Origin of the sequence: Rhizobium sp. YTU87027, from assembly GCF_050644135.1 — a bacterium.
In the GTDB taxonomy this organism is placed as follows: domain Bacteria; phylum Pseudomonadota; class Alphaproteobacteria; order Rhizobiales; family Rhizobiaceae; genus Rhizobium.
Window position 1 is genome coordinate 56432 of sequence record NZ_CP098440.1, and the last position, 111509, is coordinate 167940.

111 protein-coding genes, 3 tRNA genes, 1 pseudogene and 1 riboswitch (2 of these 116 running past the window's edge) are annotated in these 111509 nt (G+C 60.4%); of the genes and pseudogenes, 61 read left to right on the forward strand and 54 right to left on the reverse strand.

Annotated elements, in window-relative coordinates; genetic code table 11:
* On the forward strand, positions 1-389 hold the 3' portion of the coding sequence (hpf, locus tag NBG89_RS00280; RefSeq protein WP_007787745.1) for a ribosome hibernation-promoting factor, HPF/YfiA family. Its footprint begins 187 nt before the window's first position; the window shows 389 of its 576 coding nt (coding positions 188-576); its start codon lies beyond the left edge, outside the window; it ends in the stop codon at positions 387-389.
* Between the two features lie 63 nt (positions 390-452).
* Entirely contained in the window at positions 453-917 is a 465-nt protein-coding gene (ptsN, locus tag NBG89_RS00285) for a PTS IIA-like nitrogen regulatory protein PtsN (protein WP_007529605.1), read from the forward strand.
* A 73-nt stretch (positions 918-990) separates the two neighbouring features.
* On the opposite strand, the gene NBG89_RS00290 is transcribed toward ptsN, so the two are convergent.
* From NBG89_RS00290 to NBG89_RS00300, 3 genes are all read right to left on the reverse strand, one after another.
* Positions 991-3330 (reverse strand): methyl-accepting chemotaxis protein, encoded by a 2340-nt coding sequence (locus tag NBG89_RS00290; protein ID WP_431321232.1) that lies wholly within the window; start codon positions 3328-3330, stop codon positions 991-993.
* Positions 3331-3548: 218 nt separating this feature from the next.
* Positions 3549-4448 carry a ribokinase gene (locus NBG89_RS00295; protein ID WP_431321233.1) on the reverse strand — a complete coding sequence of 300 codons (900 nt, stop codon included), beginning with the start codon at positions 4446-4448 and terminating at the stop codon, positions 3549-3551.
* Positions 4449-4496: 48 nt separating this feature from the next.
* Positions 4497-5729, reverse strand: coding sequence for a DNA recombination protein RmuC (locus NBG89_RS00300; protein ID WP_431321234.1), 1233 nt, complete (start codon positions 5727-5729; stop codon positions 4497-4499).
* 196 nt (positions 5730-5925) lie between these two features.
* On the opposite strand from NBG89_RS00300, the gene NBG89_RS00305 reads away from it, so the two are divergent.
* The 4 genes from NBG89_RS00305 to truA all read left to right on the forward strand — a co-directional run bounded on the left by NBG89_RS00305 (position 5926) and on the right by truA (position 9938).
* The gene (locus NBG89_RS00305) at positions 5926-7422 is read left to right on the forward strand and encodes a methyl-accepting chemotaxis protein (protein ID WP_431321235.1); all 1497 of its coding nucleotides are present in this window, start codon (positions 5926-5928) and stop codon (positions 7420-7422) included.
* A 97-nt stretch (positions 7423-7519) separates the two neighbouring features.
* The gene (def, locus tag NBG89_RS00310; RefSeq protein WP_028749410.1) at positions 7520-8038 is read left to right on the forward strand and encodes a peptide deformylase; all 519 of its coding nucleotides are present in this window, start codon (positions 7520-7522) and stop codon (positions 8036-8038) included.
* Positions 8039-8205: 167 nt separating this feature from the next.
* Positions 8206-9141, forward strand: coding sequence for a methionyl-tRNA formyltransferase (gene fmt, locus NBG89_RS00315; RefSeq protein ID WP_431321236.1), 936 nt, complete (start codon positions 8206-8208; stop codon positions 9139-9141).
* Positions 9141-9938 carry a tRNA pseudouridine(38-40) synthase TruA gene (truA, locus tag NBG89_RS00320; protein ID WP_431321237.1) on the forward strand — a complete coding sequence of 266 codons (798 nt, stop codon included), beginning with the start codon at positions 9141-9143 and terminating at the stop codon, positions 9936-9938. The genes fmt and truA overlap by 1 nt, the downstream gene beginning before the upstream one ends.
* 103 nt (positions 9939-10041) lie before the next feature.
* Here the strand turns inward: truA and NBG89_RS00325 are convergent, their stop codons facing one another.
* Positions 10042-11205 carry a serine hydrolase domain-containing protein gene (locus NBG89_RS00325; RefSeq protein WP_431321238.1) on the reverse strand — a complete coding sequence of 388 codons (1164 nt, stop codon included), beginning with the start codon at positions 11203-11205 and terminating at the stop codon, positions 10042-10044.
* A gap of 197 nt (positions 11206-11402) precedes the next feature.
* On the opposite strand from NBG89_RS00325, the gene NBG89_RS00330 reads away from it, so the two are divergent.
* Positions 11403-12302: a LysR family transcriptional regulator gene (locus NBG89_RS00330; protein WP_431321239.1), complete on the forward strand. Its 900-nt coding sequence runs from the start codon at positions 11403-11405 to the stop codon at positions 12300-12302.
* Between the two features lie 16 nt (positions 12303-12318).
* Here the strand turns inward: NBG89_RS00330 and NBG89_RS00335 are convergent, their stop codons facing one another.
* The 3 genes from NBG89_RS00335 to dapD form a co-directional block, all read right to left on the reverse strand.
* The gene (locus tag NBG89_RS00335) at positions 12319-12915 is read right to left on the reverse strand and encodes a hypothetical protein (RefSeq protein ID WP_088691196.1); all 597 of its coding nucleotides are present in this window, start codon (positions 12913-12915) and stop codon (positions 12319-12321) included.
* Complete coding sequence (dapE, locus tag NBG89_RS00340) at positions 12902-14095, reverse strand: succinyl-diaminopimelate desuccinylase (RefSeq protein ID WP_431321240.1); 1194 nt, start codon at positions 14093-14095, stop codon at positions 12902-12904. The genes NBG89_RS00335 and dapE overlap by 14 nt, the downstream gene beginning before the upstream one ends.
* A gap of 158 nt (positions 14096-14253) precedes the next feature.
* Positions 14254-15114: a 2,3,4,5-tetrahydropyridine-2,6-dicarboxylate N-succinyltransferase gene (dapD, locus tag NBG89_RS00345; protein ID WP_431321241.1), complete on the reverse strand. Its 861-nt coding sequence runs from the start codon at positions 15112-15114 to the stop codon at positions 14254-14256.
* Between the two features lie 180 nt (positions 15115-15294).
* Between dapD and NBG89_RS00350 the strand changes: the two genes are divergently transcribed.
* Entirely contained in the window at positions 15295-16161 is an 867-nt protein-coding gene (locus NBG89_RS00350) for an LOG family protein (protein WP_431321242.1), read from the forward strand.
* 45 nt (positions 16162-16206) lie between these two features.
* On the opposite strand, the gene NBG89_RS00355 is transcribed toward NBG89_RS00350, so the two are convergent.
* Together NBG89_RS00355 and NBG89_RS00360 are read right to left on the reverse strand one after the other, a co-directional pair.
* A complete protein-coding gene (locus NBG89_RS00355; protein ID WP_431321243.1) occupies positions 16207-16845 on the reverse strand; it encodes a calcium-binding protein in 639 nt (212 codons plus the stop codon).
* A 109-nt stretch (positions 16846-16954) separates the two neighbouring features.
* Positions 16955-17662 carry a pyrimidine 5'-nucleotidase gene (locus NBG89_RS00360; RefSeq protein ID WP_431321244.1) on the reverse strand — a complete coding sequence of 236 codons (708 nt, stop codon included), beginning with the start codon at positions 17660-17662 and terminating at the stop codon, positions 16955-16957.
* Positions 17663-17763: 101 nt separating this feature from the next.
* Between NBG89_RS00360 and NBG89_RS00365 the strand changes: the two genes are divergently transcribed.
* Positions 17764-18843, forward strand: coding sequence for a bifunctional transcriptional activator/DNA repair enzyme AdaA (locus NBG89_RS00365; protein ID WP_431321245.1), 1080 nt, complete (start codon positions 17764-17766; stop codon positions 18841-18843).
* Positions 18840-19613 (forward strand): isocitrate lyase/PEP mutase family protein, encoded by a 774-nt coding sequence (locus tag NBG89_RS00370; protein ID WP_431321246.1) that lies wholly within the window; start codon positions 18840-18842, stop codon positions 19611-19613. The genes NBG89_RS00365 and NBG89_RS00370 overlap by 4 nt, the downstream gene beginning before the upstream one ends.
* Positions 19614-19658: 45 nt before the next feature.
* Here the strand turns inward: NBG89_RS00370 and argB are convergent, their stop codons facing one another.
* Positions 19659-20546 (reverse strand): acetylglutamate kinase, encoded by an 888-nt coding sequence (argB, locus tag NBG89_RS00375; protein WP_007529633.1) that lies wholly within the window; start codon positions 20544-20546, stop codon positions 19659-19661.
* Between the two features lie 134 nt (positions 20547-20680).
* Between argB and NBG89_RS00380 the strand changes: the two genes are divergently transcribed.
* From NBG89_RS00380 to NBG89_RS00390, 3 genes are all read left to right on the forward strand, one after another.
* The gene (locus NBG89_RS00380; protein WP_431321247.1) at positions 20681-21220 is read left to right on the forward strand and encodes a sigma-70 family RNA polymerase sigma factor; all 540 of its coding nucleotides are present in this window, start codon (positions 20681-20683) and stop codon (positions 21218-21220) included.
* A complete protein-coding gene (locus NBG89_RS00385; RefSeq protein ID WP_431321248.1) occupies positions 21217-21936 on the forward strand; it encodes an anti-sigma factor in 720 nt (239 codons plus the stop codon). The genes NBG89_RS00380 and NBG89_RS00385 overlap by 4 nt, the downstream gene beginning before the upstream one ends.
* 125 nt (positions 21937-22061) lie before the next feature.
* Entirely contained in the window at positions 22062-22619 is a 558-nt protein-coding gene (locus NBG89_RS00390) for a fasciclin domain-containing protein (RefSeq protein WP_431321249.1), read from the forward strand.
* A 47-nt stretch (positions 22620-22666) separates the two neighbouring features.
* Here NBG89_RS00390 and yihA read toward each other — a convergent pair whose 3' ends face one another.
* From yihA to rpmH, 4 genes are all read right to left on the reverse strand, one after another.
* On the reverse strand, positions 22667-23326 hold the full coding sequence (yihA, locus tag NBG89_RS00395; RefSeq protein WP_431321250.1) for a ribosome biogenesis GTP-binding protein YihA/YsxC: 660 nt from the start codon (positions 23324-23326) through the stop codon (positions 22667-22669).
* A gap of 136 nt (positions 23327-23462) precedes the next feature.
* Positions 23463-25259, reverse strand: coding sequence for a membrane protein insertase YidC (yidC, locus tag NBG89_RS00400; protein ID WP_431322741.1), 1797 nt, complete (start codon positions 25257-25259; stop codon positions 23463-23465).
* Positions 25259-25660: a ribonuclease P protein component gene (gene rnpA / locus NBG89_RS00405; protein WP_088691206.1), complete on the reverse strand. Its 402-nt coding sequence runs from the start codon at positions 25658-25660 to the stop codon at positions 25259-25261. Before rnpA ends, yidC begins: the two co-directional genes overlap by 1 nt.
* Before the next feature lie 22 nt (positions 25661-25682).
* Positions 25683-25817, reverse strand: coding sequence for a 50S ribosomal protein L34 (gene rpmH / locus NBG89_RS00410; RefSeq protein ID WP_016552555.1), 135 nt, complete (start codon positions 25815-25817; stop codon positions 25683-25685).
* Between the two features lie 445 nt (positions 25818-26262).
* Between rpmH and NBG89_RS00415 the strand changes: the two genes are divergently transcribed.
* The 8 genes from NBG89_RS00415 (at position 26263) to NBG89_RS00450 (ending at position 33713) form a co-directional block, all read left to right on the forward strand.
* Entirely contained in the window at positions 26263-28263 is a 2001-nt protein-coding gene (locus tag NBG89_RS00415; RefSeq protein WP_431321251.1) for a methyl-accepting chemotaxis protein, read from the forward strand.
* Positions 28264-28416: 153 nt separating this feature from the next.
* Positions 28417-29940: a sensor histidine kinase gene (locus tag NBG89_RS00420; RefSeq protein WP_431322742.1), complete on the forward strand. Its 1524-nt coding sequence runs from the start codon at positions 28417-28419 to the stop codon at positions 29938-29940.
* A 123-nt stretch (positions 29941-30063) separates the two neighbouring features.
* Positions 30064-30140: transfer RNA gene (locus NBG89_RS00425), tRNA-Arg, on the forward strand.
* 101 nt (positions 30141-30241) lie between these two features.
* Entirely contained in the window at positions 30242-30643 is a 402-nt protein-coding gene (locus NBG89_RS00430) for a DUF6538 domain-containing protein (RefSeq protein ID WP_431321252.1), read from the forward strand.
* A gap of 167 nt (positions 30644-30810) precedes the next feature.
* A complete protein-coding gene (locus tag NBG89_RS00435) occupies positions 30811-31608 on the forward strand; it encodes a type IV toxin-antitoxin system AbiEi family antitoxin domain-containing protein (protein ID WP_431321253.1) in 798 nt (265 codons plus the stop codon).
* On the forward strand, positions 31595-32533 hold the full coding sequence (locus NBG89_RS00440; RefSeq protein ID WP_431321254.1) for a nucleotidyl transferase AbiEii/AbiGii toxin family protein: 939 nt from the start codon (positions 31595-31597) through the stop codon (positions 32531-32533). The genes NBG89_RS00435 and NBG89_RS00440 overlap by 14 nt, the downstream gene beginning before the upstream one ends.
* A 95-nt stretch (positions 32534-32628) precedes the next feature.
* Positions 32629-33240 (forward strand): hypothetical protein, encoded by a 612-nt coding sequence (locus tag NBG89_RS00445; RefSeq protein WP_431321255.1) that lies wholly within the window; start codon positions 32629-32631, stop codon positions 33238-33240.
* Positions 33241-33284: 44 nt separating this feature from the next.
* Complete coding sequence (locus tag NBG89_RS00450) at positions 33285-33713, forward strand: hypothetical protein (RefSeq protein WP_431321256.1); 429 nt, start codon at positions 33285-33287, stop codon at positions 33711-33713.
* 354 nt (positions 33714-34067) lie between these two features.
* On the opposite strand, the gene NBG89_RS00455 is transcribed toward NBG89_RS00450, so the two are convergent.
* From NBG89_RS00455 to NBG89_RS00470, 4 genes are all read right to left on the reverse strand, one after another.
* Positions 34068-35078 carry a D-cysteine desulfhydrase family protein gene (locus NBG89_RS00455; protein WP_431321257.1) on the reverse strand — a complete coding sequence of 337 codons (1011 nt, stop codon included), beginning with the start codon at positions 35076-35078 and terminating at the stop codon, positions 34068-34070.
* A 176-nt stretch (positions 35079-35254) separates the two neighbouring features.
* The gene (locus NBG89_RS00460; protein WP_431321258.1) at positions 35255-36448 is read right to left on the reverse strand and encodes a M14 family metallopeptidase; all 1194 of its coding nucleotides are present in this window, start codon (positions 36446-36448) and stop codon (positions 35255-35257) included.
* Between the two features lie 327 nt (positions 36449-36775).
* Positions 36776-37246, reverse strand: coding sequence for an aminoacyl-tRNA deacylase (locus NBG89_RS00465; RefSeq protein WP_431321259.1), 471 nt, complete (start codon positions 37244-37246; stop codon positions 36776-36778).
* 163 nt (positions 37247-37409) lie between these two features.
* The gene (locus tag NBG89_RS00470; protein WP_431321260.1) at positions 37410-37982 is read right to left on the reverse strand and encodes a cysteine hydrolase family protein; all 573 of its coding nucleotides are present in this window, start codon (positions 37980-37982) and stop codon (positions 37410-37412) included.
* A gap of 118 nt (positions 37983-38100) precedes the next feature.
* Here NBG89_RS00470 and NBG89_RS00475 point away from each other — a divergent pair, with 118 nt between their 5' ends.
* Positions 38101-39087, forward strand: a complete 987-nt coding sequence (locus NBG89_RS00475) for a GlxA family transcriptional regulator (RefSeq protein ID WP_431321261.1) — start codon at positions 38101-38103, stop codon at positions 39085-39087.
* A gap of 91 nt (positions 39088-39178) precedes the next feature.
* On the opposite strand, the gene NBG89_RS00480 is transcribed toward NBG89_RS00475, so the two are convergent.
* Positions 39179-39655 (reverse strand): MarR family winged helix-turn-helix transcriptional regulator, encoded by a 477-nt coding sequence (locus tag NBG89_RS00480; protein ID WP_431321262.1) that lies wholly within the window; start codon positions 39653-39655, stop codon positions 39179-39181.
* 96 nt (positions 39656-39751) lie between these two features.
* Here NBG89_RS00480 and NBG89_RS00485 point away from each other — a divergent pair, with 96 nt between their 5' ends.
* From NBG89_RS00485 to NBG89_RS00500, 4 genes are all read left to right on the forward strand, one after another.
* On the forward strand, positions 39752-40120 hold the full coding sequence (locus NBG89_RS00485) for an antibiotic biosynthesis monooxygenase family protein (RefSeq protein WP_431321263.1): 369 nt from the start codon (positions 39752-39754) through the stop codon (positions 40118-40120).
* Between the two features lie 104 nt (positions 40121-40224).
* A complete protein-coding gene (locus NBG89_RS00490; RefSeq protein WP_431321264.1) occupies positions 40225-40545 on the forward strand; it encodes a hypothetical protein in 321 nt (106 codons plus the stop codon).
* Between the two features lie 217 nt (positions 40546-40762).
* Positions 40763-41098 carry a surface protein gene (locus NBG89_RS00495; protein WP_431322743.1) on the forward strand — a complete coding sequence of 112 codons (336 nt, stop codon included), beginning with the start codon at positions 40763-40765 and terminating at the stop codon, positions 41096-41098.
* Between the two features lie 688 nt (positions 41099-41786).
* Entirely contained in the window at positions 41787-42824 is a 1038-nt protein-coding gene (locus NBG89_RS00500) for a 4-hydroxyproline epimerase (RefSeq protein ID WP_088691216.1), read from the forward strand.
* 3 nt (positions 42825-42827) lie between these two features.
* On the opposite strand, the gene NBG89_RS00505 is transcribed toward NBG89_RS00500, so the two are convergent.
* The gene (locus NBG89_RS00505; RefSeq protein WP_088691217.1) at positions 42828-43310 is read right to left on the reverse strand and encodes an RbsD/FucU family protein; all 483 of its coding nucleotides are present in this window, start codon (positions 43308-43310) and stop codon (positions 42828-42830) included.
* Positions 43294-44541: an ROK family transcriptional regulator gene (locus tag NBG89_RS00510; RefSeq protein WP_088704002.1), complete on the reverse strand. Its 1248-nt coding sequence runs from the start codon at positions 44539-44541 to the stop codon at positions 43294-43296. Before NBG89_RS00510 ends, NBG89_RS00505 begins: the two co-directional genes overlap by 17 nt.
* A 234-nt stretch (positions 44542-44775) precedes the next feature.
* Between NBG89_RS00510 and NBG89_RS00515 the strand changes: the two genes are divergently transcribed.
* From NBG89_RS00515 to NBG89_RS00545, 7 genes are all read left to right on the forward strand, one after another.
* A complete protein-coding gene (locus tag NBG89_RS00515) occupies positions 44776-45801 on the forward strand; it encodes a sugar ABC transporter substrate-binding protein (protein ID WP_088691219.1) in 1026 nt (341 codons plus the stop codon).
* Positions 45802-45956: 155 nt separating this feature from the next.
* Positions 45957-47021 (forward strand): ABC transporter permease, encoded by a 1065-nt coding sequence (locus NBG89_RS00520; RefSeq protein WP_431321265.1) that lies wholly within the window; start codon positions 45957-45959, stop codon positions 47019-47021.
* Position 47022: 1 nt separating this feature from the next.
* Positions 47023-47805: an ATP-binding cassette domain-containing protein gene (locus NBG89_RS00525; protein ID WP_088691221.1), complete on the forward strand. Its 783-nt coding sequence runs from the start codon at positions 47023-47025 to the stop codon at positions 47803-47805.
* On the forward strand, positions 47802-48428 hold the full coding sequence (locus NBG89_RS00530; RefSeq protein ID WP_431321266.1) for a nucleoside triphosphate hydrolase: 627 nt from the start codon (positions 47802-47804) through the stop codon (positions 48426-48428). The genes NBG89_RS00525 and NBG89_RS00530 overlap by 4 nt, the downstream gene beginning before the upstream one ends.
* 109 nt (positions 48429-48537) lie before the next feature.
* Positions 48538-48885, forward strand: coding sequence for a DUF805 domain-containing protein (locus tag NBG89_RS00535; RefSeq protein ID WP_088704000.1), 348 nt, complete (start codon positions 48538-48540; stop codon positions 48883-48885).
* 91 nt (positions 48886-48976) lie between these two features.
* A complete protein-coding gene (pyrC, locus tag NBG89_RS00540; protein ID WP_431321267.1) occupies positions 48977-50017 on the forward strand; it encodes a dihydroorotase in 1041 nt (346 codons plus the stop codon).
* A gap of 184 nt (positions 50018-50201) precedes the next feature.
* The gene (locus NBG89_RS00545; RefSeq protein WP_431321268.1) at positions 50202-51380 is read left to right on the forward strand and encodes a GGDEF domain-containing protein; all 1179 of its coding nucleotides are present in this window, start codon (positions 50202-50204) and stop codon (positions 51378-51380) included.
* Between the two features lie 113 nt (positions 51381-51493).
* Here NBG89_RS00545 and NBG89_RS00550 read toward each other — a convergent pair whose 3' ends face one another.
* Together NBG89_RS00550 and NBG89_RS00555 are read right to left on the reverse strand one after the other, a co-directional pair.
* On the reverse strand, positions 51494-51991 hold the full coding sequence (locus NBG89_RS00550; RefSeq protein ID WP_431321269.1) for a DUF1772 domain-containing protein: 498 nt from the start codon (positions 51989-51991) through the stop codon (positions 51494-51496).
* Positions 51979-52803 (reverse strand): NmrA family NAD(P)-binding protein, encoded by an 825-nt coding sequence (locus NBG89_RS00555; protein ID WP_431321270.1) that lies wholly within the window; start codon positions 52801-52803, stop codon positions 51979-51981. Before NBG89_RS00555 ends, NBG89_RS00550 begins: the two co-directional genes overlap by 13 nt.
* Before the next feature lie 99 nt (positions 52804-52902).
* Between NBG89_RS00555 and NBG89_RS00560 the strand changes: the two genes are divergently transcribed.
* On the forward strand, positions 52903-53553 hold the full coding sequence (locus tag NBG89_RS00560; RefSeq protein ID WP_431321271.1) for a TetR family transcriptional regulator: 651 nt from the start codon (positions 52903-52905) through the stop codon (positions 53551-53553).
* 49 nt (positions 53554-53602) lie between these two features.
* On the opposite strand, the gene NBG89_RS00565 is transcribed toward NBG89_RS00560, so the two are convergent.
* Positions 53603-54874, reverse strand: coding sequence for an MgtC/SapB family protein (locus tag NBG89_RS00565; protein WP_431322744.1), 1272 nt, complete (start codon positions 54872-54874; stop codon positions 53603-53605).
* Between the two features lie 208 nt (positions 54875-55082).
* On the opposite strand from NBG89_RS00565, the gene NBG89_RS00570 reads away from it, so the two are divergent.
* Together NBG89_RS00570 and NBG89_RS00575 are read left to right on the forward strand one after the other, a co-directional pair.
* Positions 55083-55772: an orotate phosphoribosyltransferase gene (locus NBG89_RS00570; RefSeq protein WP_431321272.1), complete on the forward strand. Its 690-nt coding sequence runs from the start codon at positions 55083-55085 to the stop codon at positions 55770-55772.
* A 90-nt stretch (positions 55773-55862) separates the two neighbouring features.
* Complete coding sequence (locus tag NBG89_RS00575; protein ID WP_431321273.1) at positions 55863-56789, forward strand: carbohydrate kinase family protein; 927 nt, start codon at positions 55863-55865, stop codon at positions 56787-56789.
* A gap of 8 nt (positions 56790-56797) precedes the next feature.
* Here NBG89_RS00575 and NBG89_RS00580 read toward each other — a convergent pair whose 3' ends face one another.
* The 4 genes from NBG89_RS00580 to NBG89_RS00595 form a co-directional block, all read right to left on the reverse strand.
* Entirely contained in the window at positions 56798-57598 is an 801-nt protein-coding gene (locus NBG89_RS00580) for an alpha/beta fold hydrolase (protein ID WP_431321274.1), read from the reverse strand.
* A 167-nt stretch (positions 57599-57765) separates the two neighbouring features.
* Positions 57766-58620, reverse strand: coding sequence for a class I SAM-dependent methyltransferase (locus NBG89_RS00585; RefSeq protein WP_431321275.1), 855 nt, complete (start codon positions 58618-58620; stop codon positions 57766-57768).
* Between the two features lie 15 nt (positions 58621-58635).
* Positions 58636-60261, reverse strand: a complete 1626-nt coding sequence (gene pgi / locus NBG89_RS00590) for a glucose-6-phosphate isomerase (protein WP_431321276.1) — start codon at positions 60259-60261, stop codon at positions 58636-58638.
* A gap of 139 nt (positions 60262-60400) precedes the next feature.
* Positions 60401-62101 carry a long-chain fatty acid--CoA ligase gene (locus tag NBG89_RS00595; protein ID WP_431321277.1) on the reverse strand — a complete coding sequence of 567 codons (1701 nt, stop codon included), beginning with the start codon at positions 62099-62101 and terminating at the stop codon, positions 60401-60403.
* A gap of 253 nt (positions 62102-62354) precedes the next feature.
* Here NBG89_RS00595 and NBG89_RS00600 point away from each other — a divergent pair, with 253 nt between their 5' ends.
* Positions 62355-62747 (forward strand): PRC-barrel domain-containing protein, encoded by a 393-nt coding sequence (locus NBG89_RS00600; protein ID WP_431321278.1) that lies wholly within the window; start codon positions 62355-62357, stop codon positions 62745-62747.
* A gap of 118 nt (positions 62748-62865) precedes the next feature.
* Here the strand turns inward: NBG89_RS00600 and NBG89_RS00605 are convergent, their stop codons facing one another.
* The 6 genes from NBG89_RS00605 to osmF all read right to left on the reverse strand — a co-directional run bounded on the left by NBG89_RS00605 (position 62866) and on the right by osmF (position 69596).
* On the reverse strand, positions 62866-65316 hold the full coding sequence (locus NBG89_RS00605; protein ID WP_431321279.1) for a glycoside hydrolase family 2 protein: 2451 nt from the start codon (positions 65314-65316) through the stop codon (positions 62866-62868).
* A gap of 9 nt (positions 65317-65325) precedes the next feature.
* Positions 65326-65721, reverse strand: a complete 396-nt coding sequence (locus tag NBG89_RS00610) for a VOC family protein (protein ID WP_114711188.1) — start codon at positions 65719-65721, stop codon at positions 65326-65328.
* A 47-nt stretch (positions 65722-65768) separates the two neighbouring features.
* Complete coding sequence (locus NBG89_RS00615) at positions 65769-66518, reverse strand: ABC transporter permease (protein ID WP_431321280.1); 750 nt, start codon at positions 66516-66518, stop codon at positions 65769-65771.
* On the reverse strand, positions 66515-67459 hold the full coding sequence (locus NBG89_RS00620) for an ABC transporter ATP-binding protein (protein ID WP_431321281.1): 945 nt from the start codon (positions 67457-67459) through the stop codon (positions 66515-66517). Before NBG89_RS00620 ends, NBG89_RS00615 begins: the two co-directional genes overlap by 4 nt.
* Positions 67456-68622 carry an ABC transporter permease gene (locus tag NBG89_RS00625; protein ID WP_431321282.1) on the reverse strand — a complete coding sequence of 389 codons (1167 nt, stop codon included), beginning with the start codon at positions 68620-68622 and terminating at the stop codon, positions 67456-67458. The genes NBG89_RS00620 and NBG89_RS00625 overlap by 4 nt, the downstream gene beginning before the upstream one ends.
* Positions 68623-68687: 65 nt before the next feature.
* A complete protein-coding gene (osmF, locus tag NBG89_RS00630; protein ID WP_431321283.1) occupies positions 68688-69596 on the reverse strand; it encodes a glycine betaine ABC transporter substrate-binding protein OsmF in 909 nt (302 codons plus the stop codon).
* A gap of 422 nt (positions 69597-70018) precedes the next feature.
* On the opposite strand from osmF, the gene NBG89_RS00635 reads away from it, so the two are divergent.
* Together NBG89_RS00635 and NBG89_RS00640 are read left to right on the forward strand one after the other, a co-directional pair.
* A complete protein-coding gene (locus tag NBG89_RS00635) occupies positions 70019-71212 on the forward strand; it encodes a LysR family transcriptional regulator (protein WP_431321284.1) in 1194 nt (397 codons plus the stop codon).
* Positions 71213-71242: 30 nt separating this feature from the next.
* Positions 71243-71965 carry a copper homeostasis protein CutC gene (locus NBG89_RS00640; protein WP_431321285.1) on the forward strand — a complete coding sequence of 241 codons (723 nt, stop codon included), beginning with the start codon at positions 71243-71245 and terminating at the stop codon, positions 71963-71965.
* On the opposite strand, the gene NBG89_RS00645 is transcribed toward NBG89_RS00640, so the two are convergent.
* The 7 genes from NBG89_RS00645 to NBG89_RS00675 form a co-directional block, all read right to left on the reverse strand.
* Positions 71962-72981 (reverse strand): zinc-binding alcohol dehydrogenase family protein, encoded by a 1020-nt coding sequence (locus tag NBG89_RS00645; RefSeq protein WP_431321286.1) that lies wholly within the window; start codon positions 72979-72981, stop codon positions 71962-71964. The genes NBG89_RS00640 and NBG89_RS00645 overlap by 4 nt on opposite strands.
* 66 nt (positions 72982-73047) lie before the next feature.
* Positions 73048-74022: an ABC transporter permease gene (locus NBG89_RS00650; protein ID WP_088691244.1), complete on the reverse strand. Its 975-nt coding sequence runs from the start codon at positions 74020-74022 to the stop codon at positions 73048-73050.
* A 24-nt stretch (positions 74023-74046) separates the two neighbouring features.
* The gene (locus NBG89_RS00655; protein WP_431321287.1) at positions 74047-75597 is read right to left on the reverse strand and encodes a sugar ABC transporter ATP-binding protein; all 1551 of its coding nucleotides are present in this window, start codon (positions 75595-75597) and stop codon (positions 74047-74049) included.
* A gap of 120 nt (positions 75598-75717) precedes the next feature.
* Positions 75718-76704, reverse strand: a complete 987-nt coding sequence (locus NBG89_RS00660; protein ID WP_431321288.1) for an ABC transporter substrate-binding protein — start codon at positions 76702-76704, stop codon at positions 75718-75720.
* Positions 76705-76910: 206 nt separating this feature from the next.
* Positions 76911-77357, reverse strand: a complete 447-nt coding sequence (locus NBG89_RS00665) for an RbsD/FucU family protein (RefSeq protein WP_431321289.1) — start codon at positions 77355-77357, stop codon at positions 76911-76913.
* A 9-nt stretch (positions 77358-77366) separates the two neighbouring features.
* On the reverse strand, positions 77367-78386 hold the full coding sequence (locus tag NBG89_RS00670) for an aldo/keto reductase (RefSeq protein ID WP_431322745.1): 1020 nt from the start codon (positions 78384-78386) through the stop codon (positions 77367-77369).
* A 34-nt stretch (positions 78387-78420) separates the two neighbouring features.
* Positions 78421-79923: a UxaA family hydrolase gene (locus NBG89_RS00675; RefSeq protein ID WP_431322746.1), complete on the reverse strand. Its 1503-nt coding sequence runs from the start codon at positions 79921-79923 to the stop codon at positions 78421-78423.
* A gap of 237 nt (positions 79924-80160) precedes the next feature.
* On the opposite strand from NBG89_RS00675, the gene NBG89_RS00680 reads away from it, so the two are divergent.
* A complete protein-coding gene (locus NBG89_RS00680) occupies positions 80161-81072 on the forward strand; it encodes a GntR family transcriptional regulator (RefSeq protein WP_431321290.1) in 912 nt (303 codons plus the stop codon).
* An 8-nt stretch (positions 81073-81080) separates the two neighbouring features.
* On the opposite strand, the gene NBG89_RS00685 is transcribed toward NBG89_RS00680, so the two are convergent.
* Both NBG89_RS00685 and NBG89_RS00690 read right to left on the reverse strand, forming a co-directional pair.
* Positions 81081-81656, reverse strand: a complete 576-nt coding sequence (locus NBG89_RS00685; protein ID WP_431321291.1) for a transposase — start codon at positions 81654-81656, stop codon at positions 81081-81083.
* 129 nt (positions 81657-81785) lie between these two features.
* Complete coding sequence (locus NBG89_RS00690; protein ID WP_431321292.1) at positions 81786-82100, reverse strand: hypothetical protein; 315 nt, start codon at positions 82098-82100, stop codon at positions 81786-81788.
* A 323-nt stretch (positions 82101-82423) separates the two neighbouring features.
* On the opposite strand from NBG89_RS00690, the gene NBG89_RS00695 reads away from it, so the two are divergent.
* The 3 genes and pseudogenes from NBG89_RS00695 to NBG89_RS00705 form a co-directional block, all read left to right on the forward strand.
* Positions 82424-82561, forward strand: a complete 138-nt coding sequence (locus tag NBG89_RS00695; protein WP_431322747.1) for a restriction endonuclease — start codon at positions 82424-82426, stop codon at positions 82559-82561.
* Entirely contained in the window at positions 82512-82883 is a 372-nt protein-coding gene (locus NBG89_RS00700; RefSeq protein ID WP_431321293.1) for a DUF6118 family protein, read from the forward strand. The genes NBG89_RS00695 and NBG89_RS00700 overlap by 50 nt, the downstream gene beginning before the upstream one ends.
* 52 nt (positions 82884-82935) lie before the next feature.
* A pseudogene (locus NBG89_RS00705) lies at positions 82936-83129 on the forward strand (LysR family transcriptional regulator); the annotation flags it as partial.
* A gap of 232 nt (positions 83130-83361) precedes the next feature.
* On the opposite strand, the gene NBG89_RS00710 reads toward NBG89_RS00705, so the two are convergent.
* Both NBG89_RS00710 and NBG89_RS00715 read right to left on the reverse strand, forming a co-directional pair.
* Positions 83362-83437: transfer RNA gene (locus tag NBG89_RS00710), tRNA-Thr, on the reverse strand.
* A gap of 128 nt (positions 83438-83565) precedes the next feature.
* Positions 83566-84525, reverse strand: a complete 960-nt coding sequence (locus NBG89_RS00715; RefSeq protein WP_431321294.1) for an NAD(P)H-dependent flavin oxidoreductase — start codon at positions 84523-84525, stop codon at positions 83566-83568.
* 254 nt (positions 84526-84779) lie between these two features.
* Between NBG89_RS00715 and NBG89_RS00720 the strand changes: the two genes are divergently transcribed.
* A complete protein-coding gene (locus NBG89_RS00720; protein ID WP_431321295.1) occupies positions 84780-85970 on the forward strand; it encodes a hypothetical protein in 1191 nt (396 codons plus the stop codon).
* 1 nt (position 85971) lies between these two features.
* Here NBG89_RS00720 and ppk2 read toward each other — a convergent pair whose 3' ends face one another.
* The gene (gene ppk2 / locus NBG89_RS00725) at positions 85972-86853 is read right to left on the reverse strand and encodes a polyphosphate kinase 2 (RefSeq protein ID WP_431321296.1); all 882 of its coding nucleotides are present in this window, start codon (positions 86851-86853) and stop codon (positions 85972-85974) included.
* Positions 86854-87058: 205 nt separating this feature from the next.
* On the opposite strand from ppk2, the gene phoR reads away from it, so the two are divergent.
* The 7 genes from phoR (at position 87059) to phoB (ending at position 94805) form a co-directional block, all read left to right on the forward strand.
* A complete protein-coding gene (phoR, locus tag NBG89_RS00730) occupies positions 87059-88315 on the forward strand; it encodes a phosphate regulon sensor histidine kinase PhoR (RefSeq protein ID WP_431321297.1) in 1257 nt (418 codons plus the stop codon).
* A gap of 198 nt (positions 88316-88513) precedes the next feature.
* The gene (locus NBG89_RS00735; protein WP_431321298.1) at positions 88514-89548 is read left to right on the forward strand and encodes a substrate-binding domain-containing protein; all 1035 of its coding nucleotides are present in this window, start codon (positions 88514-88516) and stop codon (positions 89546-89548) included.
* 149 nt (positions 89549-89697) lie between these two features.
* Positions 89698-91179 (forward strand): phosphate ABC transporter permease subunit PstC, encoded by a 1482-nt coding sequence (gene pstC / locus NBG89_RS00740; protein WP_431321299.1) that lies wholly within the window; start codon positions 89698-89700, stop codon positions 91177-91179.
* Positions 91176-92498, forward strand: coding sequence for a phosphate ABC transporter permease PstA (gene pstA / locus NBG89_RS00745; protein WP_431321300.1), 1323 nt, complete (start codon positions 91176-91178; stop codon positions 92496-92498). Before pstC ends, pstA begins: the two co-directional genes overlap by 4 nt.
* Before the next feature lie 14 nt (positions 92499-92512).
* Positions 92513-93328, forward strand: coding sequence for a phosphate ABC transporter ATP-binding protein PstB (gene pstB / locus NBG89_RS00750; RefSeq protein WP_431321301.1), 816 nt, complete (start codon positions 92513-92515; stop codon positions 93326-93328).
* Positions 93329-93371: 43 nt separating this feature from the next.
* Entirely contained in the window at positions 93372-94085 is a 714-nt protein-coding gene (gene phoU / locus NBG89_RS00755) for a phosphate signaling complex protein PhoU (protein WP_007796220.1), read from the forward strand.
* Between the two features lie 36 nt (positions 94086-94121).
* A complete protein-coding gene (gene phoB, locus NBG89_RS00760) occupies positions 94122-94805 on the forward strand; it encodes a phosphate regulon transcriptional regulator PhoB (RefSeq protein WP_016552616.1) in 684 nt (227 codons plus the stop codon).
* A 98-nt stretch (positions 94806-94903) separates the two neighbouring features.
* On the opposite strand, the gene NBG89_RS00765 is transcribed toward phoB, so the two are convergent.
* The gene (locus NBG89_RS00765; protein ID WP_431321302.1) at positions 94904-95437 is read right to left on the reverse strand and encodes a GcrA family cell cycle regulator; all 534 of its coding nucleotides are present in this window, start codon (positions 95435-95437) and stop codon (positions 94904-94906) included.
* A 428-nt stretch (positions 95438-95865) separates the two neighbouring features.
* Here NBG89_RS00765 and NBG89_RS00770 point away from each other — a divergent pair, with 428 nt between their 5' ends.
* The 3 genes from NBG89_RS00770 (at position 95866) to NBG89_RS00780 (ending at position 99110) form a co-directional block, all read left to right on the forward strand.
* The gene (locus NBG89_RS00770; RefSeq protein WP_431321303.1) at positions 95866-97062 is read left to right on the forward strand and encodes an aspartate aminotransferase family protein; all 1197 of its coding nucleotides are present in this window, start codon (positions 95866-95868) and stop codon (positions 97060-97062) included.
* 42 nt (positions 97063-97104) lie between these two features.
* Positions 97105-98022, forward strand: a complete 918-nt coding sequence (argF, locus tag NBG89_RS00775) for an ornithine carbamoyltransferase (protein ID WP_431321304.1) — start codon at positions 97105-97107, stop codon at positions 98020-98022.
* Between the two features lie 92 nt (positions 98023-98114).
* Positions 98115-99110 (forward strand): Hsp33 family molecular chaperone, encoded by a 996-nt coding sequence (locus NBG89_RS00780; protein WP_431321305.1) that lies wholly within the window; start codon positions 98115-98117, stop codon positions 99108-99110.
* Between the two features lie 3 nt (positions 99111-99113).
* Here NBG89_RS00780 and apaG read toward each other — a convergent pair whose 3' ends face one another.
* Positions 99114-99506 carry a Co2+/Mg2+ efflux protein ApaG gene (apaG, locus tag NBG89_RS00785; protein WP_431321306.1) on the reverse strand — a complete coding sequence of 131 codons (393 nt, stop codon included), beginning with the start codon at positions 99504-99506 and terminating at the stop codon, positions 99114-99116.
* A gap of 199 nt (positions 99507-99705) precedes the next feature.
* Complete coding sequence (locus NBG89_RS00790) at positions 99706-100890, reverse strand: O-succinylhomoserine sulfhydrylase (protein WP_431321307.1); 1185 nt, start codon at positions 100888-100890, stop codon at positions 99706-99708.
* A 45-nt stretch (positions 100891-100935) separates the two neighbouring features.
* Positions 100936-101014: riboswitch (SAM riboswitch) on the reverse strand.
* A 72-nt stretch (positions 101015-101086) separates the two neighbouring features.
* On the opposite strand from NBG89_RS00790, the gene NBG89_RS00795 reads away from it, so the two are divergent.
* Positions 101087-102181 carry a 2'-deoxycytidine 5'-triphosphate deaminase gene (locus tag NBG89_RS00795; protein ID WP_431321308.1) on the forward strand — a complete coding sequence of 365 codons (1095 nt, stop codon included), beginning with the start codon at positions 101087-101089 and terminating at the stop codon, positions 102179-102181.
* 55 nt (positions 102182-102236) lie between these two features.
* A tRNA-Gly gene (locus NBG89_RS00800) sits at positions 102237-102310 on the forward strand.
* Positions 102311-102356: 46 nt separating this feature from the next.
* On the opposite strand, the gene NBG89_RS00805 is transcribed toward NBG89_RS00800, so the two are convergent.
* Together NBG89_RS00805 and NBG89_RS00810 are read right to left on the reverse strand one after the other, a co-directional pair.
* Positions 102357-102827: an HD domain-containing protein gene (locus tag NBG89_RS00805; RefSeq protein ID WP_431321309.1), complete on the reverse strand. Its 471-nt coding sequence runs from the start codon at positions 102825-102827 to the stop codon at positions 102357-102359.
* A 35-nt stretch (positions 102828-102862) separates the two neighbouring features.
* Complete coding sequence (locus tag NBG89_RS00810; protein WP_431322748.1) at positions 102863-103204, reverse strand: hypothetical protein; 342 nt, start codon at positions 103202-103204, stop codon at positions 102863-102865.
* 261 nt (positions 103205-103465) lie between these two features.
* On the opposite strand from NBG89_RS00810, the gene NBG89_RS00815 reads away from it, so the two are divergent.
* From NBG89_RS00815 to NBG89_RS00825, 3 genes are all read left to right on the forward strand, one after another.
* Positions 103466-103747, forward strand: a complete 282-nt coding sequence (locus NBG89_RS00815; protein WP_431322749.1) for a DUF6894 family protein — start codon at positions 103466-103468, stop codon at positions 103745-103747.
* A gap of 301 nt (positions 103748-104048) precedes the next feature.
* Positions 104049-104840, forward strand: a complete 792-nt coding sequence (locus NBG89_RS00820) for a putative nucleotide-diphospho-sugar transferase (protein WP_431321310.1) — start codon at positions 104049-104051, stop codon at positions 104838-104840.
* 104 nt (positions 104841-104944) lie between these two features.
* Positions 104945-105151, forward strand: coding sequence for a CsbD family protein (locus NBG89_RS00825; RefSeq protein ID WP_088691270.1), 207 nt, complete (start codon positions 104945-104947; stop codon positions 105149-105151).
* A 41-nt stretch (positions 105152-105192) separates the two neighbouring features.
* Here the strand turns inward: NBG89_RS00825 and NBG89_RS00830 are convergent, their stop codons facing one another.
* The gene (locus NBG89_RS00830; protein ID WP_431321311.1) at positions 105193-106218 is read right to left on the reverse strand and encodes a glycosyltransferase family 2 protein; all 1026 of its coding nucleotides are present in this window, start codon (positions 106216-106218) and stop codon (positions 105193-105195) included.
* A 337-nt stretch (positions 106219-106555) separates the two neighbouring features.
* On the opposite strand from NBG89_RS00830, the gene NBG89_RS00835 reads away from it, so the two are divergent.
* The gene (locus NBG89_RS00835) at positions 106556-106741 is read left to right on the forward strand and encodes a hypothetical protein (RefSeq protein WP_088691272.1); all 186 of its coding nucleotides are present in this window, start codon (positions 106556-106558) and stop codon (positions 106739-106741) included.
* Positions 106742-106875: 134 nt separating this feature from the next.
* On the opposite strand, the gene NBG89_RS00840 is transcribed toward NBG89_RS00835, so the two are convergent.
* Both NBG89_RS00840 and NBG89_RS00845 read right to left on the reverse strand, forming a co-directional pair.
* Positions 106876-108897, reverse strand: a complete 2022-nt coding sequence (locus NBG89_RS00840) for a methyl-accepting chemotaxis protein (protein ID WP_431321312.1) — start codon at positions 108895-108897, stop codon at positions 106876-106878.
* A gap of 243 nt (positions 108898-109140) precedes the next feature.
* Positions 109141-110946, reverse strand: coding sequence for a glycosyltransferase (locus NBG89_RS00845; protein WP_431321313.1), 1806 nt, complete (start codon positions 110944-110946; stop codon positions 109141-109143).
* Positions 110947-111003: 57 nt separating this feature from the next.
* On the opposite strand from NBG89_RS00845, the gene NBG89_RS00850 reads away from it, so the two are divergent.
* A protein-coding gene (locus tag NBG89_RS00850; RefSeq protein ID WP_431321314.1) for a transporter substrate-binding domain-containing protein crosses the window boundary here: on the forward strand, positions 111004-111509 show its 5' portion. It continues 370 nt past the right edge of the window; the window shows 506 of its 876 coding nt (coding positions 1-506); the start codon lies at positions 111004-111006; the stop codon falls past the right edge of the window.

Below are 111509 nucleotides of genomic sequence, written 5' to 3' on the forward strand. Positions count from 1 at the left end.
TGCATGCCGCCGGGGAGGCGATGGATCCGCAGTTGGCCTTTGATGCAGCGTCCGAACGGATTGAGAAGCGTCTTCGCCGCTACAAGCGCAAACTGAAGGATCACCACTCCGGAAATCACCAGAATGGTTCTGCCGAAGTCGCGTATACCGTGATGGGTGGGATGTCGGATCACGACGACGAAATTCCGGATGATTTCGCGCCGGCGATTGTCGCCGAAAGCACCAAGCAACTGAAAACAATGTCGGTCGCGACCGCCGTGATGGCGCTCGACATGACGGACGAGCCGCTGCTGCTTTTTCGCAGCCCAGGCAAGGAACAACTAAACATCGTTTATCGTCGGCATGACGGTAACATTGGCTGGATCGATGCAGCCAGCATCAAAAGCTGAGATCAAGGCGAAGGGCGGCAGTTAGGCTGCCGCTCTCCTTTCTCGGCGCAGAAGGAAAATAAAATGGCATTGGCAGATTTGCTGCAGCAAAATGCGATAATTCCCGCCCTCAGGGTAAATTCCAAGAAACAGCTCCTCCAGGAATTGGCTGCAAAGGCGTCGAAAGTCACAGGGCTTTCGGAGCGGGAAATTTTCGATGTTGTCCTGCAGCGCGAGCGCCTTGGTTCGACCGGCGTCGGCAACGGCATCGCCATACCGCACGGCAAGCTCGCAAGCGTCCACTCCATCGTCGGCATCTTCGCGCGTCTCGATCAGCCGGTAGATTTTGAGGCCTTGGACGATCAGCCCGTGGATCTGGTGTTTCTGCTGCTGGCGCCTGAAGGTGCTGGCGCCGATCACCTCAAGGCCCTGTCGCGCATCGCCCGCGTGCTGCGCGATCATGATCTCGTCGCCAAGCTGCGTGCGACCGACTCCGCTTCGGCGATCTATGCGTTCCTCAACGAGGAGCAGACCTCGAACGCAGCCTGAGCATTCAACATTTCAGTAAAAAGGCGCCTGATTGCTCAGGCGCCTTTTTTTGTTTCAAGCGGTCGAACTCGGCTTAGAACTCTTCCCAGTTGTCCTGGGCAAGTGCTGCCGAGCCGTGTGTTTGAGGAGCCGCGCGGCGGGGGGCCGGTGCTGCGGCCTGACGATAGGTCGGTGCCCCGGTCGGAGCACGCATCTGCTGAGCCGTCGAGCGCAGTGCGGAAGCGTGACCCATGCCGGATACGCGGAAACGTGTCACGAGTTGCTTCAGCGTCTGGGCCTCGTCGTTGAGCGTGACGCTGGCTGCCGTCGTCTCCTCGACCATGGCGGCGTTCTGCTGAGTAACCTGGTCCATCTGGTTCATGGCCTGGTTGATCTCCTTCAGGCCGATCGCCTGTTCGCTGGCCGATGCCGAGATCTGGCGGATGAGGCCATTGATGCCCATGACCTGCTCGGAGATCTTGTGCAGCGTATCGCCGGCGCGGCCGACCAGATCAACGCCTTCCTTGACCTGCACGGCCGAGGTGTTGATGAGCGTCTTGATCTCCTTGGCAGCATTGGCGGAACGCTGTGCAAGTTCACGAACTTCCTGCGCGACGACGGCAAAGCCCTTACCGGCTTCACCGGCGCGTGCCGCTTCGACGCCGGCATTCAGCGCCAGCAGGTTGGTCTGGAACGCAATCTCGTCGATGACGCCGATGATGCGCGAAACCTCGGTGGAGGATTGCTCGATGCCCTGCATCGAGGCGATCGCCTTACGTACCACTTCGCCTGATTTCTCAGCATCCTGGCAGGCGAGGTTGACGTTGTCAGCTGCTGTGCGGGCGTTGTCGGCGCTGGAGTTGACCTGTGCGGTGAGCTCGTTGAGTGCGGCCGCCGTCTCTTCCAGGCTTGCCGCCTGCTGCTCGGTGCGCTTGGCGAGATCGGAGGCGCTGCCGCTGATTTCGCTGGTGCCGGAGCCGATGTTCATGACGCTGAGATTCATCGTGTTGATGGTTTCCTCGAGGCTTTCGAGCGCCGCGTTGAAATCCTGCTTCAGCTTGGCGTATTCGCCCGGGAAGTCCTCGGTGATGCGGTGGCCGAGATTGCCCTGCGACAGCTCGGACAGACCGGAGCCGACGATCGAGACGATATGGCGCTGCAACGTGATCGACTGCTGACGCTCCGTTTCCGAGCGGCCGCGCTCGGCTTCGGCGGCGTCACGCTGGCTGTTTGCCTCGGTCTCAAGGCGCTGTGCGTCAGCAAGCGCAAAGCGGAAGCCTTCAAGGGCCTTCGCCACAGAGCCGATCTCGTCGGCGCGATCCTGGCCGGCTACCGGCTGTTCGTACTTGCCGTCGCTGAGCGCCTTGACGGTGGCGACCAGGCCGCCGATCGGCCGCTGAACGAAGGCGCGGACCGCGAAGTAGAGAGCGATCATGACGGCGGCAAGCACGAGGATGCCAGCGACGATCATCAGCAAGGTTTGATCCTGCACAGGCGCGTTGATAGCTGTGTGTGGCACATCCACGAGGATCGCCCAGGTCGAGTTCACGTCCGGCAGGGCGAAGGGATAGATGACGCGGTCGAAGGGTTCGTAGCCGTCGAAAGTCAGGTTCTTGACGACCGCGGGCTGCAACGCCGAGAGCGCGCTCTTGACCGCATCAGCGCCTTCGCCGTCATAGTCCTTCATCGATAGATCGGGGATCGGCGCGACGATCCATTTGCCGGTCTGCGAGAGCAGCGTGACGCGGCCGGAGCCGAATGGATGAAGCGTCGAGAGCTTGTCGCGGAGCGATTTCAGTGAGATATCGACGCCGCTTACACCAATCATCTTGCCGCCGGACATGACCGGATAGGCAATCGAGGTCATCGCGGTGTTTTCGCCGGTCGTCGTTTCCGCGTAAGGCGGCGTCAGCGCGCCCTTCTTGCTTTCCGCGGCAAGCGCGTACCAGGCGGCCTTGTAGTCGGAATTGAAGGTGGAGAAGGTGAAGCCGCCATCCTTGCTCTTCGTCCAGTACGGGTTGAAAGTACCATCCTTGGCGGCACCGAAGTCGGCCTTGCCTGCCATGGACGGTGACTGGCCGTCGAAGGCGTTAGGCTCTTCGGCAAACCAGCTGCCGAAGGCGAACTGGTTGCGCTCGACGTTCGCCTTCAGCATGTCGAGAACGGCCTTGCGATCGAGGTATTTACCTTCCTGACCACGGCCGATCGAGCCGGCCATGGAACGTGCCGCTCCGGCTAGTTCTCCAACGGAGGAGGCGACCTCGTTGGCGATCGCCTTCGCTTCGAGATTAGCCTGATCCATGGTGAGGGTCTGGACGCGATTGCGCGTCTCACCGATCAGGAAGTAGTTGGACACGAGGAGGACGAGCGCGATGGCAATGCCGGTAATGAGGATAAGCTTGGCTGCAAGCGATTTCATGCGAAAGATGAACATGGATTCCTCGGGAAGCAAGGATGCGCCGAACGGGGCATTCATCGGCACAGGGGACGAGGCGTCGCCCCCTCATGGAGCAGCCGTTACAGAGCCCGGCCCCTGGAGAGGTCCGGTGATGGCAGGACCATCGCCGGAAACCTATTAAATTTGAATGAAATCTAATGAAAATCGACCGCATCTGCGCCAAGCGGTCGCGGCATGTCGCGGGAGGACTTGCCCTATAGCGCTTTTGCGACTTCGGCGCTCGACGGGATAGATGGCTGCGCGCCCCGCTTGAGGCACGCGATCGATCCGGCGACCGCCGCGCGGCGTAGAGAGGCCTCGAAATCCAACCCCTCGTCCAGGCTCGCCGCGAAGTAGCCGCAGAAGGTGTCACCGGCCCCGACCGTATCGACGGGCTCGATCTTCAGTCCCTTGGCGCGGGAAATGACACCATCGCGGATCGCGATCACGCCGTCCGCGCCGAGCGTCACGATCAGGGTCTGCCCGGTTTCTGCATTGAGCCGCTTCAATGCAGCCTCGCGATCATCTGCCGCCATGTTCTCCTGGCCGGCAAGGCGCTCGAACTCTGTTTCGTTTGCGATCACGATGTCGGCAAGGCGACCGAGGCGAGCGGCATCGTCGATCAGCGGGGCGAGGTTGAGAACGGTCGTCACGCCTTTGGCGCGGGCGCCGGCTAGCGCCTGCTCGACGGCCGGAACGGGAACTTCAAACTGAAGCATCAGGATGTCGTCCTTGCTCATGGCACCCACCGCCGCGTCGGCATCGGCTGGCGTCACCGTACCATTTGCGCCGGGCACAACGGCAATCATGTTTTCGCCGTCACCGCCGACGAGGATCAGCGCGGTTCCTGTCGGCTCGTCGACCTGCTTGACTGTCCCAAGCTCTGTACCGGCGTCTTTCAGGAGCGCGAGCGCTGGCTCCGCGAAGCTATCGCGGCCGACGGCGCCTGCCATGTGTACGATGCGTCCGGCGCGTCGCGCCGCCAGCGCCTGATTGGCGCCCTTGCCGCCTGCGGCGGTCGAGAAGCCATTGCCAGCGACCGTCTCGCCGGGTTTCGGCAAGCGTGCGGTGGTGGCGATGAGGTCCATGTTGATGGAGCCGAAAACTGTGATCATGGGTGTCCCGTCCGGTGTTTTTCTTGGGCGCGACACTGCCCGAAGGCCTTACTCGTCGTCAACCACCCTGAGCTTGAGAAGCCCACTGCGACTGTCGACGGATTTTGGTGCGGGATCTGCGGGATCATTGTCGCGGCCGGCCTTCCCGCTGTCGCCGCCCTCGAATTCCAGAGCCTCGATCTTCGCGCCGCGCTTGGTGAGTTTATCGGCGGAGGTGAGGATCTGGTCGACATCCCTCTGGGCCATGGAAAAATGGTTCTGCAGCTTGCGGACGCGCTCGTCGAGGCGACCGAGATCGTCCATCAGATTCGCGACTTCGCCCTGGATGACGTGTGCCTGCGCCCGCATCCGCTGATCCTTCAGCACAGCTTGGATGACCTGGATGGACAGCATCAGCAGCGAAGGAGACACGATGACGATGCGCGATCGATGCGCCTTCTGCACGATCGCTTCGAAATTCTCGTGGATCTCCGCGAAGATCGATTCCGATGGCACGAACATGAAGGCCGTGTCCTGTGTCTCCCCCTGGATCAGGTATTTCTCGGAGATGTCGCGAATATGCGTTTCCATATCGCGGCGGAACTGCTGCGAGGCGACCTTGGCTCCATCCGGACCACCGGCATCTCGGATCGCGTTCCAGGCCTCAAGCGGAAATTTCGCGTCGATCACCAGGGGCGGTGCGCCGTTGGGCATACGGATCGTGCAGTCGGGGCGCGAGCCGTTGGACAGCGTTTGCTGGAATGCATAGGCGCCCATCGGCAGGCCGTCGGCAACGATCGTCTCCATTCGCGATTGGCCGAAAGCGCCGCGCGTCTGCTTGTTGGAGAGGATCGCCTGCAGGCCGACGACGTCCTTCGCCAGCGTCTGGATGTTGCTCTGGGCGGCATCGATGACGGCGAGACGCTCCTGCAGCTGTTGCAGGTTCTCGTGCGTCGATTTGGTCTGTTCGCTGATCGTCGTGCTGACGCGCTGCGACATTCCGTCCAGGCGCTGGTTGATCGCCTGGTTGAGCTCGGACTGTCTCGAGCCGAACACCTCGGCCATCGTCGACATGCGTCCGTGCATCTCTGCCTGGATCTTCAGAAGTTCCGCCATGCGGGCATCCGTTTCGGCCGCACGAAGACTCGCCACCTCGGCCTGCTCGCGTCGCACCTGCCCGCCGCGGACGAGGAGGACGACCAGAAGCAGGATGAGCGCGGCGATTGCGCCTCCGGCGAGGGCCAGCATGGCGGGGCTTGTCTGCGACAGGGCGAGGAGAAACGACTCAGAGCTGGTGTTCATGCCGGCAACAATAGCAAACTCAAATGAGATATCTAGATCAAAACGTGAACAACTCACAAGCGTTTTGGCAAGTGAGATGACCGGAAGGAACAAACGACGGCCGACAAATGAGGAGCCTACTTAACTATTGCTCAACCATATTGCGCAAAAGCTCTGCTCAAATTTCCTTTCGTATCAATCACAAAGCAGAGACATCATGACCAGCCAGCAATCCGACAGCGCGCTCAAGCAACGCCTCGATTTCATCGAGCTGGACGATGGAGCTCGCACGGCGCTCCGCGAAATGCGTCCGGCGATCTCCGAGCTACTCGGCGGTGCTCTCGACAAGTTCTACGCGAAACTGACGAAGACATCCGAGGTCGCGAGCTTCTTTGCCGACAAGGCGCATATGGGGCAGGCCAAGAAGCGCCAGGAAGACCATTGGGCCAATCTGGCTGGCGGCAACTTCGACGAGGCCTATGTGAAAGGTGTTGTCGCGGTCGGCAAGACGCATGCCCGCATCGGCCTCGAACCGCGCTGGTATATCGGCGGCTATGCCTTGCTGATGAGCGAACTCGTCAAGGGCCTGATGGCCAAGCAGTGGCCCTCTATGTTCGCAAGGCAGCAGGGCAAGGTGCTGGCTGAAAAGCTTGCCGCCGTCATCAAAGCCGCGATGCTCGATATGGACTACTCGATCTCGGTCTACCTCGAAGCGCTTGAAGAGAAGCGCCGGAAGCTGGAGGAAGAGCGCGCGAAAGCCGAGCAGGATCAGACAATCGCGCTCGATCATCTTCGCCGCAGCCTGGAAGCGCTCTCGAACGGCGATCTTGAGGCGACACTGCCGTCCGACCTTCCGGGCAACTTCAAGGACATGGCCGACGATTACAACCGTGCGGTCGCGGCTCTTCGTACATCTTTTGCCTCAGTGCGGGCAACCTCGGGCGAAATCCTGAGGGGCACCGATATTATCGCCAAGGCTTCCGATGACCTTGCCTTGCGAACCGCCCAGCAGGCCGCGGGCGTCGAGGAAAGCTCGGCGGCGCTCCAGCAGCTTTCCGTCAGCGTCGGTCAGACTGCCGCAAACGCCGAAAAGGCATCGGGTGCCGTTCGGGAGACGCAGCAGAAGGCCAAGAATTCGGGCGAACTCGTCACCAGCGCCGTTTCGGCGATGGCCGGCATCGAAAAGTCGTCGACCGAGATTGCAAAGATCATCGGCGTGATCGATGAGATTGCCTTCCAGACGAACCTGCTGGCGCTGAACGCCGGTGTCGAAGCCGCGCGCGCCGGCGATGCGGGCAAGGGCTTTGCCGTGGTGGCGCAGGAAGTCCGCCAGCTCGCGCAACGCACCGCCGACGCTGCCAAGGAGATCAAGAACCTGATTTCGGAAAGCTCGGTCCAGGTGAACGAGGGCGTCGACATCGTCAGCAGCACCGGCGAGGCGCTGAGCGACATGATCAACCGTATCGATGTCATCAACCGCTTCGTCGCCGACATCGCCGCCGCCGCCCGCGATCAGGCAACAGGTGTCAATGAGGTCAGCGTCGCCATCCGCAACATGGACACGATCACCCAGCAGAACTCGGGAATGGTCGAGAACACCTCTGCCGAGACGCGGCACCTTCGTGGCGAAGTCGACAATCTGGTGGCATTGCTGCAGCGCTTCCGGACCGGCGTTGAACGTCGTTCGATGATCGCTCCGCGTCGCGCCGCCTGACACGAATACGGCAAATTTCCGGGCTGGAGCGCAAAAAAGCGCTCCGCCCGCCTGTCGGATAATTCCATCCTGGAAAAAGATGCGTTATGGGAACGCCATGACCATCAAGCCACTCATCATTCTCCCCGATCCGCTGCTTCGTCAGGTTTCCAAGCCGATCGAGCGCGTCGATGCCGATTTTCAGCGCCTTGCCGACGACATGCTTGAAACCATGTACGATGCGCCGGGCATTGGCCTTGCTGCCATCCAGATCGGCGTGCCGCGCCGCATGCTGGTCATTGACGTTTCCCGCGAAGGCGAAGAGAAGCAGCCCCTCGTATTCGTCAATCCGGAGATAGTCGTATCGTCCGACGAGCGCTCGGTGTATGAGGAGGGATGCCTTTCTATCCCTGACTACTATGCCGAGGTCGAACGCCCGGCGACCGTCACCGTCAAATATCTCGACCGGGACGGCAAGGAGCAGACGGTGGAGGCCGACGGCTTGCTCGCGACCTGCCTGCAGCACGAAATCGATCACCTGAACGGCGTTCTCTTCATCGACCACATCTCTCGCCTCAAGCGAGACATGGTGATCAAGAAGTTCACCAAGGCGGCTAAGTCGGCGAAGGCGCTTTAGCTCCAGGCTGCGGCGGTAGCCAGCTTGCGATGCGGCGATTGTGGTCCGACCGCGCCGGCACCGGCCCCGTCCGGGTAGCGATGTCGTCGAGCACGGGTTCGCAGGGGGCTTGATATGGCGCTCGCAAAACCCGTTTGAAGAGGCTGACCGGAAACATGGCGGATAAAATGTCGCTTCGCATCATCTTCATGGGCACGCCCGAATTCTCCGTGCCGACCCTGCGCGCATTGGTCGATGCCGGGCATACGATTCTTGCCGTCTACACGCAGCCGCCAAGGCCCGGCGGACGGCGCGGGTTGGACCTGCAGAAGTCGCCCGTGCATCAGGCCGCCGAACTGCTCGGTATCCCTGTCTTTACGCCGGTGAATTTCAAGGATCCGGAAGAGCGTGAGCGCTTCAAGGCTCACGATGCCGACGTTGCCGTTGTCGTCGCCTATGGCCTGCTGCTGCCGGAGGCGATCCTGAGCGGCACGCGTTACGGCTGCTACAATGGACACGCCTCGCTTCTGCCACGTTGGCGGGGTGCCGCCCCGATCCAACGGGCGATCATGGCCGGCGACGAGAAGACCGGCATGATGGTGATGAAGATGGACAAGGGCCTGGACACCGGCCCCGTCGCGCTCACCACCGAGGTTAAGATCGACGCCAATACCACGGCTGGCGAGTTGCACGACAAGCTGATGCATGTCGGTGCCAAGGCGATGGCTGACGCGATGGTCAAGCTCGAGATGGGCGATCTTTCCCTGATGCCGCAGCCGTTAGACGGCGTGGTCTACGCCGCCAAGATCGACAAGGGCGAGACTCGGATCGACTTCTCGCGGGACGCCGTGGAAGTCCATAACCACATTCGCGGTTTGGCACCATTTCCGGGCGCATGGTTCGAAGTGGCGATCGGCGGCAAGCCTGAGCGCGTCAAGGTGCTGGCCTCCGAACTCGCGCAAGGTAGTGGCGGTGCCGGCGAACTGGTGACAGACGATCTGGTCGTTGCTTGTGGAACCGGCGCCGTTCGCCTGACCAGGCTGCAGAAGGCTGGAGGCAAGCCGTTGCCTGCCGCCGATTTTCTGCGCGGGACACCGCTTGCATCTGGCTCGAGGCTGTCCTGATGCATCGCTACCGCATGATCGTCGAATATGACGGTGGTCCTTATGTCGGCTGGCAGCGGCAGGAAAACGGACCTTCCGTCCAGGGCGCGATCGAGAAGGCGATCCTGTCGGCAAGCGGTGAGACTGTCTCGATCCGTGGGGCGGGCCGCACCGATTCCGGCGTTCACGCCATGGGGCAGGTGGTTCATGCCGACCTTGACAGAGAGTGGTCGGCCTTCAAGCTCCAGAATGCTCTGAACGCTCATCTCAAGATGGCCGGCGAGCGGGTCGCAATCATCAGCGTGGAAGTCGCCAGGGAATTCTTCGATGCACGGTTCTCGGCACTGCGGCGCCACTATCTCTATCGCATCATCAGCCGCCGGGCGCCGCTGGCTCTCGAAGCCGGCAAGGCTTGGTGGGTGCCGAAGCCGCTTGACCATGAGGCTATGCATGCGGCGGCGCAGACCTTGATCGGCAAGCATGATTTCTCGACGTTCCGTTCCGCCCATTGCCAGGCGAACAGCCCGATCCGCACGCTTGATCGGCTGGATGTGACAAGAAACGGCGAGCTGATCGAGATCCGTGCCACCGCCCAAAGCTTCCTGCACAACCAGATCCGTTCTTTCGCGGGAACACTCAAGCTCGCAGGCGAGGGCAAATGGACGCCGGACGATGTCCGCGCCGCATTGGACGCACGCGACCGCAAGGCCTGTGGCCCCGTTGCGCCGCCGGATGGACTCTATTTCATGCAGGTGGATTATCCGGCGGTGATCACAGACCGCCGCCAGGCAACGGCAGACGACGACGATCTATCATAATCAGTCCTGCTGTACCTCCCGCAAAACTCGCCATGATCCGCCAGTCCGGCGAGGAGCCTTTCAAGATCATCGAATATTTGAAGCCGCCTCCGGTTCGGCAGGGCTATAAGGCCCGATAGACGGCCTTGCCGATATCCAAAGGGAATGTGCCGAACAATCCTTCGAGCGCGGTGTTCGTGAGGGCTACCACTGTCAGTTTCCTCTCCTGATCGACGAACCAAGAGTGGCCGTAGACGCCGCCCCACTGGAGTGCTCCCCGTGCCAGCGGCAGATCGGCACGATCCGGATCAGTGACCACAGCCCAACCGTAGCCGAAGCCGAGCCCGGGTCGCTCGAGTCCGGCGAGGCCGTTCGTCTGGTCGCGGACCATTGCTGAGACTGTGCTTGTGTCGAGCAGCGGCGCTCCGCCGCGCCGAACGATTTCGAGTATGGCGAGGATGTCTTCGGCTGTGCCTGCCATGCCACCGCTGGCGGAATGATAGGTATGAGGATCAAGGATGCGCTCCGTCGAATAGCGGATCACGCCGGAAGAGGTGACAACCGAATCCTCGCATTCCATCGGCTGGGGTTCTGGCGTCGCATTCTTGTAAGGGACGGCAAGACGGGCGCGATCCGTTACATGAAACGCAGTATCGGAAAGTCCGAGCGGTCGAGTGACGAGCGCGGCGACCGCTTCGCCCAGCGGGCCGCCGGTCTCCTTCTCGATGACGCCGCCGAGCACATCCATCGAGATCGAATAGCGCCAGCCCGTGCCGGGTGCGTAAAGCAACGGTGCGTTTGCAAGCCGGCGAAGCTTTTCTTCGAGCGCGATGCAGGCAGGGTGTTCACCCGCGAGATTGGTACCGCCCAGCCTCCCTTCGCCGGCATCTCCTGGCAAACTGCCGTCGAGGCCAGCTGTGTGCGTCAGCAGATGATGGATCGTGATGGCAGGCGTGGACCCGTCCGGAAGCCGGGGACGAAAATAGGGAAGCCAGCGGGTAACAGGATCAGCCAGACAGATCCGTCCTGCTCCGACGAGCCGCATGGCGGCGATGGCGACGATTGGCTTGGTCACCGAGGAAAGCCGGAAGATGGTATCCGTGCGCATCGGCAGGCCGTTCTCGCGGTCCGCCATGCCGGCGGCGCGACCATAGACAATGCTGCCCTCCCGGGCGACCAGGACAACAGTTCCGACGAGCCGCTTCTCCTCCAAAGCGGAGTCAATTGCGCTGTCGAGCAGCCGAGCCATTTGCGGGTTCGGTCTGATGGCGATTGCGTCGGAAGACATGTTTTTCCTCTCAAAGAAAATGGTGTGCAGTATCGGTCTGCCGGTCGGGGGGGCCAGCAGTGTGTAAATTCGGAAGATGTGGGTTTTCGCCGAGGAGGGGACTTCCTAGCGTCATTGGCGACGAGAGGACCTTAATACTTGCGCACGATTGCGATAATCGGCTCTATATCTGCAAGAGCTTGGCATGGAGCGCAAAGATGACGGGTTTCGCGGATCGACTGGACATCTTCCTCAAGGTCGTTGCCACGGGAAGCTTTTCCGCTGCCGGTCGGGATCTTGGCATGCAGGCGTCATCGATATCGCGGCAGATCGACCTGCTGGAAAGCGAGCTCGGAGTGGAGCTGTTCTATCGGTCGACGCGCCGGCTCGCATTGACGTCAGCAGGGGAGACACTTCGCCACCGCGCCCGGCAGGCACTTGGTCAGCTCGAGGAGACTAGGAGCGTCGTCGCGGCAATGGCTAGCGAACCGCAGGGATGGCTGGCGATTTCGGCGCCGGTCTGCTTCGGGCAACGTCATGTCGTACCACTCGTGCCAATCTATCTGGAACGATTCCCGAAGGTGCATCTCGAACTGTCTTTGGAGGATCGGGCCGTGAATCCGATCGGGGAGAACATCGATCTCGCTGTCCGCATCGGCAAGCTACACGATTCCGCGCTTCTCGCGACGAAGCTTGCGACAACGGCGAGCGTTGTCTGCGCCGCGCCGTCCTATCTTCAGCGGCACGGTGTTCCGACCGTCCCGGCAGACCTCGTGCATCACGCCTGCCTGACCACGCCGAAGCCGATGAAGGCCGGGATGTGGCAGTTCGGCGACGCCGGATCCGAAGACCGGCTCGAGGTTTCCGGCCGTTTTGTCTGCGCCGACATGGATGGGCTTCTTGCAAGCGCCATCGCCGGCCTGGGGATCATCCATCTGCAAACATGGCTGGTAGCAGAACCGCTCAGAGACGGCAGGCTGGTGCGGCTCTTCCCAACGCTGCCACCTAGACCGGATGGCAGCGGCATCCACGCGCTCCGGCCGCCGGGCGCGCTGACGGCGAAGGTGAAAGGGATGATCGATCTTCTGAAGGCGCGGATGGCCGCCCTATCGGAATAGGTCGATTCCGACGGATCTATATCGGATAGATGCCGAGAAAGCGTTGCAGATATTCCGACAGCATGAGCGACGGCACGAGCAGCACCAGTGTGAGTGCGCCGACCATCAGGCCTTGGCCGTAGAAGATCATCCTTAGGATGCGGGCGATCGCAAAGACCTGCGCAAGCATGAAGGCCAAGAGCAGCAGCGAGACCAGCCCGACCAGCTGTGGAAGGAAGAAAACCAGCGCGAGCAGCAAGCCGTTGATATAGGAAAGCGGAACGCCGAGCCAATTGACGCTAACGATGACGGGCGCAAAGCGCTCGCCCTTCTTGAAGGCGAGGAGCAGCAAGCCCGCAAAGACCAATGGCACGAACCAATTTGCGGCTTCGACAAGCCCGAGCCGGAAATAGAAGAGCGCCCCGACATTGGTATGCGGCGGCATCGTTTGCAGGAAGGCCTGGCGCCACCAGAGCCACGAGATCCCCATCGGCGGCAGGCACCAGAAGATCGCCCAGAACGAGCGGTTGACGCCGCGCTCCGACATATCGAGGAAGCGGAAACCGCGTGGGTCCATGCGGATCAGCAGCCAGATCCCCGCGAGATAATACTGAACTTCTCTAAAGCCCGGCATTCGCGAACCAGCGCTCGATGAAAGTTTCATAGATTACCGTGAGTCGCTCGAGGTCGGAAACAGCAACGCGCTCATCGACCATGTGCATGGTCTGGCCGACGAGACCGAATTCCACGACGGGGCAATAATCCTTGATGAAACGGGCGTCCGACGTGCCGCCCGTGGTGGAGAGCTTCGGGGACTGGCCGGTCTCGCTCTCGACGGCGGACGAGAGCGAGGCGATCAGTGCATTGTTACGCGTCAGAAAGACGTGGCTCGGTCGCTCCGCCCAGACGATATCATACTTGAGTGCCTCGCGACCGGGACGGAGGACACCCTCAGCCGCGGCGGCATCAAGGCGGCGCAGGATCTCCTGCTGCAGGCTCTCCGCCGTCCACGTGTCGTTGAACCGGATGTTGAAGCTCGCCGTCGCCTTGGCCGGCACGACGTTCGTCGCCGGATTGCCGACGTCGACGGTCGTCACTTCGAGGTTGGATGGCTGAAAGTTGTCGGTGCCGCCATCGAATGGCGGGTGCATCAGCGCGTGCGTCAGCTGCAGGATGCCGCGCACGGCATTGTCTGCAAGATGCGGATAGGCGGCATGACCCTGGACACCGTGCACGGTGATCTTGCCGGAGAGCGAGCCGCGACGGCCGATCTTGATCATGTCGCCGAGCTTGTCCGGATTGGTCGGCTCGCCGACGAGGCAGGCATCCCAGCGTTCGCCGCGCTCGGCGGCCCATTGCAGCAGCTTGATCGTGCCGTTGATCGCCGGGCCTTCCTCATCGCCGGTGATCAGGAAGGAAACCGAGCCCTTCGGCGCGCCATGCTTTTCGATATGGCGGGCAATGGCCGCAACAAAGCAGGCGACGCCGCCCTTCATGTCGACGGCGCCGCGTCCGAAGAGTTCGCCGTTCGCGATTTCGGCGGCAAAGGGCGGATGCGTCCAGGCGGCTTCGTCGCCGACAGGCACCACGTCCGTATGCCCGGCAAACATCAGGTGCGGACCCTCGGTGCCGAGCCGTGCGTAGAGGTTCTCGATATCGGGCGTTCCCGTCGCCGTCGCCTTCACCTTGTCCACCTTGAAGCCGAGCGGCAACAGCATCGCCTCTAGCGCCGAAAGCGCACCGCCCTCGGCGGGCGTGACGGACGGGCAGCGAATCAGGGTCTGAAGATTGGCGATGGGATCAGTAGCGGTCATGGGAGGGAACTATCCAGCGGTAGTGGCAAAGAAATGGCAAGGCGACGATGCCGCCTTGTTGAAATGTGCCGTTCATTTTGCCGGATCAAGTCCGACTATCAGCGTTCGGGCGGCGCGCGTCGTTTCAGGCGCGCTGACCGCCGGAACCTCAGGACTTATCAGTCGCGAAGCAGTTCGTTGATGCCAGTCTTCGAGCGGGTCTTTTCATCGACGCGCTTGACAATAACGGCGCAGTAAAGGTGCGGTGCCGGCTGGCCGTTGGCCATCGTGGCATTGCCCGACGGCATCGAGCCCGCGACAACCACCGAGTAGGGCGGCACTTCACCGTACATCACTTCGCCGGTGGCGCGATCGACGATCTTGGTCGACTTGCCGATATAGACGCCCATGCCGAGGACCGAGCCCTCGCGGATGATGCAGCCTTCGACGACTTCCGAACGCGCGCCGATGAAGCAGTTGTCCTCGATGATCGTCGGGCCGGCCTGCATTGGCTCAAGCACGCCACCGATGCCGACGCCGCCCGAGAGATGCACGTGCTTGCCGATCTGCGCGCAGGAGCCGACCGTCGCCCAGGTATCGACCATCGTGCCTTCGTCGACGAAGGCACCGAGGTTGACGAAGGATGGCATCAGCACGACGTTCTTGGCGATATAGGCGGAGCGACGGACGACGCAGTTCGGCACGGCGCGGAAGCCGGCGGCGCGATATTGGTTTTCCCCCCAGCCTTCGAATTTGGACGGCACCTTGTCCCACCAGGTCGAATTGCCCGAACCGCCCTTGACGACTTCCATGTCGTTCAGGCGGAACGAGAGGAGCACGGCCTTCTTGAGCCACTGATTGACCTTCCAGGCGCCGTCGCTGCCGCGTTCGGCAACGCGTGCTTTGCCGCCGTCGAGAAGTTCGAGCGCTGCCTCGACGGCATCGCGAACTTCGCCCTTCGTAGACGTATTGACGTTGTCACGGTTATCGAAGGCGGCTTCGATTGTCTTTGCAAGGGATGAAAGGTCACTGGCGCTCATGGGAATTCCTTAAACTTCGATCTCTATCGTGGAGACCGAAGCCTCCGGAATTGTGATTGGCGGGGTGCGATCTGCTCTATCGCATGAACGGCTAAAATGGAATGATTTTTCCGCGGCGATTCAACGCTTCGAGACGACATACCGGCTGTGAAAGCCGGCGGTATTGAAAGGCATTTTGACATGGCAAAGGCACGGAACGGCAGGCTGCGGCGCAAGGATGGCGTTTGGGATCCGCTGAAGACGAGCGCGATAGACAAGCACCGTGCCGAGGCCGTGCCGAAGACGCCGCAGACGCTGTCGCCGTCCTATCGCCTTGCCTATGTTGACGAAGAGTTTCTGTGCCGCGAGGAACTGCGGCCGATCCGACTGCAACTCGAACTGCTGAAGGTCGAGATGATGCTGGCGGAACGCGGCATCCGGTCGACGGTCGTGATGTTCGGCGGCGCCCGCATTCCCGCGCCGGGCCAAAGCGCATGGGCCGCGAGAAACGAAACGCAGCGTGCCAACCTCGAAGCGGCATCGGTCTACTACGACGAGGCGCGCCAGTTCGCGCGATTATGCTCGAAATATTCGGCCGGCTTCGATTTCCGTGAATACGTCATCGTGACCGGCGGCGGCCCGGGCGTGATGGAGGCCGGCAATCGTGGCGCAGCCGACGAAGGCGCCCCTTCGATCGGCCTCAACATCGTACTTCCGCATGAGCAGGCACCAAACGTTTACGTGACGCCGGAACTGAGCTTCAATTTCCATTATTTCGCGATCCGCAAGATGCACTTCATGGTGCGCGCCAAGGCCATTGCTGTCTTCCCGGGTGGCTTCGGCACCCTCGATGAATTTTTCGAGTGCCTGACGCTGATCCAGACCGGTCGCATGGAGAAAATGCCGCTCATCCTGTTTGGCGAGAAGTTCTGGAGGAGCATCGTCAATTTCGAGGCGCTTGCGGAGTTTGGCACCATTGCGCCTGACGATGTCGATCTGATCAGCTTTGTCGATACCGCCGATGCTGCCTGGAAAATCATCCAGGATTTCTACGAGCACCACGAATAGAAAAGCCCGCCGAGGTGGCGGGCTTCGAGTTCGGTAAGCTACCGCTTACGGGAACGGGCGATCAGGCATGTCGTCGAGCGAGATAACGCCGTCCTTGTTGCGATCCATCCAGGTGAAGAACTTGTCGAATGCGGCTTCGGCTTCCTGCTTGGAAATCTGACCATTCTCGTCGGTATCGAAGCGCTGCATCATCATCATGCCTCGCATCATACCGCCATGCATGCCGCGGCGATCCGGTCGGGCGTCGGGCCCAGGCTGCGGTGGTGCCGGCTGGGCGCTGTCGGCATCCGGAGGCGGTGCCATCGGCATAGTGTCGTCATCTGTGGTATCATCGGCGGACGCCTTTACCTTGGCCATCTGGGCTTCGCGGTATTTGCGGATTTCGCCCGGCGTCAGCGAGCCGTCCTTGTCGGTATCGATCGCGACGAAGATCGCCTCCATCCCGTCCTTGGCTTCCTGCTTGGAAATCTGTCCATCCTTGTTCGTGTCGAATTGCTTGAGCATGCGAACGAAGATGATTTCGCGGATCGCGCCCATGCGCGGTCCCATCATCATGCCCATGCCGTGTTGCGGACGTGGCGGATGATGCTTCTTGTCGTGAGACGCAGCAAAACTGGTGCCGGCTGCGGCACCGACGATCATGACGGAGGAGAGTGCGGCCAGTATCAGCTTGTTCCGAGACATTTCAGCTCCTTTCAAAGTGCAATCGCAATGGGATTACAGACAAAAGGGTAGGGCCGATGTAGCAAATCGCCCAATTAAAGATCGGTAAGCTGGATGAAACTTTAGTAATCTAGCCGGCAATCTTCGCAAGAAAATCAGTGAGATCGTCGGTCACGAAGTCGATGTGATCATCCTCGCCGCTGGTCTTTTCCCACCATTCGACAACCGTCTCCTCAAGGTTGTTCGGCACCAGCAGGACAGTCTGCATACCAAGCGTCTTTGGAACCCTGAGATTGCGGGGAAGGTCCTCGAACATCGCCGCCTTGCCCGTCTCGATCCGCTTCAGTGCGGTGAACTTGTCGTAGGTTACCTGCGCTGGCTTCGGCACGAAGTCCGCAGCCACGATGTCGAAGATATCGTCGAAATGCTCGAGGATGCCGAGCGCGCCGGCCGCCATCTCGGCATGCTTGACGCTGCCATTGGTGAAGATGAACTTGCGACCCGGTAGTGCTTTGATGGCTGCACCCAGTTCGGGTTGCGCCGTCAGGCTTGAATAGTCGATCGCATGCGCCTTCTCGAGGAAGTCGTTCGGATCGACGCCGTGGTGGATCATCAACCCCTGCAGCGTCGTGCCGTGATCAAGATAATATTGCTTCTGCAGCCTGCGCGCCTCCTCCCGCTCCATCTGCAGCAACGTTGAGACGTAGGCCGTCATGTTCTTGTCGATCTGCGCGAACAGGTTGACATGATGCGGGTAGAGGGTGTTGTCGAGGTCGAAAACCCACTCGGTCACATGCGAGAAGTCCGCCTTGGTCGGCGTGCGATCTATCTTGGTCATGGGGGCGTTATGGCACGGCCGGCCGAGCAAGGAAATCGGCAAGAAAAAATAGACGCCCGATTTGCGGCGGACGCGGCCCGCAAGGGATGGTAAAACGCCTCATGCTCTTCGACCTCCCCAGTGACGACGCGCTCTATGATGCGCTGATTGCCCGCAGCCCGGCCTACGAAGGCCTCGCCTATGTCTGCGTCAAGACAACCGGCGTTTTTTGCCGGTTGACCTGCCCGGCTCGCAAGCCGAAGCGGGAAAATACGCTCTTCTACGAATCCATCGCCACCTGCATGCAATCCGGTTTCCGGCCCTGCCAACGGTGCCGGCCACTGCAAGAAGCAGGCCGGGAGCCGATCGTCGACCAGCTCCTCGCCGCGCTCGACCATAGTCCAGCGGCGCGATGGACGGAGGACGATCTGATCGCGCGCGGCTACGATCCCTCGACCGTGCGGCGGGCTTTCAAGCGATCCCTCGGCATGACGTTTCTCGATATTGCCCGCTATCGCCGTCTTGGCGAGGCGGCAAAGCAACTGGCGAATGGCGCGCGCGTCATCGATGCGCAGATCGAGGCAGGGTACGAATCGGGCAGCGGTTTCCGCGCCGCGTTTCAGCGGCTGATCGGCAAAGCGCCTGCAATGTCGCAGAATCGCGATCTCCTGTTCGCCGATTGCTTCGAAACGCCGCTCGGCCCGATGGTCGCTGTGGCCGACCAGACACATCTGCATCTCCTCGAGTTCCACGATCGCAAGGCGCTGCCTGCGGAGCTGGAAAAGCTGCAGCGCAAGACGCGCTCTACGGTCGCAACCGGCCGCACGCCGGCGATCGATCAGATCGAAGCCGAGCTGAAAGTCTATTTCGATGGCAAGTCGGCCGCCTTCCGCACGCCGCTCGCGCTGGGTTTCGGCACGGCGTTCGAGCGCCGAATCTGGTCGAAGCTGATGGAGATACCCGTTGGCGAGACACGCGCCTACGGCAACATTGCGCGTGATATGGAAAACCCGAAGATGGTGCGCGCCGTCGGCCGCGCCAATGGGGCGAACCAGATGGCGATCGTCATCCCATGCCACCGGCTGATCGGTGCCGACGGGTCACTGACGGGCTATGGCGGCGGGCTCTGGCGCAAGCAATGGCTTTTGCGACACGAAGATGAGATGAAAACCAAGGGATTGTTTGTGGAGGAGATCCAATGAATCAGGCTGAGAAGGCAAAGGCATTCGGCGCGCTGCATCAGAAGGGTAATCCCGTCGTTCTTTACAACATATGGGACGCGGGAACGGCGAAGGCGGTGACTGAGGCGGGCGCCAAGGCTCTGGCAACGGGAAGTTGGTCGGTTGCCGCAGCACAGGGTTATGGCGATGGCGAGAAGATTCCGATGGACGCGTTGGTCGCCACGACCCGCCAGATCACGGCGGTCAATGACCTGCCGCTCTCCGTCGATTTCGAAGGGGCATACTCAACCGAGCCTGCCGGCGCTGCCGCCAACGTCGAGAAGCTGATCGACGCCGGTGCTATCGGTATCAATTTCGAAGATCAGGTAGTCGGCGGCGATGGGTTGCACGCGGTAGAAAAACAGGTAGCCCGCATCCGCGCCATTCGCGAGTTAGCGGACCGCCGCGGCATTGCCTTCTTCATCAATGCGCGCACCGATCTGTTCCTGCGCGAAGGCGACCTCTCGAAACATGCGAGCCTGGTCGATGCGGCAATCGAGCGTGGCAAGGCTTACGCTGCCGCTGGCGCCAACGGCTTCTTCGTGCCCTGGCTGATTGAGCCGGCGCTGATCCAGAAAATCTGCGACGCGTCGCCACTGCCGGTGAACATCATGATGCGGCCGGGTGCGCCGGATGTGAAGACGTTGGCGAAACTTGGCGTCAGCCGCATCAGCTACGGGCCAGGACCCTATCGGATGATGTTGGAGAAGCTGAAAGAGGCAGCCGCGGCGGTCTATGCCGCCGCGGGCTAAAGCAATTCCACGGTTTTTTTGTCCGGAACTGCGTAAAGTAAAGGCTCAGGGAACGATCAGCGTTCCCGCGCCGTGCTCGGTGAAGATCTCGAGCAGCACGGAATGGGCGGTCTTGCCGTTCAAGATGACGACGCCCTGGACGCCCGCCTTGATCGCGTCGATGCAGGTCTCGACCTTCGGGATCATGCCGCCGGAGATCGTGCCGTCGGCGATCAGCGCGTGCGCCTGCGCGACGGAAAGTTCCTTGATGAGGTTGCCCTGCTTGTCGAGGACTCCGGGGACATCGGTCAGGAAGAGCAGGCGGGTGGCGTTCAGCGCACCGGCGATCGCGCCGGCAAAGGTGTCGGCGTTGATGTTGTAGGTTGCGCCGTCGCGGCCGGGAGCAACCGGAGCGATGACAGGGATCATTTCGGAGCGGGCAAGCAGGTCGAGCAGCGTCCGGTCGACTTCGACCACCTCGCCGACGAAGCCGAGGTCGAGCACGCGTTCGATGTTCGAATCCGGATCCTTGACCTTCTTCTGCGCCTTTTCGGCGAAGACCATGTTGCCGTCCTTACCGCAAAGGCCGATTGCCCATTCGCCCGTTTGATTGATGAGCGCGACGATCTCCTTGTTGATCGAGCCGGCCAGAACCATTTCGACGATCTCGACCGTCTTGGCGTCGGTGACGCGCAGGCCGCCCTCGAACTTCGATTCGATGCCCATCTTGGTCAGCATTGCGCCGATCTGCGGGCCGCCGCCGTGGACGACGATCGGGTTGACGCCCGACTGTTTCAAGAGTGCGATGTCGCTGGCGAACGCCTTGCCGAGCTCGGGATTGCCCATGGCATGGCCGCCGTACTTCACGACGATCGTCTTGTTTTCGTAACGCTGCATGAAGGGCAGGGCCTGCGCAAGCAGGCGTGCCTGGGTTTCGCTTTCAGACTGGTTCATGGGATACCCCGCGGAATTGATCGCGGCCTTTTATCGCAAGTTTTTGACAGATGGAATAATCCAGAGACCATTAGTTTAGCGTATCTGCTGGCAAGTGAGCGCAGGACGACACAGCTGTCGCCGAGAGGCATGACATGACAGGCGACGAAATCGCGCATCTGATCAGCCAGGTTGCGATCGGCGATCGCAAAGCCTTTGCGATGCTCTATCGCGAGACCGGCCCGAAACTCTTTTCCATCTGCTTGCGTATCTTGAAGGACAGAACGGACGCCGAGGAAGCGCTTCAGGAGGTCTATGTCAAGATCTGGCAGCGCGCCGGCGTCTTTGCCGCCGGGGCAGGTGCCCCTTCGTCCTGGCTCGCCGCAATTGCGCGCAATCAGGCGATCGACATCATGCGCGCGCGCAAGCCGATCGCCGACGAACTGGATAGCGCATACGACCTCGCGGATGACGGTCCTTCCCCGGAGATACAGACTGTGATCAAGGATGAAGGAAGGCGCATTGACACCTGCATGGAAGAGTTGGAAGCTGATCGGGCAGTGGCGGTGAAGAGAGCTTACGTCGAAGGGCAGAGCTATCAGGAACTGGCCGATCAGTTTGGCGTCCCTTTGAACACGATGCGCACATGGCTGCGTCGCAGCCTCTTGAAACTGAGAGAGTGCATGGAACGATGACATCGCCGGATCAGAGCAAGGGAGGCCGCTCCCGCGACGAGGTACTCGCCGGTGAGTATGTTCTTGGTGTTCTTTCCTTCAAGGATCGGCGGGTGGTGGAAGAGCGTATGCGCCGCGACAGGCAGTTCGCAGCTATTGTCAGCCGTTGGGAGACTAATCTCTCCGCTTTCAACGACGACTACGATGTCGTAAGCCCCGGTCAGGAAACGTTCAAGCAGATCGAAGCGCGGCTGTTCGGTACGCCGGAAGCTGCCCCAACGCCGGCACGTGGTCTGTGGGCTTCCATCGTCTTCTGGCGTTGTCTTGCGCTCGTCTCATTGCTGATTACAGCGGGCGCACTGACGATTGCTACCGTTGCTGTCACTCCGCCTCAGACCTCCGCGCCGCTCGTGGCCGAGCTGACCGCTTCCAACAGCCAGGTCAACCTGCTGACCTCCTATGAGCGGCAGAGCGGAAAACTGAGGATCGTGCCCATCGCCACCGGCAAACCTGAAGAAAAGTCACTGGAACTCTGGCTTGTTCCGGCAAGCGGTGCGCCAAGATCGCTTGGCGTGTTCCCTCCGGGGCAGGCGGGCGAATTGGTCATACCTGTCGATATGCGCGGCAATATAGACGAGGGCGCGGCCCTTGCCGTCAGCCTCGAACCCTTCGGCGGTTCGCCGACCGGGCAGGTCACCGGGCCGATCGTGGCAAGCGGTACGGTGCACCGCCGCTGACCTTTTTTCAGCAAGCTTGCGCTCTCGCTGAAACTCTCCCCACAAGCCTCCCGTAGATCCTCATGTCCGCAAGGGAATGTTGGCATTCAGCCGGTCTTTTGTGCGGACGCTAGAGGAGAACCACCATGATGAAGTCTGCACTGCGCCTGACCGCGCTTGCCGCTGCCGTTTCCGCATTTGCGTTTGCCGCGCAGGCCAAGAACCCGATGGTTGGCGGAGCTGCCATGTATCCGACCAAGGATATCGTGCAGAATGCGATGAACTCCAAGGATCACACGACACTGGTTGCTGCCGTCAAGGCTGCTGGCCTGGTATCGACGCTGGAAGGCAAGGGGCCCTTCACGGTCTTTGCCCCGACCAATGAGGCCTTCGCGGAATTGCCCGCCGGCACAGTCGATACGCTGCTGAAGCCAGAGAACAAGGCCCAGCTGACAAAGGTCCTGACCTGCCACGTCGTTGCCGCTGACGCGATGGCCAAGACCGTCGCCAAGATGATCAAGGCCGATGGCGGCGAACACGACATCAAGACGGTTGGCGGCTGCGTGCTGAAGGCCAAGGAAAGCATGGGCGAGATCACCCTCACCGATGAAAACGGCGACGTTGCCCATGTGACCATCGCTGACGTGAAACAGTCCAACGGCGTCATCCACGTCGTTGACAGGGTTCTGCTGCCGAAGATGTAAAAGAAGTTCAGGCAGTCCGTGGGCGCCCTATTCCCGGGGCGCCTCATTTATTTCCAGTTGGCGACGCCGACCGTCTGCGCAATGGCCTCGCGCAAGTCATCGAGGCCTTCGCCTTTTTCCGACGATGTGGCAATGATCCCGGGGTAAGCGGCCGGTCGCTTCTTGATCTTTTCCGTCGTCTCCGCGAGCAGCTTGGTCACGGCCGGTGGCTTGATTTTGTCCGTCTTGGTCAGAACGATCTGGTAGGAGACGGCCGCCTTGTCGAGCAGATCCAGGACCTCGTCATCGTTCTTCTTCACGCCGTGACGGCTGTCGATCAGCACGTAGACGCGCTTCAGTGTTGCGCGCCCACGCAGGTAATCGAAGACGAGTTTCGTCCAGGCATCGACCTGATCCTTCGGCGCTTGTGCATAACCGTAGCCTGGCATATCGACCAGCGCCATTGGTGGCAGGTCGCCGGCTTCACCTGAATAGCCCTCCGGCACGAAGTAATTGAGCTCCTGGGTGCGTCCCGGCGTATTGGAGGTGCGAGCCAGCCCCTTGTGACTGACGAGCGCGTTGATCAGCGAAGACTTGCCGACATTCGAGCGACCGGCAAAGGCCACTTCCAGCGGTCCTTCCGGCGGCAGGAATTTCAGGGATGGAACGCCGCGGATAAAAGTCCAGGGGCGCCCGAAGAGCGGCTTGTCGTTCTTGTTGTCGGTCATTCGGCCTTTTCCAGTCCAAGTCCAGTGTGCCTATGGCATTCAGGTTTCGGGCGATTTTGTCAACCGCCAGGCCGGCCGTCGCCGAGATAGGGCGATGCTGGCACAAATGAAAAGCCCCGCCGAAGCGGGGCTATCATCATTTTTCTGTTGGAGCCGGCCTTCGTTTGAAGAGCCCCTTCAGATTGTCGAAGAGCTCGATCTTCACGCCGTGGCGCTTCATGATCACCGACTGTTGGATGACCGAGAGCGTGTTGTTCCAGGCCCAGTAGATGACCAGACCGGCCGGGAAGCTCGCCAGCATGAAGGTGAAGACTAGCGGCATCCAGTTGAAGATCATTGCCTGCGTCGGATCCGGCGGCGTCGGGTTCATGCGCATCTGCAGGAACATCGTCACACCCATGATCAGCGGCCAGACGCCGAGATGCAGGAAGGTCGGAGCCGCAAACGGCAGGAGACCGAAGAGGTTGATGAACGACGTTGGATCAGGCGCCGAAAGGTCCTGGATCCAGCCGAAGAACGGCGCGTGACGCATCTCGATGGTGATGTAGATCACCTTGTAGAGCGAGAAGAAGATCGGGATCTGCAGCGCGATCGGCCAGCAACCGGCGATCGGATTGATCTTCTCTTCCTTATAGAGCTGCATGGTCGCCTGCTGCAGGCCCATTCGGTCGTCGCCGAACTTCGCCTTCAACTCTTCCATCTTCGGCTGCACGCGCTTCATGTTCGCCATTGAAGCGTACTGCTTGCTGGCGAGCGGGAAGAACAGCGCCTTGACGATGATGGTGGTCAGCAGGATCGCCACGCCGAAGTTGCCGAAGTAGTGGAAGAAGAAGTCCATCAGCCTGAACATCGGCTTCGTCAGGAAGTAGAACCAGCCCCAGTCGATCAGGCGATCGAAGCGAGGGATCTGATACGTATCCTTGTAGTTGTCGATGACAGGAACGACCTTGGCGCCGGCAAAGATCAGGTTCTTGAGCTCAGTCGATTGGCCGGGCGCGACAGTGACGGCGTTCTGCTTGTAGTCTGCCTGGAAGCGCGGCTGTCCGTCCGTGAAGTGGCTGAAGCGGGCGTCGAAGGCAGTTTGCTGCGGGGGGATGAGCGTCGCTGCCCAATACTTATCGGTGATACCGAGCCAGCCGCCAGTTGCGTTCGCCAGATTGACGGCTTCCTTCTCCACGGCCGTGTACTTGCTTTCGACAAGCCCATTGTCGCCAACAACGCCAATGAAGCCTTCATGCAGCACATAGGTCGAGGCGACAGCCGGCTTGTTGTAGCGCGTGATGCGGCCGTAGCCCGAAAGCGCGACTGGAGCCTGACCGGCATTGGTGATCTTGTCCGTGACGGTGAACATGTAGTTTTCGTCAACGGAAATGGTGCGCGCGAAAGTGACGCCCTTGTCATTGGTATAGGTCAGCGTGACCGGGGTCTTTTCGGTCAGCTTCGCATCAGCGGGCGCCGTCCACAGTGTCGAGGGGCCCGGCACGCTGCCGGTCGCGTCGCCGCCGATATAGCCGAGTTCGGCAAAATACCCGTCCTTCGTTTCGGAGGGGCTGAGCAGGGTGATGATTGGGCTGTTTTGGTCGACTGTTTCGCGGTAGCGCTTGAGACGGAGGTCGTCCAGACGGGCACCGACAAGGTTGATCGAACCGGAAAGTGCCTGCGTATCGATCGTGACGCGCGGGTTCTTCGCAAGAGCATCTGCAATCGATGCCACCGCCGGAACCTGGCCGGTGGGAGCGGCACCGTTCGGCTGCGCCGTACCCGCGCCGCCGGCCGCCGGCGTCTGCACCTGTTCGGTCTTTTGCTGGGCCTTCTGAGCCAGTTCGGCCTTCCGCTGCGCTTCGATGCGCGGGTTCATATAGAGAAATTGCCAGCCGAGAACGATCAGCACCGAGAGAGCGATCGCAATGAAGTAATTGCGGTTGTTTTGCATCATACGTTCCTGGGGCGGCCGTCTCCGGACCGCTTGTGTTTCGGCTTGGTTTCGACGCGAGTTTTGAGCTCTGCGGCTAATTCTTTGAAGGATGCTTTCAGCACGTCCCTTCGCGCGACAACCACATAGTCGTGTCCGGGCTGCATTGCAAACCCTGCATGAAGTCGCACCGCCTCTTTCAGGCGCCGCCGCATACGGTTTCGTTCGACTGCGTTGCCGTGCTTTTTGGTGACGGTGAAGCCGACGCGGGCTTCGGTTTCGGGTTCCTTCCGGTCGAGCACTTCGAGCAGGAAGAAACCGCCCTTGCGTTTTTCGCCTTGGCGGACAGCAAGAAACTGCGGGCGGCTTTTCAGCCGCCCGGCAGTCATTTTCTTTTTATTGGTCGTCAATTCGCCCGCCATCTCTTATCGGGCAATTCCGGCCTTAGGCCGAAAGACGCTTGCGACCGCGTGCGCGGCGAGCAACGATAACCTTACGGCCGCCCTTGGTGGCCATACGTGCACGGAAACCGTGGCGGCGCTTGCGAACAAGCTTGGATGGTTGGTACGTACGCTTCATTTATTTAAACACCGCGGAGTGCGGCCCTTCTTGAATTTGCATATTGCAAGGAGCGTTGTTTTGTCGAACGGGCGAGGCTAACGAGAGCCTTATATGACCGGACGTGCGGCGGCTTATACGGATGAAGGCTGCCAAAGTCAATTATCGCCCGGAATTTCCGCGTCTCAGGCTGCGGTACAGGATTTAGCGAAGCGCATTAAGGTTTGTGACGATGTGTTAACCGCTGCGTCTGCGTAATATTTTTCTTTAATCGCAACTGTCGCGCGCATTATTGCAATAATCTAACGCTTTCGGCGCAAAAAAAGAAACGGTGGCGACTAAGTACAGGTAATTTTTTGTAGTGACGCGGGCGAGCATCCGAAAGCGAACGTTAATTTATTTCGGCCAAATTTAGCTATCGGCCGGAATGCTTTCCCGGCTTGTGATTAGTCTTGGGAGGCTTTCTTTGAAAATTCGAGGTAAGATCAATCTGCTTGTCTCCGCCATGTGCGGCGTTGCACTGCTGATCGGGGCAACGGCAATTTGGGCCGTGCGTCAATATGATGAGAACCTGTCGGCGTACGCAGATGCGTCCGATCGCGCCTATGCCGGCGAACGCCTTAACCGTTTTGTGACGGCGACGGTAATGGAGGCACGCGGAATCTACGGTGCGCCGTCGACGAAGGAAGCTGCCACCTTCGCAAAGGGGCTGCTGGCCGACCTCGACCAGATCGACAAGGTCATTGCGTCCTGGACCCCGCTCGTGCCCGAAAGCCAGAAGGACGCGTTTGCCAAGTTGGTTCAGCGCGCCAAGGAGTTTCGGACGTTCCGTGCCGAAACAGCGCGCCTCGGCACTGAAGTGAACCCACAGGCTGCGAACGAGCAGGGCAACAACGACGCTAACCGCGCCAACCGGAAGGCTTTCCAGGCGGAGATCGATGCGATCGTCGCCACCGACAAGGCGACGCTGGACGCCGTCAATGCGCAGGTCGAAAGCTCGCGCACCTTTGTTCTGTGGCTGGTGGTCGCGATCACCGGCATCGGCATCGTTGCTGGTGTCGGTATGGGCGTCTACATCGGCACCATTCAGCTCAGCCGCCCGATCAAGAAAGTGACGGACGCGATCAAGGCGGTCGCCGATGGCAACTTTGATGCTGATGTGCCGTTCGCTGGCCGTCAGGATGAAATCGGCGAGATGGCGGCCGCTGTTGCCGTCTTCAAGGAAAATGGTCTCGCCGTTCGCCGCATGAATGCGCAGGAAGCTGCCATGCGTGCGAAGAGCGACGATCTGCAGTCAAGCATGTCCGTCGTCGTTGCGTCTGCAGCTGCGGGCGATTTCAGCCGCCGCATCGAAAAAGACTACGGCGACGAAAGCCTCAATCAGTTTGCCAGCAACATCAACCATCTGCTGTCAAGCATCGATACCGGCGTCGGCGAAACGCGCCGCGTGATTGCAAGCCTGGCGGAAGGCGACCTGACGCAAACGATGCGGGGTACCTTCCAGGGCGCCTTCGCCGAGCTGCAGCAGAACGTCAACAGCACCTTCGCGACGCTGCAGACGACGATGCGCGAGGTCCGTGAAACCGCCGAAGGCTTCCACGGCAACACAAACGAATTGCGCGCCGCCAGCGACGACCTCTCCAAGCGTACCGAGCAGCAGGCCGCAGCCCTCGAACAGACTTCAGCGGCGCTCGACGAGATCACCGCGGTGGTCAACAACTCGACCGAGCGTGCCCAGGAAGCCAGTGTCATGGTCTCCGAGGCCAAGGACGATGCCGGTAAGTCGGGTGTGGTTGTCCGTAACGCCGTCGACGCCATGGGTCGCATCGAGCAGGCTTCGCGCGAAATAAGCCAGATCATCAACGTCATCGACGAGATCGCCTTCCAGACGAACCTGCTTGCCCTCAACGCCGGCGTCGAGGCTGCGCGTGCCGGGGAGGCAGGCAAGGGCTTCGCCGTCGTCGCCCAGGAAGTCCGTGAACTGGCGCAGCGCTCGGCAACGGCCGCGAAGGATATCAAGGGCCTGATCACCAAGTCGGGCGATGAAGTGCAGGTCGGTGTGAAGCTGGTGCAGGCGACCGGTGAGGCGCTGGCCCAGATCGAACGCCGCGTCAACGCGATCAACGACCACATCCACTCGATCGCGACCGCCGCGAAGGAACAGTCGACGGGCCTCAAGGAAGTCAATACGGCCGTCAACCAGATGGACCAGGTAACGCAGCAGAACGCCGCTATGGTCGAGGAAACCTCGGCTGCGACGCACAAGCTCTCCGGCGAAGCCGACGGTCTCGTCCGTCTCATCTCGCGCTTCAAGGTCTCGAATGCGCCGGCTGCGGCCCCGGTCGCGGTTACCCGCCATCAGGAGCATCGTCCGGTGGCCTCGCCAGCTCGTCGCGCCATGGGCACCGTCGCGCGGGCGTTCAGCGGCAATACCGCCGTGGCCGAACAGAATTGGGAAGAGTTCTGATCACCTCGTCCTTCTCGATCGATTGAAAACGCCGCCTCCGGGCGGCGTTTCCTTTTGCAGCAAACGGGACTGCTCTCAAAGATTTGAAAGCGGACCGTCATCGTCTAATATAGAAGGCGCAAAGGGCGCCCGGCGCCAAGCGGACGAAAGATGATGCAAGGCAACGAACAAGGCGACGATCTTCCTCCAGGCGGTGCTGCCGGGACCGAGATCGATAAGGCCGAACACTGCGCACCCGGCAAATTCGGCGGGCTTTCCGGCAAGCTGCTATGGCTGACGGTTGTCTGCATCATGCTCGCCGAGGTGCTGATATTCTTTCCCTCAGTCGCCAGCATGCGTCTGCGGTGGCTGGATGAGAGGCTGAACGCCGCCGCCGCGGCCGCGATCGTTATCGATGGCCTGCAGCCGGTGGAGCTGCCGCGCGCACTGCAGAAGGAGACGCTGGAGGCGACGGGCACCAAGGCGATCGTGCTGCGCAAGGAGGGCACGTCTCGTCTCCTCGCCACGACCGACATGCCGACCTCCGTCGACAAACAATACGATTTGACCGACGTGCCGGCTCTGACGGCGATCAGCGATGCGCTCGATACGCTGATTTTCGGCGGTGACCGCATGATTCGCGTCTATGGCCCGGTGGAGGACACCAATACCGGCGTCGAAGTGGTGATGAAGGACAAGCATCTGCGCAATGCGATGCTTGGGTATTCACGCAACGTCTTCCTGCTGTCGATCCTGATCTCGTTGTTCACAGCGACGCTGGTGTTCTTCGCGATCGACCGCATTTTGATCCGGCCGATTCGCAAGCTGACCGGCAGCATGCAGCAATTCTCCTCGGATCCAGAAAATCCGCACAACGTCTTCGTTGGCGATGGCGGCCGCGATGAGCTCGCGGTTGCCGGCCGGCACCTGACCTCGATGCAGATGGAACTGCAAAAGACGCTGAAGCAGCAGAAGAACCTGGCCGCGCTCGGCCTCGCCGTCTCGAAGATCAATCACGACATGCGCAACATCCTCGCCTCGGCGCAGCTGATGTCGGACCGCCTCGTCGATGTCGACGATCCTATGGTGAAGGCCTTTGCGCCGAAGCTGCTGCGCACCATTGACCGCGCAGTGGGTTACACGACCGAGGTGTTGTCCTATGGGCAGGCAACCGAAGCAGCGCCGCGCCGCCGCCGCGTCCGGCTTTTCGACCTGACGCAGGACGTTAAGGACATGCTGGCGATCGATGCTCAGAGCGGCATCGAATTTATCGATCAGATGGCGCCGGAGCTCGAGGTCGATGCCGATAGCGAACAGCTGTTCCGGGTGATCCACAATCTCTGCCGCAACGCCGTGCAGGCGCTGAGCGCTCCGGCCGGCAGGCGAGGATTGGATGGTAGCAAGCGAATCACGGTTTCCGCCCAGCGCGTCGGCAGTGTCGTCAGCATCATCGTCGATGACACCGGCCCCGGCATGCCGCAAAAGGCGCGGCAGAATCTCTTCGCAGCCTTCCGCGGCTCGGCGCGTTCCGGTGGCACGGGCCTGGGGCTGGTGATTGCCCGCGAGCTGGTGCTGGCCCACGGCGGCACGATCGCGCTTGTGGAAAAGCCATCCGTCGGGACACAGTTCCGCATCGAGATTCCGGATCGCCCGGTATCCCTGGATGATTACCGCAGCCGCGCGCTTTACGAAAAGTGATGTGTTTCTGCGCATTTCAGATATGCGCTACCAAAGTCGCGATTTTTTCAGAAAGCCTATTGCAATCCCTCAAAGGACCCTTTAGAGAACCGCCCACGCAAGCGGTTCGGCCGCTTCCGGCACGCACCCGTAGCTCAGCTGGATAGAGCACCAGACTACGAATCTGGGGGTCAGGAGTTCGAATCTCTTCGGGTGCGCCATCATTTCCCTAATGCATTGAAGTGCAAAAACATCTATGGTCTCAGGACCTTAGCGCAAGCCGTCTGGTACACAACAGGGGCACGCAAGGGATGGCCACAAGATGACAGGGCTCACCTACATGCAGCGTCGCAAAGGCAGCGGCATCTACGAGTTTCGCAAGAGGCTTCCGTCCAGCTTGGCGGGAAGGCCGTGCCCGGTGCCGCTTAAGGTGCATTTCGGCGAACTGATTAACCCCGACACCGGATGCTTCAAGAGGGAACTCACCAAGTCTCTCGGGACCACCGACCACCGGATTGCCAAACGTAGGGACCTCAGCGAGGCAGCACGGGTGACCGACCTGCTGGAGCTTGCAGCTCGCCTGATGCAGGGCGGCGAGGCTACGGTCGGCGACGGTGCGCACCTGTTTTTCAAGGTGGTTAGCCAACGGCAGGTGAGCAGGACCTTTATCATCGACGGTGCCTCTTATTGCCATCTTCTCCGATCCCTTCCTGCGCAGAATTAGGGTTGCGGGCGACACAGCGCTCAGCAAGCCGCATTTTTTGACACCGCTACGGTAATCCAAGGGCAATACTTGGGTTTACGAATGGCTGGTTTTACGAAGCGTTGCTTCGCAAATGAGGATGGATTTAAACTTTCACTTTGGTTTGAATTTATGCTATTTTACAAAGTATGACTGAGCAAAATTCAGGAAAACTAAACCTGCTTGAACGGACCCTTCCGGAGGGGCTGCTGGTCGATGCCGCGTGGATGGAGCGTCACGGTTACTCGACGAGCCTGCGCAGCCAGTATGTTGCGGCAGGTTGGCTGGATCAACCGGCGCGGGGTACCTATAAACGGCCTCGCGGCGAACTGGCATGGGACAGGGTCATCGTCTCACTCCAGACCTTGCTGGGGAGCACCCTCACTGTAGGCGGTCGCACAGCGCTCGATCTCCAGGGCTTCAGCCATTATCTTTCGGCATCCGGTCCCGCCGTCATCCATCTCTACGGCGTAAGCTCGCCACCCGGATGGCTTTCGAAGCTGCCGCTGCCGCAGACATTCCGATTTCACCGATCGCCGACCTTGTTTCGGTCGCTTGCTGAGAAGCCTTTCCCCCAGGAGGGCACTCTTCGGCAGCTCCCCGTCATGACCGAATGGAACCTGACCGTTTCCGCACCGGAGCGCGCTCTGCTGGAGATGCTGGACGAACTTCCGGCTCGCGAGAGTTTCCATCAGGTCGATATGCTGATGGAGGGGCTGAGCATGCTCAGTCCGCGACGGCTTCAAATGCTGCTGGCTGATTGCCGGAGCGTGAAGGTCAAACGGCTGTTCTTCTGGTTCGCCGCCCGCCATCCCCACGCCTGGGTAAAGCAGATCGATCGCGATGCGGTCGATCTCGGGACCGGAAAGCGCTCGCTGGTGAAAGGCGGGACGCTTGATCCCGATCTGCTGATAACCGTACCGGATGATCTCGATGCCCCTGTCTGAACGCTATCAGCGCCAGGTCGCACTCCTCATATACGCCATGCCGTTCGTCGCGGCAGAAAAGGACTTCGCTCTGAAAGGCGGCACGGCCATCAATCTCTTCGTGCGCAACATGCCGCGCCTCTCGGTCGATATCGACCTGACATATCTGCCGGTGGCCGGGCGACCGGAATCGCTGGCCGCCATCGACACGGCGATGAAACGAATGGCTGCTGCAATTCGTAAGGGCCTGCGCGGTGCAAAGGTCACAGAGGTCGTCAACGTCCGGGAGCAGGTCGTCACGAAACTGACGGTCCAGCAGACGGACGCGCAGATCAAAATCGAGGTTACGCCGGTCCTGCGCGGGTGCGTGTTCACGCCGGAAACCCGTTCCGTCTCTCCGGCGGTGGAAGATGCGTTCGGCTATGCCGAAACGCAGGTGGTTTCGTTCGCCGACCTATATGCAGGCAAGATCATGGCCGCCCTCGACCGGCAGCATCCCCGTGACCTGTTCGATATACGTGATCTGCTGGCGAACGAGGGTATCAGCGACGATCTGCGTCGCGCATTTCTCGTGTACCTCGTCAGCCACGACCGCCCTTTGTCGGAAGTTCTGGCACCTAGCCGGAAGGACATCGCGCACGAATTTGCGCAGGGATTTGAAGGCATGACCACCGTGGCGGTGCCGCTGGCGGAACTGGAGAAGGCACGGGAAACGCTTATCGCGACGATGACCGGCGAAATGCCGGACCCACACAGGCAGTTTCTGCTCGGCTTCAAGCGCGGCGAACCGGACTGGACGCTGATCGGTCTTCCCGAGGCGGCGGAATTACCGGCTGTGAGATGGAAGCAGCTGAATCTCGACAAGCTTTCCCCGGAATTCCGTAAACGTCTCGTCGATCAACTGGCAGATGCGCTTGCGCGCGGCGGCGCACCATTGAAGGGTTAACAGTCCCCCAAGTGCCTTGTCGGGTATCGGGATGAGTAAGCTTGACGAGGGCCTGCCACAAATGAGAGCAACAAGGTCAAAAGTTCGCTAGATTTTTGCAAGAGAATATTGATGGAAAAATTTACATAACCCGGCAGAACGTTCGATATTCCGAATTCCATGAAGTGCGGAATCTGTTTTTCGAAAGCCTGAGCGCGGCGGAACAGCATTGGTTTTTCGTGCAGGGGCATGATGCCTACGTCCACGAGCTGTACGTACCTGCGCTCTCGTCGCTTCTTAATGGCATCGAGGCGAGGCTTCGCGTAACCCTCCATCTTATTAACAAGGAAGCTGGCGAAGATATCCGGGATCTATCTCCCTACCGTGTTTTGAGCAACAATCTCATCCTGCAGGCGGATGCGGCAGGGATGCCGGTCAAATACCTCGCTTTCAACGAGGAAAAGGACTTCTTTGAAAAACTCAAATCGGAAAAGCCCAACAGGGTCGATGTCGACATCGTGCGACTGCGCAATAACATCTGCCACGGCAACGTCATGGAATTTGTGAATGTCGAGCCGGGGCTGGAGAATGCGTTCTTTACGCCAGAACTACTGAGGCCGGTAACAGAGAGAGTTCTGGCGATCAGCGCAGACTGGTGCGAGGCTCTGGGCCCATTTCGCAAGGCACATGGCCTAAGCCATTTTGAGCGAAAGCCGGCTTCAAAATGACCGTGCCATTCTAACCCCGCTCATTCTGACGAGACCGCCAGGCGGTGCTGGTTCACTTCTCTACTGTCATGGACAGGCGTCCCGAACTGACCTTCCCGGACGATCGCCGCAATGCCGCCAGGCTGCAAGGAGTTCCGTTGGCGTTCTCAACGATCCTGAGAGGGGATACAAACCCCGATGGTGGTGGTCGAGGCGGCGCTGAGGGCAGCGTCGGGATGCTTGTAGATATTGGCCCGCGTACAATCATCCGGTCAGTTTCCCATGAAGACAGCGGAAGCAACGAATACGGCTCGCTCGGTTTTGATCCCACTGAAGAAAATTGCGCCAGGAGCATCGACCTGCGCAAAACCAGTAACGAATGGCATGTTCAGGATTATGTGCCGATAGGGCTCTTCATCCTGCCGCCGATATCGTCCGCCGGATCATTAATATCGCAGGTGCGCCAACACCAGTGCCCGTGGAGCTGGGGCTAGCCGAGACGATTGAGCCTTTTCCTGGCGCCCGGATATTCAGCGCCAACGCGGAGAAATTCCTTGAGTTTGACCGCAGCTCCGGGGATGGTGCGCTGTCACTTACGACGACATCATTCCGTTCATAGTGCTGCCTTGGAAAATCATAAAGCACAAACAATCACATAGCGGTGCCCGGTTTCATCCTGTCCGGCGCGCCATTTTCTCCACCACTCCGCAACAGAACTGACCACCGATATGGGATGGCCTAAATCAGCCGTTCGATATCCTCTTCCTGCCCAAAGCTAGGAGCGGACCTTTAGACGGCCGGCAGCGAAAGCTGACAGACGTAGTGCGAGGGCTCTGCCGGGGAAGCGACTACAATGGAGCGTTCTTGGCGTAGATCTCATCGTAGGCGAACAACGCTGGCGCACCGCCGGTGTGGATGAACAGAACCTCATCCGAGGGCTTAAAGATTCCCGCCTCGATCCGACTGAAAAGAGCCGCCATCGCCTTCGACGTGTAGACCGGGTCCAAAAGGATGCCCTCGGACCTCGCGCACTGGACGACGGCCTTCCTCGAAGGGTCATTCGGAAGCCCGTAGCCGGGAAGATACATGCTGTCATCGAGTTCGATAGCATCCATGGTTCCGGATTCATGGATCCCGATCAGGGGAGCGACATCAGAGACTAACTGCTCGATAAGAGGACGTTGCATCGCTTTCGACCGTGAGATTGTCGCGCCGACAAGCTTTGCGGTCGAGCCGGTGAGTTTGAGTCCGGCAAGCAGCCCCGCATGCGTCCCGCCTGATCCTGACACGACGAAGATGTGGCTGAACGCCTTTCCGAGTTTCCGTTCCTGTTCCGCGATTTCCACAGCGCAGGTCACGTAGCCCAGGCAGCCGATCGCGTTCGACCCGCCCAGCGGCACGACATACGGCGAAAGGCCTTGCGGCCGCAACGACGCGGCATGAGCCACCACCGCGTCAGCGAGCGGGTCGTTGCGTCCGACCTGCACGATCTCCGCACCGACCAGCCTATCCAGAAGCAGGTTTGCCGAGTTGTGGTAGGTCTCGGAACGGTCGGGAACTTCGTTCTTGAGGACCAAATGGCACCTCAGGCCAAGCTTGGCCGCGACCGCCGCAGTCAAGCGAGCGTGGTTCGATTGCAAGGCTCCGGACGTGACGACGGTGTCGCATCCCTTCGCCAACGCGTCCCCCATCAGATATTCGAGCTTCCGCAGCTTATTGCCGCCCATGGCGATGCTGCCGAAATCATCCCGCTTGATGGAGATCCGCGGGCCACCGTAAGCGTCGGAGAGGCGGTCGAGCGTCTCGATCGGCGTCGGCCATTGGGACAGTATCTGCCGTGGGTGTGCGTCGAGCTGCATCGGGTTGGAACCTCCCTGGGTATAAAACAGTGAAATCATCAAGAACGTATAGAGTTATGCAGGGCGCGTACATAGATCGTGACTGCGTGGAGAACTCGGTGCGCGGCTAGGATAGGAAAAGCCCCGCCGACTCGGCCGGGCTGTCGGGGCTGATCGTTGTACAAGTACTTGGCGGCCTACTCGGGATAGGACTCGACGCCCTCCGACGCCGCCTTGTGGAAGAGGATGAATACCAGGGGGTTGCCGGGCTCGGACATTGCATCGCTGCGCTGGCCCGTTATCTCTCCGGCCACGCCGCTCGTATACTCCGCGACCACTTCGCCGAAGCTGTTGCGCTGAATAGCCACCTTCTGTCCGGGTTCGACTTTGTCGTTGAGCTTGACCAAATGCTCGACGATCCCGCCTTGGGTTGCCAGGATCGGGAAGGCACTGTTGCCGACGAAGACATTCACGTCCTTGCCTGTCCGGCCCATCGGCCCAGCAACAATGCCGTGATGCTTGAGAACGTTCATCGTGCCTTCGACGAACCGCGAGATCATCTCGATGTCCAGAACGCGAGCAGCGCCGATCTCCGGCGTAAAGGACGGGATGCCTGCGTCCATAAACGCGTTGTGCAGGACGCCGGGATAGACATGGTTGTCGAAGATCTGGCCGACGGGATAGAGCTCCACCATTGCCTTGACCTCGGGCACATCCATGCCGCCAATATTGAATGCCGTGACTTCGAATCCGGTTGTTCCGGTGTGGAAGTCAATCGCGAAGTCGGCGTTCGGCCGCAGTAGCCGGTTGAACAGCAGCCCGGCGTGTCGGCTGGGCGCGGTGGCACCGTTCTCGTTCCCGGGCCATTCCCGATTCATGTCGATCAGATCTGGGCCTCTGCCCTGATTGGGCCATCTGCGCTGCATGCTTTCGATGGCCGGGCGTGCCACGTCGGTGACAGCCATGACCGTGCCCGACATCTGCGCCGGATCGAGCTGGTTCATCACGGTCTGGACCGTGTGAATGTTACTCATTTCGTCGCCGTGCACACCACTGGTCAGGACGCCGCGCTTACCCGGCTTCGCCCCCTTTGCGACCGTCACGGACACGTACCAGTGCTGCCCCGTGGGCATCTGCGCACCTTGAAAATAGAGGAAGTGTTTCTGTCCCGGCTCCAGGTCGTTGACGTCGAGTGCGCTGACGACCCTTTTTCCCTGGATGACATCACCGGTATAGACCGTTCCTGATGCCGGATGGGAAGCGGGTGCAACTGCGCCCTGGGCATTTGCAGCACCAGCGCTGACGGCAAAGGCAGCCGACGCGCCGACCGTGGCAATGGATGCAATTATGAGATCACGGCGATCGATGCCATTCTTCGATTTGTCCGACATGAAGGAAGCCCTCTGTGATTGGAAAGCCACGTTAGAACAACAGCATGCGCATCGGTCGCAGAAATTCTCGGCGACTTCAAACTAGGGTATGTTGCTGAAAACTAGGGTATGCTGTGGAACTCGCAAGGTTTGCCGGCCGCGCGATCCTTGCTGCTTCGTTCGGCAAGATCCGGAGAGAACGCGAAGCAGGCACGGCGCATCACGTCTTTCCGATACCTGCCAAAAAAGCATTCGATGTGCGTCTCTTGACGTACCCAGCCGGCGGGCTTGGTCGACCTTTTTGGGCGGCATCAAGTCCGCGTCGGCAAGAACCCAGGAGTCACGACGTTACGGCCGGTGACTGAAGCGGGCGATCTGCGCATCCTTCATCAGGTTGCGGAAGCTCAGTCCGCTCATATGCACCAGCGTCCTGTGGTCGCCGCCCTCGAAATAGACGTCGCTGGCGGTGCCGAGGCTTTCGTCCAGGATCACAGGCACATTGTAGGCCGATCCGATCGGTGGGACCGCGCCAATGTCGCAGTCGGCGAAAAGCGAACTGACCTCATCTTCCGAGGCGAGGCCTAGGCGCTTGTTCATCACGTCCTGCAACGTGCTGAGCTCGATCCGGTGCGTGCTGGGAACGACGGCCAGAACGTATCCCATTTCGTGATGTACGACGACGGATTTGGCCAGCCGGCTGCCGGGAACATGCGCGGCTTGCGCCGATTGGCTGGTTGTCGCCGTGCGATGATGATCGAGGGTTTCATAGGGGATGCCCTCACCGTCGATGTAGTCCTGAAGTTTCCTTGCGATTGTCATCTTGAGCCCCCTTATATGGCGTGGTGAGGCATAGGGGCATTGTCCTCTCATTGCCTGTGAAGTCAACGGCGAACGGCCGTAAATGCCTGCCGCGGCCTGCTGGCCGATGACCGCCATGGGTGATGGCGGTCGGTCGGGTTTTTGCTCGGTGATGATCGCTGGCTCAAGCCGAGGCTCTCAGTTCGCCGCGTGCGGCAAGTGCCTCGTCCGTGGAGAGTACCGAGGCGTAGGCAAAAGCGAATGCCGCCATGAAGGCTGCATGCGCCAGTGCGGCGGGGACCAGCGTGCCGTTGAATTCGAGATCGCGCGTTGCGCAGGCATCATGGATGACAGTCACCCGATACCCGAAATCGCTGGCAGCCCGCGTCACGGCATCGACGCACATATGGCTCATGCTGCCGACGACGGTGACGTCCTCGATGCCATTGCCGTCGAGCTTCGCCTTCAGGTCCGTTTCGCGGAACGCGTTGACATGGTTCTTGACGATGACGGTCTCGCCGGGTCGGTTCAGCACTTTCGGGTGAAGCCGCGCGCCTTCCGAACCGGCCACGAAGAAGGCGGCATTCTCGCCGGCCGACTCATGCCTAATGTGGACGACAAGATCGCCTGCATCGCGGGCGGCCGCGATGACCCGCGCGGCGTTGTCGGCCGCTGCCTCGGCGCCAGCCAATGGCCATTTGCCGTTCGCAAAATAATCGTTCTGAATATCGACAACGATGAGGGCGCGCTTGTTCATGTCCTTGTATCCTTCCATTCCTTCGGAGGGCGACTTCTGCCCGCTGATGGACAGATTACGTCCGACGCGGCATCGTATGGATTGGCGAAATTGACATTATAGAGGCCAAAACTGACAAATGAGCCAGACCGACGCGCCGGCCGAGATCGGTATCCTGCTTCATCCGAACGTCCAGCTCGCAGCCGTTTACGGCCTGACGGATCTCTTCTACCTGGCCAATCGGTTCGCAACGGCCCGGCAACCGTCGGGAGGCCCGACCCTGCGTGTAAGTCATTGGCGAGCGATGGGAGCCTCGGCGGCCGTCGAGCGCGTCTTCGATACGGCGCCCGGCACTATGAGATCGCCGACCGTGCTGATCCTGCCTCCCAGCTTCGACGAACCGATGACACCGAAGGAAGCCGCTCCGCTGGCGCGATGGCTTCGTGAGCGGCATGCCGAGGGGACGACGCTGAGCTCGGTCTGCGTCGGCGCCTTCCTTCTCGCCGAAACTGGCCTTCTGGCACACCGCACGGCGACTACCCACTGGGTCTATGCGGACTTGCTGGCACAACGCTTTCCGGAGGTGCGGGTGGACACTGACAAACTCATCATCGACGACGGCGACGTCATTACCGCGGGTGGCCTGATGGCCTGGACCGATCTCGGTCTCAAACTCGTCGACAGATTGCTGGGATCGACCATCATGCTCGACACCGCGCGCCACCTCCTCGTCGATCCGCCGGGGAGGGAGCAGCGCAGCTACAGCAGTTTCTCGCCACGCCTGAACCATGGCGACGAGCAGATACTAAAGGTTCAGCATTGGCTGCACGCGAGCGGCGCGCGCGAGGTGACACTTGCGGCGATGGCGCGGCGTGCCGGCCTGGAAGAGCGTACGTTCCTGCGCCGGTTCCACAGGGCGACAGGCCTTCGGCCAACCGAATACTGCCAGCATCTGCGGGTCGGCAAGGCGCGCGAAATGCTCGAATTCTCGAACCGCACGGTCGAGCAGATCGCCGCGTCGGCCGGCTACGAGGATCCGGGCGCGTTCCGAAAGGTGTTCCAGAAGATCACCGGGCTGTCGCCGGGAGACTACCGCAACCGTTTCGGATTGGTCGGGCGGGTATGAGGTCCGGCATTATGCCGCGCAGGTGTGCGAAAGGTCGGAGCAAGGCCTATTGGCTGATGGCTTCCGACGGGGGATCGCGCAGTAGCGGCTTCTAGTTGTGCTTTTCAGCATCCATTTCTCCTTCGAGTCTTGCTCGCAGCGTCGCCATCACGCGGTGCGCTGTCCTGATATCCTCAACTGAAAGGTCCTCAGCCAGCGCATCGACCCTCGGGTTGTATGCATTGATCGCTGAGTCGTAGGCGCTGCGTCCCTTCTCGGTAAGCACCACGAGATGTGCCCTCCGGTGGTGCGGGTTGGGCTCGAACATCACGATCCCTTCCTGGTGCAGATCGTTCACGATGCGCTGCACATTCTGCCTGTTCGCTCCGAGATCGCGGGCGAGCCACGCCACCGGCTGCGGCCGGTGGGCGTGCACGATCGCTCCGAGAATCTGCCACCTGGCACTGGTCAGTCCGTAAGGCCCAACCAGTCTATCACCCCACATCAGGGTCAGGTTGTTAGCCCTGAACAGGGTGAGGATCAGGTCGGTCAAGGCATTGCCCTTCTGGCTTCGAGTCCGCTCGCTCATTGTCTTCATCCATCTATATTGACATCATTGTGTCAAATTAATATGTTTTCATCGTACCGAATTGGCATCATGCATACAACTCGGAAGGAACTGGAAATGTCACATATGAAGCCTATGGACGAGAAACTACCTATCGAACGCCAGCTGGCCATCGAAGCCGCACCAGTCGTACTCATCAACCTCTTCACACTCGATGCGGCAGATGAAGAGCGCTTTCTCGAAGTCTGGAAGGACGACGCCGAGTTCATGAAGCGCCGGCCGGGCTTTATCTCGACCCAACTCCATCGCGCCATCGGTGAGAGCCCGACCTACCTGAATTATGCGGTGTGGGAATCGAATGAAGCGTTTCGCGCAGCTTTCACACACCCCGAGTTCCGGGCAAAGCTGACGAGCTATCCGTCGTCCGCAATTGCAAGACCGCACCTGTTTCAGAAGGTCGGCGTCGCCGGTATCTGCACGGCCTGACCCGACACCCGAGCCGGCGCGCTAGCTTGGCGCAATATTGCGAAGTCATGGTGCGGTCGGCGCTGCCTGCGTGCAGCGATTCATTGCGCGTGGCCGGAGGGAATATGCTGAGGAGTATGGTGCGAGCGTTTGCGTTGTGCGCGGTCGTTGCGGCGCTTGCCGGCTGCGTCGACGCCAATGCGCCGACCCTCGTGCCGGTCGCGGCGCCCTTTGACCCGCCGCTCAATCTGCCGGGCGTCGCGCATCACATCTGTGTCGGCGACGGCAATTTCATGTATCGCGAGGCGAAGAAGCAATACGAACTGCGCGCCGGCATGGGCGGCTATCCGATTGATCCGGCGGTGGAAGAGGCGACCGCGACCGCCGCAGCACACCGGCAGTATGTCACGTGTCTGTCGAGCCAGGGATACCGGATCGCGGGATAGCTCGGCTCGGTAACTTTACCGCTCTCAGCGTCGACCGCTTGATGCACCTTCGGGGATTCGGGCAGGCTGTTGCGTAAGACCCTCTGGATCACGTCCGGTCGCTGCCGATCACGACTGCTGGAGGCCGCGTGTGATCGCGGAACTTTGCTACGAAAGAACGCATTTTTATCGATAAATCCAGAAGGAAAATTTATCATGAGAATGTTGAACTTCCGTCCTGTCAGCAGGCGGGCTCCTCGCGCTGGTATCGATCGCTCCTGTTCAGGCGCCACCGGTGCAACAGGTTCCCCGCCCAAGCGCCTCGAACGTCGAAATGGTGCAATACAATCAGCGGGCGGGCTACTTGAACGGCTATCGCGGTACGCGCACCGAGCGCCCCGGCACTCGCCGCGGTCTGGATGGCTATTGGTATCCGTTGGCAGCCTTCAACGTCGAAGGCGGCACCACAGGCTCGATCGGCACCCAGCCAGTAATGCAACGGCAGGGCTACTGCCAGAACACCTTCGGCGGCACCAATGGAGACGGTAGCATGCCGTGCGACAACGGCTACTGATACCATGATGCCAGAGCAAAGGCGGAATCAATTCCCGCCTTTGCGTTCATGACTTACTTCAACCGCGGGTAATAGTTTTTGGGGTTGCCGGCCAGATAGGCGGTAATCCAGCGGCCAGCCTAGGTGGCCTGCGAAGCGCTGCTTGTCGTCGCCCGAACCAAGTCTCTCGACAGTTGAAAGGGAACCTTGCTCCCCACACGGGGCTGCCCATTGTGCTCAAGAAATTGACCAATTGATCAAAAATGCCACAAAAAGAGGCTGGACTGCTGGCGAAGCCATGCGCCTATCGCATTGCTGCATTGCGGTAATATCCCTATTCCTGATCGAAACGATAGGCTATCTATTATCTCGAAGGCAGCGCACTCCTCCTCCCAGCGCTCCTTCATCGGACTGGCAACACTCCTCCTCCCAGTTGTCAGTCAGGATCAAGAGCCCGGTGCACCTCCTCCCGCACCGGGCTCTTTTCTATTTTGGTCTCCGTGTCGATAAATCGTGACATCCTCGCTAGCGCGACGCGGTCGCGCTTCAGTGCCCGTGCCGGCACTTGGCCATCGCAAGTCCTCGCAGACGAAAATTCCCATAGGCAACTGCCGACGATCTGATATATCAGGCTGAAATAATGCCGGACCATGGCGAAATGATGCTGCCTAAGGCGGCATCACCCGGCACGCTTGAGAGGAGTTGACTGATGAGATGGAAGCGCACGATCCAGCTTCTGGATGTCCACGCCGAAGGTGAGATCGGCAAGGTCGCGATCGGGGGGGTGCCGAAGATCCCCGGCAATACGGTCGCCGAACAGCTGAACTGGCTGAACAGCGATCCGAAGGGTCAGGAGCTTCGCCGTTTCCTCTGCCTCGAGCCACGGGGCGCGCCGATCGGCTCCGTCAATCTGTTGCTGCCGCCGAAACATCCGGATGCCGATGCGGCCTTCATCATCCTGCAGCCCGATCAGGCGCATGCAAGCTCAGGCTCGAACTCGATCTGCGTCACGACGGCGTTGCTGGAATCCGGCATCGTCGAGATGAAGGAGCCGGAAACCGTCGTCACGCTGGAAACGGCAGCCGGCCTCGTCAAGGCGACGGCGACCTGCCGCGATGGGCGCTGCGAGAAGGTCAAGCTCACCATGGTTCCGTCCTTCGTGCATGAGCTCGACGTGGAGATCGATACGCCGCACTGGGGCAAGATCAAGGTGGATCTCTGCTACGGCGGTATCTTTTACGCGCTGGTCGATGTCGGGCAGATCAACCTGACGATCGAGAAGGGCAATGCCGCGGCGCTCGTGCAGGCTGGCATGGTGTTGAAGGAGCTGATTAACCGCAGCATCGAGGTTGTTCATCCGGAAATCCCGGCGATCTCGGGCGTTGCCTATGTCATGTTCCGCGACCTCGAGGCAGACGGCACCGTTCGCACCTGCACGACCATGTGGCCGGGCCGTGCCGATCGCTCGCCTTGTGGCACGGGCAATTCTGCCAACCTTGCGGCACGACATGCGCGCGGCGAGGCGAAGGTCGGCGACGTCTTCAAGTCGCGCTCGATCATCGGTTCCGAGTTCGAAGTCGGATTGCTGGCGGAAACCGAAGTCGCCGGTCGTCCCGCGATCATACCAACGATCGCCGGGCGCGGTTTCACCTTCGGTCTTTCGCAGGTCGCGCTTGATCCCTTCGATCCGCATCCGGGCGGTTTTGCCTTGACGGATGTCTGGGGGCCGTTGGCCGGCGAAATCTGACGCTCAGTAGGTAAAGGGGTCGACCTCTGCCTTTTCAACGGCGTGGTCGCCCGCCTGCTCGGGGTAGATGACACCCTTGCGGAGGATGATGTTGGCGTAGAGCCGTGGTTCGCTGGTTTGGATCACGGCGTGTGCGGCCCGCACCCGATTGTAGAACTCCGCGCCGACGAGCGGCACCACCTGCCGGTGCGGCTCGTGGCGGGCGCAGCAGTCGATCATTTCCTCATGAACCGGATCGAGCCTGTCCCGCTCGGCCTTGACGGTCGACCGGAAGATTGCGTCCGGAACGAAATCGTCGATTGGCAGGACGCTGAGAACGGCATCGAGAACGGCCACGATGCCGTGGCCATCGAGGCGGATCAGCCGCCGTGCATGTTCGACGCCGGGGTAATTGCCGTCGACGATGGCGATTTCGTCGCCGTGTCCCATGGCACGCAGCGTCGAAAGCAGTTCCGGGCTCAAAAGTGGGTTAAGTCCCTTCAGCATTTTCGACCTCCTTGAATAAAACGTTCTGGTCCGTGAGATAGCGCGCGAAGATCGGCAGGCTGGCGCCGCCGATGGCGCGCGCATGAGGGCCGATTGCGCCTTCGATGATGTCGGGCATGACGACGCCCTGCAGATCGAGCATCGCGGCCTCGTGGATCGTTGCCTGCACAATCCGTTCTCGCACCCATCCGGGAAAGCCGCCGTCGATCACGGCAGCGCTGAAATCGATGATCGAGGCGGCCGCGACGATCGCCTGTGCGAGCGCTCGGGCGGTGTCCTGGATCCACATCTCCAGAGGCTCGCCGAAATCGATCCAGTCGTCGGCGGAATACCAGAGGGGCTGCGGGTCGATGCCGCGTTCGCGCAGCATGTTCTCGAGAACAAAAATTGAGGCAACTTCAAGCAACTGCAACGTTTCGCCGTGCTTGCCACGCACCGGGAGCGGGCCGATGGCGCCAGCCGTACCCGTGCGTCCCGAAAAGATCGCGGAATTGAGCACAATGCCGCCGCCGATGAAGGAGCCGATGAAGAAATAGACGAAATCGGGATAGGACGGCCCGATGCCGAACACAAGTTCGGCGCCACAGGCGCTCGTCGCATCGTTCTGCAGGTAGACCGGGTAGGGCACGCGGGCGGCAATCTCGGTGTGGAGATCGAAGTCGCGCCAGACATCCATTGCACCCTTGGGTGAACCGACTTCCTCTTCCCAGTTCCAGAGCTCGAACGGTGCTGCGATACCGATGCCGGCAATGCGGCCGCGCTGCTTCTCGTCGAGCCGGCTTTCGAGTTCGCGGATCCCCGAGGTGATGAAATCCAGAAAGACGTCGGGCAGCGGATAGGCATAGGTCTGGTGAAGCTGCAGGCGGATCTTGCCCACGAAATCCATCAGCACAAGGTCGGCGCTGCGTCGACCCATTTTCACGCCAAACGAGTAAACGGCGTCGGCATTGAGCCGCATCGGGATCGACGGTTGGCCGACGCGGCCACGCACCGGCTCGCCGCGGGAAAGCAAGCCTTCCTTCTCCAATGCCCGCATGATGACGGAGACTGTTTGCGCCGAAAGCCCGGTTCGCCGCGCGATATCGGCCTTCGACTGGGAGCCGTAAAGGCGCACCAGCGACAGCACAAGCCGTTCGTTATAGGCGCGCACCCTGATCTGGTTCGCACCGCCTGCCGGACTTAAAATCGGCGGTTGAGCCGGCGTATGTGCCGGACCGTCCAAAGACGACATTGGCCACTCCTCCCATCTGTTGGCCTATGCCCTATTTTTACCAAGCATGCCATATGGAATTAATAATTCAATTGGATTTATTTATTGACAAGGCAATTTCTTTCGCTCTTAATTGCCATCGTCAAACGGCACGGAACGGCTTGGAGGAGGCCGCCGGCGAGACTGCAGCGGTTCGCGTGCCCGTCAATTCCGGCACCGCCAGGGGGTGGGTCGGCTAATCTCAGGGAGGACTCAATGAAGAAATCAGTGCTTTCCGCCGCGCTTGGCGCGCTCGCCCTCGGTGTCGCCTTTTCGGCGCCGGCAATGGCCGCGGATGTTTCCGCCTGCCTCATCACCAAGACCGACACCAACCCATTCTTCGTCAAGATGAAGGAAGGTGCGACGGCCAAGGCAAAGGAACTCGGCGTGACGCTGAAGTCCTACGCCGGCAAGATCGATGGTGACAGCGAAAGCCAGGTTGCCGCGATCGAAAGCTGCATTGCCGACGGCGCGAAGGGTATCCTGATCACCGCGTCCGACACGAAGGGCATCGTCCCGTCGGTCAAGAAGGCCCGCGATGCCGGCCTCCTGGTGATCGCCCTCGACACCCCGCTCGATCCGGCTGACGCTGCCGACGCAACCTTCGCAACCGACAACCTGCTCGCCGGCAAGCTGATTGGCCAGTGGGCCAAGGAAACGCTCGGCGACAAGGCAAAGGATGCCAAGGTTGGCTTCCTTGACCTGACGCCGTCGCAGCCGACCGTCGATGTTCTGCGTGACCAGGGCTTCATGATGGGCTTCGGCATCGACACCAAGGACCCGAACAAGATCGGCGATGAAAACGATCCGCGCATCGTCGGTCATGACGTGACGAACGGCAACGAAGAAGGCGGCCGCAAGGCCATGGAAAACCTTCTGCAGAAGGATCCGAGCATCAACGTCATTCACACGATCAACGAGCCGGCTGCTGTCGGCGCCTACCAGGCCCTCAAGGCTGTCGGTATGGAAAAGAACGTTTTGATCGTCTCGGTTGACGGCGGTTGCCCGGGCGTGAAGTCGGTCAAGGAAGGCGTGATCGGCGCCACCTCGCAGCAGTATCCGCTGCTGATGGCTTCGCTCGGCATCGAGGCCATTAAGAAGTTCGCCGACAGCGGCGAAAAGCCGAAGCCGACCGAAGGCAAGTCGTTCTTCGACACCGGCGTTTCGCTCGTCACTGACAAGCCGGTCTCGGGCCTCAAGTCGATCGACACCAAGGTCGGCACCGACAAGTGCTGGGGCTAAGTCCCACGATATGAATCTAGCGCCGGCCGGGGGCTTGATCCCCGGCCGGTTTCGACTGACCATAGCTGCTGTCTCAGGAACCGGCGAACAAAGACCGGTGTGATATGGGCAGGGGCTTTCCGCGCGCGGTTTGGCGCGAAAGCGGAGGAGGAACAATGACCGGAGCACAGGAATTCGAACGGGTGCTTGACGGCAGCGACAAGAACGTCGCGTCGTTCGAGCATCAAAGCGTACCATTTGTGAAACGTGCGCAGCACTTCCTGCACTCGACGCCGGCCGCCGTGCCGCTGATCGTGCTGGTGCTGGCGATCATCATCTTTGGCTTCGCGCTCGGCGGACGGTTCTTCTCGTCCTACACCTTGACGCTCATCTTGCAGCAGATCGCCATCGTCGGCATTCTCGGTGCCGCGCAGACGCTGGTCATCCTGACCGCCGGCATCGATCTTTCGATCGGCGTCATCATGGTCATTTCGGCCGTCATCATGGGCAACTGCGCCATTACCTACGGCATTCCCACACCGATCGCGGTGCTGGCCGGGATGCTCGTCGGTGGTCTCTGCGGCTTGCTGAACGGTTTCCTAGTCGCCTATGTGAAGCTGCCGCCGTTCATCGTCACGCTCGGTACCTGGAACATCGTCATGGCGACGAACTTCATCTATTCCGCCAACGAAACGATCCGCGACACCGATGTCGATGCGCAGGCGCCGCTGCTGCATTTCTTTGCGCTCAGCTTCAGGTTAGGTACCGCCGTGCTCACTCTCGGCGTCATTGCCATGGTGCTGCTCGTTCTCGTGCTCTGGTACATTCTCAATCACACGGCCTGGGGCCGCCACGTTTATGCGGTCGGCGATGACCCGGAAGCGGCCAAGCTCTCCGGCATCCAGGCCAAGAGCGTGCTGCTGACGGTCTATACCGTCTCCGGCATCATTGCGGCCTTCGCAGCCTGGGTCTCGATCGGCCGTAACGGCTCCATCTCTCCCTCGTCCGCGGTGACGGATTATAATTTGCAGGCCATCACGGCGACCGTGATCGGCGGCATCTCGCTCTTCGGCGGTCGCGGCTCGATCCTAGGTACCCTGTTCGGTGCGATGATCGTCGGTGTCGTCTCGATGGGCCTCAACATGCTCGGCGCCGATCCGCAGTGGAAGGTGTTGCTCACCGGCGTGCTCATCATCGCCGCAGTCGCAATCGACCAGTGGATCAGAAAGGTGTCGGTGTAACATGGCAAACGAACCCATTCTCTCGGCTCGCGGGCTCGTCAAACGCTACGGACGCGTCACCGCACTCGATCATGCCGATTTCGACCTTTATCCCGGCGAGATTCTCGCTGTGATCGGCGACAACGGTGCCGGCAAATCGTCGCTCATCAAGGCCATATCGGGCGCGATCACTCCCGATGAGGGCGAGATTACGCTGGAGGGCAAGCCGGTCCACTTCAAATCCCCCATGGAGGCGCGAGAGGCGGGCATCGAAACCGTCTATCAGAATCTCGCGCTTTCCCCGGCACTGTCGATTGCCGACAACATGTTCCTGGGTCGCGAGATCAGGAAGCCTGGCTTGCTCGGCAGCTGGTTCCGTATGCTCGATCGCCCGGCGATGGAGAAGCGGGCACGCGCCAAGCTCTCCGAGCTCGGCCTGATGACGATCCAGAACATCAACCAGGCCGTCGAAACGCTTTCGGGCGGTCAGCGCCAGGGTGTGGCTGTGGCCCGCGCCGCGGCCTTCGGCTCGAAGGTCGTCATCATGGACGAGCCGACGGCTGCCCTTGGTGTCAAGGAAAGCCGCAAGGTGTTGGAACTCATCCTCGACGTGCGTTCGCGTGGCCTGCCGATCGTGCTGATCTCGCACAACATGCCGCATGTTTTCGAGGTCGCCGACCGCATTCATATTCATCGGCTAGGCCGTCGTCTGACGGTCATCAATCCGAAGGAATATACGATGTCCGATGCCGTTGCTTTCATGACCGGCGCCAAGGCCGTGCCGACGGAGCCGGTCGCCGCATGAGCGCAACGATCGATGAAATCGCCGGCGATGTCATCGACCGCGCCGGCGATGTCAAACGTTTCCTGATCGCCATCGCCGGTCCCCCCGGCGCTGGCAAGTCCACCATGGCGGACAATCTTGCCGATGCCCTGAAAGCCAGGGGCGAAACGGCTGAGGTCTTGCCCATGGATGGCTTCCATATGGATAATGCCATCCTCATTGAACGCGGTCTTCTGGCGCGAAAGGGTATCCCGGAAACCTTCGATGTCAGGGGATTCCTCGATATCATCAGGGCCGTGCGCCCTGCCGACCAGGAGGTGTTGATCCCCGTCTTCGACCGATCCCGAGAGATTGCCATCGCCTCAGCGCGTGTCGTGTCGCCGGAGCATCGTTTCATCATCGTCGAGGGAAACTACCTGCTGTTCAGCCAGGGCAAGTGGGCCGAGCTCGAAGGCATCTTTGACTACTCAGTCATGCTGGCGCCGCCGATCGAGCTGCTCGAGGAACGGCTGTGGGCGCGCTGGCGCGGCTATAAGCTGAGCGAGGAGGAGGCAAGCGCCAAGGTTTACGGCAATGATCTGCCGAATGGCCGGCTGATCCTCGGCAATCGCCGCAGGGCGGATGTGACCCTCGAAACAGCCTGATCTCTCCGCCGTTCCCGACAGGACTTGCAGCGTCAGGTGGAATCGTTGCAGGTTCACCCTCATGCAACTTCTGCTCTAAGCAAAGTGGCCAGATCTGGAGGGAGAGCGCATGGGCTTCACGGAAGCAGTCTCGTCAGTCTTCTCTAAGTATGCCGTCTTCAGTGGCCGCGCCGGCCGACCGGAATTTTGGTGGTTTGCGCTCTTCAACGTCATCGCCTCGCTGATCCTGGCCTTTCTCGACAAGATCCTCTTCGGCCATGAGATACTCGGCGCCCTTTACGGTCTTGCCGTGTTGCTTCCCGGCCTGGGCGTTGCGGTCCGCCGCCTTCATGATATCGGCCGCTCCGGCTGGTGGATTCTGGTCGGCGTCATTCCGCTGGTGGGCTGGATCGTTCTTCTCGTCTGGTATCTCAGCCCCGGCATGCCCGGCTTCAATGAACATGGCGCACCTGTCTAAAAAGACGCGGGCAAAATGTTTGCCATGCCCCGCGTCCGGGTGATAATGCGCAGGGCTGAACCTTATAGGCCAGCCTCCGGAGTTTCAGCGCATGCCATCGATCACCATCCGTCGCCCCGATGATTGGCACCTGCATTTGCGTGACGGCGCCATGCTGGAAGGTGTGATCGGCGATACCAGCCGGGACTTCGCCCGCGCAATCATCATGCCGAACCTTGTGCCGCCGGTGGTGACCACGGCGGACGCCGAAGCCTATCGCGGGCGCATCATGGCGGCGCTGCCGAAGGACGACAAGTTCCAGCCGTTGATGACGCTCTACCTGACGGAACATACGAATCCCGATGATGTCGAGGCCGGCATGACGAGCGGGCTGATCACTGCGGTCAAGCTCTATCCGGCTGGCGCTACGACCAACTCGCATGGCGGCGTGCGGGATATCGAAAAGGCGATGCCGGTTCTGGAGCGCATGGCCAGGATCGGCTTGCCGCTTTGCGTCCATGGCGAGGTGACGACACCTGATGTCGACATTTTCGATCGCGAAGCGGTGTTCATCGAAACCGTCCTCGATCCTCTCCGCAAGCGTTTGCCCGAACTCAAGGTCACGATGGAGCACGTGACCACTAAGGACGGCGTCGACTACATCAAGTCCGCAAAGGGCAATCTCGCAGGCTCGATCACCACTCATCACCTGATCATCAACCGCAATGCCATCCTGGTCGGCGGCATTCGCCCGCACTACTATTGCCTGCCGGTCGCCAAGCGCGAAAACCATCGCCTTGCGCTCCGCGCCGCCGCGACAAGCGGCGATAAGCGCTTCTTCCTCGGCACGGATTCAGCCCCGCATGTCGATCCCTTGAAGGAGTGCGGCTGTGGCTGTGCCGGCATTTACACGTCGATCAACACGATGAGCTGCCTTGCGCATGTGTTCGAACAGGAAAATGCGCTCGACAAGCTCGAGGCCTTCGCATCGCTGAACGGACCAGCCTGGTATGGCCTGCCGGTCAACGAAGAGAGAATAACGCTGGTCAAGCGCGACAACCCCGTCAATTTTCCGCGCAAGGTCGAAACCGGCGCAGGCCTGGTTACCGTTTTCGATCCAATGTTCCCGCTCCATTGGGACGTTGAGCGCTAAAGATCTTTTATCATCACGGAATGTTTACTGCCGCTCTTCTTTGAGAGCCGCCTCGATTTGCTATGCCTGCGGCATCGCCAGTCTAAATGCATGAATTTTTAACGAAATAAGTAAGACATTCGTCATAGCGGACCCGTAGGCTTCGCACGAATGGGGGCGCGATGGCGGTCGCGATTTCTAAAGCATGACGCTTGATTACAATTCCCTTTTGATTGCGCTTGCTGTCTCAACCACGTGTCTTGCCCTTACGTCGCTGGGCAGTTGGTTTGTGCGCCGCTCGGAGACCTTTCTTTTAACCTGCACCGTAGGCCTTGTTCTTATCGTCAGTGGCATCGTTGCTTACGGCATGTATGTCGACGATCCGGTGGTGGTCCTTGCCGTTGTCGCGTTCGCGCTTTTCTATGCCGGCTTTGCAATTATCTGGGCCGCCGGCTGCCAGTTCCGCACTGACAGATTGCGGCTGCGAGCCACCGTCGCCTGCGCTCTCTTGGCAATGCTCGTCTCTATTCCTCCGCTGTTGATCGGTTATGACGGGCTCGCATTTATCGCCGAGAATGCGGCGATCGCTGCCATGCTCTTCGCGACCGCCTATCAGTATTGGCGGGCGCGCGAGGAGGCGGCGGCTCCTCTGACCGGAATTGCCGCGCTCTATTGCCTGACGGCAATCTCCTTCGTCCTCTGCGCCGCCGTCCTGATCGCCGATGGAAAGATGGTTTTGGGTGTTGCGCCGAGCAATTGGGCCGAGGATCTCAGCCTCGCGATCTGCATCGCCAGCATGACCGGCATCGGCGCCCTGTCGCTGGCGCTTCACCAATGGCGGCTCGCCGCAAGGCACCGTCTGGAAGCCATTACGGATCCGCTGACCGGCCTCGTGAACCGCCGCGCGCTTTTTGATCGCTATGGGCAGGGTCTGATGCGACCGGCAAGCGCAGTGCTGATCTTCGATCTCGATCATTTCAAGTCCATCAACGACACTTTCGGGCACGCAGGCGGCGACCGGGTGCTGAAGGTTTTCGCCGCCGAGCTAGCGGCGAACTGTCGAACTGGGGATACCGCCGCACGTCTTGGCGGAGAGGAGTTCGCACTGGTGTTGCAAGAGGTTATTCCGGATCGCGCCGAGACAGTGGCCGAACGCATCCGTAAGGCGTTCGCCGGCCGCGAGATCTACCTTGAGGACGAGACCCTGAAATGCACGGTCAGCGTCGGCGTCGCGCCCGGGCGCTCCACGCCAGTGGATTTCGACACCATGTTGAGCGCGGCCGACAAGGCCCTCTATACGGCAAAACGCGCCGGTCGGAACCGGATCGAGGTTGCCGCCCATCTCCATCCTGTGCCGGCAGGCGCCGTCCGCACCGGCTCTTGATCGGAAAGTGTCGCTCGCCTGGCCTTGAAAGAGGGCATCGGTCACTTCAATGGCCGGCTAACTTCTGCGAGCGAAGATAACGCTGCCAGCGGGAGGATGGCCTCTCGCCTTCTTCATATCAGCATCAGGGCGCGGACGAAGGCCATAGACGCGAGCAACGAGGCGATCGTCCTTACGTGGTTCCACCATGTCCAATCCTTGAGGTAGGCCGTCCAGAGCGCCGTCGCCTCGGCGCCGCTGCCGCTGACTTTCGCCAGCGCATCATTCATCGGCACGTTGAAGACGATCGTCGAGAGGAACGACGTAAAGACGTAGAGAGCCGCGCCGGCCAACATCCAGGCGCTGACGCCACCGCGCCAGTTGAAGAACGCCATGGCACCAATCACAAGGCAGAGAACTGCGGTCGGTACGAAAAGCAACATGAAGGGCGAGCGCACGATCGTGACATTGATGGAGTTCATCGCCGCTATGCCCTGCTCGGTGGGAATGCGGGCGAACGACGTCATGATGAAGGTCGAGAAGGCGAAGAAAATGCCGGCGACTAGGCCGCTGCCAATCGTAGCGGCCGCCAGAAGGATCCCAAGAACAAGCGTCATTGTCATGCCCTCCATGTTCCATTGGCTGCGGTATCGCGCGCATAGTGGCCGAAATCCCTGGCAGGACGGCCGAGAACTTCTTCGACCCCATTCGCAACTTGAGAATTTCTGCCGTCGAGTACCTGCGTGAAGAGTTCCTCGAGCAGGTCGATCAAGCCTTTTGGCAACCCGCCGGCGCCAAGTCCCTCCCTGAATTCGGTCATGGAGATCTGCCGATAGGCAATGTTTCTGCCGCCTGCAGTGGCGATCTCGCCGACCGCCTCGCGAAACGTCAATGAACGGGGGCCGGTTAGTTCATAGGTCTTGCCGATATGGCGGGGATCAGTCAGCGCGGCCACTGCCGCATCGGCGATGTCGTCCGCATCGATGAAGGGCTCCGTCACCGCGCCTGCCGGAAGAGCCAGCTCACCGGCTGCGACCTGCTCGGCAAAGGCGCCTTCACTGAAATTCTGGCAGAACCACGAGGCGCGCAAGATAGTGTAGCCGATGCCGGATGCCTTGAGTGCTTCCTCCGCGTGTTGCGCGCCTTCCTCGCCACGACCCGACAACAGGACGATATGGGTGAGGCCGCAATCGACCGCCGTGCGGGCAAGCCCACCGATCGCGTCCGCCGCCCATGACACGGCAAGGTCAGGCTGGAAGCTCACATAGGCGCTCCTTGCGCCGGCGAGCGCCGCTGCCCAGTCGGCCGGCTTCTCCCAGTCGAATGGGCGCGCACTGGAGCGTGAGGCAAAGCGGAAGCTGAGATCTCTCTTCGCCAGCCGTTCGGCGATGCGGCCACCCGTCTTGCCTGCGCCGCCGACGAGAATGATTTCGGAATTCTGCATGTAAAAATACTCCTCCGAATAAAACAAGAGAAAGTCTCTCATTTGCAAAATGAGATAAACTCTCTTATTTTCTTCGTCAACCGAAAAATGGAGGGAAGGATGAGCGAAGAGGTTGCCGCCAGGCGCAGAAGGCAGCTGGAGCCGACCGGCCAGCCGCGCCGGATACCGCAGCAGAAGCGGGGCCGGGAGCGTTTCGAGAAGATCCTTTCGGTAGCCCTGGAGCTGATCGAGAAAAACGGCAGCGACGCCCTGAAGATGAGCGAGATCGTTGAAAAGGCCGAGTTATCCTTCGGAGCGCTTTACCAATATTTTCCGGACAAGAGCTCGATCATCCGGACGCTTGCCGAACGCTTCAATGAGCAGGGCAGGGCTTGCGTCGCGGCCGAGCTTGCAATGGTGGCGGACGCTACCACGCTGCGACAGGCGCTCTGCAATATCGCCGACCAATATTACGACTTCTTCCGGCAGGAGCCGGTCATGCGGGACATATGGTTCGCTACGCAGGCCGATCGGCTGCTGCAGGAGGTCGATACCGAAGACATGGAGTTCCATGCCCAAGCCTTGCTTTCCGTCCTCGCAACGCTGGAGCCGGAGCGGAGCAAGGGCGAACTTGTCGCCATTGCCAGACTTACCATGCAGCTGCTGGCTGCCGCCGTACGCTACGCGATCTCACTGGATGATGCGGAGGGACGGACGGCGATCGCGCTCTATCAGCGGATGCTACCGGCCGATATCGGCCGGCTGCCGTAGTCGCTGGGTTCGCCGACCTTTTTCCTGGTGTCCGATTTGTGCAATTGGCTCAGGCGAACAGAAAGCTGCGCGCTGCGAGATAGCCGATGGCTCCGAGCATCACGGCCACCGCCGATGCCTCGCCGAGCGCCATCGCGTACTCCCGCCGTCCGGCTGTGAAGGCAAGCACCACCTTCGTCACCACGTTGACTGCGACAGCGATCAGGATGACATCGGCCGCCGTCGCCACGTTGATCGTTGAGCCAACGAGGCGTGCCGTCGAGAGCGTAATGGCATCGACATCAACAAGGCCGGAGATCGCCGCCACGACGAAGAGCGCGGACGGCCCGACATAGTCGATCGCCATCTTCGAGATGAGGCTGATAAGGCCGAGCAGCACCGCAAAGGATATGACTGTGTTGAGCTCGAAGGGGTTTTTTAGGTCAATTTCCGGTGCTTCAGTCGCGGTCTTGGAACGCCACACCGAAAGCAGACCGGCCGCCAGGAAGCCGATCATTGCCGGGACGAGCGCGGAAGCGAGCGGCACCAGCATGCTGAAGGAGAGCGCGCTGGCGATGACGAGAACGCGTGCGAACGAAAGGGCACCGGCAATACCTGCCCCTGCCGCAAGGTGTCGTGCACCCTCGGGTGCTTCCGCCGAATAGCGGGCGAAGGAAAGCGTTAACGCGGTCGACGAGACAAGTCCGCCCGCAGCACCCGCCAGCAGGACACCGCGGCCGGTGCCCATCAATCTTATCGCGGCATAGCCGGCGAAGGATAGGGCGGCGATGGTGATCGTCAGGAGCCAGAGCGAGTAGGGATTGAGCGCTCCCCAGGGATCGAGCGCCTCGTCAGGCAGCAGAGGCAGTGCGATCGCGGTCATTGCAAGCAGTACGAGGGCGGAGCGGAGTTCCACCCAAGTCAATCCGCGCAGGAAACTATGCAGGCTTTGGCGCGCTGCGAGAATGACGGTCATGGCTACAGCGCTGGCAGCCGCAGTGACAAGATCGCCGACCGCAGCAAGTACGCCGAGCGCGAACACTGCAAGCGCCGCAACCGTCGTGGTGATGCTGTAGTCCCTGTCCTCGATCGTCTCCTGCCACTTGCCGACGATGTAAAGGAGACCAAGGAGGGCCGCGATCGTGGCAGGTAGAAAGGGCCCGGTCATTGGCTGAAGCGTGCCGACGACGCCGCCGAGAAAGCCTGTGAGGCCGAATGTGCGGATGCCGGCCACTCGCCCGCCGGCGCGGATCTCGCGTTCCTGCCACCCCCGTTCGACGCCGACGAGCAGACCGATTGCAAGCGCAACGCCGAGACGGCGGAAGACTTCGATATGTTCCATGCCGTGCACGATATCGCCACCGCGCCGCCAAGCAAGCGCAAATAGCTGAAAGTATTGGCGCATCAGCGGTGCGCGAACCGCAGCGCTTCCCTTGTTATCACCGGATCCGACCGGCACGGACGCTTTCTGCCCCCGCGAGCGCTCGCCGTTCTGGAAACTTGCAGCGCTTGCTGCTATTGCCCCATAAACTTGACCAAAGGAGAGAGCGATGATCCAGACGACATTCACCGACCGCGCCGTGATGGCGGAACTCGTGGCGAAGATGCTCTGGGAGATCAAGGCGGTGCACTTCAATGCCGCCCAGCCTTATAAGCTCGCTTCCGGCATGGCGAGCCCGGTCTACATCGACTGCCGCAAGCTGCTCTCCTTCCCGCGTGTCCGCTCGACCGTGATGGATTTTGCCGCCAGCGTCGTGCTCCGCGAAGCCGGTTTCGAGCAGTTCGATTGCATTGCCGGTGGCGAGACCGCGGGCATCCCGTTTGCAGCGCTGCTCGCCGATCGCCTCAGCCTGCCGATGATCTATGTCCGCAAGCAACCGAAGGGTCATGGCCGCAACGCGCAGATCGAAGGCAACATGCCCGAGGGCTCGCGCGTCCTCGTCATCGAGGACCTGACGACGGCTGGCGGCAGCATGTTCAAGTTCATCGATGCCGTCCGGGCTGCCGGCGGCGTGGTCGATCACGGTATCGCTCTGTTTTACTATGGCATTTTCGACGAAGGCGCGCTGCGCTTTGCCGATGGCAAGGTGAAGCTGCACTACATCGCAACTTGGCGCGATGTGCTCGCCGTTGCCAAAGCGCAGAAGCTGTTCGACGAAAAGACCTTGAGCGAAGTCGAGGCCTTCCTCGATGCGCCGCTCGCCTGGTCGGGACGCAATGGTGGCATTTCATCACTTTGAATGAAGAATTGCATCGCGGCGCTTTGCTTTTGCCATGAAATTATCTAATCGATTTGAACATCGATGGATCGTAATGCTTGGGAGGCCGGAATGATTTTGTGCTGTGGCGAAGCGCTGATTGATATGCTGCCGCGGGAGACGTCTCTCGGCGAGAAGGGCTTTGCCCCATACGCCGGAGGGGCGATCTTCAACACGGCGATCGCGCTCGGACGCCTCGGCATTCCGACGGCCTTCTTCACCGGCCTTGCCGATGACATGATGGGCGAAATCCTGCGCGATACGCTGAAGGCGAGCAATGTCGATTTCAGCCTCTGCGCGATCGCGCCTCGTCCGTGCACACTCGCCTTCGTAAAGCTGGTCAACGGTCAGGCGACCTATGCCTTCTATGATGAAGGCACGGCGGGTCGCATGATCACGACCGACGATCTGCCTGTTCTCGGCGACGATTGCGAGGCGCTGCATTTCGGCGCGATCAGCCTCATTCCGAGCCCTTGCGGCGAGACTTACGAGGCGCTGCTCGACCGCGAGTGCGACAAGCGGGTGATTTCGCTGGATCCCAACATCCGCCCCGGCTTCATCAAGAACAAGGAAGCCCACATGGCGCGCATCAAGCGCATGGCCTCCAAGTCCGACATCCTGAAGTTCTCCGACGAGGACCTGGAGTGGTTCGGCCTCAAGGGCAACCATGACGACCTGGCGGCCTACTGGCTGAAGCAGGGTGCCAAGCTCGTCGTCATCACCAAGGGTGCCGAAGGCGCGTCGGGTTACACCAACGAGCGCAAGGTGACCGTCCCGAGCGAGCGCGTCACCGTCGTCGACACCGTCGGCGCAGGCGACACCTTCGATGCCGGCGTGCTTGCCTCGCTGAAGATCGACGACCTCCTCACCAAGGAAAAAGTAGCGTCGCTCAGCGAAAAGGCGCTGCAGAACGCGCTTTCGCTTGGCGCGAAGGCGGCTGCCGTCACGGTTTCGCGCGCCGGCGCCAATCCGCCCTGGGCGAAGGAAATCGGCCTCTGAGGTGCGGCCTATAACCGATCGAGAAAGGCGAGCACTTCGCGGTTGAAGTGCTCGGGCCGCTGAAGTGGCGCGAAATGGCTGACCTCCGGAAGGAGGATCAGTTCGGCATCGGGAATGCTGCGTGCCAGATAATCGGCGTGCTCGCGCCTGATGAACTCGTCACTTTCTCCGATCACGATCGCGACCGGCACCTTGATGCGGGCGAGATCCGCGGCAGCGTAGTTCGGTTCGCTTGCCATCATCTTCGACACGTCGGCCACGAAGCTATCGAAGGCGTCAGGCGTGGCGGACAGCGCTTGATAATCCTTGCGATGGCGACTGAAGCAACGATCAATCACCGGTGTTGGCTTGAATTCAAGCGTGCCGCTGGGATCCATGTTGCAGGCGAAGAAAAACACACCGGAAATTCGGTCCGGCCGTTCATCCGCGAGGATCAGCGCGGTACAGGCACCGTCGCTCCAGCCGACGAGGGCAGCTTCTGCTAGCTCCAGCCGATCCATCACCGCTAGCACGTCGTCTGCCATCTGGGCATAGTGAAAGGGACGTGCGTCGCGCGTGCTGCGGCCATGGCCTCGACTGTCGATGGCGACGACCTGCTGGCCTGCAGCAATCAATGCCGGTACCTGATAGCCCCAGTTTCCGGCGTTGCCGAGCCCGCCATGCAGCAGGATCACGGTCGGCCCAAAGCCGTAGGTCGCATGCCAGATGCGGGCGCCGTCATTCTCCACGAAACCCTCATCCTTGGGTTTCGGCAGCGGCAGCGCTCCATGTGCCTCAAAATTCACAAGCTCGTCATCCGTTACGTGCATTGGCCTCTCCTCGTGGTGCCACTATAACAGTGTAACGAACGGCGCAGCCGGCATTCGACATCGCCGTGAAAAGCCCCGCAAATTTCTGCACGAGGCCATCCCGATACGACTTGGCGAGTTTACCAGCGAGGTAACGACGCCTCCTACCCACGAAATCGGCCCTGGAGCTATCGGCCGCCGGGCCGTGTGCTGGCAAAGAGAATATGCGGACCAGCGCCACTATCTGGGGCATTCGCCGGAGCGTCGAAATAACGCCGCGCGGTCGCATTGGGGCCAAGATCCTCTATATGGCCGAAGCCCATCGCCGTCAGTTCGGCTGTAAGCTCTGGGGGGTCGAGGAGCGTTATCCACGGCTCCCCGGCCTCAGCCACCCGGGCCGCCATGGCAGCGGCACGTGCGCGCCTTTCCGGTTCATGATTTTCCAGCGGCTCCGAATAGTCGAGAACGATGCCAGCCTCGGCGAAGCCGGCAACGAAGCGGAGCAGCGAAAAGACCGTTTGTCGCTCGAGATAAGGTACCACGCCGAGCCAGATATAAAGCGCCGCCTCGTCCTTACGGAAGCCATTTGCCGAGAGACCTTCCGCCAGATCGTCACCTTCGAAATCGACAGGCACGAAAGCCAGTTCGCAAGGCCGCGCAATCCCTGCGGCCGCGAGCCGCTCCCGCTTCCACGCCTGGGTTGCCGGATGGTCGACCTCGAAGACTTTCAGGCCGATGTCCCGATAGGGGTTGCGCAGGCCGAACGTATCGAGGCCAGCGCCGAGGACGACGACCTGGCGCAGGCCGCGCTCGGCTTCTCTTGCGATGCAATCGTCCGCAAAGCGGCTGCGCGCCGCCAGGAACAGCCGGAAAGGCCTCGTAGTGGGATCGCGGGCTCGCTCGTCCGCTGCTGCTACGGCCTCCGCGTCAAGGATCACCCGGGCGTAGGGATCCTTGAAGACGGAGGCATTATCGACGATCTGATGGGCGGCACGAGAACCCGCCACCATGCGGGCGGTCCGGCTCGGTTCCCTGCCTTCCATAGCGCCGTCCCGATGTTATTTCGCGAGCTTCGCCAGCGCCGCAACCAGACCCTGCGTCGAAGAATCGTGGCCCGCAGCGCTTTCCTTGCCTTCGACGACGGGAAGCAGGCCGGTCGCCAGTTCCTTGCCGAGTTCGACGCCCCACTGGTCGAAAGAGTTGATGCGGAACAGCACGCCTTCGACGAAAACGCGGTGCTCATAGAGCGCGATCAGGCGACCGAGCGCATAGGGCGTCAGCTTGTCGTAGACGAAGGTGATCGAGGGGCGATTGCCGGTGAAGACGCGGTGCGGCGCGATGAAGTCGGCTTGTCTGTCGTCCATGCCCTTGTCGGTCAGCTGCTTCTTGGCCTCTTCGAAAGTACGGCCCTTCATCAGCGCTTCGGACTGCGCGAGCACGTTCGATATCAGAAGCTCGTGCTGGTGACGCAGTTCAGGCTCGAAGGCATTGGCAGCGATCATGAATTCGGCCGGAATGATGCTCGTGCCCTGGTGGATCAACTGGTAGAAGGCGTGCTGGCCGTTGGTGCCCGGCTCGCCCCAGACAACAGGGCCGGAATTGCCCTCGACAGGCGTGCCGTCGATCGTCACACCCTTGCCGTTCGATTCCATGTCGAGCTGCTGCAGATAGGCCGGGAAGCGCGACAGGCGCTGGTCATAGGGCAGGACCGCGCGGGTCGGATAGCCGAGCACATTGCGGTGATAGAAGCCGATCAGGCCGAGGAGCATTGGGAGGTTCTTGGTGATCGGGGCCGTGCGGAAGTGATTGTCGACGGCATGGGCGCCCTCGAGAAACTTGATGAAATTCTCCGGTCCGATGGCGATCATGATCGGCAGGCCGATCGCCGACCAGAGGGAATAGCGACCGCCGACCCAGTCCCAGAAGCCAAAGACGCGTTCGCTCTCGATGCCGAAGGCCGCGACCTTGTCGAGCGCAGTCGAAACGGCAGCGAAATGATGCTGAACGGCGGCCTCGCCGAGCGCGTCGGCGATGAACTTGCGCGCCGTCTGCGCATTCGTCATCGTCTCCACCGTCGTGAAGGTCTTGGAGGCGACGATGAAGAGCGTCGTCTCGGGCTGAACGAGCTTCAGCGTATCGGCGATGTGGGCGCCGTCGATGTTGGAGACGAAGTGCGCGCGCGGGCCGTCATGGAAGGGTGCCAGCGCCAGCGTTGCCATCACGGGGCCAAGGTCGGACCCGCCGATGCCGATGTTGATGACGTCGGTGATCGCCTTGCCGGTCGCCCCCTTGAGGCTGCCGGAACGGATGCCGTCGGCGAATTTGCCCATGGCGGCAAGCACGGCGTTGACATCGGGCATGACATCTTTGCCGTCAACCAGCACCGGCGTGTTGGAGCGGTTGCGCAGCGCGGTGTGCAGGACGGCGCGGTTTTCGGTGAAGTTGATCGCCTTGCCGGAAAACATCTCGTCACGCTTGGCTTCGACGCCGCCCGTTTCCGCGAGTTTGGCCAGGAGGGCCAGGATCTCGTCGTTCACGGCCGTCTTGGAATAGTCCATCAGGAGATCGTCAAGCGACACGCTGAAGCGTGAGAAACGCTGCGGATCGGCGGCAAAGGCGGCGCGCAGGTCGGCTGCCTTGGTGACGGCCGCAGTGCTCTTCAATTGTTCGACGATAGCATTCATGAGAGGCTCCTTTGCAGGGCGAGAGGGTCGCGGAAACTATTCGCTTTGTAGGGCGCAAATCAAGTTCGGCGACCTCTCGAGCTGCAAAAAAGCCACCCGGGCAAAACGGATGGCTGATAATTTCACGCAACCGTCAAACTCAGCCGCGGAGATCCTTGCGCAGGATTTTTCCGACTGGCGTCTTCGGCAATTCGGTGCGGAATTCCACGAAGCGCGGACGCTTGTAATTGGTGAGGTTTGCGGCGCAATGCGCCTTTACGTCGGCCTCTGTCAGCGCCGGGTCCTTGCGCACCACGAAAAGCTTGACGGCCTCGCCGGAGTGCCCATCAGGGATACCGACGGCTGCCGCCTCGAGAATGCCCGGATGCATCGCCGCCACTTCCTCGATCTCGTTCGGATAGACGTTGAAGCCGGATACCAGGATCATGTCCTTCTTCCGGTCGACGATCTTGGTGTAGCCGCGCGCATCCGTGAAGCCCATGTCGCCGCTGCGGAAATAGCCATCCGGCGTCATCACGCGAGCGGTCTCCTCCGGCTTGTTCCAGTAGCCGGCCATCACCTGCGGACCACGGATACAGATCTCGCCGATCTCGCCAAGCGGAAGCGAATTGCCGTCCTCGTCGCGAATGTCGAGTTCAGTGGATGGGATCGGCAAGCCAATCGAGCCGGTGAATTCTGCAGAGTCGAAGCGATTTGCCGTTGCCACTGGCGAGGTCTCCGAGAGGCCATAGCCTTCGGTGATGTGGGAGCCGGTAATCTTCATCCAGCGTTCGGCGACTGGCCGCTGCACCGCCATGCCGCCGCCAAGCGACATCACCATGGAGGAGAAGTCGATCTTGGCGAAATCGGCATTGTTCAGCAATGCGTTAAAGAGGGTATTGAGGCCAGGGAAGATGTGGACCTTGACCTTGCCGAATTCCTTGACGAGGGCCGGAATATCGCGCGGGTTGGCGATGAGGATGTTGTGCGCGCCGAGCGACATGCCCATCAGCGAATTCACGGTGAGCGCGAAGATGTGATAGAGCGGCAGGGCACAAAGGAAGTTCAGAACCTCTGGGCGCGGCTTCCTGTCGAAGGCCGATTGCAGCCAGAGTTCCAGCTGCAGCTTGTTGGAGAGCAAGTTCCGGTGCGTCAGTACCGCGCCCTTGGCAATGCCGGTCGTGCCACCAGTGTATTGTAGGAAGGCGATGTCGTCGCCCTTGAGGTTTGCGGGTTTCAGTGCCTTGCCTGCGCCTTCACCAAGCACTTGCTTGAAGGTCTTATGCTGCGGGATGGACCAAGAGGGAACGAGCTTCTTGACCCTGCGCACGAGGAGATTGACGATCAACCCCTTCGCGCCCAGCATCTCGCCAAGCGAAGTGACGACGACATGGCGCACGTCCGTCTTCACAAGCACCTGCTCAACGGTACGCGCGAAGTTTTCGAGCACGAAGATGGCCTTGGCGCCGGAGTCGCGCAGTTGATGTTCTAACTCGCGGGGCGTGTAGAGCGGATTGACATTCACGACCACGAAGCCTGCGCGCAGGATGCCGTAAACGGCAACCGGGTTCTGCAGCACGTTCGGCATCATGACGGCAACGCGGTCACCCTTTTCAAGGCCGATGCTCTGCAGCCAGGCTGCAATTTTGCGGGTCTGGCCCTCAAGCTCGCCATAGGTCAGCGTCTTGCCCATGCTGGAAAAGGCAACGCGATTGGCATAGCGCGCGCAGGATTTCTCGAGCAGCTCGGCAAGCGATTCGTATTCCAGTGCGGGAAGCTCGGCCGGCACGCTGTCGGGGTAGGTCGCAAGCCAAGGCTTTTCGGGCTTCGCACCGCCTGGATGGACGGAAATGCTGTTCATCTTGTCTCTCTCCCTGTCGCTGCCGGCCGGTCCGACCGGCAAGCCGATTGGACGATCCTCCATCTTCCAACGCGGCAGCTTATGTCATCGCCTGAATGGTTCAAGCCGAGAATAGCGTTACACTAACCTTGACGTAAACGTCAATAATCATGCGAAGCCGGCTGTCGGGACTAAAGTGGGAACATCGAGTGCGAGGCAGCGTTCCCAACATGTGGACAAACCGAGGAAACGAAAAAAAGGAGGGGCATGCACCATGCTGCATCAGGACGCTGACAAGACCCGCCGTGACCCGAATGTGAAGGATACGCCGACGCTGATTGCCAGTGACCGCGTGGAAGGCACCCGCGTCTATGGTGCCGATGGCAAGCACATCGGCTCTATCGAACGATTGATCCTTGGCAAGCAGGATGGCCGCGTTGCCTACGCCGTGCTTCAGTTCGGCGGCTTCATGGGCATTGGACACGATCACTATCCGCTGCCGTGGGAAAAGCTGACCTACGATACCCAGCTTGACGGCTACCGCATCGACCTGACGAAGGCTGAGATCGAAGGCGCGCCGAGCTATGCGGATGATGACGACAGCTGGTACAACAATAATGGCCGCCGAGTGTATGATTACTACGGCGTGCCTCCCTACTGGATGTAACGTCGTCCGCATGCGCGCGGTCGATTGATCGCGCGCATATGCGCTGCGCCGCACGCGCTCACTTGGTACTCGGCGTGGTAAAACGACCTGGATGGGCCCCGTCGCGGACGGGGCCTTTTCAGTTTTTGGCGACGAGATCGTTGGCCGAACGCAGCACGGTGCCAATGGTGATGTCTCCTACCGACAACGCTTTTGCGGTCTGCAGCGTGAAGACGTGACTTTCCCCTGGAAGCAGCGTTACCAGCATGGAATCAACGACGGCTGCCGGATCGAGCCGGTCGGCCATCAGGCAAAGGTCCTTCAGCAGGGTCTCTGCCGTCACCTTCACTGCATATCCATCCGCCGTGGCGTTAAGTTCGATCAACGCCTGGGGTGGGGGAAGCTTGAGATCGATGTCCTCGACAAAATAGTGGAACGCGCGCCGGTCGAGCATCTGTACGACGATGAGCTCGTCACCGGCATCGTCCGGTGCTGCGATATCCGCCGGTAGCGGAAACTCCTTCGCCTCGAAGCGGTCGCAGAGCAGCCGCCAGAACTCGAATTCTGCAAGCACCGTTCCGTCAAGCCGCAGGCGCTTGCCCGATATCTTCGCCCGCCAGAACAGCGTGCGCTCGTTGACGGCGACGGCTGCCAGCCCGCCGTTGCGCGGCTGGATTGTCAGCAGCCTCGGATCGAATGCCTGTTGCATCGCATACCAGAGTGGTTTGCGCCGTCCCGCCGAGTCGAGTGCCGCCCAGGACGTCACCGGCCAGCAGTCGTTGAACTGCCAGACGACGGCGCCCTTGCAGACATCTCGGTGCGAGCGCATGTGCTCGATCGCGAACCAGATGGCGCGCGCCTGGTTCAGCTGCGTGGCGAAATGCCAGTCGTCCATCGTCTGCGGCACCGGCAGATGCCCGGCAAGGCCGCGGATCAGCTTGTCATTGCCCTGCGTCGCCTTCTGATGGTGGAACACCCCGTTCGAAACGGGCGTCAGCGGCGTGTCATGCACGCTTTCCTCGATCGTCGCCCAGTTCGGTGGCGCCTGCCAACCGAATTCCGAGCAGAAGCGCGGGATGTAGTTGCGATAGACCTCGTAGCCGACATCGTTCCAGACGTCCCAGATGTGCTTGCAGCCGTGCTCGTCCGCGTTCGGCTCGATCTCCATCGTCCCCGAATAGGGGCTGCCCGGGTAATAGGGCCGATCCGGATCGAGGTCGGCGCAGAGCTTCGGCAGAACATCGAGATAGTAGCCTAGCCCCCAGCTGACGCCCTCCTTGATGATCGGCCGCCAGCCCCATTCGTCGAAGCCCCAGATATTCTCGTTGTTGCCATTCCAGACGATCAGCGACGGATGCGGCATCAGTCGCACGACATTGTCGCGCACCTCGGCCTCGACCTCGCTTCGCAACGGCTCTTCTTCCGGATAGGAGGCGCAGGCGAACAGGAAGTCCTGCCAGACGACCATCCCGGCGCGGTCGCACGCCTCGTAGAACTCGTCGCGCTCGAAGATGCCGCCACCCCAGACGCGCAGCAGATTGATGTTCGCTGCCTTCGCCTCATCGATCCGCGAGGCGTAGCGCTCGGCGGTCACCCGCGACGGAAAGCAGTCGTCGGGAATCCAGTTCGCGCCGCAGAGGAAAAGTGGCACGTCGTTAATGACGAAGGTGAAGGCCGAGCCGTGCCCGTCGGGTGCTGTATCAAGCCTGACGGAGCGGAAGCCGATCTGCTTCGAGTAGCTATCGAGTAAGTCATCGCTTACGCCATCCCGCAATTCGATCTGCAGCGAATAGAGCGGCTGGGCGCCAAGATGGTGCGGCCACCAGATCTGTGGGGTGGGAACAGTCAGCTGGCACTCGACCCCGTCAGTTCCTTCCGGAAACTCGGCCACATGGCTGACACCGGCAATAGTTGCGACGAGCTTTGCCGGAACGCCGTCGTGGCGCTCGACGCTAGCGCGAACCGTCACGCGCCCGTCGCCACCGGCGAGCGTTACCGAAACCCGCATTTCCGCAAGCCGGGCCCGCTGCCAGCTTTCCAGCCGTACCGGTTTCCAGATTCCCGAAGTCACCAGCGTCGGACCCCAGTCCCAGCCGAAGTTGCAGGCCATCTTGCGCATCAGGTTGCCGGGGCCGGGATAGTTGTTCGGCCGATAGCCGTAATGCGCCTCCATCTCGGCACCGTAGGCATAAGCGGAGCGGAAGGCCACGACGAGCTCGTTCGGACCTTGCTTCAGCCGCTCCGACACGTCGAAGCGATAGGTGCGGTGCATGTTGAAGGTGCGGCCGAGTTCCTCGCCGTTCAGTACGATTGTCGCGACCGTATCTAGGCCCTCGAACACCAACTCGTGGACTTTGCCGGCGTCCGGCGATGCATCGAAGCTGCAGCGATATGTCCAGTCTTCCTTGCCGATCCAGTCGTTGGTGATCTCGTTGACGTCGAGATAGGGATCCGGGATCAGCCGGTTGGCAAGCAAGTCGAGATGCACGCAGCCTGGCACATGTGCTGGAATTTCGGCCGGCAGGTCGCGTCGACCTGTAACGTTGCAGGAAAGCGTCCAGCCCCGGTTCAGTTCGGTCTTTTTGATCATGGGAAACTCTTAGAGATAACGGCCGTGGCGCTGCAGGACTTCGATCTTGTAGCCGTCGGGATCGGTGATGAAGAAGAACAGAGCCAGCAGCTTGCCGTCGCGATTGAGCTCGACGATCTTGCCGGGGTTCAGGCCGGCCTCCGTCAGGCGCTTGTGCTCGACCTCCACTTCCTGGACGGAGAGGGCCAGATGCCCGTAGCCATTGCCGAGGTCGTAAGGCTCGGTGCGCCCCTTGTTGACCGTCAGCTCCAGCTCAAAGCCGGTCTCGCCATTGCTCATGTAAATCAGGGTGAAGGTGTCGAAGTCGATGCGATCGGCAACCTTGAGGCCGAAGACCTTGCCGTAGAACTCAACCGAGCGCGCCTCGTCGAGAACGCGGATCATGGAGTGAATCATCTTGGCCAAGGCTGCCTCCCATTGCCGATATCACGGCAGCCTTGGTAGCCGCCGCCTCATGCGGGGCGCAAGCCAATTCTTTGGGTAATCGCGTTTTCGATCAGCCCCATCGCATCATAGATCAGCACCGCCATCAGGCCGACGATCAGGCCGCCTTGCAGGATGAAGGCGGTGTTGTCCGAGATTAGCCCGGCGATGATGACTTCGCCAAGTCCCTTGGCGGCCACCGTCGAGCCGATCGTTGCTGTGCCAATGTTGATGACGGTCGCAACCTTCAAGCCCTCGAGGATCAGCGGCAGGGCAAGCGGCAGTTCCACCTGAAAGAGCCGCTGCGTGCCATTCATGCCCATGCCGTCGGCGGCATCGAGCACCGATGGAGAGACCTGCTTGAGTCCGGAAACGGTGTTCTCGAAAATCGGCAGCAAGCCATAAAGGAAGAGTGCGATCAATGTCGGTCCGGTGCCGAAGCCGGTTGCCGGCACGGCAAGCGCGAGCACCGCCACCGGGGGAAACGTCTGGCCGGCATTGGCGATCGCTCGTGACAAAGGCAGGAAGTCTTCGCCGCTCTGGCGGGTAACGAAAATGCCGCCGAGGATCGCAAGAACGGCGCTGCCGACGATGGAGGTCGCCACAAGGAAGAGATGCGAGGCGGCAAGCTGCGGAAGGCTGTTCTGGGTGTAGACGGCTGGCGCATTGTTGTTCGTCAAAGGTACGAGCAGGAAGGACAACCACTCCGTTCTGAACAAGAGGATCAAAAGCAGCACCAACGCGGCAACGCGGAAAAGGTTCGCAGAGACGAGCTTCATGCCTTGCGGCCCAGTTGAAGCAGCCGCGTCATCGAGATCGAGCCGACCGGTACCTTACTGGCATCGTGAACGGCGGCTTCTCCCACCCCTTGCCAGATCATTTCAGCAAGCGCGTCGCGCAGGCTGAGCGTCTGCGGCAATACGTAAGCCAGTCCTGACTTTGCCGGCTCCATGCTCTCTTTCAGCGGCAGCAGCGACATCAGCTTCAGGGCCCGGTCGGAGGTGCCGGTCAGTTGCTGCACGAAGGGGTCGGCCGGCTCGGTCAGGATCTTCTCCGGCGTCGAGCATTGCAGCAACTTGCCGGCGCTCATCACGGCGATCTGGTTGCCGAGGTGGAAGGCCTCGTCCATGTCGTGCGTGACGAGGACGACGGTCGTGCCGAACTGCTTCTGGATCGCCAGCAGATCGTCTTGCGCCTTGCCGCGGATAACGGGATCAAGCGCGCCGAACGGCTCATCCATCAGCAGCAGTTCCGGTTCCGCCGCTAGTGCCCGCGCCACGCCGACGCGCTGCTGCTGACCGCCAGAAAGCTGATGTGGATATTTCTCGGCAAAGGTTGCGTGATCGAGGTTGAACAGGCCGAGCAGTTCCTCGACGCGGCCATTGATTTTCGCCGTGTCCCAGCCGAGAAGCTGCGGCACTGTCGCGATGTTTTGCGCAACGGTGCGGTGTGGGAAAAGGCCATGCCCCTGAATCGCATAGCCGATCTTGCGGCGTAGCTCCGTAACCGGCACGTCCATGATGCTCTGGCCGCCGACGAAAATCTCACCCGACGTGATCGGCACGAGACGGTTGATCATCCGCATCAGCGTCGACTTACCCGAGCCCGAGGTGCCGACAACGACGGTGATCGAGCCCTTCTCGACATCCATCGAGACATTGTCGACGACGGTCGCTGTGCCGTACCGCTTGGTGACGTTCCTGATTTCGATCATGCTCATGCGGTGGATCCCCGTATGCTGTCGATGACCGCATCGAGGATGACGGCCGAAGAGAAGGCGAAGAAAACGGTCGGCACGGCGCCGAGCAGAACGAGGTCCATGGCTGTCTGACCAAGCCCCTGGAAGATGAAGATGCCGAATCCGCCACCGCCGATCAGTGCTGCCACCGTCACCAAGCCGATCGCCTGCACGAGGACGATCCGAATGCCGGTGAGAATGACGGGAAAGGCCAGCGGCAGGTCGATGCGCGTGAGGATCTGGCGACGCGTCAAGCCCATCCCCGCTGCGGCGTCGCGTACTGAGGGATCAACCCCCTGGAGGCCGACAACCGCGTTGGCGACGATCGGCAGCAGCGAATAGAGGATGAGGGCGATCAATGCGGGTGCCGCCCCGATGCCGCGAATACCGATCGAGGCAGCGGCCGGAACATGGGTCGCGAGATAGCCGAGCGGCAGCATCAGGATACCGAAAAGCGCCAGGCTCGGGATCGTCTGGATGAGGCTGAGGCCCTGCAGGACGACCGCCCGCAACTTTGGCACCCAGAAACACAGGATGCCGAGTGGCAGGCCAATGACGATGGCGATCGCCAGCGAGCCGAACGCCAGCAGCAAATGGGCGAGCGCTTCCGTCCAGAACTGAGCGGATCGGGTCGCGAATTCCTTCATGATCGAGAGATCGTCGAGCAGTCCGGATGCAAGGAAGATGCCGAGCAGTCCGGTGTAGCCGACAAGTGCCGCAATGCGCATCCACGGCGTCAGCTTGATTTTCACGAGGGCATCCGAGACGATGAGCCCGATCACGGCAAACAAGACCCAGAACCCACCGCCCGGCGTCATGCGCGCGGCATTGCTGTTGGGTGGCGTGAAGGCCGAGGCCGCAAAACCAATGGTCGCGAGCAGGGCTGCAAAACAGAGGGTCGAAATCACCAGCCGCAACAACGCGTTCTGCAGAAACAGAACGGCCAGAGCCGTGACGATAAGGAGAATTGTCAGGATGATGGCGGAGGGTTGATTGAGCAGCTGCATCAGCAGCATGGGTTTTCCGGCGGCGATGCGGTTTGCCTTCACATAGATGAAAGGCAGGAGCGCAGTTGCGAGAACGCCTGTTGTCACCAGCACCACGCCGAGCCGGTCCAGTTTGCGGACCGCTAAGGTTTCTTCCATCGATCCATCCTATCCGGTCGAAAGGATGCTCCGCCCGCGAACAGGCGGAGCATCTGGCAACGAGATTACTTCAGGAAGCCTTTTTCCTTCAGGTAGCCCTCGGCAACGGACTTCGCCGGCTCGCCATCGACCTGGATCTTGCCGTTCAGCTTGCGCAGCTCATCGGCGGTCAGGCTCTTAAAGATCGGTGCGAGCACGACCTCGATCTTCGGGTTTGCCTTCAGCACTTCCTCGCGGATGATCGCGGTCGGCGCATAGACCTGCTGGACGTTCTTGTCGTCCTCGAGAACGGTCAGTTCCGCGGCTTGGATCGCACCGTCAGTGCCATAGACCATGGCCGTGTTGGCGCCGTTTGTCTGATCGGCGGCGGCCTTGATGGTCGCAGCTGTATCACCGCCGGAAAGGACGATTTCCTGGTCCGGCTTCAGCGTGAAGCCGTAGGTCGTCTGGAATGCCGGAAGCGCGCCGGCCGAATTGATGAACTCGGCTGAAGCCACGAGCTTTGCAGCGCCGCCACCGGCGACCCACTTGCCGAAATCCGACATGGTCTTCAGCTTGTTCGGGCCGGCGACATCATTGCGCACGGCAAGCGCCCAGGTGTTGTTGGCCGGCGATGGCGTGAGCCAGACGATCTTGTTGGCATCGTAGTCAAGCTTCTTGGCGAGATCGTAGCCCTGCTGGAGGTCCTTCCAGGCGGCGTCATCGGCCTTGTTGAAGAAGAATCCGGCATTGCCAGTGTATTCCGGATAGATGTCGATTTCGCCGGCGGCGATCGCCTTACGAAGAACCGGCGTCGTGCCGAGCGCAACGCGGTCCTGCGTCTTGATGCCGTTTGCATTGAGCGCCAGCACGATCACGTTGCCGAGCAGTGTACCTTCCGTATCGATCTTCGATGAAACCACGACGTCTGCGGCGTGGGCCGCGCCTGCCGCAAAAGCGGAAAGCGAAACGGCAAGAGCGAATTTCTTCAGCATGGATTGTCCCCTTGATTTACACCGTTTGACTGCGCGGAAGACCCTGGCGGAGGCCCCCACGTATAAAACCACCGGCGAAAGCAGCGTTGCTGCGATCATGCCGGAAATACGTGCGTGATGGAAATAGCGTTCGCGTTCGAAAAATCGATGCAGGCCTCTCCAGTTTTGCGGTCGCGGCGTGATTATGGAGGTGAACACAAACGCTTGCGCGAAAATGCATTTCCTTTTCTATCGCCGTCGCGATTTGTTTTTGTTCCCTTGCGCGTTTCCGCAGATGTCCGGTGCTCTTTTGAGTGGTTCTACTGCCACGCCCGCTTTTGTTCTTGACAAGAAACGATAGCCTTCCGATTTCGCGGCAGGGATATCTTTTTTAGCGAACACGTCATATCGTTCGATTTTTCATATTGTTACGGAGAACGCGGTTGCAGCTCGGCACGTTGTTTGTTGCTAGTCGGGTGCTGTCATCAGGCTCGGTGAGGGAGACGGCACGCGCCCTTTCACTCGCGGCATCGACGGTTTCGACAGCAGTCCGCAATCTTGAAACCGAGTTGGCACTGAAGCTGACAGAACGTAGTTCCGGCGAGCTCGCGACGCTGCTTGCCAGCGACGACGTCCGTGAAAAGCTCCTGCCGATCGTGCGGTTGGCCGAGACGCTGGCGGGATGGATGGGAAGTGACGAGCCATCGCGCCTGCCGTTCAAGATCGCCACGATGGAGCGATTTCTCGAAGTCGCGGACCAGGGTAGCATCAACCGGGCGGCACGGCGGCTAAAGCTTGGTCAGCCGCAGCTTTCGCTCCAGATCGCGACGTTGGAGAAGGCGGTGGGTTATCGACTGTTCGAGCGGCAAGCTCAGGGCTCCGCGCTGACCGACCGGGGGAGTGAAATCTATGCCATCTTCCAGGCCATCACCCAGGGATGGAATGACCTGAAGGCATCCGCAGACGAACGCTATCAGCGCACGGCGCGGTCGCTACGTATCGGTTCGATTATTCCAACAGGATCAGAAAGCTGGGTGGCGCGATGCCTTGGGACTCTGGTCGCCGAATGGAATTCCAGCCGCAGCAAAAATGCGATCTCGCTGGTGTTGATGACGGCGGATGATTTGCGCGAAGCCCTCAAGGCTGGCCGCATTGATGTTGCAATTCTCGACTCCGTCTTCGGGCTCGAGCGTTTCCGGCACCGTGAATTGCTGCAGACGAACATGGTTCTTATCGCACCATTGCTAAGCCGCGGGCAGACCGTAACCGAACTTGTCGAAAGTCACGCGATCTGCACGCCGAGTTCGCGAACCGGCCTCGGACACGCCACGATGGCGCTGAGTCATGAGCGCGCCAACAATCGCCGCTACAGGAACCAGGATATCACGGCGGCTGACTCGCTACCTGTCATCGTCGACCTTGTGGCCAATCACGGCTACATCTCGTTTCTTGGCCGCGTCAGCGCCATGCCTATTGCCGATAGGGTTCGGATCGTCGAGCTCGATGAGTATATTCCGATGTCCTATCACGTTGCCTTCAACCATCGGAAAGCCTCGGCTGACGCAAGCGCCATGATCATCGATGCCGTTGCCAAAATAATTGCCAGGCCCGTCGCGCAAGAGAGCGCCTTCGCTTAAAGAGACAGCGGCGGACAGGGAGATTCGAACGTGAGTGTTTTGCTGGAAGTATGTGTGGACAGCCCACAGGGCCTTGCGGCCGCGATCGCCGGCGGTGCCAACCGCATCGAGCTCTGCTCGGCTCTGGAGCTCGGCGGACTGACGCCGGTTGCTGGCCTGATGAAGGCTGCGGCTGCCGCGCCTATTCCTGTCTATGCGATGATCCGGCCGCACGCGGGCCCCTTCGTATTCGATGAGGCTGACGAAGAGGCGATGATGGCCGATATCGATGCCGCGCGCGCTTTTGGGCTCGCCGGGGTTGTCATCGGTGCCAATCGTTTGGACGGTGCGCTGGACGTAGCGCTGATCAGTCGGTTAAAGGCGCGCGCCGAGGGCCTTGGATCGACCCTTCACCGCGCCTTCGATCTCGTGCCTGATGCCGATGCAGCGCTGGAACAGGCGATCGAGCTTGGCTGTGAGCGCATTCTGACGTCCGGCTGCGTGCCGAAAGCGATCGACGGTTTGGAGACGCTGGGCCGTCTCTCCCGCAAGGCGGCCGGCCGCATCTCGATCATGCCCGGCAGCGGTGTGCGTCCCGGCAACGTGGGCGAGATACTGAGGGTTACAGGCGCAAGCGAGGTTCACGCCTCCTGCAGCTCACGGATCGACAGCATCGATCCACGGGCGGTTTCCTTCGGCTTCGAAGCACCGACGACCAACCGGACGGATGCCGACGTCGTCCGGCAAATGCGCGCGGTGATCGACGCGCTTTAGGCGCTGACCTTGACGACCGCCTTGATCAGGCCGCTCTTTTCGTGAGCCCAGCGTGCCAGGTCTCGCGGTGCGTCCGCGAGCGTCGTGCGGTGGGTGATCAATTGCTCGACAGGCACGAGCCCTCTGGCGATCGAATCCGCGACATGCTCGAAATCCACGCGCGTCGCATTGCGGCTGCCGATCACCATCATTTCGCGCTTATGAAACTCCGGATCGGAGAAACGGATGTCGTCTTTGACGACGCTGACCAGGACCAGCGCGCCGCCATGGGCGACGAAGCTGAAGGCCTTCTCCATCGACGGGCCATAGCCGGTGGCATCGAAGACGACGTCAAAACCATTGCCGTCGGTCTTCGCTTTGACAGCTTCGGAGGCGCCTTCGCCGGCAACGATGCCCGAGGAGAAACCAAACCGATCGGCGGCCATCTGCAGTCGTTCCTGACTGGTGTCGAGCAATGTGACCTCATGCCCGGCAATCCGCGAAAAGATCGCCGCGCCCAGCCCGATTGGACCGGCGCCGATAACGAGTGAGCGTGATCCGGCCGGCGCCATGGAACGGCGAACCGCATGGGCGCCGATTGCGAGGAACTCGGTAGTGGCCGCAGCTTCCAGGCTCACGCCCTTTGCAGCATAGAGATTGCCGACGGGGACGCTGATCTCGTCGCAGAACGCTCCATCCGTATGGACGCCCAGCACCTTGATATCGGTGCAGCAATTTGGTTTGCCCTGGCGGCAGGCAACACAGCTACCACACGAAAGATACGGGTTGACGATGACGGGCGTGCCGACCGCCATGGCAACACCGTCACCTGCTTCCAGGACCGTCGCCGAGATCTCGTGCCCCATCACGCGCGGATATTCGAGGAACGGATGCTTGCCCTCGAAGATGTGGTAATCGGTGCCGCAGATACCGACATGGCTGACCGCAAGCCGTACCCAGCCGGTGTTAGGCGTGCCGGGGGAAGGGCGTTCCACGAGTTCGAGGACACCGGGTTCTTGGCAGAGCACTGCTTTCATGATGGTCTCGCATTCCTGAAATGGAAGAAGCCGGCCTCGGGGCCGGCTCCGTATGTCGCTTCCGGCTTACGGATTGCGGCGGCGGCGCAACTGGTCGAAGTAGACAATTACGATGATCAGCAGGCCGGTGATGATACGCTGCCAGAACGAATTGACGTTAAGCAGGTTCGCGCCGTTGTTGATGGTCGCCAGAATGAAGGCGCCGATGAGCGGCCCCTGGACCGAACCGACGGCGCCGAACAGGCTGGTGCCACCGATCACCGAGGAGGCGATCGCCTGCAGTTCCCATCCGTCGGCCTGCGTGGCGTTGCCAATCGCGATACGTGAGGCAAGCAGAACGCCGACAAAGGCAGCAAAGGTCGCGGAAAGAATGTAGGCGAGATAGATGATGCCGTTCACCCGGACGCCCGAGAGGCGCGCCGCTTCGCGGTTCGAACCGACAGCGAAGAGGTAGCGCCCCCAGCGGCTCAGATGCAGGAAGACATAGGACGGGACCGCGACGAGAATGACCATCCAGAACAGGCTCGGCACGCCGAGAAAGTCGGCGCGGGCAAAGTTCGTGAAGGGCTCGTTGACGATGTTGATGGTCGAGCCGTTGGTGATCAAGAGCCCGATACCGCGCAGCGACGTGAGCGTCGCCAGCGTGATGATGAAGGGCGGCAGCCCCATTTTGACGATGCCGAAGCCATGGAACACGCCGATGCCAACGCCGATCAGCAGAGTTATCAGGATGGATGCCCAGACCGGCACGCCGGCCTGCAGCAGCCAGGCAAGGATAACGCTGGTGAAGCCGACGATCGCGCCGACCGAAAGGTCGATGCCGGCTGTGATGATCACGAAGGTCTGGCCGAGCGCCAGGATAGCGGTCATCGCGCCCTGCCGCAGCAGGTTGGAGATATTCAGCGGCGTCCAGAAGCTGGCGGTGACGAAGCCGAGAACGATCCAAAGGAAAGCCAGCAGGCCGATAAGGGTCAGGCCGAAGAGGATGTTCACTTTCCGGCGCGGGGGCGGTGCGGCGATCTCGGTGGGGGTTGCGGTCATTGGTTTTCTCTCCCTCTTGTTCTTTTAGACGCCGATCGCTTCGCTCAGCACTTCTTCATGCGTTGCTGCGTGGAAGTCGTGGCTCGCCACAAGCTGGCCGCGGCGGAATACGTGCAGCCTGTCGGCGAGTTCATAAACTTCAGGCAGATAGGAGGAGATCAGGATGATCCCGGCCCCCTGTTTCAGAAGCTTGGCGAACAGCCGGTAGATTTCCGCCTTGGTGCCAACATCGACGCCCACGGTCGGCTCGTCGAAGATGAAGAGGCGCGCGCCATAGCTCAGCCACTTGCCGATGACGACTTTCTGCTGATTGCCGCCGGACATGGCCGAAACCAGGACGCGCCGGCTGGGTGTCTTGATCGCGAGGTCCCGGATCTGCTGGTCGGCATTCTGCGTTTCCTCGGAGTGGCTGATGACGGGACCCTTGCTCAGCCGCTTGAAGACCGGCAGATTGATGTTGAGCCCGATCGGCAGATTGAGGCAAAGGCCCTGGTCGCGACGGCTCTCCGGCGCAAGCGCGATGCCGAGTTCCATCGCGGCACGTTCGTCCTTGATATCAACCTTCTTGCCCATCCAATGGATTTCACCGGACGTCGTCTTTTCCCGGCCGAAGAGGCCCAGCGCGAATTCGCTGCGCCCCGCGCCGATCAGGCCATAGAGGCCGACAATCTGCCCGGCCTTGACCGAGAGCGAGATATTATCGAAGCCCGGCCCGGAAAGCCCGCGCACGTCGAGGATGGTCTCGCCGATCGGAATCTCTTCCTTGTGATAGATCTGCTCGATCGAGCGGTTGATCATCAAGGCGATCAGCTCGGCCTCGTTCGTCTCGCCGATCGTGCGTGTGCCGACGTGCGTACCGTCACGCAGCACCGAAACGCGATCCGCGAGCTCGAACACCTCTTCCATGCGGTGGCTGATGTAGACGATCGTGACGCCTTCGCCCTGCAGACGGCGGATCAGCTTGAAAAGCTGCGCGGATTCCTGGCGGGTCAGGTAAGCGGTCGGTTCATCGAAAATCAGAAACTGGGTGCCGCGCATTGCGGCGCGTGCCGTCGCAACAAGCTGCTGCTGACCGATTGTCAGGTCGGCGAGCGGTACGCCGGCGGGCAGTCCGAAGCCGAGATCGTCGAGGACGGCCTGTGCCATCTTCTCCATCTCGCGCTTGCGCATCAGACCGTATTGATTGACCTCGTCGCCGAGAAAGAGGTTGGCCGCCACCGTCAGATGCGGACAAAGGACAACTTCCTGATGGACGGCGTTGATGCCGCGCGCGATTGCCTCGTTGGGCGTTGCCAGGGCAACCGGGTGGCCGCACCAGAGGATCTCGCCTGCCGTTCTGGTGATAACGCCAGTCAGCAGCTTGATCAGTGTCGACTTGCCGGCGCCGTTCTCACCGACAATCGCGTGAATCTCACCCGCCAGGAACGTCATCGTCGCCGGCTTCAGCGCCTGGACGTAGCCGTAATTCTTCTGCAATCCCTTGAGTTCGAGGATCGGTGTGCCCGCCGGAATGCGGTTTGCCTCCGTCAGCGTGGCGCTATCATCGTGTCGATGACTGACCTCTTCCAGGCTCATGGGCGTCTCCTCCTCGCGAATTGCCTGCCATCTCCCACCCGCCGTCGGCGCTCTGCGAACGATAACACAGGTGACAGAAAGGCCGCGCGGAGATTCTCCCGCGCGGCCATCGTCAGATGATTACTTGACCTTGGGGTTCAGCAGAGCGTCGATCTTCGGATCGCTCATGTTGGCCTTGGTGACCAGGTTGGCGCCGGTATCGACCTTCTCGTCGACCTTCTCGCCCTTGGATACGGCAAGCGCCGTCTTCACGCCGTCATAGCCCATGCGGTAGGGATCCTGAACAACGAGACCAGCAAGCGAGCCGTCCTTGAGGAAGCCGACCGTCTTGTCGTCGCTGTCGAAGGCGATGACCTTGATCTTGTCACCGAGCTTGTTTTCCGCGATCGCCTGGCCGACGCCCTGTCCGAGGATGAGGTTCGAGGCGAAGACGCCCACAAGGTTCGGATTGGCGGTGATCAGGTCGGTCATCATGTTGAGACCGGTCGTTGCCTGGCCGTCACCGTACTTGTCGGCGATGACCTTGAGGCCGGGATGCTTCGTCTTCACCTGGTCGAGGAAACCTTCGCGGCGCTGCTCGAGCGAGCCGACGCCAGGCAGGTTGGTGAGGATGACGACTTCGCCTTCTTCCTTGCCGGTCATTTCCTTAATGGCTGCTGCAAGGCCGTCGGCTGCAATGCGGCCGCCCTGAACGTTGTCGGTCGTCAGGAACGACTTGAACGCCTTGGAATCGGCAGCCGAGTCGATGCCGATGATCGGAACGGACTTGGCGGCTTCATCGATCGGCTTGCCGAGCGCCTTGAATTCAGTCGGCGAGATGACGATTGCAGCAGGTTTGCCGGCGACGGCGTTCTCAAGAATGCTGATCTGGCCGTTAACGTCGGATTCGGCCTGTGCACCGAGTTCCGGCACGTTGACGCCGAGATCCTTGCCAGCCTTGCGGGCACCGGCCAAAACGATCTGCCAGTAGAAGGACGTCGTGTCCTTGACGATGATCGGGATCGTCACATCAGCCGCGAACGACGTCACCGGCATTGCGGTGGCGATGACAGCGGCGCCCGCAAGAGCCGTGAAGGCTCGGCGGGAGAGAATGGATTTCATGCGCATGTGGTTCTCCTCCAAGGTGCGTTCTCCTCCAAATAAACCGTACCGCGGAACGCAGGCGGACGATTTTTATCGATAAAAAACAGTTACAGCGAGAAGCTAGCCGAGTGAAACTCAAATTGCAAGTGGTGCAATCGCCTCGATGATCGTTTCTTCATTCGTCGCAAGTAATTGTTTTTCCAGTTGTTCAATCGTAGTCTAAAGTTCGGTCAACCGCGATAGACTTCATGCGGGTGAACAACACCTTTCTTCAAGATCAAGTTGCCGTAGAGCCGGAATTCTGTCGTCGCCACGATGTAGGCGGCCAAGCGGGCACGCTCATAAAAGGCGAACCGCTCCAGAGAGGCGATCTTGAAGTCGCCAGCGCGCCTCGAGACGATTTCCTGAAATTCGGCGCAGACGTCGGGCACGGCGGCCGGATCGCCGACCACCTCCATGCGCCAGGCCGTTTCCGGCACGAAGGTATCGAGTGGAAAATGCGTCAGGATTGCCTCGGCCATATCGGTCGCGCTGACGCCGTCGGCGCGGATGACGTCCGGCCCCATCGTGCTCGAAGGGAAGTTGGCGTCGGCAATCACGATGTCGTCGCCGTGTCCCATGCGAGCGATCGCGCGCAGCAGGTCGGGATTGAGGATGGGGTGAATACCTCTCAGCATGGTCGATCCTTAAACACGCACGGCGTCTTCGCCGAGCGGCGGCGCGACGAGCGTCAGAGCGTCGAATTCGGGGAAGATCGAGCCCGGCAGGGCGGGCTCGAAGAGTTCCATATTGCGCTTGAGGCTGGAAGCCTTCGCCGTGCCGATCAGCACGGACGAGACAAGCGGATCGCGAAGCGGAAACTGCAGCGCCGGGGCGGCCAACGGCACGCCATGCTTGACGGCGATCCTCTCCATGCTCGCGACCTTGGCGAGCACCTCCTCTGTTGCCGGCATGTAGTCGAAGTGCGAGCCGGGCACAGGTCCTGTTGCCAGGATGCCGGAATTGAAGACGCCGCCGACGACGAGTGATGTTCCCTTCTTCCGGCAGAGCGGCAGAAGCTCTGCTTCCGCCGACCGGTCGAGCAGGGTGTAACGCCCGGCCATCAGGATGCAATCGATGTCGGCATTGCGCATCACATCGAGGCAGACCGGAACCTCGTTGACGCCGAGCCCGAAGGCCTTGATCGCGCCGGAGGACTTCAGTTGTTCGAGCGCCTTGATGCCGGTATCCAGGAATTGCTTCTGAAGGACGGCGTTTTTCGCCGCGCCATGAGTGTAGCCGCCGAGATCGTGGACATAGAGGATATCGATCCGGTTCAGTCCGAGACGGGCATAGCTGAACTCCACCGAGCGCATGATGCCATCGTAGGAATAGTCGTAGTCGGCATCGAAAGAGAGCGGATCGACGTAGCTGTAGTCGGGAACCATTCCCGTCGGCACCGGTCGTAGCAGTCGACCGACCTTGGTCGAAAGCACCCACTCTTTTTCCGGCTTGTCACGCAGGAAATCGCCAAAGCGACGCTCGGCAAGGCCAAGGCCATACCATGGTGCGACATCGAAGTAGCGAATGCCGCTGTCCCATGTAGCCTCCAGCGTCTCCATGGCCTGCTCGCGCGGGCAGGTCCGATACAGGCCGCCGAGAGCCGCGCCACCGAAGCTAACTTCGGTGACCTCAAGCTCCGTCTGGCCGATCCTCCTCGTCTTCATCATTCCTCCTCGGAAGACTTGATATGCGTGTGATTTAGAGCGTCGCGCCGAGATGCCACGGCACGAACTCATTGTCGCCGTAGCCGAATTCTTCACTCTTCGTCTTCCTGCCTGACGCGGTGTCGATGATCAGATCGAAGATCTCGCGGCCCTTGGCGCTGATCGTGGCGTCGCCTGTGGCAATCGTACCGCAATCGATATCCATGTCCTCTTCCATCGAGGCATAGAGAGCCGAATTGCTGGAAAGCTTGATCGAAGGCGCCGGACGGCAGCCGAAGCAGCTGCCGCGGCCGGTGGTGAAGGCGATCACGTTCGCGCCGCCGGCCACCTGACCGGTTGCGGAGACTGGGTCGTACCCGGGCGTATCCATGAAGACGAGGCCGGACTCAGTGACCCGCTCTGCGTAGCCATAGACGGCGGTCAGCGGCGAACGACCGCCCTTGGCGACGGCTCCGAGCGACTTTTCGAGAATGGTCGTCAGGCCGCCACGCTTGTTGCCCGGCGACGGGTTGTTATCGAGCGATGCGCCGTGCATCGCCACGTACTTCTCCCACCAGGCGATCTTGTCGTCGAGCTTCCTGGCAACCTCGTCGTTGACGGCGCGGCTGCGCAGCAGGTGCTCAGCACCATAGATCTCCGAGGTTTCAGACAGGATTGCCGTGCCGCCGGCAGCCGCCAGAAGATCGGCGGCAACGCCAAGAGCTGGATTGGCGGTGATACCGGAAAAGCCATCCGAGCCGCCGCACTGCAGGCCGATGATGATGTCCCCGATCGGCAGCGCCACTCGCTTTTCCTTGCCGACATCCTGGGCAATCTCGCGCAGCATACCCATGGCGCGCTCAACGGCGCGACGCGAGCCGCCGGCATCCTGGATGTTGAAATGGCGCTTGGAGTTGCCGGCACCGCTCTGGCCGTAGAGGGTGAGCTGGTTGACTTCGCAGCCGAGCCCGATCATCAGCACGCCGCCAAAATTCACATGCCGCGTATAGCCCGCAAGCGTCCGGTGGAGGACCGCCATGCCGTCGCCGGTGGAACTCATGCCACAGCCCTGGTCGTGGACGATTGGCACGAAACCGTCGATGCCGTCGAAATGCGGCAGGATCGTCCGGTTGGCCTCGTCGGCGATCGCCCGACAGACCGTGGTGGAACAGTTCACGCTGGCAATGATGCCGATGTAGTTGCGCGTCGCCGAGCGGCCGTCGGCGCGGCGATATCCCATGAACGTGCGCGCTCGATCTGCAGCGCTTGCCTCCTCGGGCGCGGAGTTGGCGGTCGCAGCCAGACGATCGTTTTCGAAATGCAGATTGTGGCTGTGAATATGGTCGCCGGCCTTGACGTCCGCCGTCGTGCGTCCGATTGCCTGCCCGTATTTGACGACTGGCTGGCCAAGCGGAATATCGGTGAGGGCGATCTTGTGACCGGGGTCGATCTTGTCGCGTGTTAGGATGCCGGCGACCGTCGCGCCGGAGGGGATCGCCGCCGTTGCGACCGCAACGTTGTCGCCGGCAGACAAGATGATCCAGGGGTCTTTGGTCAACATTCTTCTCCCTAGGGAAACACTCGCTGCGTCGGCGAATGCTCATTGATTTTGTTTTTTATCTACAATAAACATTTTCAAGTCAACGGGATTATTGATCCTGTGGACTAGAGAGGCAAACAGCCGCATGCAATCCAAAATAAGATAAGGATTGCTGAGAGATAAGCTTCTGCCACGTTTCGCGCCGCACCTGTGCGGCCGACCGATCCGTGTTGGGAGTAAGAGGGCGGGGCGCGCATGGCAAGGCAGAATACAGTCTTCAAGGAAGCCTACAACCGCTATGCCGCCGCGTTGCGGACGGATGCGGCATTACCGTCGGAGCCCGAAATCGCGGCCCAGCTCGGCATAAGCCGCAGCACTGCGCGCGCCATCCTGGCAAGGCTCAGCGACCTCGGCATCATTCGCTGGAACAAGCGTCAGAAGGTCGTCCTTCGGCAACCAACGGAAGCCGATTTTTTCCCAACGGAAGAGACCGATTCGCTGCATGACATTATCGAGCGCAGCTTTATGCAGCGCATTCTATCGGATGATGCCGCACCCGGCATGCAGATCAACGAGCTGGAACTCGCCCGCGAAATCGGCACCGGCACGACCAGTGTCCGCGAGTTCCTGATCCGCTTTTCGCGGTTCGGCTTGATCGAGAAGCGCCCGAACAGCCACTGGATTCTCAAGGGCTTCACACGCGATTTTGCACTTGAACTCGCAGACGTGCGCGAGATGTTCGAGCTGCATTCGGCGGCGGAATTCGGCAAGCTTCCACCTGAGAGCGATGCGTGGCGCGCGCTGTCGGACATCAAGGCGGATCATCAGGCGATGCTGCGCGACCTCGATACGCGCTACAAGGAGTTTTCCACCCTCGACGAACGCTTCCATCTGCTGATCCACGCAGCCTCGAAGAACCGCTTCATTGCCGACTTCTACGATGCGATCGCGATCATCTTTCACTATCATTACCAGTGGAACAAGGCTTTCGCCCGCGAGCGCAACGAACGCGCGATCCACGAACATCTGGACTATATCGCCGCACTGGAATCACGCGATCAGGCAGCGATCGGTGTCGCCTGCCGCCTGCATCTGCGCTCGGCTCGGCAGACGCTGCTGCAATCGATTCCGCAAACGCCCTCTGATGAGGCGCCGGCGGCGGAGTGATGCGCAAGTCAGGCGGCTTTTTGAGTTGGCTCGAAGGTTTGCCTGGCTCGGAGCATTGTCCACAGGGCGGCGACGCGTCGGCGGGCCAAGGCGATGATGGCCTGAGTGTCATGTTTTCCCTCTCGCCATTTTCGGTGGTAGAAGGCTTTGGAGAGCGGGTCTCTGGTGGAGACGGCGCTGAAGGCACTCTGAAAGAGTGCCCGCTTGAGGGGCCTTGTCGCCGCCAAATGCGCGGCGCCAGTTCCTGAATTTTCCGGATTGGCGGTGACGGGCGTCAGGCCTGCGGCGCTGGCCAGGGCGCCGGCCGAGTGGAATCGCTCGATGGTGCCGATATTGGCGATGAGTTCTGCCGACGACACCGCCCCCATCCCCGGCAGCGAGGGGATGAGCAGCGGCTCCAAGTCGCGGTCGATGCGGACGATCGCCTCGCACGCCTGCAGGGCCACAGCGGCGAGTTCGCGGACGATGCCGGCGAAGCTGGCCTCGCCGGGAACGGCGATGCTCTGGCCCTTGGCGGCTTCTAAGGAGCGTTGGGCCGGTGCCTCGACGGCGTGCAGGTGAGGTGTTCGCTTGAGATGCGCCATGATCCGTTTGATGCCGGCCCGCGCGGCATCTCGTTCTTCTGCTATCTCGGCGATAGCCTCGGCCTTGGCTCAGTGATATCTCGCATTCCGGCACTCCCCCAGCTCGTCGCCAGCCGACGCTAAATCAGATCATCGCTCGGCGAGGGTTATAACCGCGGATGTCTTCGTGGCGGCCGGTGCGTGCGCCTTGCGCAGAAAGCCCGGCGACACATTCCAATGACGCCCGTCATGGCCAATTACCGTTACAGATCTCTTGTTGTAACGGGTCAGCGTCCCTTCGATTGTCCGACCTTGCTGATCTTCGAACGCCACATGGTCGCCGATCGAGAAATTGAGCATAGTCTTGTGCGCGCGCATCTGGTGAAGAAATCGCAGTCGCTCGACAATCCGATTGTTGAGATCGATCAATTCGCCTTCACTTAGCTTATCGATGTCGATTAGCATGGGGTCCTCGCGGGTTCGAGATCACATCACCCTAACGCCAGCCAACCTCAGCACTCAAGGCCGTGCCGTAACTATCACCATGGATTTGATCTGCCCGGAAATTTGCTCGATCACAGCCACGACCCCAGAAGAGCGTGTAGATGCAGCCCATCAGGCCCTGAACATAGCACTGCGAAATGACCTCCTTGATCGAATAGTACAAAATAGCCAGCTGTTCTTCGAACAGCTCATCGTCGATCTGCTGGTGGCAACGGGTCACGGCGGATCGCAGGGACGCAGCGGCTCAGCTTGGTCGGTCTGGGGACGGTGACGTAGACGGCCTGATCAACGAGGATCGTCTTGGCCTGGATCGCATATATGTCCAGGCGAAGCGATATTCACCAAGCACCGCCGTTGGCCGGCCGGAAGTAAATGGTTTCGTTGGCAGTCTGGGTTGGACTGGGCGCTACCAAAGGCGGTGACCGCGAAGATCTTTTCCGCATCGCGCCGTTTCTGGTTGGCATGAACCAACGCATCGACCTCATTGGCAAATCGCCACTTCTCAAGAATGGGCCTGAGTATTTCGTACGGGCCTTCGAACGAGGAGGCGAAGGCATGATGGCGACGGCCGTTCAACAATTGGAACTAGAGAGCCGGGAATTTCGAAGACACTTGCTTCAATTGCGCCATCTGACGCAGGGTGCGCGTGACCGGCGGCTGCAGAATATCTATTTGTGGTTCGCTAGGGCGATCGGTCTCATTGTCGGAATAGTCGCGACGCTTATTGCCGCGCCTTCACTATGACCTTCGGACAAAGACTCCGCTGACGAACGATCCAGTCACATATCCGCATCACATCGGCTTTGCGCCGGAATGGACGCTTGAGCCTCCGAACCACGCCTTGGAGTTGAAGACGGTAAAGAGGATCGATTTTCGGATCGGGCTCGGGTTTGCTGGAACCGGGAAGACCCAACCGCCTCGCGCGACGACATCGTTAACATCGCCCGGTCGCAGGCAAGGCCGGGGCGGTCAGCTCTCAACAATGATTAGCGACGCGACCGCAATGGCGCACCGCGTATAGTCGGCCACATCTCCTTCACGGCGTCATCCTGGGGGCGTAGCTCTCGACTGATCCAGTTAATGACGGTCTATTGTCTCTCATGGAGGACGCCCTGAATAGAAGCCTAACGGCCGGCGCTGCTTACATTTCCAGGCGTTTCAATTGCTATTGCCCCGGAGAAAAAGCTACGAGCGGAACTAACGATTGAAAATAAAGAGATAATGGTGCCGCTTACGTGACTCGAACACGTGACCCCATCATTACGAATGATGTGCTCTACCGACTGAGCTAAAGCGGCAATTTCGGTGGCCGAACGATGCGGCTCGCGATTTGCATGGCGCTGATACAGGCATTGTTTGAAGATTTCAAGCACCCTGTCATCTCTTCGGTAAAAAAGAAGGGTGCTGTGGAAATCTGTGGCCTGCGCTAGAGCGACAGCCGCTTCCGGGCGGCCATATATTCGGCCTCGAGCCGATCGACGAGCTTGCCGACCGGTTCGATTACCTTGATGGCGCCAATGCCTTGTCCACTGCCCCAGATGTCCTTCCAGGCCTTGGCGCCGCCGACGGCCTGTTCGAAATCCATTTTCGAGGGATCAGCGACCGGCAGGTTGTCGGGGTCGAGGCCGACTGCCCGGACCGACGGCTTGAGATAGTTACCATGCACCCCGGTAAAATAGTTGGAATAGACGATGTCGTTCGCCATGCCGTCGACGATCGCCTGCTTGTAGGCGTCAGAGGCGCGGGCTTCCTCGGTGGCGATGAAGGGAGTGCCTACATAGGCCATGTCGGCTCCCATGGCCTGCGCCGCGAGGATGGCGCCGCCATTGGCAATCGCGCCGGCAAGCAGCAGCGGCCCGTCGAACCATTCGCGGATTTCCTGGACAAGCGCAAAGGGCGAAAGCGTGCCGGCATGGCCGCCGGCACCGGCCGCAACGGCGATTAGCCCGTCGGCACCCTTTCGGATGGCCGAGTTGGCGTGACGGTTGTTGATGACATCGTGGAGGACGATCCCGCCGTAGGAATGCACGGCGGCGTTCACCTCCGGCACGGCGCCGAGCGAGGAGATGACGATAGGCACCTTGTATTTGACGCAGAGCCGGAGGTCATGCTCCAGCCGCTTGTTCGACATATGGACGATCTGGTTGACGGCGAACGGGGCAGCCGCGCGTCCAGGGTTTGCAGCGTTGTGAGCGGCGAGATCCTCGGTGATCATGGCAAGCCATTCGTCGAGCTGGCTCTCGGGCCGTGCGTTCAGCGCCGGAAAGGCGCCGACGATCCCGGCCTTACACTGCGCCAGCGTTAGTGCAGGGTGCGAAATGATGAAAAGCGGCGAGGCGACGACCGGCAATCTGAGATTTCGGGTCAGGATCGGGGGTAGGGCCATTGGACACCGTAAGAATTGACGTTTACGAAAACGTCAATGTGATAGCAGAGAGTTTGACGGAGGAAAAGCTCGCTCTATCGATTCCACAAATATGGGCTATTCTTGCAAGGACATAGACGGCCTGCGGCAACCCCCGCGTTATCCCCTGCCGATGCGACCTGTAAGCTGAGCGAGGCTTGCGATTTGCCGTAGCAGCGGTTACCGCATTTACGAAGTGTTAAGTACTGGCCCAGTCTCAAAATAAAGGACCGGACGTGAGCGGACTAGAAACGGCTATCAGAACGGCGCTCAGCAATGCCGATCGCGACAATCCCGAAGTCCGTGCAAAGATTTACCAGTCCGCGCGTCAGGCTCTCGAAGCCGGTCTTCGCAAACAGGACATCACCGACACGGAAGCGGTTGCCTATCACCGCCACCGGCTCGAGACGACGATCCACATGATCGAGGCGGAGGAGCGCGAGCGCCTTCATCCGCGCCAGGGACCGCCGGAAGTTCCCGTTCCGCCCGTGGTGGAAATACAGGAGCCTGCTGGCCATGTGGCAGAGGAAGACGTGGTGAGCGTTTCGATCGGCGGTGAAACCCGCGGGCATTCTGTCACGGACCCGCGCTTTGACGACGAATCCAGCCTCGCCGGCGTACGTGCTGGCAGCGGTGATCATTTGGGCGTCGCGCAGGCTGCTGAGGCGCCGGCAGCGGAGCGAAAGCCGGCCCAGATGAACTTTCGGCCGGAGCGTGCGGCGGTTCGTCGTAAGCCGCGCAAGTTCTTCTCGAGGATGCTTGTCGCCTGCGTGCTTCTGGCCTTCATCGGCATGGGCGCCTGGTGGGTATACTCTTCGGGTCTGCTGAAGAGCGCGGCGGAACGGGATACAAGCGTCGCCAATCCGCCAGCGAGCACCCAGCCGGAAGACTTTGACGGCGCCGCAGGGAACGGTAACGAGGGCGCTGCCACAGGCGACAATGCGGCACCGGTTACGATCGATCCGCAGAACTCGTTTTCTGCTGACTGGATCGAGGTTTTCAAGCCTTCTGACGCGGATAAGATCAAGACCGGTGCGAAATCTGAAATCCAGAAAGTCGCCGAGAACGATGGCCCGGCAGTACGCCTGATCTCGCAGAGCACCGCCAGTGACGGCAACATCAGCATCAGCGTTCCGGCCGATGTCCTGCAGCAACTGGCCGGCAGGTCTTCGACAATTGCAATCACGCTGCAATCGACCTCCGATGAGCCGACCCAGATCACGGTGGAATGCGATTTCCAGTCGCTCGGCGACTGCGCCCGCCATCGATTCACTGTCACCCGGCAGAAGTCTGATGTGCTGCTCCAGGTGCGCTTCGATCGATCGCTGGCACCGAACTCTGCCGGCAATCTTGTGATCAACAGCGACGTCGATGGCAAGGCGCGCGGCATCAACCTCTATGCCGTGCGGATCCTGCCGGGACAGTAAGCTATTTCAGGAAGTCGGGACCTGAGCCGATGATCTTTTCGTCAAGCTTGCCAACCGCGTCCTTGTCCTTGCCGTCGTAATCCATCGTCTTCAGCATGTGACGAATGAGGTTCAGCCGGGCCCGGCGCTTGTCATTGGCATGGATGACGGTCCACGGTGCGTATTTTGTGTGCGTCTCCTTGAGCATCCGATCGCGCTTTTCGCTGTAGTCGTCCCACTTTGTCAGCGCCGCAATATCCATCGATGACAGCTTCCAGATCTTGAGTGGATCGTGGCGGCGATCATGGAAGCGCTTCAGCTGCATTTCCCGACCGATGTCGAGATAGAACTTGAAGAAGAAAATGCCCTCGTGAGCGATGACCCTCTCGAGGAGAGGCGCCTGGTTCAGGAAATCTTCATACTGCTTGGGCGTGCAGAAGCCCATGACGGGCTCGACACCGGCCCGGTTATACCAGGACCGATCGAAGAGCACGAACTCGCCTGCAGTTGGAAATTGGGCGATGTAGCGCTGGAAATACCATTGTCCGGCTTCGCGCTCGGTAGGCTTGGTGAGGGCGACCACGCGGATAAGGCGAGGATTCATGTGCGCCGATGAGGCGGCGATCGCACCACCCTTGCCCGCCGCGTCTCGCCCCTCGAAAAGCGCCATGACGCGCTTGCCGGTGGCCTGCAGCCAGAACTGCACCTTCACGAGCTCGATCTGCAGCTTTTCCAGTTCTTCAAGGTACTCCTCTTCCTTGAGCTTCTTGTTGTAGGGAAAGTCGCCGGATTGCAAAGCTGCTTCGTCGACCCAGTCCGGCAGCACGGGGTTATCGACATCGAAGACACGCTTTTTTCCGCCGATGTCCAGTTCAACGGTTCTGCTTTCGACATCGTCGGCCATGGCGTTCTCCCCGCTCCGAGTTTCGTTGAGCACAGGCGACCATATTTCCCGTTAAAAATCAAACATCTTGCGGATGGCGAAAATTCCTGTGCGTTCCTGTTGCGGCGTCTCCCTCCGCTGGTTGCAGTCGAAAACTTCTGTCATGATTCATCGCTATCAGGCACAGTTTGAAGATAAAAATACGAGCCGAGATTGCGAGGGGCAGTTGGAAGACATAACGCCATGGACACGAAGCCTGCTTTTGCGCATTCGCCAGGAACGCCCCGTCCTGCTCGTGGCTTTGCTGATCGCCTTGATCGCTCTTGCTTCCGGCGTGAACAAGTTCGCTGTGCTCGGTCTTCTGCTGATCGTGATCCTCACCGCCTTGTGGCACGCGGTTCCGGTTATTCGTCAGGAGCCGCCGCGGCCGGTTCCTGAAGACGTCGAAGTCCTTCGCAGCCGCCTGCCGGAGGTTTCCGCGACGTTGGCCGCGTTGGACATCCCGGTCATGGTCCTTTCCGGCGATGCCTCCGTTCTCTACCAGAACCGAGCGGCGGAAAAGGCGTTTGGCGAGGTGTCCATCGGCGCGCACATCTCGGCGCGCCTCCGCTCGCCGGGCATTCTCGACATGATCGGCGAAACGATCGCCACGAACACGCCGAACCAGATCGAGCACTCCGAACGGCTGCCATCCGAACGCGTTTATGTCGTTCGAAGCGCGCCAGTTGAGCTCAGCGACCAACAGGCAACGGGCGAACGCTTCTTCGTCTTGTCCTTCCGGGATATTTCCGAAGTCCGCCGGATCGACCGCATGCGCTCCGATTTTGTCGCCAATGCCAGCCACGAGTTGCGAACGCCGCTTGCGTCCCTGCGCGGATTCATCGAGACCATCCAGGGGCCGGCAAAGAGCGACGCGAAGGCGCAGGAGCGGTTTCTCGGCATCATGCTGGATCAGGCCACCCGCATGAGCCGCCTCGTGGATGACCTGCTGTCCCTTTCGAGGCTGGAACTGAAGTCGCATATTGCTCCCGATGAAAAAGTCGATCTCGTTCCTTTGCTCGGTCACGTAAGGGATTCGCTGGTGCCGCTTGCAAATGACGTCGGGGTCGAGATCGCTCTGCATCTTCCGCAAGGCACGGCAGAGGTGCTCGGTGACCGCGATGAGCTGGTTCAGGTCTTTGAAAATCTCATAGAAAATGCCTGCAAGTATGGGCAGGAGGGCAAGACCGTCGATGTGTTCCTGAAGAACGGTCAGGGAGAGCCGGTGGAAGTTACCGTGGTCGATAAGGGACCGGGCATTCCAGCCGAGCATGTGCCTCGCCTGACGGAACGATTCTACCGTGTGAGCATTGAGGATAGCCGCTCGAAGAAGGGCACAGGGTTGGGCCTTGCTATCGTCAAACACATACTAACCCGGCACCGCGCCCGCCTGATCGTCAAGTCGGAAGTCGGTAAGGGGACGAGCTTCACCGTGCGGTTTTGACATAAAACTGCAAACGTCTGCCGATGCATTATATTTTTCATGCATAAATTCAAATGCATAGACTGTCACAAATGTTTCATCGAATTGACATAAAAGCTCTAGTCATCAGGGGCTAAAGAGAGCGTGCCGCTGATAAGACGGCACCGCCGAAGGCCGCTAAAGGCCGCACTCAGACCGCAATATGCCCGGGAGATTGTTATGAACGCTTTTAAACTCACGGTCGCAGCACTTGCCGCTTCCGCCGCTTTCGCTGGCGCGGCCGTTGCTCGCGACCAGGTTCAGGTCGCTGGCTCGTCCACCGTCCTGCCTTACGCCAAGATCGTTGCCGAAACCTTCGGCGAAACCTTCAAGGACTTCAAGACGCCGGTCGTTGAATCCGGCGGCACGGGCGCTGGCCTCAAGGAATTCTGCAAGGGCGTCGGCCCTGACACCATCGACGTCGCTGACGCTTCGCGTCCGATCAACGCCAAGGAACTGGACGCCTGCAAGGCAGCCGGCGTAACCGACATCCAGGAAGTCAAGATCGGCTACGACGGCATCGTCTTTGCTACCGACTCGTCCAACCCGGACGTTGCCTACGTCCCAGCCGACATCTACAAGGCTCTGGCCGCTCAGGTCGTCGTTGACGGCAAGCTCGTCGCCAACCCGTACAAGAAGTGGTCGGAAGTCAATCCGAAGCTCCCGGCTGTTGACATTGCTGCCTACATCCCGGGCGAAAAGCACGGCACGCGCGAAGTCTTCGAACAGAACGTTCTCGCAGCAGGCTGCAAGGCTTCCGGCGCTCTCGACGTCATCAAGACTTCGATCCCTGACGCTGCTGCTCAGACCAAGGCTTGCGTCGCAGTCCGTAAGGACGGCGCTGCTGTCGACATCGACGGCGACTATCCGGAAACGCTGGCGCGCATCGCTGCCAACAAGACCGGCGTCGGCGTCTTCGGCCTGTCCTTCTATGAAAACAACGCCGACAAGCTGAAGGTTGCGACCGTCAACGGTATCGTTCCGTCGACCGAGACCATCTCGAACGGCACCTACCCGGTTTCGCGTCCGCTGTTCTTCTACGTCAAGAAGGCACACCTCGGCGTCATCCCGGGCCTGAAGGAATACGTCAACTTCTTCGCTTCCGACCAGATGATCGGCCCGGACGGCCCGCTCGCTGAATACGGCCTTGTTGCCGCTCCGGACGCAGAGCGCGACGCGATCCGTAAGAGCATTGAGGACGGCAAGACCATGTAATGACCTTTGCCGGCGCGATCTTGAAGATCGCGCCGGCATTGCTTGTCTGCGCCATAGCGGACGGCATCTGAAATTCTCCATGATTGGGAGCCGGATCGGTCCGCCTGCCGTTTCCGCTTTTGAGGTCAGAGGGCCCGGGGACCTTACGAATGAGTACATCCGTCATACTCCTGTGCCTCGTGGTGTTGGGCGCCGTTGCCTTTCTGGCAGCCCGCAGCCGCGCTACGGCACTGGTCGGAGGCAAGTCCTCTGCGCTGCATTCACGACCGGGCTACTATGGTGCCTATGCCGCCATCTGGGCGATCCTGCCAGCCCTGATTGTGCTTTGCGCCTGGCTAGCGATCAGTCCTTCCATCATTGAAACCTCGGTACGCGGCGCGTTCCCGGATGAAATCAAAGCGCAGCCTGCTGCGCAGCAGAACTTGAACTACGGTATGGTCAGCGCGATCGCGCGTGGCCTGCCGATGCTCACCACCGATGAGATCAGCAGTGCTGCCAGCGATCCGGCGGGCCTCCAGGCAAAGCTTGCTGCGAAGGGAGTTCCGCTCGCCGGCCAGCCGCAGCCCTACATGATTGTGGCAGCACAGAAGCTGAATACTGAATCCGGCTCCAGCCGCCTCGTGATGACGGCGATCGTTCTCGTCCTTGCAGTAGCCGGCGCATTCTATGCGCTTCGGGAGGTCGCGCCGCGGTTCCGGGCACGAAACCGCGTCGAGCGCGTCATGCTCTGGGGTCTCCTTTTGGCATCTTCGATCGCCATCCTGACGACGATCGGCATCGTTCTGTCGATGCTGACGGAGGCAGCCCACTTCTTCGCAGCCGTTCCTGCCCCAGACTTCTTCTTCGGAACGGTGTGGGATCCGCGCTTTGCCGGTGCAGGCAGCTCGTCCTTCGGACAGTTCGGCCTGATCCCGCTGTTGCTCGGGACGCTCTACATCGGCTTTGTTGCAATGCTGGTCGCGGTGCCCGTCGGCCTTTTCGCGGCGATCTACATGGCCGAGTACGCTGCTCCCAGGGTCCGGTCGATCGCTAAGCCACTGCTCGAAGTCCTCGCCGGCATTCCGACGATCGTTTACGGCTTCTTCGCCCTTGTCACCGTTGGGCCGTTCCTGCGCGATCTATCGTCGCAAGTGAGCGGCCTGCTCTCCGGCAATTACACGAACTTCATTCAGGCACAGAGCGTTCTGACGGCGGGTATCGTCATGGGCATCATGCTGATCCCATACGTATCGTCGCTGTCGGACGATATCATTACCGCCGTGCCGCGTGCGCTCCGCGATGGTTCGCTCGGTCTCGGCGCGACGCGCTCGGAAACGATCAAGAAGGTCGTGCTTCCCGCAGCGCTGCCCGGGATCGTCGGTGCGCTTTTGATGACTGCATCGCGTGCCATCGGCGAAACCATGATCGTCGTGTTGGCGGCCGGCGTTGCCGCGCGCATCCAGCTCAATCCGTTCGAGCCGATGACGACAGTGACGGTAAAGATCGTCAACCAGCTGACCGGTGACCTGGAGTTCACCTCGCCGCAGACGCTGGTCGCCTTCGCGCTTGGCATCACGCTGTTTTGCATCACGCTTTGCCTCAACATCTACGCGCTCTACATCGTGCGCAAATACCGGGAGCAGTACGAATGACGGATATTGTTTCTCCGGTTCCGGGCGTTGTCGTTTCGAAGGCGCCGGAACGTCGTGATATCGGCCTGAAGCGTCGCTATGCCGCTGAACGCCGGTTCCGTGCCTACGGCATAGGCGCGATCTCCTTTGGCCTGATCTTCCTGGCGATCCTGCTGACGAGCATTGTCAGCAAGGGCTACACGGCCTTTCAGCAGACGGCGATCACGTTGCCGATCGAATTCAGCGAGAAGGTACTTGATCCGAATAACAAGCGAGCGGCTGACCCGTCCGTACTGGTCGCTGCGAACTACCCGGTTCTCATCCGCGACGCGATGATCAAGGTACTGAACCTCAATCCGTCGAGCCGTCCGGATGTCCGTGACGCGACTGCGATGGTCTCCAAAGGGGCGCCGATCCAGTTGCGTGACATGGTCGTTGCCGATCCGTCGCTGATCGGCAAGACCGTCAACGTAACGCTGCTTGCCGACGCCAACATCGACTCTGCCAACAAGGGTCAGATCGACCTCAAGGTCGACGAAAAGAACCGCAAGGTCAACGATAAGCAGGTTGGCTGGATGCACCAGTTGGCCGAGAGTGGCGCACTGCACAAGAAGTTCAACACCGGCCTTTTCGTCAACGGCAACTCCAGCCGTCCTGAAGCCGCCGGTCTCGGGGTCGCGCTGATTGGCTCGCTCTACCTGATGCTGATCGTGCTTGTTCTCGCGCTGCCGATCGGCGTTGCAGCGTCGATTTACCTTGAAGAGTTCGCCCCGAAGAACAAGCTCACGGACCTGATCGAGGTGAACATCAACAATCTCGCAGCCGTTCCCTCGATCGTTTACGGCTTGCTCGGTCTTGCTGTCTTCATCAACTTTGCAGGCCTGCCGCGCTCTGCGTCGCTGGTCGGCGGTCTCGTGTTGACGCTGATGACCTTGCCGACGATCATCATCGCCACTCGCGCAGCACTTCGCGCCGTGCCGCCGTCGATCCGGGCGGCTGCCCTGGGCCTCGGCGCCTCCAAGATGCAGATGGTTTTCCACCACGTTCTGCCGCTGGCGATGCCCGGCATCCTGACCGGCACCATTATCGGCCTGGCGCACGCGCTGGGCGAGACCGCGCCGCTCCTCCTGATCGGCATGGTCGCCTTCGTTGCCAACGCTCCGGCAACGCCGATGGAGCCTTCGACGGCCCTGCCGGTGCAGGTCTATATGTGGGCCAACGAAGCCGAGCGCGCCTTCGTCGAGCGTACATCGGGTGCCATCATCGTCCTGCTCCTGTTCCTGATTGTCATGAACCTCGGAGCCATTCTCTTGCGTCGTCGCTTTGAGCGCCGCTGGTAAACGGAGTAGACATTATGAATATGTTGACGGAAGCAGCAGTTGAGAAAGCGGTTGATCGGAAGATGAATACCATTCCCTACAAGATGATCGGCCAGGACGTCTCGGTTTACTACGGCGAGAAGCGCGCGCTTTTCGATGTGAAGCTGAACATCCGCGAAAACACGGTGACGGCCCTCATCGGACCATCGGGTTGCGGCAAGTCCACGTTCCTGCGCAGCCTGAACCGTATGAACGACACGATCGACAATTGCCGCGTGACCGGCAAGATCACGCTCGACGGCGAAGATATCTACGATCCGGATATCGACGTGGTGGAACTGCGTGCCCGCGTCGGCATGGTGTTCCAGAAGCCAAATCCGTTCCCAAAGACGATCTATGAAAATGTGGCCTACGGCCCGCGCATCCACGGTCTCGCCAAGACGAAGGCCGACATGGACCAGATCGTCGAAATCAGCCTGCAGCGCGCCGGTCTGTGGAACGAGGTAAAGGATCGCGTTCATGAAGCCGGCACTGGTCTTTCCGGTGGCCAGCAGCAGCGCCTCTGCATCGCCCGCGCTGTTGCCGTCAGCCCGGAAGTGATCCTGATGGACGAGCCGTGCTCGGCACTCGATCCGATCGCCACGGCAAAGGTCGAGGAACTGATCCACGAACTCCGAGAGAACTACACGATCGTCATCGTGACGCACTCGATGCAGCAGGCCGCCCGCGTTTCGCAGCGAACCGCCATGTTCCACCTCGGCAACCTCGTCGAGGAGAATGATACCGACAAGATGTTCACCAACCCGGACGACCCACGCACCCAGGACTACATCATGGGCCGCTTCGGTTGATCGGCCGTTTCGGTAGCACTCACGATATTCAAGGATGATCCCTATGGCATCGACACATATCTTTTCTGCGTACGACGATGATTTGAAGTTCCTGTCCCGCCGCATTTCGGAAATGGGCGGCTTGGCCGAGCAGATGGTCTCGGATGCCGTTCGCGCCCTCGTCAACGGCGATACGGCTCTCGCCCAGAAGGTCATCTCCGACGACGTGATCCTTGACCACGCCGAACGCGAGATCGGCGACAAGGCCATTGTCACGATTGCGCGCCGCCAGCCGATGGCGGCCGACCTTCGCGAGATCATGGGCTCCATTCGAATAGCGGCAGACCTCGAGCGCGTCGGCGATCTCGGCAAGAACACTGCCAAGCGCGTCATTGCCGTCCAGAGCGCCGGTGTGCCGCGTAAGCTCGCCCGTGGCCTCGAGCACCTCTCGGAGCTGGCGCTGGTCCAGCTCAAGGAAGTTCTCGACGTTTATACGAGCCGCGCTGCTGACAAGGCAAAGTCGATCCGTGAGCGCGACGAGGAAATCGACGCGATGTACACCTCGCTATTCCGCGAGATGCTTACCTACATGATGGAAGATCCGCGCAACATCACCAGCTGCACGCATCTCCTGTTCTGCGCGAAGAACATCGAGCGCATCGGCGACCACGCAACCAATATTGCCGAAACCATCTACTACATGGCCACCGGTGCCCAGCCGGAAGGCGAACGTCCGAAGGACGATACCGCCAACACCGTCGGCGCAGTCACTGAATAATCGTTCCGCGACCGCGCCCCCAGGAGACCGAAACGAATGATCCCCAAAGTAGCTGTCGTTGAAGACGAAGAGGCACTGAGCGTGCTTCTTCGCTATAACCTCGAGGCTGAAGGTTTTGAGGTCGATACCATCCTTCGCGGCGACGAGGCCGAGATCCGGTTGCAGGAACGCACGCCGGACATTTTGATCCTCGATTGGATGCTGCCGGGCGTATCCGGCATCGAACTCTGCCGACGCCTGCGTATGCGGCCGGAAACCGAGCGCCTGCCGATCATCATGCTGACGGCTCGCGGCGAGGAAAGCGAACGCGTTCGCGGCCTCTCAACCGGTGCCGACGATTACGTGGTCAAGCCGTTCTCGACGCCGGAGCTCGTTGCTCGCGTCAAGGCGATGCTTCGCCGAGCCAAACCCGAAGTCCTCTCGACGCTGCTGAAATGCGGCGATATCGAACTCGATCGCGAGACGCATCGCGTTCATCGCAAGAGCCGCGAGGTCCGCCTCGGCCCGACCGAGTTCCGGCTTCTCGAATTCCTGATGGCATCGCCCGGCCGCGTCTTCTCGCGCTCGCAGCTTCTCGACGGCGTCTGGGGTCACGATATCTATGTGGACGAACGCACCGTCGACGTGCACGTCGGTCGCCTGCGCAAGGCGCTGAACTTTTCCAACATGCAGGACGTCATCCGCACCGTTCGCGGCGCCGGATATTCCATGGAAGCTTAGTCCTTTCAGGCGAAAGCTTGAAAGGGCTTCGATCACCGCCTCAACAAAAAAACGGGCCTGCGAAGGCCCGTTTTCTTGTTCCTTATCCGGCTTCCGGGTCAGGCGACCCGGTTGGCGGCCTTGCGGCGCTCGTTGACCGGCTGGTAGGCCATGCGCTGATGGTAGGTGCAATACGGGGAGGAATCCGGGGACTCGCAGCCGCAGAAATGGAAGTCGTCCTTCAGCGGATCGCCGACCGGCCACTTGCAGGTGCGTTCGGTCAGTTCGGTCAGGCCAAGGCGACGCGAAATCGGAACGACCACATTCGCGGCCGGACGGAAGCTGACTTGCTCGATCGCGTCGATCTCGATCTCTTCCTTCAGCATCGTTGCACCCTGCTGGCGGGTGACGGTACGCGTGGTGACGCGCGATGCATAGTTCGGAGCGCGCGGCGCCGAGGTGGTGCGCTTGGGCGTTCTGACCGTTGTCGTCGTGCCCCCGGCCTTGGCACGGCCCGGCAAACTCAAACGGTGGACTTTGCCAATGACAGCGTTGCGGCTTACACCGCCAAGTTGTGCTGCGATCTGGCTGGCGCTCAGTCCCTCGGACCACAGCTTCTTCAGTTTTTCAACGCGCTCGTCTGTCCAGTTCATGCCCCTGTCTCCGCCTTATTAGCGTTGGTGCAGGCAGAATCCTTCACCGTTGCCCCGGACGCATCCGAGGCAAGAAACGCTTGCTCGATTTTGGTGACTAGTTCCGCCGCATGCAGTCTAGTAATTGAGTTTTAACCTAGTGTGAGGCTGACTCCGTGACAAGAGTCGGTTGAATCTCGGCGAATCGAATTTCAAGTTTTCCCCAACTTGCTGGGCGTGAGAGTCATTTATGCAACATTAGTTGTTGATAGGTCGGCCACCTTCGGATGGCAGCTTGACGCGTGCGGGAAAACCTCAGTTTTGTTGACATTGCAGTGCGAAAAGTAAATAGTGCTGCTTGCCGCCGAAAGGCGGCATTTTTAATTTTCGGACACTGCGTTCCTTAGCCGGAGTCCGGCCGCTGATGAATGTTGACAGGAGATCGCGCCATGGCTGAAGCCGCGCTTTACGACACCTACTCTCGTGCCCCGCTGCGGTTCGAGCGAGGAGAAGGCGTGTGGCTGATCACCGAAACGGGCGAGCGATATCTTGATTTCGGCGCAGGCGTTGCCGTGACCTCCGTCGGCCACGGCCATCCGCATGTGGTGGGTGCGCTGAAGGAGCAGGCTGATAAGGTCTGGCACCTGTCCAATATTTATGAGATCCCCGGTCAGGAAGCGCTCGCGAAGCGGCTGACCGAGGCGACGTTCGCCGACAAGGTGTTCTTCACGAACTCCGGCGCGGAAGCTCTGGAATGCGCGATCAAGACCGCGCGCCGCTACCAGTTTTCAAAGGGCCATCCCGAGCGATTCCATATCATCACCTTTGAAGGCGCCTTCCATGGCCGCACGCTGGCGACGATCGCTGCCGGGGGGCAGGAGAAATACCTTGAAGGCTTCGGTCCGAAGGCTCCTGGCTTCGATCAGGTTCCTTTCGGCGATCTCGATGCCGTGCGCGCCGCTATTACAAGCGAGACAGCCGCGATCCTCATCGAGCCTATTCAGGGGGAAGGCGGCGTTCGCCCGGCGACCAACGCCTTTCTAAAGGCGCTCCGCGCAATCTGCGACGAGCACGGCCTGTTGCTGATCTTCGACGAAGTGCAGACCGGCGTCGGCCGCACAGGCAAGCTCTTTGCGCACGAATGGTCCGGCGCCACCCCTGACATCATGGCAGTTGCCAAGGGCATCGGCGGCGGCTTCCCGCTCGGCGCCTGCCTTGCGACGGCGGAAGCGGCTTCCGGTATGAAGGCTGGCACGCATGGCTCTACCTATGGCGGCAATCCGCTTGCCATGGCTGTGGGCAGCGCCGTACTCGACGTGATCCTTGCGGACGGCTTCCTGCAGCAGGTGCGCGACGTCTCGCTGGTCTTCCGCCAGGGGCTGGCCTCGCTCAAGGATCGCTATCCTGATATCATCGAGGACGTTCGCGGCGAGGGGCTGCTGCTTGGCGTCAAGGCCGCCGTGCCGTCCTCCGAGTTGCTGCAGGCGATCCGTGACGCGCATTTGCTCGGAGTGCCCGCCGGTGACAACGTCATTCGTCTTTTGCCGCCCCTGGTCGTCACAGCCGACGAAGCCCGCGAGGGCCTTGCCCGCCTCGAACGCGCCGCCGAAGGCGTGCGTGCTTCGAAGGTCAAAAAGACGGCTTAATGGACAGTGCCTGTCGCAAGGCGGGCGTGATAGGTAAAGACAATGGCTTCCCCAAAACACTTCCTCGATCTCTCCGCCGTCACGGCATCCGACCTACGGCTCATCATGAATGACGCGATGTCACGCAAGCAGGCCTTCAAGGCCGGGCAGGGCGACAAGCCGCTCGCCGGCAAGATGCTGGCGATGATCTTCGAAAAGCCGTCGACCCGTACCCGCGTCTCCTTCGACGTCGGCATGCGCCAGCTCGGCGGCGAGACGCTGTTCCTGTCGGGCACCGAGATGCAGCTCGGCCGCGCCGAGACCATCGGCGATACGGCAAAGGTATTGTCACGTTATGTCGATGCAATCATGATCCGCACGACCGATCATGCCCGTATGCTGGAGCTTGCCGAACACGCAACGGTTCCCGTTATCAATGCGCTGACCGATGATACACATCCGTGCCAGATCATGGCGGACATCATGACCTTCGAGGAGCATCGCGGTCCGATCAAGGGCAAGACGATCGCCTGGACCGGCGACGGCAACAACGTGCTGCATTCGCTTGTCGAAGGGGCTGCGCGTTTCGGCTATCGCATGAATATGGCGGTCCCCCTTGGCTCCGAGCCAAAGGATCACTATTTGAACTGGGCCCGCAATGAGGGCGCCGAAATCATGCTTTGCCATGATGCAGACCACGCGGTCGCTGGCGTCGATTGCGTGGTGACCGATACCTGGGTCTCCATGAATCAGGAACATCGGGCCCGGGGTCACAACGTCTTCCAGCCTTATCAGGTCAACGCGGCTTTGATGGCGCAGGCCGACAAGGATGCATTGTTCATGCATTGCCTGCCCGCCCATCGTGGTGAGGAAGTCACGGACGAGGTGATCGACGGCCCGCAATCCGTGGTCTTCGATGAAGCGGAAAACCGTCTTCATGCGCAGAAGTCGATTCTTGCTTGGTGCCTGGGCGCGATCTGAACCATACTGGACGCCACATCGGGCCCGAAGGGCCAGTGGCCGCGCGAGCGGATGGACACTCTTGTCTGCCGCTCTCAGACAAGGAGAAGACCATGGCAGAATCTGCAGCCACCCTCGGCGAATTCAATTTCGCCGGCGATGATCATGTCGTTCCTTTTCAGGTGGAGGGCCTGGATGTGCGCGGTCGCGCTGTCCAGCTCGGCCCGATGCTGGACGCGATCCTTGAGCGTCATCGCTATCCTGCCCCTGTTGCGCGGCTTCTTGCCGAAGTCGTCGTGTTGACGGTGCTGCTCGGCACGTCGCTGAAATTTGAAGGCAAGTTCACGGTGCAGACCAAGGGCGATGGCCCGGTCGACCTGCTGGTTTGCGATTTCTCGACACCGGAGAACGTGCGCGCCTACGCGCGCTTCAATCAGGGTCTCCTCGACAAGGCCATTGCCGCCGGACAGGTTGAACCCGAACAGCTGCTCGGCAAGGGCATGCTGGCCTTTACGATCGATCAGGGCAAATTCAGCCAACCCTACCAGGGCATCGTTGCGCTCGACGGGGCGACGCTGGAGGAGATTGCCGGCACCTATTTCCGCCAATCGGAGCAGATCCCGACGCGGGTACGTCTTGCCGCAGCAGAACTCTTCGACCGCGACGAGGCCGGCAAGCCGCGCCACCGCTGGCGGGCGGGGGGGCTTGTTGCCCAGTTTCTGCCGGAAGCGCCGGAGCGCATGCGCCAGCCGGATCTTCACGGCGGCGATGGCGACACAACAGGCAGCTCCCACAAGGAAGACGATGCCTGGGCTGAAGCCCGCTCCCTCGTCGACACGATCGATGCCGACGAATTGACCGATCCGCAGGTCGGCACCGAGCGACTGCTTTACCGGCTGTTCCACGAGCGCGGCGTTCGCGTCTACGAACCGCGCGAGGTCTTCGATCGTTGCAGTTGTTCCCGTGAGAAGATCAAGGGCGTTCTCAAAGGCTTCTCGGCAGAAGAAATTGATGCCAGCCAGGAAGACGGCACAATTTCGGTCACCTGCGAATTTTGCTCGACGACCTATCGCTTCGAAGTGGAAGAGGTGGCAGAGGCCGCTGAGTAACGCTCAGTTCAGGACCCTGAGTAGCCCTGGCGAATCCAGCGAGAAGGCGGGTATTTCGACATTGAAAAGCTCGCCTTCATCGGTTTCCATCTGATAGTGGCCGAACATCAGCCCGGATGGCGTGTCGAGCGGGCAGCCCGAGGAATATTCATAGGTATCGCCGGGCGCGAGCCGTGGCTGTTCTCCAACAACGCCGGCGCCGGTGACCTCGTCGACGATCCCGTTCTGATCGGTGATATTCCAATAACGGTTCACCAGCCGCACGGTCGTGTCGGAATTGTTGCTGATGACGATCTTGTAGCCCCAGACATAGCGATCGTCGTCCGGATCGGATTGCTCCTCCAGATAAAAGGGTTCGACGACGACTTCAATGTCTCGTGTAAGGGCGCGGTACATGCCTACACCATAGTCAACATACGTTACCGGTATCTTATACGACGGCCGATCCGTCAATAAACCGATAGTCGATCACGTCCGAAATGCCTGTAATGGCAAGAAGTTTCGCGTGTTAAGTCCAACTTTTGACCGCCTTGCTTGCGGCAAGAGCAGAGGACTGTCGGCCGGATTTGCGTCAATCCGGCCGACATTTGGCTGATCAGGCGTTCACTTTGGCGAGCGCCTGGGCGAAGTCCTCGATCAGGTCGTCGGTGTCTTCGATGCCCGCGGAAAGACGAACGGTGCCGCCGGAGATACCGAGTTCAGCACGCGCCTCATCGCTGAGGTTTTTGTGCGTCGTCGTTGCCGGGTGCGTGATCAGGCTTTTGGCGTCGCCCAGATTGTTGGAGATCTTGACCACCTGCAGTGCATTCTGCAGCGCAAAGGCCGCTTCCTTGCCGCCCTTGAGCTCGATGGCGACAAGCGTCGAGCCGCCCTTCATCTGCTTGGTGACGATGTCGGCCTGCGGGTGGTCCTTGCGGCCGGGATAGATGACCTTGGCGACCTTCGGCTGATCGGCCAGGAAGTCGGCGATCTTCGACGCATTTTCAGTCTGCTGCTTGACGCGAAGGGGCAGCGTTTCGAGGCCCTTGAGCAACGTCCATGCGGTGAACGGCGACATCGCCGGGCCGGTGTGGCGGTAGTAGTCCTGCAGGTTTTCGTTGACCCATTCCCGGTCGGAGAGGATGACGCCGCCGAGGCTGCGGCCCTGGCCGTCGATGTGCTTGGTTGCCGAATAGACGACGATATGGGCACCGAGTTCGAGCGGCTTCTGGAAGATCGGGGTGGCGAAGACGTTGTCGACCACGACCTTGGCGCCGATCTGGTTGGCGAGCTTCGCAACGCCAGCGATATCGATCACCTCAAGCGTCGGATTGGTCGGGCTTTCCAGGAAGAACACCTTCGTATTCGGGCGGATCGCCTTTTCCCAGTTCTCAAGATAGCGACCATCGACCAGTGTGCACTCGATGCCGTATTTCGGCGCGAGCGTTTCCACGACCCAGCGGCACGAGCCGAAAAGTGCGCGGGCCGCAACGATGTGGTCGCCTGCCTTCAATTGGCAGAGGATTGCAGCGGTGACGGCTGCCATGCCCGAGGCCGTGGCGCGGGCTTCCTCCGCACCTTCGAGCGCACACATGCGCTTCTCGAACATGTCGTTGGTCGGGCTGCCGTAACGGGCGTAGATGTAGCCGTCCGTCTCGCCCTTGAAACGTGCTTCCGCCGCTTCCGCGCTTTCATAGACGAAGCCCTGCGTGAGGTAGATTGCTTCGGATGTCTCGCCATACTGCGAACGCAGCGAACCGCCGTGGACGAGTTGGGTTGCCGGGCGCCAGGTCTTGCTCATGAATCACCACTTTCAAACAACAAAAAAACCGGCCGCGAAAGCAGACCGGTTTTGCACCCGGTCCTTTTAGCCACTTGTTTAACGTGGCTGCAAGCCGACCGGCCAAATCACCACGGGATAAAGCTGCAATACTGCCGTTCTATGCTTGCGTCAATTCCTCGAGTTTGGTTTTGTCTCCGACAAATATGGATGGGGCATGATGGCTCGCGTAACAGGAATTTTGGCAGATCGTGCGATTGCCGGGCTTTTCGAGGCCGGGCGCCTCAGCTCGGAGCGCGATTTGGATCACGACCAGATCCAGCCGGCAAGCCTTGACCTCCGGCTCGGTGCCAAGGCTTTTCGCGTTCGCGCGAGCTTCATGCCCGGCCCTTCGCATCTCGTCTCCGACAAGCTCGATCGCCTGAGCCTTCACGTCGTCGATCTCTCCGAAGGTGCGGTGCTGGAGACCGGCTGCGTCTATATTGTTCCCTTGATGGAGCGCCTCGACCTGCCGGCCAATATGTCGGCCTCGGCCAATCCGAAAAGCTCGACGGGCCGCCTGGATATCTTCACGCGCGTCATCACCGATTATGCGCAGGAGTTCGACAAGATCCCGGCCGGCTATTCCGGCCCGCTTTACCTCGAAATCAGCCCGCGCACGTTCCCGATTGTCGTGCGCCGGGGCTCACGCCTGTCGCAGATCCGCTTCCGTGTCGGCCATTCCGTGCTCGGTGAGCCCGAACTGCTGGCGCTGCATGGCGCCGAGACGCTCGTCGCCAGCAAGCAGCCGAACGTATCGGGTGGCGGCATTGCCCTATCGATCGATCTTGCCGGCGACAAGGACGGCCTGATCGGCTACCGCGGCAAGCACCATACTGCCGTCGTCGATGTCGACAAGAAGGCGCAGCACGACATCTATGATTTCTGGGAACCGCTCTATAGCCGCGGGCGCAACGAACTGATCCTGGATCCGGACGAGTTTTACATACTCGTCTCCCGCGAAGCCGTTCATGTGCCGCCGCACTACGCAGCCGAGATGACCCCCTTCGATCCGCTGGTCGGCGAGTTCCGCGTGCACTATGCGGGCTTCTTCGACCCTGGCTTCGGGCACGCACCCGCCGGCGGCCGCGGCAGTCGCGCTGTGCTTGAGGTTCGCAGCCACGAGGTTCCCTTCATCCTCGAAGACGGCCAGATCGTCGGCCGACTCGTTTACGAGCACATGCAGGAGCACCCGGAAAGTCTCTACGGCTCCGGCCTCGGCTCGAACTATCAGGCACAGGGCCTGAAACTCTCGAAGCACTTCCGCCTGTAACAATGCCGCTGCCCGCTTGACAGCGGCGCGCATCTGTTGGAACTCTGCGTTTAACGCGGGTGTAGCTCAATGGTAGAGCAGCAGCTTCCCAAGCTGAATACGAGGGTTCGATTCCCTTCACCCGCTCCAGCACCCATCTGGTCGGGCAGAGCCGAAAGACTTGCATCGCCAGTGATCAGGCGGGATGTCCGTACATCTGCGCTACGATTTTCAGCCCTTTTTCATATTTGCCCGGGTCGGATCCAGCCTTCTCGGCCTGTGCGAGATTATCCTTGAGATCAGCGATTTTGACCGGTCGGGCAAGCGGGTTTCTCAAGGCCCGCATGACGAATTCGTCATCGTTCTCGTCGGGTCGCCTGGTCAGTGCATCGACAGCCTCGACGATTGTGGAACTGAAATCTTCTTTTCGTAATCGATCCAGAGTCCAACCGGATCCCTTTTCGACAACGTCATGTAGGTATGCGACAACGCGCTCGTCTCCACCCCCGACGGCATCAGCCACTCGTCTGCAATGCAGGAAATACGGTGCGCCGGTTTTGTCGGTCTGATCTGCGTGTGCCTTGAACGCGATCTTTGCCGCATGCAAAAGGTCTACGGCCGGTTGATCGTCATGTTCATTGATCCATTCTCGCTGACCTGTGGTCATATCTTCTTACCTCCGAGCGACTATCGGCCGGAGTGCTATTTTTCCGACCGATCCAGGAGAATTCGCGCCTCCTCAAAACGGCGCTTCCGATCGCCGTCGGCCTCATTCGGCGAATAGCACGTGCTCGCTACGCAAAACCGCACAAGATGATGCGGCTTGTCGGCCTTGTCGAACTCGCATTCGAACGTGTCTGTCATGTCGGTGGGCGCGGTGCCTTGTCGCGTGGAATAGGTCATCCTCACGCCCGGCGGCTTCAGTTCAGGAAAGGACTGAACGGTTCCGACCGCAAGCTTGTCCATCATGAAAAAGCCCTTGGCGACTGATTGACAGGTGGCTTCAAGATCCGTCGACTGCGCGAATGCGGCGGCAGGAAACATGAGAAGCACAGATAGAACTCGGCCGTTTCGCAAGTGCGTCGCCTCTGCCTGTTGATTGGGGAGGCCGACGGACCGGATCCTCCGCGCCATTAACGGTTGAAACATCCGAGAGTTCCTGTCGTTCCATTCCTTAGGACCTAAGTCCTCGCCCCCTCGGACTGAAGTCCTGGAATGGAACGGTCACTTCGATAATTGGTTCCCCTTGGAGCGATGAAGAAGCTTGGTCTCCAAAGGATCTCGAGTTGACCAACGTTCTTGCGTTTGATTGATAAGGAATGTGTCGAGGCGGAAGATCTCCGCTGCGACTGCGCCTCGGCCGAGGATGCGATTGAGGAGGCACGCTTTGCTCTTGCTGAACTTGCCAGCGAGGGACTGCCACGCGCATCAAGTGGTATTCTCGCGGTCGAGGTGTTGAACGAATATCGCTGCCCCATCAAACTGGTACAGGAGATCGACAGGTCCTTGGGCCCAGCCACCAGAGTGCAATTGGCGAGAAGCCAACAGGCCCATGGAATGCCGAGGATGGAAAACAACAGGGAGTGAAGGACCCGCGACCTCACTCTTGATATCAGTGATATCGCGTGACCGGACTGTGACAGCATCCGATCAGGAAGGAACTCAACCGGCCTGCTTTGCAAGGGCTGCCCTTTCTTCTGACTTTCCTCTGAGGAGAGCAGGTGGGTTCTGTTTGGTTGATTGCTCCGGCAAGAGGCACTACGTGGTAAGGAACCCTCGTTTTGGTTATGGGGGTTCCTTCAACAAAATTTGCCTTGTGGGCATCGCGCGATCAGGGTACCCCGGCCCTGCAAGCCGTCCCTCCGAGTTCAATGGATCCCCGCATAAAATGAGTTCGAAGTTGCTTTATCGATTCATCGATTTGTTCAGTGCGTCCAAATCCAAGTATCGTGATCATATCGTGCCATTCCCGATCGATTCCCAGATCATCATATCCCAGGCCACGCCTGGGGAAATTGTCGGCTTCTATACGTCAAATTCGTTCTATGAGCAGGAGGCTGCACGGATGGTAGCATCCGCTCAACGCCTTGGGTTGCCCGTTCATACAACCGCGGTGGATAGCACCGGCAGTTGGGTTCGCAACGCGGCGCTGAAGCCCACCTTTCTCCTCGAGGCGCGTAGGAACCATCGCGGCCCGCTGCTCTACGTCGATGTGGACGCGGTGTTTCACCGAGATCCTTGGCCGGTTTTGGCGACCTACAGCTGCGATGTAGCGGTCTATCGAGAAGCAGACCGGTTGATTTCCGCAACCATCCTGCTGAATGACACGCCAGCGACATTGCGCCTGTTGGAAATCTGGAAAGAACGGTGTGACCAGGATCCCGACAAATGGGATCAAGTCGTCCTGCAGGAAATTCTTGATGAAGATCGCGCAAGCGGGAGCCCGCAATATCGGGTCGGCGAGCTTCCCCCTTCGTTTTGTTGGATCTTCGACCGGCTCTTAAACACAAAGGCCGAGGCCGTTTATATCGAGCAACTGCAGGCAAGTCGGCAGGCCAAGGCCCACGAGAAGAGAGGCCGCAACAAAATGCTCGAGCGGCGCAGGGAACGCATAGCAATGATCGAAACGATTCTCGCGCCTTTGATGGACGCAAAAGCCGACGAACGGCCGAAGCTTTAACGCGGACGCTTGGCAAATGTGCGGGGAGGACGCTAGCTCCCTTGCGGAACACTCCCGTGCCTCGGTCGTTTAGCCTCCAGTCCAACACACAAGGAGACGACCTCATGGATTGGAACCGTGTCGAAGGAAACTGGAAGCAGATGAAAGGCAAGATCAAGGAGCAGTGGGGCAAACTCACCGACGATGATCTTGATCAGATTGCCGGCAAGCGCGATCAGTTGGAGGGCAAAATCCAGGAGCGCTACGGCATCGCACGCGATCGCGCACGGCGCGACATCGACGACTGGTACGGCCATCAAACCTGGCATTGATCAGAGTGGGCCCGGAGGCTGCGCTTCCGGGCTTCACACCGCTAGCGTTCCTGCGGAAAGTCGATCTTCGTCATGAAGCCACGATCAATCAGTTGCTGCGGCCCTTCATAGCGAATTGACTGATCGTAGCTGAAATCTATTTCGCCTTCGCGGTGAAGCACATCCATCATCTTCTGGTAGTGTTCGGAGGAGTTGTAGTGCTGCTTACCCTCAGCCGCCTCGGTGATCTTTATCTTGTAATTGGTGAAGAACTTGAAATGCAAAATGGCGCCCCAGACAGAGGGGAAATTGCGCTGATACGGCAGCGGTTGATGTGGACTGCTTCCGAAAAAGCATCGCTTGTCCCAGTAAATGACGGGGTACTTGATGAGCTCATTGTCCTCGGAGAATTTCCGACCTCTTGGTCCGCCCTTGATACTGATGCCGCGTTTTGTAAGCGTTGACACATAGCTGTTGCCATCAAGATAGCGCGAGAACTGCCAAGGCCTGTCGACGAAAGACTGCCCTCCGGCGACTTCGCTCAGCTTGGGATACATATCTAACATCGGTGCCGCCATTCGCCGGAGGTTTGCGGCTTCAAGTGCGCGAATGAGTGAAGGCAATGGTCTTCCGAAGCAGTCGTCGTAGACAAGGAATTCGTCAGAATCGACGTTCAGGTACCATCGGTTGGAGCCGTACTCGGAGAAGAGGCGTTCTCGCCAGTTTCTGCCACGCCTCGCTCGGCCATACCTCACCGGAGAAGTCCACACGTCAATGTCCGGCTCATTCAGCAGCGCTTCTCTTGTCCCGTCGGTTGAGACGTCGTCGACACAGATGAACCGCGTCACACCCAGTTGGCGATAATGTTGAAGGAAAGCTTTGAGAAGAGCGATGTCGTTATGTGTGACAAAGACAAGCGGCACATCGGTTGTCCCCAGGGGCCGGATCTTGCCTACTGGCGAAATGTTCACATCGGCTCGATTGCGCCGTTCACGACGAGTGACCCGAAATGTGTCGTAGGCCGTCCGGAGGCGATCCAGAAAGGAGCGCGCAAGGTCTGGCGCGCCGGAAGGAAATGGGTACTTCATGAGAAAAACACAGGACTCCTAGAACCGGAAATATCACCACAGCTCTGATATTCATCGGTATGGCATCACGACAACTTCATCAATCAGGCCGATGTGCAAGGACACCTGATCCCTGCTGGTTTACTTCGTTGCCACGGAAATGCAACGACCCACGCTGCCAGCCTGCCTTCAGCGGCTTGAACGCCTGGAGAGGATGCCCTTTAAGAAGTAGGCTCGAAGGAAATTGCGATAGTTGACAATCTTCTAATAAATATAGTTAATTTTTAACTATTCTCCGATATCACGGAAACGCAGACGACCCTTGGTTGTTGTCGGCATGATCAGGAGGAGTTGCAGAATGCTTTTGAAGATTTTCACGGCAAAGCGCGAAATCCGGGACAATGGCGATACCGGCACATACGCCGACGGCTACCTTGCGCCTGAGGTAGCTCTTGCGTCTGCGCGCAATGACGATCGTGCGTCCTACGAACGTGATTATGGTCGCGGCCGTAAGGTAGAGCAGGTTCCGCTGGGGTTCGCCTGAGTTTCCCTTTGTAGTTTTGTCTCGGCGCGAGCTCGCGCCCTGCAGCGAAGCCATGGCCTGCTGCATGAAATCAGAAAACCGTAATCAAAAAGGGCGGCATCGAGCCGCCCTTCGTTTTTCTACCCTTGCTGAGATCAGAACTCCGTCCAGTCGGCGTCGTCGCGCGGGCTAGAAGGCGCACTACCAGCACCGAATGCGCTTGCAAGTTTCTGCCCAAGCGCCCGAGCCGGCGAATTGGAGGGGCGCGTGACCCCTGGAGTGGCGATGCGGACTGGCGCCTTTCTGGCTGCGACCGGCGGTGCGGCCGGGCGCGGCGCGGAGTGGATCGGAGCGCTCTGCAGCGGCGCTGCGGCAACCGTCGCGCTGAAGCCGCCGGTGCCGGTGAGCTTGAACTGGTCGAGCAGATTGTTCAGTGTCGCCGCTTCCGTCGCGAGCCTGTGGCTCGCAGCCGTGCTTTCCTCGACCATGGCCGCATTCTTTTGCGTTCCCTGGTCCATCGTGTTCACGGCCGTATTGATCTCGTGCAGGCCGGTCGATTGCTCGCGGGCGGCTTCCGCAATCGCGTCGACGTGCTGGTTGATCTCCTGAACCTCATGAACGATCGCATCGAGCGCCCTGCCGGTTTCGCCGACCAGCGAGACGCCCGTCTGGACATGGCCGCCGGATGTCGTGATCAGGGACTTGATCTCCCGGGCAGCGTTGGCGGAGCGCTGCGCGAGTTCGCGTACCTCCTGGGCAACGACGGCAAAGCCCTTGCCAGCCTCGCCGGCGCGGGCGGCTTCGACGCCGGCGTTGAGGGCAAGCAGGTTCGTCTGAAAGGCGATGTCATCGATGACGCCGATGATGTTGCCGATCTCTGCGGAGGACTGCTCGATCTGCTGCATCGCATTGACTGCCTTGCGCACGACCTGGCCGGACTTTTCCGCGCCTTCCCGCGTGCGCGCCACCAGCCCGCGTGCTTCCTCGGCCCGTCGTGCGGCATCCTTGACCGTGGTAGTAATTTCTTCGAGAGCAGCCGCCGTCTCTTCGACGGACGCTGCCTGCTGCTCCGTCCGCTTCGAAAGCTCGTCCGCCGAGGCGCGAATTTCGCTTGCACCGGCGGTGATGGCGCGGGCGTTGGCGCCGACCGTCTGCATGGTGTCGTTTAGCCTCAGGATCGAGTTGTTGAAATCCTGTCGCAGCGAGTCGAGATCGCCGACGAAAGCCGTGTCGATCCGTGATGCGAGGTCACCGGCGGCCAACCGGCGCAAGCCGTCGCCAAGCGCGCCAACAGCGCGCGAAAGGTCAGCGGCCTCGGTTGCGCGCTGCGCTTCGCGTTCGCGGCGTTCACTGTCACCGAGATTGCGACTCTTTTCGGCCTCGCCCTCAAGCCGGATACGATCGACGGCATTGTCGCGGAAGACGGCAACGGCGCCGGCCATCTGGCCGACCTCGTCGCGACGATCGAGACCGTCGATGCGGCTCTGTGTATCGCCCTGAGCGAGCTGTGTCATGCGGTCACGTAAACGGGCCATCGGGGCAGTGATCCCCGCTTGAGCAACCCATACGGCAAGGCCGAGCGCGCCCAGTACCGCGAGGCCGATCAGCGCGAAGCAGAGGGTGATGCGCTGGTTGACAGTCGCGGAGAGCGCATCGCCGCCATCGTTGAGCAATGCCATCAGTGCATCATTGTTGGCGATCATTTTCGGAGTGACTGTGCTCAGCTTGGCGTTGAGCATGCTGGCAGCGAGCTGCGCGCCGGCGCTGTCCTGTGCCTTGGCGAGGTCGACGACTTTGGTGGAAAGCGCTTCCATCTCACCGATGCCGACGAGAATGTCATCAATCGCTTGCTTGCGGCTCGGAACCAAAGCGGCCGCCTGTTCGAGGCGTTCGCGCGCTTGCGGCATCTTGCTTGGCGTTGCGAGCGCCGTATTGAAAGCGGGCGTGTCCGGTTTGAGGCCGGCGATCAGCGTCACCTGGAGCACGGCTGCGTTTGCCGAAGCGCTGGCGCGCGATGCCAGCATGGCGGCCAGCGCCTCGTGATCGATGAAGGCGCTGTATGTGGCGTCGGCGTCGCGGAATTCGGCGATGACGTAAACGAGCCCCCCGAGCGCGATCGCCCCGAGAAGCGCTACGACGGATATGATCTTCGTCCGGATTTTGAGGTTCTTCAGCATGGATATGTCCAATCGCTCGATCCGGCCGATTGGGCGGCCGGCTATTGAAGCATTTTGAGATGCAGGGCATTCGCAGGAAACGGCATGGTGGGATGCCCAAAAGGCTCGACATGCGCATCATGCATTCGGCCCGTGAGCCGGCGTCGTCCCGGCGAATAGAATGGGAGATTGCTTAATGCGCTCCTAACGCATGCGGCCTGTCCCCGGAAAAATTTCGACCCTGCCGCCCAGGGATGAGCAGTGCTAAGCGCGGCGCAACTTCTCACTGGTGCTGACTGGGACATGAGGCGTCTTGTCCGCAGCATCACGACCCTGCCGAGCAGCAAAAAAAGCCCATAGCTTGCCGCCATGTTGGTGAGATCGAGGAGGAGGAGCGCGCCTTCGCGGCTGTCGGCGGGTGGAAAACCGAAGGCTAGGTAGCCGGCGGTAGTGATGAGAAGCATGATCAGCCAGGGATGCGTGAGCGAGGACAGTAGCATGCCGCCGATCAGCAACTGGAACATCAGGAAGCTGCCCGTGCCCATCTCGCGCAGGAGACGCGTCGGCTCTCGCATCATCACCAGCCATGTCTGCAGCCAACCTTTGAACCAGCGAGTCCCGCTGGTTGAGCCAGACCCTGAATGTGGCCGGAGCGTCCTCATAGGTCGGGCAATCGATGACGCCGCACTTGTAGCCGAGCCTATGAAGCGGCATACCAAGATCGGCATCCTCGGTCACGTTATACGGGTCCCAACCGCCGCATTCCCTCAGTTCCGCAACGCGCAAATGGTTGGAGGTGCCGCCGAGCGGAACCGGCATACGCCGCCGAGCCAGCATCGGCAGCAGCTTGTGAAACAGCGCCGCATATTCCAACGCGAATGCCGCGGTGATCCAGGATGCCGCACCGTTGGAAATCACGAGCGGCGCCTGAAGACACACGACGTCCTGAGGGCTTGTGGCAAACTGCGAATTGGCTGCGCGCAATTGGTCGGGATGAGGATGATCTTCCGCGTCGTAGATCACGACGAATTCGCCGCGGGCGCCGGCCAGCGCATAATTCAACGCTTTGGGTTTCGTGCGCGGGTGGGCGGGCGGCACCTCGACGATCTCGAATTGCGGTCCGGGCCGCTCAGCCCTTAGAGCATCGATCGTCGCGTGATCGTCCGCCTCGCACACCAGCTTGATATCGAGTCTCGAAGGCGGCCAGTTCAGCCGGCTAAGGGACCTAACGAGTTGTGCCACGACGTCCGCCTCCCGATAGAGAGCAACAAGGACGGTGTAGACAGGGAGATGGTCTGAAGGGGGCGGGTCCGGCTCCCGACGCCGGTGGTCGAGAAGTGCTGCGGCACGGACAAGGATGACGGCCAGATAGAGCAGCGAGATTGCTGCGTGCAGGGCGACCAGCGTGAGCGTACCGGTGGTGAGGGAGAAGGCAAATGCGCAGATGCCTGCGCCCGCGAGAAATCCCTGCTTGCCTGAAAGAACGATCCGCGCGCTGAAGCGCGCCTTGTCCTCGAAGAGGGTGCTGACGCTTTCCCGCAATCGTCTGCTGCCACCGGCGCACCCCATCGCGGCCCGCAATGCTGTGGGCGTCGTGACGACGATGCTGTCGGCCAATCCCGGCTTCTTCTCGAATGTCTGCGAGAGTGCCGCGAGGTTCCGGGCCTCCGGCACAATCGCGAGCATGCCTTTGCTAATATAGTTCAGCCGGATGCAGCGAGCCTGCAGGAGCGGGCTGTCGAGCGCCTTTTCGTCGTTGACAAGGGAACTGTCGATTGCCGAAAGAAAGGGAAGCCGAAGCCCGCGCGCCAGCGACGCGTAGTAGCTGTCGGCGTCGATGGAACCGCTTGCAAGGAGTTCCTGCTCGATGCTGGTGCCATTGCGGCGGGCGAGCAATATCGCCCGCGCGATGATCGGCTTGCCGATGCCGAGTTGCAGCAGAACCTCTGCTTCCTGCTGGTAGGAATCGTTGATCGTGCGCACCGTCGGCGGCGCGTCATGGCGTGTCGAACGATCATCCAAGCGCACGCGGTCATCGATCCCGGCCGGCGCATATTCCCCGATAGGCATGACTCTGATACACCGTTTCCAGAATGGCAGTGCATGCTTGTACCGAGGCCGATCATAATGATGCAATTTAAACTAGCATCCCTAAATCTTAAGGCACTATGCAGCTTTTGGCTGTTTCTGGTTGTGTTTTTTTGCCCGTTCTCGTTGTCGTCCCAGCAGGCAACGCCAAACTTGCCATTGCTTTTCGATTCCAGGGAGCGGCTTGCAAAGCCGGATCTTTCGTCGCTCGTGCGGCTGCGCTTCCTGACGACGATCGATTTTCCGCCGTTCAACTTTACGGATCAGAATGGCAAACTGGCCGGTTTCAACATCGATCTTGCGCGCGAGATCTGTAACGAACTGGAGATTGCAAGCAAATGCCAGATCCAGGCGCTGCCGTTCGCCGACCTGAAAGTTGCGCTGGCGGCATCGCAAGGCGACGCCGTGATCGCCGGCATTGCCGTGAGCGAAGAACTGCGGCAGCAGTTCGCCTTTTCGCGACCGTATCTGATGCTGCCCGCTCGCTTTGTTCGAAACTTGAAGGCTCCCATCAAGGGTGAAGATGCGGGCGCTCTCGCGGACCA

Excerpts from the sequence above, each read along its gene's own strand:
- NBG89_RS00555 (WP_431321270.1), bottom strand. The coding sequence starts at position 52,803 with ATGCAGAATTCCGAAATCATTCTCGTCGGCGGCGCAGGCAAGACGGGT.
- NBG89_RS00595 (WP_431321277.1), bottom strand. The coding sequence starts at position 62,101 with ATGAACAGCATTTCCGTCCATCCAGGCGGTGCGAAGCCCGAAAAGCCT.
- pstA (WP_431321300.1), top strand. The coding sequence starts at position 91,176 with ATGACGGATATTGTTTCTCCGGTTCCGGGCGTTGTCGTTTCGAAGGCG.
- NBG89_RS00535 (WP_088704000.1), top strand. The coding sequence starts at position 48,538 with ATGGGCTTCACGGAAGCAGTCTCGTCAGTCTTCTCTAAGTATGCCGTC.
- def (WP_028749410.1), top strand. The coding sequence starts at position 7,520 with ATGACCATCAAGCCACTCATCATTCTCCCCGATCCGCTGCTTCGTCAG.
- NBG89_RS00690 (WP_431321292.1), bottom strand. The coding sequence starts at position 82,100 with ATGCTAATCGACATCGATAAGCTAAGTGAAGGCGAATTGATCGATCTC.
- argF (WP_431321304.1), top strand. The coding sequence starts at position 97,105 with ATGGCTTCCCCAAAACACTTCCTCGATCTCTCCGCCGTCACGGCATCC.
- NBG89_RS00665 (WP_431321289.1), bottom strand. The coding sequence starts at position 77,357 with ATGCTGAGAGGTATTCACCCCATCCTCAATCCCGACCTGCTGCGCGCG.
- NBG89_RS00500 (WP_088691216.1), top strand. The coding sequence starts at position 41,787 with ATGAGATGGAAGCGCACGATCCAGCTTCTGGATGTCCACGCCGAAGGT.
- NBG89_RS00845 (WP_431321313.1), bottom strand. The coding sequence starts at position 110,946 with ATGCCTATCGGGGAATATGCGCCGGCCGGGATCGATGACCGCGTGCGC.
- NBG89_RS00455 (WP_431321257.1), bottom strand. The coding sequence starts at position 35,078 with ATGCAGCTCGACGCACACCCACGGCAGATACTGTCCCAATGGCCGACG.
- ptsN (WP_007529605.1), top strand. The coding sequence starts at position 453 with ATGGCATTGGCAGATTTGCTGCAGCAAAATGCGATAATTCCCGCCCTC.
- NBG89_RS00440 (WP_431321254.1), top strand. The coding sequence starts at position 31,595 with ATGCCCCTGTCTGAACGCTATCAGCGCCAGGTCGCACTCCTCATATAC.
- apaG (WP_431321306.1), bottom strand. The coding sequence starts at position 99,506 with ATGTACCGCGCCCTTACACGAGACATTGAAGTCGTCGTCGAACCCTTT.
- NBG89_RS00300 (WP_431321234.1), bottom strand. The coding sequence starts at position 5,729 with ATGAACACCAGCTCTGAGTCGTTTCTCCTCGCCCTGTCGCAGACAAGC.
- NBG89_RS00575 (WP_431321273.1), top strand. The coding sequence starts at position 55,863 with ATGATTTTGTGCTGTGGCGAAGCGCTGATTGATATGCTGCCGCGGGAG.
- yihA (WP_431321250.1), bottom strand. The coding sequence starts at position 23,326 with ATGACCGACAACAAGAACGACAAGCCGCTCTTCGGGCGCCCCTGGACT.
- NBG89_RS00560 (WP_431321271.1), top strand. The coding sequence starts at position 52,903 with ATGAGCGAAGAGGTTGCCGCCAGGCGCAGAAGGCAGCTGGAGCCGACC.
- NBG89_RS00390 (WP_431321249.1), top strand. The coding sequence starts at position 22,062 with ATGATGAAGTCTGCACTGCGCCTGACCGCGCTTGCCGCTGCCGTTTCC.
- NBG89_RS00465 (WP_431321259.1), bottom strand. The coding sequence starts at position 37,246 with ATGACAATCGCAAGGAAACTTCAGGACTACATCGACGGTGAGGGCATC.
- phoU (WP_007796220.1), top strand. The coding sequence starts at position 93,372 with ATGGCATCGACACATATCTTTTCTGCGTACGACGATGATTTGAAGTTC.
- NBG89_RS00715 (WP_431321294.1), bottom strand. The coding sequence starts at position 84,525 with ATGGCCCTACCCCCGATCCTGACCCGAAATCTCAGATTGCCGGTCGTC.
- NBG89_RS00305 (WP_431321235.1), top strand. The coding sequence starts at position 5,926 with ATGACCAGCCAGCAATCCGACAGCGCGCTCAAGCAACGCCTCGATTTC.
- NBG89_RS00650 (WP_088691244.1), bottom strand. The coding sequence starts at position 74,022 with ATGACCGCAACCCCCACCGAGATCGCCGCACCGCCCCCGCGCCGGAAA.
- NBG89_RS00840 (WP_431321312.1), bottom strand. The coding sequence starts at position 108,897 with ATGCTGAAGAACCTCAAAATCCGGACGAAGATCATATCCGTCGTAGCG.
- osmF (WP_431321283.1), bottom strand. The coding sequence starts at position 69,596 with ATGCTGAAGAAATTCGCTCTTGCCGTTTCGCTTTCCGCTTTTGCGGCA.
- pyrC (WP_431321267.1), top strand. The coding sequence starts at position 48,977 with ATGCCATCGATCACCATCCGTCGCCCCGATGATTGGCACCTGCATTTG.
- NBG89_RS00335 (WP_088691196.1), bottom strand. The coding sequence starts at position 12,915 with ATGCCGGGCTTTAGAGAAGTTCAGTATTATCTCGCGGGGATCTGGCTG.
- NBG89_RS00355 (WP_431321243.1), bottom strand. The coding sequence starts at position 16,845 with ATGTCTCGGAACAAGCTGATACTGGCCGCACTCTCCTCCGTCATGATC.
- NBG89_RS00700 (WP_431321293.1), top strand. The coding sequence starts at position 82,512 with ATGGTTTCGTTGGCAGTCTGGGTTGGACTGGGCGCTACCAAAGGCGGT.
- NBG89_RS00365 (WP_431321245.1), top strand. The coding sequence starts at position 17,764 with ATGCTCTTCGACCTCCCCAGTGACGACGCGCTCTATGATGCGCTGATT.
- pstB (WP_431321301.1), top strand. The coding sequence starts at position 92,513 with ATGAATATGTTGACGGAAGCAGCAGTTGAGAAAGCGGTTGATCGGAAG.
- pstC (WP_431321299.1), top strand. The coding sequence starts at position 89,698 with ATGAGTACATCCGTCATACTCCTGTGCCTCGTGGTGTTGGGCGCCGTT.
- NBG89_RS00385 (WP_431321248.1), top strand. The coding sequence starts at position 21,217 with ATGACATCGCCGGATCAGAGCAAGGGAGGCCGCTCCCGCGACGAGGTA.
- NBG89_RS00330 (WP_431321239.1), top strand. The coding sequence starts at position 11,403 with ATGACGGGTTTCGCGGATCGACTGGACATCTTCCTCAAGGTCGTTGCC.
- NBG89_RS00380 (WP_431321247.1), top strand. The coding sequence starts at position 20,681 with ATGACAGGCGACGAAATCGCGCATCTGATCAGCCAGGTTGCGATCGGC.
- NBG89_RS00470 (WP_431321260.1), bottom strand. The coding sequence starts at position 37,982 with ATGAACAAGCGCGCCCTCATCGTTGTCGATATTCAGAACGATTATTTT.
- yidC (WP_431322741.1), bottom strand. The coding sequence starts at position 25,259 with ATGCAAAACAACCGCAATTACTTCATTGCGATCGCTCTCTCGGTGCTG.
- NBG89_RS00485 (WP_431321263.1), top strand. The coding sequence starts at position 39,752 with ATGTCACATATGAAGCCTATGGACGAGAAACTACCTATCGAACGCCAG.
- NBG89_RS00680 (WP_431321290.1), top strand. The coding sequence starts at position 80,161 with ATGGCAAGGCAGAATACAGTCTTCAAGGAAGCCTACAACCGCTATGCC.
- NBG89_RS00820 (WP_431321310.1), top strand. The coding sequence starts at position 104,049 with ATGAGTTCGAAGTTGCTTTATCGATTCATCGATTTGTTCAGTGCGTCC.
- NBG89_RS00435 (WP_431321253.1), top strand. The coding sequence starts at position 30,811 with ATGACTGAGCAAAATTCAGGAAAACTAAACCTGCTTGAACGGACCCTT.
- pgi (WP_431321276.1), bottom strand. The coding sequence starts at position 60,261 with ATGAATGCTATCGTCGAACAATTGAAGAGCACTGCGGCCGTCACCAAG.
- NBG89_RS00525 (WP_088691221.1), top strand. The coding sequence starts at position 47,023 with ATGGCAAACGAACCCATTCTCTCGGCTCGCGGGCTCGTCAAACGCTAC.
- NBG89_RS00810 (WP_431322748.1), bottom strand. The coding sequence starts at position 103,204 with ATGTTTCCTGCCGCCGCATTCGCGCAGTCGACGGATCTTGAAGCCACC.
- NBG89_RS00460 (WP_431321258.1), bottom strand. The coding sequence starts at position 36,448 with ATGTCGGACAAATCGAAGAATGGCATCGATCGCCGTGATCTCATAATT.
- NBG89_RS00420 (WP_431322742.1), top strand. The coding sequence starts at position 28,417 with ATGCAAGGCAACGAACAAGGCGACGATCTTCCTCCAGGCGGTGCTGCC.
- NBG89_RS00545 (WP_431321268.1), top strand. The coding sequence starts at position 50,202 with ATGACGCTTGATTACAATTCCCTTTTGATTGCGCTTGCTGTCTCAACC.
- NBG89_RS00620 (WP_431321281.1), bottom strand. The coding sequence starts at position 67,459 with ATGAGCATGATCGAAATCAGGAACGTCACCAAGCGGTACGGCACAGCG.
- NBG89_RS00645 (WP_431321286.1), bottom strand. The coding sequence starts at position 72,981 with ATGAAAGCAGTGCTCTGCCAAGAACCCGGTGTCCTCGAACTCGTGGAA.
- NBG89_RS00430 (WP_431321252.1), top strand. The coding sequence starts at position 30,242 with ATGACAGGGCTCACCTACATGCAGCGTCGCAAAGGCAGCGGCATCTAC.
- NBG89_RS00670 (WP_431322745.1), bottom strand. The coding sequence starts at position 78,386 with ATGAAGACGAGGAGGATCGGCCAGACGGAGCTTGAGGTCACCGAAGTT.
- argB (WP_007529633.1), bottom strand. The coding sequence starts at position 20,546 with ATGAACCAGTCTGAAAGCGAAACCCAGGCACGCCTGCTTGCGCAGGCC.
- rpmH (WP_016552555.1), bottom strand. The coding sequence starts at position 25,817 with ATGAAGCGTACGTACCAACCATCCAAGCTTGTTCGCAAGCGCCGCCAC.
- NBG89_RS00515 (WP_088691219.1), top strand. The coding sequence starts at position 44,776 with ATGAAGAAATCAGTGCTTTCCGCCGCGCTTGGCGCGCTCGCCCTCGGT.
- rnpA (WP_088691206.1), bottom strand. The coding sequence starts at position 25,660 with ATGGCGGGCGAATTGACGACCAATAAAAAGAAAATGACTGCCGGGCGG.
- NBG89_RS00830 (WP_431321311.1), bottom strand. The coding sequence starts at position 106,218 with ATGAAGTACCCATTTCCTTCCGGCGCGCCAGACCTTGCGCGCTCCTTT.
- NBG89_RS00790 (WP_431321307.1), bottom strand. The coding sequence starts at position 100,890 with ATGAGCAAGACCTGGCGCCCGGCAACCCAACTCGTCCACGGCGGTTCG.
- NBG89_RS00295 (WP_431321233.1), bottom strand. The coding sequence starts at position 4,448 with ATGATCACAGTTTTCGGCTCCATCAACATGGACCTCATCGCCACCACC.
- NBG89_RS00835 (WP_088691272.1), top strand. The coding sequence starts at position 106,556 with ATGCTTTTGAAGATTTTCACGGCAAAGCGCGAAATCCGGGACAATGGC.
- NBG89_RS00805 (WP_431321309.1), bottom strand. The coding sequence starts at position 102,827 with ATGACCACAGGTCAGCGAGAATGGATCAATGAACATGACGATCAACCG.
- dapE (WP_431321240.1), bottom strand. The coding sequence starts at position 14,095 with ATGACCGCTACTGATCCCATCGCCAATCTTCAGACCCTGATTCGCTGC.
- NBG89_RS00795 (WP_431321308.1), top strand. The coding sequence starts at position 101,087 with ATGATGGCTCGCGTAACAGGAATTTTGGCAGATCGTGCGATTGCCGGG.
- NBG89_RS00370 (WP_431321246.1), top strand. The coding sequence starts at position 18,840 with ATGAATCAGGCTGAGAAGGCAAAGGCATTCGGCGCGCTGCATCAGAAG.
- NBG89_RS00780 (WP_431321305.1), top strand. The coding sequence starts at position 98,115 with ATGGCAGAATCTGCAGCCACCCTCGGCGAATTCAATTTCGCCGGCGAT.
- NBG89_RS00570 (WP_431321272.1), top strand. The coding sequence starts at position 55,083 with ATGATCCAGACGACATTCACCGACCGCGCCGTGATGGCGGAACTCGTG.
- NBG89_RS00480 (WP_431321262.1), bottom strand. The coding sequence starts at position 39,655 with ATGAGCGAGCGGACTCGAAGCCAGAAGGGCAATGCCTTGACCGACCTG.
- NBG89_RS00655 (WP_431321287.1), bottom strand. The coding sequence starts at position 75,597 with ATGAGCCTGGAAGAGGTCAGTCATCGACACGATGATAGCGCCACGCTG.
- NBG89_RS00585 (WP_431321275.1), bottom strand. The coding sequence starts at position 58,620 with ATGGAAGGCAGGGAACCGAGCCGGACCGCCCGCATGGTGGCGGGTTCT.
- NBG89_RS00510 (WP_088704002.1), bottom strand. The coding sequence starts at position 44,541 with ATGTCGTCTTTGGACGGTCCGGCACATACGCCGGCTCAACCGCCGATT.
- NBG89_RS00735 (WP_431321298.1), top strand. The coding sequence starts at position 88,514 with ATGAACGCTTTTAAACTCACGGTCGCAGCACTTGCCGCTTCCGCCGCT.
- phoB (WP_016552616.1), top strand. The coding sequence starts at position 94,122 with ATGATCCCCAAAGTAGCTGTCGTTGAAGACGAAGAGGCACTGAGCGTG.
- NBG89_RS00615 (WP_431321280.1), bottom strand. The coding sequence starts at position 66,518 with ATGAAGCTCGTCTCTGCGAACCTTTTCCGCGTTGCCGCGTTGGTGCTG.
- truA (WP_431321237.1), top strand. The coding sequence starts at position 9,141 with ATGCATCGCTACCGCATGATCGTCGAATATGACGGTGGTCCTTATGTC.
- NBG89_RS00325 (WP_431321238.1), bottom strand. The coding sequence starts at position 11,205 with ATGTCTTCCGACGCAATCGCCATCAGACCGAACCCGCAAATGGCTCGG.
- NBG89_RS00765 (WP_431321302.1), bottom strand. The coding sequence starts at position 95,437 with ATGAACTGGACAGACGAGCGCGTTGAAAAACTGAAGAAGCTGTGGTCC.
- NBG89_RS00520 (WP_431321265.1), top strand. The coding sequence starts at position 45,957 with ATGACCGGAGCACAGGAATTCGAACGGGTGCTTGACGGCAGCGACAAG.
- NBG89_RS00530 (WP_431321266.1), top strand. The coding sequence starts at position 47,802 with ATGAGCGCAACGATCGATGAAATCGCCGGCGATGTCATCGACCGCGCC.
- NBG89_RS00605 (WP_431321279.1), bottom strand. The coding sequence starts at position 65,316 with ATGATCAAAAAGACCGAACTGAACCGGGGCTGGACGCTTTCCTGCAAC.
- NBG89_RS00550 (WP_431321269.1), bottom strand. The coding sequence starts at position 51,991 with ATGGAGGGCATGACAATGACGCTTGTTCTTGGGATCCTTCTGGCGGCC.
- NBG89_RS00565 (WP_431322744.1), bottom strand. The coding sequence starts at position 54,874 with ATGGAACATATCGAAGTCTTCCGCCGTCTCGGCGTTGCGCTTGCAATC.
- NBG89_RS00505 (WP_088691217.1), bottom strand. The coding sequence starts at position 43,310 with ATGCTGAAGGGACTTAACCCACTTTTGAGCCCGGAACTGCTTTCGACG.
- NBG89_RS00660 (WP_431321288.1), bottom strand. The coding sequence starts at position 76,704 with ATGCGCATGAAATCCATTCTCTCCCGCCGAGCCTTCACGGCTCTTGCG.
- NBG89_RS00770 (WP_431321303.1), top strand. The coding sequence starts at position 95,866 with ATGGCTGAAGCCGCGCTTTACGACACCTACTCTCGTGCCCCGCTGCGG.
- NBG89_RS00360 (WP_431321244.1), bottom strand. The coding sequence starts at position 17,662 with ATGACCAAGATAGATCGCACGCCGACCAAGGCGGACTTCTCGCATGTG.
- NBG89_RS00625 (WP_431321282.1), bottom strand. The coding sequence starts at position 68,622 with ATGGAAGAAACCTTAGCGGTCCGCAAACTGGACCGGCTCGGCGTGGTG.
- NBG89_RS00825 (WP_088691270.1), top strand. The coding sequence starts at position 104,945 with ATGGATTGGAACCGTGTCGAAGGAAACTGGAAGCAGATGAAAGGCAAG.
- NBG89_RS00350 (WP_431321242.1), top strand. The coding sequence starts at position 15,295 with ATGGCAAAGGCACGGAACGGCAGGCTGCGGCGCAAGGATGGCGTTTGG.
- NBG89_RS00475 (WP_431321261.1), top strand. The coding sequence starts at position 38,101 with ATGAGCCAGACCGACGCGCCGGCCGAGATCGGTATCCTGCTTCATCCG.
- NBG89_RS00685 (WP_431321291.1), bottom strand. The coding sequence starts at position 81,656 with ATGGCGCATCTCAAGCGAACACCTCACCTGCACGCCGTCGAGGCACCG.
- fmt (WP_431321236.1), top strand. The coding sequence starts at position 8,206 with ATGTCGCTTCGCATCATCTTCATGGGCACGCCCGAATTCTCCGTGCCG.
- NBG89_RS00490 (WP_431321264.1), top strand. The coding sequence starts at position 40,225 with ATGCTGAGGAGTATGGTGCGAGCGTTTGCGTTGTGCGCGGTCGTTGCG.
- NBG89_RS00600 (WP_431321278.1), top strand. The coding sequence starts at position 62,355 with ATGCTGCATCAGGACGCTGACAAGACCCGCCGTGACCCGAATGTGAAG.
- NBG89_RS00290 (WP_431321232.1), bottom strand. The coding sequence starts at position 3,330 with ATGTTCATCTTTCGCATGAAATCGCTTGCAGCCAAGCTTATCCTCATT.
- ppk2 (WP_431321296.1), bottom strand. The coding sequence starts at position 86,853 with ATGGCCGACGATGTCGAAAGCAGAACCGTTGAACTGGACATCGGCGGA.
- dapD (WP_431321241.1), bottom strand. The coding sequence starts at position 15,114 with ATGAGCGCCAGTGACCTTTCATCCCTTGCAAAGACAATCGAAGCCGCC.
- NBG89_RS00580 (WP_431321274.1), bottom strand. The coding sequence starts at position 57,598 with ATGCACGTAACGGATGACGAGCTTGTGAATTTTGAGGCACATGGAGCG.